The following is a 91,011-nucleotide window of genomic DNA, read 5'->3' on the forward strand; positions in this document are numbered from 1 at the left end:
TGCCAATCCTGATCCCCGGCGTCATCGTCGGCATATCGCTGCTGATCCTCATCAATCTCATTGGTCTGGGGCCATCGCGCATCGCCATCGTTCTCGGTCACATATTGGTGGCGCTGCCGACGACCGTGGTGATCATGCGCAGCCGCTTCGCCGCCATCCCGAAAACCATTCGCGAGGCGGCGCTCGATCTCGGCGCCTCCGACTGGACGACGTTCCGGCGGATCATGCTGCCGCTCAGCCTGCCGGCCATCGTTTCGGCCTTCATGCTGGCCTTCCTGATCTCCTTCGACGAATTCATTGTCGTCTTCTTCCTGGCCGGCACCGAGCCGACGCTGCCGCTCTACATCTGGAGCCAGCTGCGTTTTCCAAAGTCGCTGCCGACGGTGATGGCGCTGGGCACGTCGATCCTGGCTGTGTCCTTCATCATCGCTGCAGCGGCTGAAATCCTGCGCCATCGCGGCTTGTCCGCCACGGCGCCAAAGCCCGCGGATCCGTCACAACCAAAACAAACCAAGAGAGGAGAACTGCAATGGCATTCGACCTGAAATCGATCTCTGCAAAGACTGTTTGCGCTGGATTGACGGCGTTCGCGCTGGCGCTGTCGTCGACCGTCGCTTTCGCCGGCGACAAGCTGCAATATTTCACCTGGTCGGGCTATGAACTGCCCGATTTCAACAAGAGCTTCCTCGCCGCGCACCCCGACGGCGTCGAGGCCTCGATCTTCGGTGACGACGATGACGCCTTCACCAAGGTCAAGGCCGGCTTCCGCCCCGACATCGCGCATCCCTGTTATGACAAGGTGGCGCGCTGGAACAAGGAAGGCCTGCTGCAGCCGATCGACACCAAGCGGATCAAGAACTGGGACTCGATCTTCCCGGTGTTCAAGAACCTGCCCGACCTGCAGGCCGGCGACGGCAAGGTCTGGATGGTGCCATGGGACTGGGGCAACACCTCGATCCTCTACCGCACCGACCTGGTGAAGAACCCGGAAGCGAGCTGGAACCTTTTGTGGGACAAGCAGTATGCCGGTCGCATGGCGACGATCGACGCGGTGCACGACACGCCGGTCGTTGCCGCACTGCTCGCCGGCGTTAATCCGTTCGACATGACGCCGGAGCAAATGGACAAGGTGGCCGAGAAGCTGCGCGAGCAGCGCCCGCTGCTCTCCAATTACACCACCGACATGACCTCCGTCGAACAGGCGCTGGCCAGCGGCCAATTGGTCGCCGCCATGACCTGGAACGCGTCGGCCACCTCGCTGAAGAAGCAGGGCGTGCCGGTCGAGTTCATGAAGCCGAAGGAGGGCATGCTGACCTGGGCCTGCGGCTTCGTCATGCTCAAGGACGCCAAGAATGTCGACCTCGCCTATGACTTCATCAACAGCCGGCTGGAAGCCGACTCCGGCAAATACCTGATCGAGGCCTATGGCTATGGCAGTTCGCTGAGCTCCGCTTTTGCCACCGTGCCGAAGGAGGAGCTGGAGAAATTGCAGCTGCCATCCGACCCGGAAGTGATGCTGAAGACCACCATCTTCACCGGACCGATGAAACAGAATGACGACCTCGCCAAGATGTTCGAAAAGGTCAAGGCAGGCGGCTGAACCCTAGAGCACCGCGCGGCGTCAGCCACGCGGTGTCACCCGAGACACTGCAAACGAGGTCGGGAATTGATGGACATACTGGACGAAGCTGCTGAGAAGCCGAAGGACGATGCCGATGTGCGGGTCGGCCGGCGCGTGCGGGCGCTGCGGCTGGAGCGCAACCTGTCGCTGGCCGATCTTGCGGCAAAAGCCGGCGTGTCGATCGGTGCGTTGAGCCAGATCGAACGCGGCATGTCCTCGCTGCGCGTCAAGGTGATCTGGCCGCTCGCCGCCGCCCTCGACATCGAGCCGTCGGCGCTGATCGCCGACGGCAACGATGCCGTCAACGATCTCTATTGCGTGCGTGCCGATAAGCGACGGCAAATCCCGGTCAAGTCGGAAGGCATTGCCAAGGCGCTGCTGTCGCCGCCGGGCGCGACGCTGACCGGCATGCTGGTGACGGTGGAAGCCGGCGGCGGCACCGCGGAGGCCTATGCGCATGCCGGTCATGAATTCGGCTTCGTGCTGTCGGGCGAGGTCGAACTGGTGGTTGATTCGACAAATTACGTGCTGAAGACCGGCGACAGTTTTGCGTTCAAGAGCACGCTTTTGCATGCCTTCCGCAATCCAGGCGCCGAGCGTTGCCAGATCCTCTGGGTCAACACCACGAAGCCATCCGAGGTTCGCGATGGCGCCTGATCCACTTGTGCGGCTACAGGCTGTCTCGAAGATTTTTCCTGGCGGCATCGTCGGGCTCGACGCCGTCGATCTCGACATTGTCGGCGGCGAGTTCATCACGCTGCTCGGGCCGTCGGGTTGCGGCAAGACCACCAGCCTGCGCGTCATCGCCGGCTTCGAAAGCCCGACGACCGGCAAGGTGTTGCTCGATGGTCGCGATATCACGGCACTTCGGCCGTTCGACAGGCCGGTCAACACCGTTTTCCAGGATTACGCGCTGTTCCCGCACATGAATGTCGCCGAAAATGTCGGCTTTGGCCTATCGCTGCGCAAACTGTCTGGAGCCGAACAGGCAAAGCGCGCCGGCGAAGCCCTTGACATGGTCGGCCTCGCCGACAAGCTTGGCGCCCGCGTCTCCGAACTGTCGGGCGGCCAGCGCCAGCGTGTCGCACTGGCGCGTGCCATCGTCTGCGAACCACGCGTGCTACTGCTCGACGAGCCGTTGTCGGCGCTCGATGCGCATCTGCGTGAACAGATGCAGGTTGAACTGAAGCGGCTGCAGTCGCGGCTCGGCACCACCTTCGTCATGGTCACCCACGACCAGACCGAAGCGCTGTCGATCTCCGACCGCATCGTCGTCATGAACAAGGGCCGCATCGAGCAGATTGCGCCGCCGGCCACACTTTATGACCGGCCCGCCACGAAGTTTGTGGCGAGCTTCATCGGCACCATGAATCTCCTGCAATCGCGCTTCGTCGGCCGAGACGGCGATCGCCTGCGCTTCGCCGCCGGCGCCCTACCGCTGGAGGCCATTTCTGAAACCGGCGAAGCTCTCGCCGAGGACGCCATGCACACCGTCGGCGTGCGGCCGGAAGATCTCCTGGCGATGACCGAGGCCGCGCCCGGCACAGCGCCGGCACGCGTCAACAGCATCGTCTTTCACGGCCGCACGTTGCGTCTGCACGCTGAACTCGGGCAGGGCGCACCTGTTGTCATAGACGCGCCGCGCCAAGCCGAGGGTTTTCAATTCCAGGTCGGCGACGTGGCGCATATCAGCCTGCGCCGTGGTGCCAACTGCCCGGTGCTACCAGGTTAGTTTCATCGATCAAATCCACGCTTGACTCCAAGGATTGTTCCTGTTTTGTTCTAACCGTAGATGAGAAACAGGAGCGTTCTTCGCCGGGCGTATGGGTATGTATCGGCAAGGTGAATTCGATTTCGGCATACCAGAGCCTCCGTGGCAACCGAAGCGGCCGGATCGTGCCTTCTTCGGGTTGTTCTTGCAGCCGAAGGACTATGGTTCATTCGCCAATCTGCAGACGCAGCTTTGTCATCGACATGAAGTCGGTGAATCGCTGCTGTCGGCTGAACGGTTCCATCTGAGCCTGCAACATGCCGGCGACTACAAGCGGCTGCGGTCCAAGACCGTCTTTGCGGGATCTCGATCGGGTCAGCGTGTCCACATGCCTGCTTTCGAGGTCACGTTTGGCCACGTCGGCAGCTTTCCCGGTCGCCCGGCAACAAGGGGCAGGCCACCTCATCGCCCATTTGTGCTTCTCGCCGATGATGGACCGGTTTTTGAACTTCACAAATTGCTTGGTGTCGAGATGCTCAGGAATGGGCTCAAAGCGTCGGATCATTTCGTTCCGCATCTGACACTTGCCTACGATCAAAAGTTCATCTCTCGGCAGCCCATCGAACCGATCAGCTTCGTTGCCCATGACTTCATCTTTGTTCACAGCCTGCGCGGCCTGACAAAATACCTCTTCCTGGATCGTTGGCCTTTGCCGTTGGCATCGTAGTTCGCAAGCTGGGCGATCCGTCCTGACACGGATTGTCAGCTACCGCACGTTCCGACGATGGAGGCCAGCAAGCTGTTCCCCATTTGCAGTGCGTCTGACAGGAGGAATACAAATGACCATCGCGGAAATTGCCAAGGATTTCACCGAGCTGCTCAAGCAGGGCGATAACGAAGCTGCTGCCGAGAAGTACAACGCCGATGATATAATCAGTCTCGAAGCCATGGCGGGGCCGATGGCCATCTCCCATGGCAAGGAGGCGCTCAGGCAGAAGGGCCAATGGTGGCAGGAGAACAATGAAGTGCATGGCGGCTCGGTCGAGGGCCCCTACGTCAACGGAGACCAGTTCGCGGTGCGCTTCAAGTTCGACATAACGCCCAAGGCTACCGGCGAGCGTGTCACCATGGATGAAGTTGGCCTCTACACGGTCAAAAACGGCAAGATCACCGAAGAGCGCTTCTATTATTGAGGCCGTGAAATACCATCGGCTTGCGGGAGCTCGGTCTCGTCGCTGAAGGTTGAAAAATAAGCATGGCGGCCGGGACGATGTCCCAGGCCGCCATGTGAGAGGCTCAAATGGTCTTCACGTACTGCGCAAGCTGATCGGCCACCGTGCCCCAGCCGTCGAAGAAACCCATCTCTTCATGGTTGTTGCGGGTCGCCTCGTCGCCATGGATGGCGGTGGCGGTGTAGCGCGTGCCCTTGCCGTCCGGCTGCAAGGAAATGACAGCGGTGATGAAGGGTTCCCCTGACGGCCGGTAACCCGGCAACAATGCATCCGTCCACACCAGCCGCTCGTTCGGCACGATTTCGAGATAGCAGCAATGGCGGTCGTTGACCTCATTGCCGTCGGGCGACTGCATGCGCGTCCGGAACAGACCGCCCGGCCTGAGGTCGATCTCGCAGTCGGTGATCATCCAAGGCCTAGGCGTGAACCATTGCTTGACATGCTCAGGCGTCGTCAAGGCGCGCCACAGCAATTCGCGCGGCGCATCGATGACGCGCTCCAGCACGAGGTCCAGCCTGGGATCCGGCTTGAGGGGATAGATCATTTTTCTGTCTCCTGGAGGGTCATCACATAGGCGTCGAACTGGTCGAGGCGGCGCTCCCACAGCGTGCGCTGTTCGGCCAGCCAGTTTTCGGCAAGCTTCAGCGGCTCGGGTGCCAGTTGATAGGTCCTGACCCGGCCGGTCTTTTGCGAGCGCACCAGCCCGCAACCTTCGAGGATTTTGAGATGTTCGATGAAGGAGGGCAGGGCCATGTCGAACGGTTGGGCAAGCTCGCTGACCGAGGCAGGGCTGCGGTTCAGCCGCTCCACCACGCGTCGCCGCGTCGGATCGGACAGTGCGCGAAAGATGCCGTCGATCGGTGGACGGCTCGGAGTTGTGGTCTGAAGGCTTGTCATTGGTCATCCCGGGTGTCGTCGAAAGCGGCTCGAAAATACTTAGGAAAATTCCTTAATGTTGACAAGCCCAAAAACACTGGGACACCGGTGCGACCGCTGGCAAAGCGCGCAGAGCGTCCTTAATCTGCGGTCAGATTCGAAATCGGAAGGGCCGCTGTTTTGACGATCATCATCTACGGCTTCACCACCTGCGACACCGTCAAGAAGGCGCGCGTCTGGCTGGAGGGCCATGATGTTTCCTACCGTTTTCACGATTTCAGGGCAGAGGGGCTGGACGCCAAGCGTCTTGACGGCTGGGTTGGCAAGGTCGGCTGGGAAAAGCTGCTCAACAAGGCGAGTACGACGTTTCGCGAACTGGCGGAAAAGGACAAGCAGGGCCTGGATGAAAAGAAGGCCAAGGCGCTGATGCTGGCCAAGCCGACCATGATCAAGCGACCGGTGCTGGAGGTTGGGGATCGGGTGCTGGTTGGATTCAAGGCTGATGTTTATGAAGCGGCGGTGAGGTAGCGTAGCGAGACGGCGACGCTGCAATCTCCCCCCTTGCGGGGGAGATGGCCGGCAGGCCAGAGGGGGGTGTGAAGGATCGCCACCCTTTGACTGTTCGTCTCAGAATTTGGCCGGTGATTGGCTGACAGGTCGGCGGGACAGCACCCCCCTCTGCCCTGCCGGGCATCTCCCCCGCAAGGGGGGAGATTGGCCAATCGCCGACCTTACAGATTGTGGGCGCCCTTCAATACAGATTGTGGGCGCCCTTCAATCCGTCTTTCTGAGAAATGCCGCCAGCGCCACCGCATTGTTGTGCTTCTCATCATGCGCGCCGTAGAGCAGTGTCACCTTGCCGTGGCGAAGCAGGCCGCGCGATTCACCCACCGCATCTTCATTCCCGTCCAACTCAACTCGGTACTGCTTCTGAAACTCAGCCCAGCGCGCCGCCTCATGGCCGAACCATTTGCGCAGATCGTCGCTCGGCGCGATGTCCTTCAGCCACAGCGCCAGCGCGGCGTCCTCCTTGCTGACGCCGCGTGGCCAGATTCGGTCGACCAGAACCCGTTGCCCGTCATCGGGCGCGGGTGGCTCGTAGATACGCTTGACCGCTAGGTCGAAGGCCATCGGACCCTCCGTAAGCGGGTCAGGCCCACTCGCCCTTGCGCATGACGGGCACGCGGGCGCCGTCCTTGTGAACGCCATCGATGTCGATCTTGTCCGAGCCGATCATCCAGTCGATGTGGATTAAACTCTTGTTGCCGCCGCGCGCCGCGATCTCGTCCTGGCTGAGCGAGGCGCCGTCGACGAAGCACTTCGAATAGCACTGGCCGAGCGCGATGTGGCAGGCGGCGTTCTCATCGAACAGCGTGTTGAAGAACAACAGCCCGCTCGCCGAGATCGGCGAGGAATGTGGCACCAGCGCCACCTCGCCGAGGCGGCGCGCGCCCTCATCCGTATCGAGCACCTTCTTCAGCACGTCCTCGCCCTTCGATGCCTTGGCCTCGACGATCCTGCCTTCTTCGAAACGCACCGAAATGTCGTCGATCAGCGTGCCCTGGTAGGACAGCGGCTTGGTCGAGGAAACATGACCCTCGACCCGCCTTGCGTGCGGCGTGGTGAAGACCTCCTCGGTCGGGATGTTGGGGTTGCAGGTGATGCCGTTCTTGGCGGTCGAGGCGCCGCCCATCCATTCATGGCCGTCCGCCAGCCCAACCGTCAGGTCGGTGCCGGGTCCGGTAAAGTGCAGCGCATGGAAATTATGGCCGTTGAACCATTCGGTGCGGCTGCGCAGCGCTGCGTTGTGCGCTTTCCAGTTGCCGATCGGGTCCTCCACATCGACCCGCGAGGCGGCGAAGATGGCATCGGCAAGCTTCACCACGGCAACGTCGTCGGCATCGCCGGGGAAGACCTGTCTGGCCCAGGCGAGGTCCGGATAGGCGACGATGTTCCAGTTGATGTCGAAGCCGGTGATCTTTTCCAGCGCCGGCTGATACGCCATCGAATTCGCCTTGTTGGCGCGCGCCACCTTCGCCGGATCCTGAGCCGACAACAGCGATGGATCCTCGCCGCGCACGGCAAGCCGCGCCGCATTGTTGGCAAAGGCTTTCGCCATGCCCTCATAAAGCCAGCCGGCGGCGCGGTCGAAGCTCGCGTCGGCGCCGAAACGGTAGCGGGCCAGCGTCATCTCGTCATCGTTGAAGATCGGCGTCACCAGCCCGGCACCGGCCTTGTAGGCATGCTCGACGATCCGCCTGGTCAACGGCAGTGCCGCGATCGATGAAGTCAGCACCAGATCCTGGCCTGGCTGCAATTGCAGTCCGACCTTGATGGCGACTTCCGCCAGCCTGTCGAGCTTCACCGGGTCGATCGATGCGGAAACGCCGCGCGAATGTGTGGTCATGATCCTGCCTGTCGTAGTTTGATGTCCGACCTACCATAGAGCGTCGGCGCGGTGCTTTCCACCGCGATCGCGCCGGCGGGTTCTGGGTTTGCGGACCCGAACCGCGCCATGGTTGCCTCGATCTCTTCCCTGATCCAGAGCTTGAAATCCCGGACCTTGCGGCTTTCCGCCTTGACGGACGAGGTCACCAGCCAATAGCCGAGCCCGCTCTGGGCGCGGATTCCGAAAGGCGCCACCAGCCGCCCGTCGGCCAGCGCATCCGCGGCGAGCAATTGCCAGCCCAGCATCACGCCATGGCCGGCAATCGCCGACTCCAGGCAAAGCATCGGGTCGGTGAAACGCGCACCCTTGAGGAAGGTGACAGGTGGGACACCGGCCGTCTCGAACCAGCTTTCCCAGTTGATCATCGCCCGCTCGTCGGTAATCGCGCAGGTCTGGGCAAGGTCCTCGATCGATTTCAGTTTTTGGGCGATGGCCGGCGCGCAGACCGGGAAGACTTCCTGCGCCAAGAGCAGTTCCGCCCGCCCACCAGGCCATTTGCCGTCGCCAAGCCGGATGGCGATGTCGATGTCCGAGTGATCGAGATTGGCCAGCCGCACCGAAGCGTCGATGCGCAGCAGCACGTTGGGATGCCGGTCGAAGTGGCGAGATAGCCTGGGCAACAGCCACTTCGAGGCAAAGGCCGGCGCCACCGAAACCACCAATGTGCACTGCGTTGCCTCGTCGGCCAGCGCTACGGCCTGGGCAAGCTCGCGAAATCCAGCACCAAGGCGGGCCGCGAAGACGGCGCCGAATTCGGTCAGCACGAGACCGCTCGCCGTTCGCTCGAACAGCGCTTGGCCGAGCTGTTTTTCGGTACGGCTTATCTGCTGGCTGACGGCGCTGACGGAAACGTTGAGCTCACCGGCCGCCGCCGCCAGCGATCCGAGACGGGCAACGGTTTCGACGGCGCGGAGGCCGTTGAGATGGACGCAGTTGAGCATGGCCATTGAGTTTTTCTAAACTGATCCGGCTGAAATCTCAATTGAAAGGCATGTCGAAACGGCAGATTTTCTCGGGAGAGACAGATCTGTGGAGCCGGAAATGCTGAGGATATTGTCGTCATCGCTGAAGGTCTTTTTCGCTGCGACTACTTCGCATGAGCCGCGCCAGGACAGCGAAACGCAGAGATGGCTGATCGATCCGCTTTCGCATCCGGTGCTGAACACCATGTCGGAGCGCGAACTGGGCGATGTGCCGTTCAGGCTGACGGCACGGCGGACAGTGCACGAGACGGTTCCACTATGCGCCGGCGGTCGCTGCTGAGCAGGTGCCAAGCGTTCCGGCTCGAGGAAAGTCGAGGCGAGCACGTCCCGCGTACGCACTGGCCCAACAGATGGCGATTGTTTCAGCGATCCCTGCACTTATTGTGCAGTGCAATGACATCAGCCACCTCGACAGCGCTGCGGTTCGCTCTCGCCGGCATGATTGCCATGGCGATTGCCATGGGCATCGGCCGTTTCGTCTACACGCCGATCCTCCCCGGGATGATGCAGGAACTGCATCTGTCGCCTGCCGATGCCGGCTGGATCGCGTCGGCCAATTATCTCGGCTACCTCGTCGGCGCGTTGGCAGCGGCGGGCGGCTGGGCGCATGGGCGCGAGCGCCTGCTGATGCTGGCGGGGCTTGGCGCCAGTGCGGTCCTTGCCGCGCTGATGGGGCTGACCGAAGCGATGGCGGCCTTTCTCGCCATCCGCTTTCTGGCCGGTCTGGCCAGCGCCTTCGTCATGGTGTTCATGGCCAGCATCGTGTTCAGCCATATCGCGGCTGCCGGTCGCAACGACCTGCAGGCCTGGCATTTCGGCGGCGTCGGGCTCGGCATAGCGGCATCGGCGGCGATGATGGCGGTGCTGGTCGCCGAGCATTCGGGCTGGGCGGCAGGCTGGCTGTGGTCGGCGACGATTTCGGCCTGTGGTTTCGTCCTCGTCGCTCTGTTGGTCAATGAGGGTCCGCTCGGCAACGGCGAAGTCACCCGCGAGCCGGCACTGCGGATGGACCGGTCGTTGGTCAAGGTCATCATCGCCTACGGCCTGTTCGGCTTTGGCTATGTGGTGACGGCGACATTCCTGGTCGCCATCGTTCGGCAAGGCGGCGGCAGCCGCATCTTCGAGGCCATGGTGTGGATGGTCGCCGGTCTTGCGGGCTTTCCCTCCGTCTGGCTCTGGCAGAAGATCGCGGCCCGGACCGGCCTCTATGCCGCCTATGCGCTGGCGTGCTTCATCGAAGTTGCCGGCGTCACCGCCAGCGTCGCCATCGGCGGAGCCACCGGGCCGCTGCTTGCCGGCGTGCTGCTCGGCGGCACCTTCATTGCCATTACCGCCTTTGGCCTGCAAGCCGCCCGGCAGCAGGCGCCAGAGGCGCCGCGGCGGATCTTTGCCCTGATGACGGCTGCGTTCGGCCTTGGCCAGATCATCGGTCCGGTCGCAGCCGGATTTCTGGCGCAAATGTCCGGCGATTTCTTCCTCGCCTCGATCACCGCCGCAACCATGCTGGTCGTCTCCGGCGCCATCACATGGTCGGCTGCGCCAAAATCGCCATGATTGTGGGCTTGCTGTGCCGGGCATCGGGCACGGGCATTTTCTTTCCCACTAATGTGTGACTTTATGCCCGCTGTCGTCAGCTGATTTGCGCCTAGATCGAGGAATTCGCCACAGTGTTCGTATCCTTTTTCCCGCAGCCGAAGCTCTTTTTCACTTCGGCCGCCGTCTGGAGCCTTGCGGCGATCCTGTTCTGGTTCTTCGGTGGTGAACAATTGGGTGCGGTTTTCGGATTGCCGCCCGCCGCGGCCGGCGCGCCGCCCCTCATCGGCATCGCCATCCTCGTATCGAAACCGTTCCTCTGGTTCTATCTCTATTTCGCGTTCTGCGTGCTCGTCTTCTATGCATTCTGGAGTTGGTATTCGCCGCATCCATGGCAGCGCTGGTCGATCCTGATGACCGCGGTCATTCTGTTCTTCATCTATTTCAATGTGCAGGTCAGTGTCGCCGTCAACGCCTGGTATGGGCCTTTCTTCGACTATGTGCAGGGCCTGATGTCGGGGACTGGAAAGTCTACCAACAGCGAATTTTATATCGGATTGGCCGATTTTTCGTGGCTGGCGCTGGTCGGCATGAATGTGCAGGTGGTCAATGCCTTCATCGTCAGTCACTGGATCTTCCGTTGGCGCACGGCGATGAACAACTACTTCGTCGAGAACTGGGGCAGGCTGCGCCATATCGAGGGTGCCTCGCAGCGTATCCAGGAAGACACGATGCGGTTCTCGCAGATCATGGAAGATCTCGGCTCCAGCTTCGTCCAGTCGATCATGACGTTGATCGCATTCCTGCCGGTCATGATTCAGTTGCAGGCCCATATCACCGAGTTGCCGATTATCGGCGCGATCCCGCAGCCATTGGTTGTCGCGGCCCTTGCCTGGTGTCTGTTCGGGACGATCTCGGTCATGGTTGCCGGTCTGAAGCTTCCAGGGCTGCAGTTCCGCAACCAGCGTGTCGAAGCCGCCTACCGCAAGGAACTCGTCTACGGCGAGGATCATGCGGACCGGGCCCAGCCGGCCACCACCGCCGAGCTGTTCGAGAATGTTCGTCACAATTATTTCAGGCTCTATTTTCACTACATCTATTTCAACGTCGTCCGTTACACCTACCTGCAGGCCGACAACATTTTCTCGCTGCTGATCCTCGGTCCCTCGCTGGTGGCGCACAAGATAACGTTCGGCGCGCTGAATCAGATTTCGAACGCGTTCGGCAAGGTGACCGGTTCGCTGCAATTTCTGCTCACCTCCTGGTCGACCATCGTCGAGTTGCAATCGGTCCACAAGCGCCTGCGCGCCTTTGAGGCGACGCTCCAAGGCGAGCCGCTGCCTGAAATCGACCAGCGCTATCTGGCAAGGCAGGGCGCCGAGGATCCGGCCTAAAGACCGAGGTTGGAAATCGAACCGGGTTGGCGGCTCAGCCGCCGACCGAGACCTGCCTTTGGCCAGCATCCTGGCGCGAAACATAGTCGCGAAAACTGATGCATTCGACATCCGCCTTGACGCAGACGTCGCCGGCAAAGCGCTCCAGCGCGTTCCAGTAGGCGCCGTCATTCATCAGCGCGAAGTGGAAGCCGAGTTCCAGCGGAATGCGTTTTCCCGCATACTGCCTGTCGAAGGCGGCGCGGAAGGCAGCATAGGTCCGGTTGGCGAACTCGCCCGCTTGGCTTGGCCGCTCGAAGCCGCCGGAATGCCTGACATAGAGATTGTAGTCCATGGCAATCACCGGCCGCGACTTCGGTCCTTCGGGAATCTGAGGCAGGGAAAAGTGCATGATGCCGTTGCTGGCCGTCGGTCGGGCAGGGCCTTGCGAGACGCCGCTGGCATCGAATTGATATCCGGCCGCCGGCAGCGCTTCGTAAAGCGCCTTGCTGGTCGACAGGTACGGCGCGCGAAAGCCGACCACCGCATGCCGCGCGAAATCGCGCCAGCCCTGTGGTTCGGGTGCAATGCCGTTGATCGCATAGGCGTTTTCGAGAATGTGCTCGAACGAACTGAACTCTTTCAGCCAGTCCGCCTTGCTCCAGTCCTTGCCGTCGAAATGGCCGCAGCCATGGCTGGCGATGTCGTGGCCTTCATGCGCGGCAAGGCCGATCTGTTCGAGCCGCTCGGTGACTTCCTGCTTGGAGGCGGCAAAGCCGATGTTGGATTTGCCGGCGCTTTTGCCGGGTGCGGTGTACTCCTTGCGCGTCTCCGTCGACAGCAGGAAGACGCAGGACAGAAAATAGGTGAAATGCGCGCCGGTGCGCTCAGCCAATGCCCGGCTGCGTTTCCATTGCGAAATATCGCGGGCGCTGTCGAATGAGATGATGACGACCTGTTTCGGCTTTGCCGGCACCGGCGGATCGGCCAAAGCCCCGCCACCAGTGGTGAGCGCGGCAAGCGAAAACGCAACAACGCGGAACGGACGAAGCATAGGCAATCTGATCTTCACTCGGGGAACGTCTGCACGCCGGCTATCGCCTAAATGTGGCGTGGGTGCGATGAGCCTTTTCGGCTGCTTGTCCGGGGCAAACATCCGTTTGCCCCGGACAATAGGCGATTTTCCGGTTGAACCCCTTCCATGCCGGCAAAATTTCGCTAAAACGCGGGCTGACAAAGGCCCGACGGGGCAGGAATGGTTTGATTTGATGTCCGACGACAGTTTTATCCGTGAAGTCAACGACGAGATCCGTCGCGAACAGGCGCAGGCGCTGTGGGACCGTTTTGGCCCCGCTCTGATTGTCGTTGCGATCCTCGTGGTGCTCGGCACCGCCGCCTTCGTCGGCTACCGCTATTGGGACGAGACGCGCGCCAACCGCTCGGGCGATGCGTTCTCGCAGGCGCTGAAGCTCGCCAATGACGGCAAGAACGATGAGGCGCTGACCGCGCTCGATCAGTTGGAGAAGGATGGCTACGGCGCTTATCCATTGCTCGCCCGCATGCGCGGCGCGACCGTCAAGGCGAACAAGGGTGACGTCCCCGCCGCCGTCAAGGATTTCGACGAAGTCGCCGCCGATACGGCCATTCCCCAGGGCATTCGCGACATGGCGCGCCTGCGGGCAGCACTGCTGCTTGTCGACCACGGCTCCTTTGCCGACGTCTCCAGCCGTGTCGAAGCGCTCACATCCGACACCAACACGCTGCGCCACACGGCGCGCGAGGCACTCGGCCTTTCCGCCTGGAAGGAAGGCAAGACGCAGGATGCGCTGAAACTGTTCGACCAGATCGCCGCCGATGACGGCGCCCCGCGCAACACCCGCGAGCGCGCAACATTGATGTCCGAGCTGATCCGCGGGTCGGGCAGTGCGTCGTGACCTTCAAAGTCGCCATCATCGGCAGACCTAACGTCGGCAAATCGACTCTTTTCAATCGGCTGGTGGGAAGGAAGCTGGCGCTCGTCGACGACACGCCGGGCGTCACCCGCGACCGTCGCGTCCATGCCGCCAAGCTCTACGACCTGCATTTCGATGTCATCGACACCGCCGGCTTCGAGGACGCTGGCGCCTCGACCTTGCCCGGCCGCATGCGTGCGCAGACCGAGATCGCCATCCGCGAAGCCGACCTGATCTTCTTCACCATCGACGCCAAGTCCGGCCTGTTGCCTGACGACAGGACCTTCGCCGAGATCGTGCGCAAGTCCGGCAAGCCGGTCGTGCTGGTCGCCAACAAGGCCGAGGCGAAGGGCGCCCAGGGCGGCATGCTGGAAGCCTGGGAACTCGGACTTGGCGAGCCGATCCCGGTTTCGGCCGAGCATGGCCAGGGCATGCCCGATTTGCGCGACGCCGTGATCGGCGCGCTCGGCGAAGCGCGCGCCTTCGGCGAAGAAGAAGATGGCGAAGACGAAGACGTCGCTGCCGGCGAGGTGCTGATCGGCGAGGATATCGTCGATCCGGATGCCGAGCATGCCTATGACGACACCAAGCCGATGCGCATCGCCGTTGTCGGCCGTCCCAATGCCGGCAAGTCGACGCTGATCAACGCGCTGATCGGCGAAGAGCGGCTGCTCACCGGACCGGAAGCCGGCATTACCCGCGATTCGATCTCGGTCGATTGGGATTGGCATGGCCGCCGCCTGAAACTGTTCGACACGGCCGGCATGCGCCGCAAGGCCAGGATCCACGAAAAGCTGGAAGTGATGTCGGTGCAGGACGGCCTGCGCGCCATCCGGTTTGCCGAGATCGTCATCATCGTCCTCGACGCCACCATCCCCTTCGAGAAGCAGGATCTGCAGATCGCCGACCTGATCATCAGGGAAGGCCGGGCGCCGGTGATCGCCTTCAACAAATGGGATCTGATCGACCATCCCCAGGAGCTTCTGGCCGAACTGCGCGAGAAGACGGAACGGCTTCTTCCCCAGGCGCGCGGCCTCCAGGCCGTACCTGTCTCCGGCGAGACCGGGCGCGGCCTCGACAAGCTGATGGATGCCGTCATCAGGACGCACAAGGTGTGGAACAGCCGCGTCTCGACCGGCAAGCTCAACCGTTGGCTGGAAGGCATCCTGGCACACCATCCGCCGCCTGCCGTGGCCGGGCGCCGGCTGAAGGTCAAATACGTCACCCAGGCCAAGACCCGGCCGCCGGGTTTCGTTGTCCAGTGCTCGCGGCCCGATGCGATGCCGCAATCCTATGTCCGCTATCTCTCCAACAGCCTGCGCGAAGCCTTCGACATGCCCGGCGTACCGATCCGCATTGCGCTGCGCACGTCGGACAACCCGTTCGCCGGCAGGTCAAACAAGAAACGCAGCTGATCGTCGGCGCCCACCTGGCGCTTCATGATCACGCCACGTTGCGCAGGCCGTTGTCGCTGACCCGCGCATTTTCGGGCAGCGCTTGCCGTGCGGCGTCCAGCAGGATATCGGCGAGGCGGGCCGCCACCGGCTCCGCCTCGGCGTCCTTGCGATGCAGGAACAACGCCATCTTGGGCAGGGCGGGCAATCCGGCGATCTCCGGCGTCATCGCGCTGACGCTGGCCGGCAGGCCGATGTCGGTGCGGATCGTCAGCCCCAGTCCCGCCGCCACGGCTGCCCAGATGCCGCCAAGGCTCGGGCTGGAAAAGGCCATCCGCCACGACAGCCCGGCGCGGTCGAGCGTTTCGGTTGCCACCGTGCGCAGAAGGCATGGCGCTTCGAGCGCCACCAGCGGCAGCGGCTCACCGTGCCGCAGGCTGGTCTCGATGCGCTTTGCCGGCCCGATCCAACGCATCGGCACATCGGCGACATGCTGGCTGTAGGGCAGCGTTTCGCCGCAGTGCCAAGCGAGCGCGATGTCGAGATTGCCCGACATGACCCGTTCGGCAAGTTCGTGGCTGCGCGCGATCCTGGCTTCGATCTTGACCTTGGGGTGCGCCCGGGCAAAGCGGCCGAGCACATCAGGCAGCACCGCCTCGCCGAAATCTTCCTGCAAGCCGAGCCGTACCCAGCCTTCCAACTCGACATCGTGGATGGCGGATGCCGCCTCGTCATTCAATTCGATCAGCCGGCGCGCATAGCCGAGCATGGTCTCGCCGGCCTCGGTCAAAGCGAGGCCGCGTCCTGATTTGCGGAAGATCGGCGTCGCCGCCTGTTCTTCCAGTTTCTTCAATTGCGCGCTCACCGCCGACGTCGACCGGCCAAGCCGGTCAGCGGCCTTGGCAAAGCTGCCCAGTTCCATGCCGGTGACGAAACTGCGCAGGACGTCGAGGTCGAAAGTTACGCGTCGCATAGTGTTAGTCCTGTTTTTCAGGATAGTAAGTTTAAAAGTTCCTGATTTTAAGGATGAAGCTATGGCGGTAGAGACAGACCGTCAAGGCCACCGCTAGCGCAGCATGGGAATGAAATCATGTCCGCCATTGTCAATTGCACAGACCGACAGCCGCCGGAACTCCTGGAAGATACCGGTTCCGCCGCGAGGGCATTCAAGTCGGGCCATCGCTGGAAGGTTCTGGGCATCGGCGTCGCCGCCAATGCCGCCTTCTCGGCTACGTTCTCCGGCATCCCGGCGACGGCGGTCGTTCTTCGCCAGGGCTATCACCTGGGCAATGCCGAGCTCGGCCTGGCGCTCGGCCTTCTCGGGCTGGGGGTCGCGCTCAGCGAACTGCCCTGGGGCCTGCTCACCGATCGCTGGGGCGATCGCCGCGTGCTCCTGGTCGGGCTCGGCGCGACGGCGGTGTGGCTCCTGGTCATGGCGATGCTGGTTGTGCCGACAAAGGCCGGTACTCCCGGCGTCACGCTGCTCGCCGCGAGCCTGCTCATCACCGGACTGCTCGGCGGCAGCGTCAACGGTTCGAGCGGCCGCGCCATTATGGGCTGGTTCCGGGAAAACGAGCGCGGCTTCGCAATGAGCATCAGGCAGACGGCGGTGCCGCTCGGCGGCGGCCTTGGCGCGCTCGTGCTGCCCTCGCTTGCGCTGGCTTTCGGCTTTGGCGCGGTGTTCGGGGTGCTGGCGGGCGCATCCGCTCTGTCTGCCCTGTTCGCCTGGCGCTGGCTGCACGAGCCGCCGACGGCGGGGGAGGGCCATCTCGCTTCGGCTGTGGCCGGACCGGCGCCGCTGCGCAACCGCGATGTTTGGCGTATCGCGACCGCCATCGGCCTGCTCTGCTTTCCGCAGGTGGCCGTGCTCACCTTCGCCTCCGTGTTCCTGCACGATTTCGTTGGGTTGGGAACGGCGGCGATCAGCGCGAGCCTCGCCGCCGTTCAGATCGGCGCCATGGTCATGCGCATCTGGAGCGGCCGCTTCACCGACCGTCACGGCAACCGCCGCCAATTTCTTCGCTTGTGCAGCGCGTTCAGCGCCCTTGCCTTCGCCATGCTTTGGCTGCTGGTCCTGTTCGGCCCAACCGTTCCGGGCGGCCAGCTCATCTGCTTGGCGGTCCTTCCAGTCGTGCTTATTGTCGCAGGCATCTCCGTCTCCGCCTGGCACGGCGTCGCATACACCGAGCTTGCCACCCTTGCCGGCGCCAGCCATGTCGGGACCGCGCTCAGTCTTGCCAACACCTTTGTTTTTGTCGGCTTCTTTCTGGTACCGGTGGCCATTCCGGGGCTCTTGCACCTCTGGTCCTGGTCCGGCGTCTGGCTGGCGGCCGCCATCTGCGCGCTGATCGCCCGGCCGATCTTCCTGCGTCCGGCCTGAATAGTCGGCCGCAAAATCGCCTGACTTCGCAACCACGACCTCGGGTCGGCCGGGAAAACCCGATCGAAGCCGTTAACGTCCCATCAAGGTTAATGCATCATTTTGCTCTCCAGTGGGGTCAGTCGCGTTCCTGGAGAGTGTTCCGTGCATCGACGTGTGTTGAAGCGGCTGGTTGCCGCCGCCGGTGAGAGAAAACGTGGCTTTCTGGCTCCGCTCGTCATCGGTTTCGGCATCTGGATCGGCTTTCCGACGGTCGCCGCCTATCAGGACATGACGAGCCTGGTTTCCGGCCTCGAAGCATCGAGCACGCGCTGGAATTCCTATGTCGAGAAATCCGTCGCCGGCTCGACCCATGCGGCCGAGATGCCCTTTGCCGATTCTGATGTCACCGGCTCCATCTCCGGATCGGGTGTCCACCTGGCCGGTGTCGGCAACGTGTCGTTTCGCGGCAAGGGCGGCAAAGTCAGCGGCACGCCCGATGAGGACCGCGTCGTGCGCGCCGAGAAGAAAGGGCGCATCGTCCAGATGTCTCCCGTCGCACCGCCGAAGAACTTCAACGCCGGCTCGATCTTCGAGCGCACCTCCTCCTTGCTGCGGCCCAGCATGGACAGCGGCCTGAAAATGGCTTTCGCCAAGCCGCAGATCAAAGGCAAGGAAATCCAGATCGCCGCGGCATTCCATGCGCGCGAGGACAAGAAGCCGGATCCCGGCGTGCCGGCCATGCTGGCAGCGCTGGTCAACAACGACCATCCGGACGTGCTGGCCACCGCCTACGCGCAGTCCGAGCCTGATTATGCCAAGGCATCGCCCTTCGAAGCCCTCCTTCAGGACGAGCAGCCCAATGAGGGCCGCTTCATTCCGCCGATGGCCAAGGGCGATCATTCGTGGATCCAGAACCCGCTGCCCGCCAGTGTCTTCTCCCAAAAGGAGCAGGCATGCCTTGCCAACGGCATCTATTTCGAGGCGAGGAGCGAATCCGTGCGCGGCCAGGCCGCTGTCGCCCAGGTCATCCTCAACCGCGTCCGCAATCCGACCTATCCGAATTCGATCTGCGGCGTCGTCTACCAGAACGACAGCTGGTTCAACCGCTGCCAGTTCTCCTTCGCCTGCGACGGCAGGAAGAAGCGCATCGATAGCCCAGCCGCCTACAAGACCGCCCAGGAGATCGCCATGGCCGTCACTGCCGGCAAGATCTTCATCCCGGAGGTCGGATCGTCGACCCACTACTATGCCCAATATGTCCATCCCGGCTGGGCGCGCACAATGCAGAAGATGACCAAGATCGGCCTGCATATCTTCTATCGGACCTATGGCGGCGGCTGGAGCTGAGTGCAGAGCAGCCGCTGATCTTTGATGTGGCGCGCAGCCTATCGAAGAGCCATTGCGCAGGGGATTCGCGCCATGCATCCTCGTCATCATGGCGGGCACGATGTCGCACCTTTCTAATTGATTGATTTTATTGCCTAAAATACATGGCAATGAACTTCCGCCCGTGGCTTGACGGGCGCAAACCCTCTAACTATGTTGCCGGCGACTTTAGAAGCGGACGGACGGTGACGGTCTGACCGGGCAGGGGGGTTGCGATGGCCGACAAGAATGGGCCAGACGGAACCGGAAAAACCGGCCGCGGCAATCAGCATGAACCCGATATCCGCGACGACGATCTTGAGCGCCGCCGCCGTGACCTTGAAGCTTCGCTTGCGACAAGGCGGCCGGGCCGGCTCGAGGGGAAAGACGACGCGAAAGCGGGCAGTGTGGCCGGTTATGGTCAGGCGCTCAAACTCTCCAGCGAGTTTATCGCCGGGGTGGTGGTGGGTGCCGGCATCGGCTGGATCATCGACCGTCTGGCGGGGACATCGCCATGGGGTCTGATCGTGTTTCTGCTGCTTGGTTTTGGCGCCGGAGTGCTCAATGTGATGCGTTCCGCCGGCGTTGTGGCAGAATTTGGACAGGGCGATAAATCGCGCCGTGACCAAGACGACAAGAAATGACCGCGCTTCATGTGCGGTAATGGTAACGAGGCCGTACGCGGCATTGACGGGGTTTGAACGTGGCAGCTGACAAGGTCGATCCGATCCACCAGTTCCATATCAACAAGCTGATTCCGATCGACATCGGCGGCTATGACCTGTCTTTCACCAATTCGGCGCTGTTCATGGTCGCAACCGTGATCGTCGCGGCTGGATTCCTGTTTCTCACGACGTCGAGCCGCAGCCTGGTTCCCGGGCGGCTTCAGTCGGTCTCCGAGATGGCCTACGAGTTCGTCGGCAACATGTTGCGCGATGCCGCCGGCACGCAAGGCATGAAGTTCTTCCCTCTCGTGTTCTCGCTGTTCATGTTCGTGCTCGTCGCCAATCTGCTTGGCCTGTTCCCGTATTTCTTCACCGTCACCAGCCACATCATCGTCACCTTCGGCCTTGCCGTGCTGGTGATCGCAACCGTGGTCGTCTACGGCTTCATGAAGCATGGTTTTGGCTTCCTGAAACTGTTCGTGCCGCATGGCGTGCCGGTCTTCCTGCTGCCACTGGTGGTGCTGATCGAGGTGATCTCCTTCGTGTCGCGCCCGGTCAGCCTCTCGGTTCGTCTGTTCGCCAACATGCTCGCCGGCCACATCACGCTGAAGGTGTTCTCCGGCTTCGTGGTCAGCCTGAGCGCGCTCGGCGCGGTCGGCGTCGCCGGCTCTATCCTGCCTCTGGCGATGGCGGTGGCGCTGACGGCACTGGAACTGCTGGTCGCCTTCCTGCAGGCCTACGTCTTTGCCGTGTTGACCTGCATGTATCTCAACGACGCCCTGCACCCCGGGCATTAGGTCCAAAAGTTTCCGGCCCAGGAATTTCCAACATAGGCGCCGGATGGAATCGCAACGGAATTTTAGATCCAAAGGAGTTGAACAAATGGACGCAGAAGCAGCAAAGTACATCGGCGCCGGCATCGCTTGCCTGGGCATGGGTGGCGCGGGCATTGGCCTCGGCAACATCTTCGGCAGCTACCTGGCGGGCGCACTGCGCAACCCGTCGGCTGCCGATGGCCAGTTCGGCCGCCTGATCTTCGGCTTCGCCGTGACCGAAGCTCTGGGCATCTTCTCGCTTCTCATCGCGCTTCTGGCCCTGTTCGGCTGAGCACTCGGGAAGATTGGACAGGCCGGCCGCGCGAGCGGCGGGCCTGAATTTCGGGGATAGTCCATGTTCGTGACATCTGCCTTTGCGCAAGAGTCCGCGCCATCAGCCGATACCAGCCACGCTGCGACGGAAGGCGACACGCATTCCAGCACCAGCGTGCCTGCTGAAGCGCATGGCACGTTTCCGCCATTCGATCCGGCGACGTTCCCGTCGCAGCTTCTGTGGCTGGCGATCACCTTCGGGCTGTTCTATCTCTTCCTGAAGCGGGTGGTGATGCCGCGCGTCGGCGGCATCATCGATGTCCGCAACGATCGCATCACGCAGGACCTTGATCAGGCGGCCAAGTTGAAGGGCGAGGCCGACGCCGCCGTTGCTGCCTACGAGCAGGAACTGGCGGAAGCCAAGACCAAGGCCAACGCGATCGGCCAGCAGGCCAGCGACGCGGCCAAGGCCGAGGCCGATACCGCGCGCAAGAAGGTCGAGGCCGCGCTCGACGCCAAGCTTGGCGAAGCCGAAGCCCGCATTTCTTCCATCAAGGCCAATGCCATGAAGGAAGTCGGCAGCATCGCCGAGGATACCGCTTCGGCGATCGTCGAAGCCCTGGTTGGCGGCAAGGCCAGCAAGGCCGAGATCGCGGCCGCGGTCAAATCCGTGGCCCGGTGAGGAGCGCATCATGGATTACACATCTCTCGCGACGCTCTGGGCCACGGTTGCCCTGGTCATCTTCCTGGGCATTGCCGTCTACATCAAGGTGCCTCGCCTGATCGCCAAGGCGCTCGACGCCCGCGCCGCCAGGATCAGCAATGAACTGGACGAAGCACGCCGACTGCGCGAGGAGGCCCAGCAACTGCTTGGCCAGTATCAGCGCAAGCGCAAGGAAGCCGAGCAGGAGGCCGCCGACATCGTCGCCGCCGCCAAGCGCGAAGCCGATATGCTTGCCGCCGAGGCGCACAAGAAAACTGAGGACTATGTTGTCAGGCGCACCGCGCTTGCCGAACAGAAGATCGGCCAGGCCGAGCGTGACGCCATCAGCGAAGTCCGCGCCAGCGCCGTCGATATCGCCGTCGAGGCAGCGCGCGCGCTGCTTGCCAGCAAGATCGACGCCAAGGCCGGTGCCGATCTGTTCAAGGCATCGCTCGCGGACGTGAAGTCGAAGCTGAACTGAGCCCTCACGGCCCTCATACAATTAAAGCCGCCCGGGCAACCTGGCGGCTTTTTTGCTTGGAGAGTGCGTGAGACGCCGAAGCGGTCAATCTCCCCACAAGGGGGAGATTGGCTTGTCGCCGCCGCCGTTGTTCAATCCAGCCCAGCAAAGCTCTCTTCTTCAACCACTTCAGCGCCACCCAGCCTGAACGGCGAAAACGATACGCGATGCAGCCGCGCCACCGGGCCATGCGCTTCGATCGCGGTGCGATGGCGAAGCGTGGCGTAGCCCATATGGACTTCGAACCCGTAGCGGTCGTGGTGGTTGCCGCATCCGCACATCATGCGGTCCCGCATTACCTTGGCGACGATCGAGGCGGCAGCGATCGATTGCGAACGCTGGTCGCCCTTGATCAGCGCGCGCCCTTCACAAGGCAGCCCCGGTGGCACGTCGCGTCCGTCGGCAAGGGCGAGTTTCGGTCGGACCGACAGCCCGACCAGGGCGCGGCGCATGGCTTCCAGGCTTGCCTTGAGGATGTTGCTGCCGTCGATGCCCTCGGCGCTGATGGAGGCCATTGAGACCGCCTGCGCAGAGCCGAGAATTCGCAGGAACAAGGCCTCACGCTGCAAATGGCTGAGGCGTTTGGAATCGTCGAGGCCGTCCGGAATGTTGGCGGGATCGAGCACCACGGCCGCGGCGACCACCGGCCCGGCCAGGGGGCCACGGCCGGCCTCGTCCATCCCGGCGACCGGCCACAGGCCCTCCGCCATCGCCTTCGTCTCGAAGGAGAAGTCAGGCTTCTCGATGATCTCAAAGAGAGGCGGAGAATCAGAACGCGCGCGAGCCATGTTGCGGCGAGGTTCGCATCGGCTCTGATTCTCCGCAAGTCCCTCCGGGTCGGGTGGGGCGCCGGACCGGGAGGGCACCGTCTGCAGGCCGGGGCAGGCCGGACGGGATTCTGGTGCCGCGACGGATCAAACCACCGCGACGAATTGTCTCTCAAAGCAGCGTCAGCTGCACCTGGTCTTTCCCGGCGGCAACGAACTGGTCGGTCCGCAGCGTGCGCCGTTCGGCATTGAGGCCGAGCCGCTTGGCTGTGATCTCGAAGCGCCGGCCGATCTGCCAGGCGTAGGGACCGGCGCCCTTCATGCGCTTGCCCCATTCCGAATCGTAGTCCTTGCCGTCGCGCATCGAGCGGACCAGCGACATCACATGGCGGTAGCGGTCGGGATAATGGCGCAGCAGCCAATCCTTGAAGATCGGGCTGACCTCCAGCGGCAGGCGCAGGATCACGTAGCCCGCTTCGCGCGCGCCGGCCGCACGTGCGGAATCGAGGATGCGTTCCATCTCCGGATCGGTCAGGCCCGGAATGATAGGAGCCACCATGACCGACGCCGGAATGCCGGCATCCGAAAGCTGCCGGATCGCTTCCAGCCGCTTGGTCGGTGTCGACGCGCGCGGCTCCATGGTGCGCGCCAGCATACGGTCGAGCGTCGTCACCGACAGCGCCACCTTGGCGAGCCCGCGTTCGGCCATGCGTGACAGGATATCGATATCGCGCGTCACCAGAGCGGACTTTGTCACGATGCCGACTGGATGGCCGCGCGCTTCCAGCACTTCGAGAATTTCGCGCATGATCCGGTATTGCTTCTCGATCGGCTGGTAGGGGTCGGTGTTGGTGCCGATGGCGATGGTGCGCGGCTGGTAGCTGTCTTTCGAAAGCTCCTTGTCAAGCAAGCGCGCCGCATCAGGCTTGGCGAACAACTTCGATTCGAAATCCAGACCCGGCGACAGGCCCATGAACGCGTGCGTCGGGCGGGCAAAGCAATAGACGCAGCCATGCTCGCAGCCGCGATAGGGGTTGATGGAACGGTCGAAGGAAATGTCGGGCGATTCGTTGCGGGTGATGATTGTGCGCGGCTTCTCGACCTGCACTTCGGTCTTGAAGGGCGGCAGTTCCTCCAGCGAATTCCAGCCATCGTCGAACACGTGCCGGCTGACCGGCTCGAACCGGCCGGACGGATTGATACCCGCTGACCTGCCGCGGTTGCGGTCCGGGCGGACACGCATGCCGCTCTGCTCGACCATCGCGTTGGCCATCTCGGCTCTTCCTGCTCCGAAAGCTGCAATGTCGGCGCGCACGATCTGTTCCATTTTCGCCCGCTCCCAGGGACTGTCCATGTTGTGTCGAATCGCTCTGCTCATGAAATTATTCCTATTTCGTTGATAAGAACAAAGCAAGAACTTTCTATGGTGCGATGCAAAACTGGCGCTGTCGGGCGCTTTCCGCTATTCGGCTAAGGATGCTCAGTGTTCTCATCGAAACCCGCAACGACGAGGAGGGCCTCGCCCGCACGCTCGCCTCGCTGATTGGCGGCGCGGTCGAAGGCGTGGTGCGTGAAGTCATCGTCTGCGACACAGGCTCTACCGACCAGACGCATCATGTGGCCGAGCATGCCGGCTGTCAGTACGTGACGGGCGGTGTCGCTGCCGGCATCCGCCAGGCCAAGGGGGATTGGTTGCTGCTCCTGGAGCCGGGCGCGCGGCTGGTGGAGGGCTGGATCGATGAAGTTGTCGCCCATACGGCCAGGCAGACCATGGCGGCACGGTTTTCGCGCACGCGAGCCAGTCGCACGCCATTCCTGGCCCGGGTCTTTTCGGGAAACCGCGCCTTGGCCGACGGCTTGCTGATCAGCAAGCGTCAGGCGGCGGCCGCGGCCAAGAGTGCCGGCAGTGCCGAGGCCATCGCCCGCGGCCTCGCGACGAAGCGGCTCGACGCCGAAATCTGGATGGCGCCGGCCAAGCAGGAGCGCCGCCCCTCGACGTGATTTTTTGCAGTTGCTCAGGTCATTGTGCATTGCACAAAGTTTGACGCGGGGTTAGCTTCCGTTCAAGCGGGAATTGGGTTTGGGTCATGCCGAGAGGCGAGCACCGATGCGGCATCGGTGGTGCTCTCATAGCCGAGGACCCAATGAAGCTTTCAACCCCCGACACATCCGGCGCGGCCAGTCTCGAGGCCATTGCGCGCAACGGCAGCCTGCTGCGGCGCATCGCCGTGCGTATTCCAACCTATCTGACGGACCTGCGTGAGAACCCTGCCTGGCTGCCGATGTTCGTGTTGGCGCGCACCATGCCCGGACGCCGCATGCATTGGCTCGGCGCAAAGCGCGCCCGCCCGGTCGCCAATGCCGGGGATACGATGTTTGCCGGTGTCGAACGGGGAGCGGTCGTCGATGCGTTGCGCTCCGACGGGCTGTTCTCAGGCCTGGTCCTGCCGCCTGATATCCATGAAGAGATCGCCGACTTCGCCGGGCGCACGCCTTGCTTCGGCAATTTCGACCGCCGTCTCGAATTCATGCCGGGGGAACATGCCGAGGCCGAGAAACGCCTTGGCCGCTCGCTGCTTAGCGGGCATTTTTTCGAGCGCATCCTCGACTGCCCGGCGGCGCTTGCCATCCAGCGCGATCCGCTGCTTCTGGATATTGCCGCGCACTATCTCGGCGGCCAGGCGAAACTGATCACGACGCGGGTCTGGTGGAGTTTTCCCACAGGTGCCGCTTCGGATGCCGACAAGAACCTCGCCTCGCTCGGCAAGTATCATTTTGACCTCGACGACTGGCGCATGCTGAAATTCTTCTTCTACCTCAAGCCGGTCGACGCCGACACCGGTCCGCATGTCTATGTCAGGGGCAGCCACAAGCGCCGCAGCCTAAAGCATCAGCTTACCCTTCTGGTCGGCCATCCCGCGCAACAGGTTCTGGATGTCTATGGCGAGCAGAGCCCGGTGACGCTGACCGGCGAGGCCGGTCTCGGCTTCGTCGAGGACCCCTTTGGCTTTCATATGGGCACCGTGCCGGCACGCACGCCGCGACTGATGATGGAAGTCGGCTTCGGCGTATCGCCGCCGTCGCGCCGACGGTTTCATGGCGAGCCGGTCATCCGCTGAGAGCTGCCTATCCGAAGCTCATCTCGACAGGCGTCCAGTGAGCGCGGCGCCTGGCTTGGCGCTGTGCCCGGCTTTCGGCATCGAAGTCGACACGAGCCGGCTCCTGATTGAACCGCTCTCGGTCGTCCAGGGCGTTGATGATGACGATCGCCCTTGCGTCATCCTCTCCGGCGATTGCGGCGACATAGACGCCGCAATCCCGGCAGATCAAATAGTCGGCCGTCCTCAGCCCGAACTGATATTTTCGCAATCGCGCCTCATCCTTGACCGAGATGGTCAGTCTGCCGTCCGGATCGGCAATGGCGCGCGAACCATGTCTGACACAGAACGAGCATTGGCAGGCGCGAACTTCGATTTGCGATGGGTCGAGTTCGGTTGAAAATGCAAGGCGTATGTTGCCGCAATGGCATCCGCCGGTATGCGTGGTCATGGTTCTGCCTTGTCGTGATGGCGATGATCGCCTTCAGGCAAGGTACTTTTCCGAGGTTCGGTTTGGAATGGTGTTTCGAAGGCACCGGTGCTGTTCTGCCTGCAAAAGCGGCGTGGAACCGACGCTTTGCCTGGCTTTTACAAAGCCGATTTGCCGCGCCGTAAATGCTCGTCCAGGCGCGGCATGATCTCGACGAAGTTGCACGGCATGTGCCGGTAGTCGAGCTGCGCTTTCAGGATGCCGTCCCACGCGTCCTTGCAGGCGCCTGGCGAACCCGGCAGCACGAAGACGAAGGTGGCGTTGACGACGCCGCCGGTCGCCCGACTCTGGATCGTCGAGGTGCCGATCTTGTCGTAGGAAATCCGGTGGAACACTTCCGAAAAGCCATCCATGCGCTTTTCGAAGATCGGCTCCAGCGCGTCCGGCGTCACGTCACGGCCTGTGAAGCCGGTGCCGCCGGTGGTGATGACGACATCGATATTCTTGTCCTGTGACCACGCCAGAACCGTGTCGCGGATTTTCTCGCGGTCGTCGGTGACGATATTGCGGGCCGCCAGCAGATGGCCGGCCTCGGTGATGCGGTCGGCCAGCGTCTGGCCGGATTTGTCGTCGGCGAGGCTGCGCGTATCCGAAACGGTCAGCACCGCGATGCGCACGGGAATGAAGGAGCGGCTCTCGTCAATTCTGGCCATCTGCGCCCTCCGATGCGATGCTGCGCGTCGCGGCAACGAACCAGTCGGGCTGGCGGCCGCGGATTTCGGCGGCGGCGCGCTTGGCGACATTGCCGGTTTCGAACAGGCCGAAACATGTCGCGCCGGATCCCGACATCCGCGAGAACCCCGATCCGGCCTTGTTCAGCCAGGAAAGCGCCCTGCCGATTGCGGGTTGCACCTCCAGCGCCGCGGGCTCGAGATCGTTGCGGGTGATCTCCAGCCAGTTGCGCAGGCTGTGAAAATCGATGCTGCGCGGCAGCGGCGGCAAGGCCTCATTGTCGCGCCGGGAAAGCGCTGCAAAGACATCCGCCGTCGACACCGGGGTGCCTGGATTGACCAACACCAGGCCAAGCGCCGAAAAATCCGGCACCATCGACAGTTCATCGCCGATGCCACGCGCCACCAGCGGCTTTGCCGCCAGGCACATCGGCACATCGGCGCCAAGCGAAAGGCCGATCCGCGCCAGCTCGCTGCCATCGATGTCCAGCGCCCATGTCTCCACCAGTCCGCGCAGCACGGTCGCCGCGTCGCTCGAACCGCCGCCGACGCCGGAGGCAACCGGCAGGTTCTTTTCCAGCCGAATAGCGACCGGCGGTGTTCTCTCGTGCCCGGCTGTCTGCCGCAGGGCATCGCGCGCCTTGAGCACCAGATTGCTGGCGTCGAGAGGAACGGCCGGGGCGTAACGGCCGGATACGGTAAACTCATCGCCGTCGGCGGGCGCGATTTCGACCCTGTCGCCAAACCGTGTGAACACCGCCAGGCTCTCGATCAGATGATAGCCGTCAGGGCGCCTGCCGGTGACATGCAGCGCCAGATTGATTTTGGCGTGTGCGTGCCAGCTACGCGACCCGATGTCGGTGTCCACAATCGTCTGCGGGATGATGCTCAGTCCTTGGCCAGCCGGTATTCGCCGGTCTTCGGATCCTTGACCAAAGTGCCGATCGCGCCGTTGGCCGTTTGCTTTTCTGTGCGCCGCACCTTGGCGGTCACGCGCTCGGCTTCCCTAATGAAGGTGCGGTAGCCGAAATAGGCGGCAACGCCAACGACGGCGAAGAAAATGATCTGCGGCATGCCAAAACTCCTCCCACGCTGGGCCGGCGAAGGCGGCCGGTCGGGTCGGTTGATGCATGTCGACCCGCTTTTGGGAACACGACATGCATGAAACTCAAGCTCTCATGCTAGACGGTTTTGCCGGGTTTTCAAAGCCCGAAGCGAGACCACAATGCGCGCTCTTCCGCCGCATCGATCACGCCGCTGGCGGCAGCGGCTGCGATATCGGGCGCTGAAAAGCCCTTGCTTGAGCCGAACAGGCCGAAGCGGCTAAGGAAACCGCGCGGTGTCGTGATCAGCCTGAGTTGGGTTTTCGCCCCGAAACGGGTCTTGAGCACAGTGCGCATGTCGCCGAGCGCATCGACCAGCCCGAGTTCGAGGCCCTTGATGCCGGTCCAGAACAGGCCGGTGAACAGGTCCGGATCGTCCTTCAGTTTCGTGCCGCGCCGCTCCTTGACGAGGTCGATGAAGGTTGCGTGCACCTCGAGCTGCAGCGCCTTCAGCCGCTCGACATCTTCCTTTTTCTCGGGCTTGAACGGATCGAGCACCGCCTTGTTCTGGCCAGCGGTGTGGACACGTCGCTCGATGCCGATCTTCTTCATCAGTTCCGGGAAGCCAAACGAAGCCGAGACGACGCCGATCGACCCGACGATGGAGGACGGATCGGCAAAGATCTCGTCACCGGCGACCGCGATCATGTAGCCGCCCGACGCCGCGACATCCTCGACGAAGACCAGTACCTTTTTGTTCTTTTCCGTGGCCAGGTCACGGATGCGCTTGAAGATCAGCCTAGACTGCACCGGCGAGCCGCCCGGCGAATTGATCGAGATGGCGACCGCCGGCGCGTCGTAGGAAAACGCCTTCTCGATGAGGCCGGCGGTGGAAGCCAGCGACAGGCTCGGCCGAAACTGGCCACCGCCTGCCATGATGGTGCCGTGCAGCCGGATGACCGGAATGGTGACGACGGTGGAGCGCCAGGATTTCGGCAACAGGCGGTTGATGAGTCGTTTCACGAGGGCGCGGTCTCCGGTCGATAGGTTGCAGGCATGTAGGGATTTCCCGGCCAACGGCAATGTGGCCGGGCAGAATAGCTCAATCTCCGAACAGCGAGGCGAGGCCGTTGGTGATCATTTCGCTGCGCTCGTCGGGGCCGTTGCCTGATTGCGCGTGCAGCATCAGGGGCGGGCGGATGGCAAGCTTTCCCCGTGTCCCGAGCGCTGCCCGCACGACGATGCGGATCGCCGCCGCATCGGGACGAGGGTGGACGGCGAGCATCTCGGCATCGCCGAAGCGGCCGGCGATCGCATCGAGAATGGCTCCGAGCTGTTCGGGCCGGGCGATTACGGCGAACCCGCCGCGCGGCCTCACCACCGCCGCCGCACTTCTGATCCAGCTCTCGAACAGCCCGTCCTCCATGACATGGGCTTCCTTTCGCAGGCGATCCGATGTGGCGCGGTCCCGGGGAGCATTGAACGGCGGGTTCATGATGACGAAGTCGAAGTCGTTGTCGGCGAGGCCGGCGGCTGCCCGCGCCCGGCCCGATACGGTGACATCGGCGCCCAGCACGGATGCGCGATCGCTGAGATGGGCATTGCCGGGATGGGCAAGCGTCGCCGCCGCGAAGGCCGCCATTTCCGGCGCGCGTTCGACAAGCACCGCCTCTGCCGCCGGGCAGCGTGACAGCACCGCCAGTCCGGCAGCTCCGGCTCCGGCGCCGAAATCGGCCAGGCGCCCGCCAAAGGTCGATGGCACGGATGCCGCCAGCATCATCGCATCCATGCCGGCGCGATGGCCGCCCTGCTTGGGCTGGACGAGCCAGAACCGGCCGCGATGGAAAGCGTCGACCGTATGGGCCGGCGTATCCGGGACAAGGGCGGCGGGCGCGGCGGACATTATTTTCCGCGGATTTCGTTGGCGATGCCGGCATCCCTGAGGATGCGCCGTGCCGCGTCGGCCTGGTCGGCATCGACCATGACGCGTTTCTGCAAAAGGCCGATCGACCCTTCTAGAATGCTCATATTCTGATCGGCGACAAAGCAGGCGATGCCGGCGTCGCACATCAGCGATTCAACAAAGGAGATGATCACGGCATCGTTGGTGCGGACAAGTTCTATCATCGTATGAAACTCGCAGTTTGCGCTATTGATGTAAACGGGGAGGGGATTCCGAGGCAGAGCCCCGTTCCCTCTCGGGTCCCCGTTCCCTCTCGGGTCGTTGACATTCCGTCATCGACGCCGCGCCAATTCGCCACTTGCCGTGGCCATGTCCGCCGCCCTAGAGTCCATGCAGGGACTAAGGGTGCCGTCGCACGCTCTATACCAAGACGGGAGTGATTGTTGTGGGTGTCGTTCTCAACATCGAAAACGGGAAGCGGGAGCCCGCCTCCATCAAGGATCTGATCGATCTGACAGTGGCGGATATGGGGCGCGTCAATGAATTGATCCTGTCCAAGGCCGGCTCCGACGTCGAGATGATCCCGGAGGTCGCCAACCATTTGATCTCGTCCGGCGGCAAACGGCTGCGGCCGATGCTGACGCTGGCCGCCGCGCAGATGTTCGGCTATGCCGGCGAGGGCCACGTCAAGCTCGCCACCTCCGTCGAATTCATGCACACGGCGACGCTTCTCCACGACGATGTCGTCGACGAGAGCGGCATGCGGCGCGGCAAGAAGACCGCCCGCATGATCTGGGGCAACCAGGCAAGCGTGCTGGTCGGCGACTTCCTGCTCGGCCAGGCTTTCCGCATGATGGTCGATGTCGGCTCGCTCGAAGCGCTCGATATCCTGTCGAGTGCTGCCTCCATCATCGCCGAGGGCGAGGTTATGCAGCTTGCCGCCGCCAAGAACCTCGAAACCACCGAGGACGAGCATTTCGCCGTCATCAAGGCCAAGACCGCCGCACTGTTTTCGGCTGCTGCCGAGGTCGGCCCCGTCATTGCCCAGGCGACCCGCAACGATCGTGCGGCGCTGCGCTCCTACGGCATGAATCTCGGCCTTGCCTTCCAGCTGATCGATGACGCGCTGGACTATGGCGGCACCAGCAAGGATCTCGGCAAGAATGTCGGCGACGATTTCCGCGAAGGCAAGGTGACCTTGCCGGTCATTCTCGCCTATCGGCGGGGCACGAAGGCCGAGCGCACTTTCTGGAAGCGTGCCATCGAGGACAATGTCACCGATGACGCCGGTCTGGAAAAGGCGATCGGCCTGATGACTCGCCATGGCGCCATTGCCGACACGATCGGACGCGCCCGCCATTTCGGCGAGATCGCCCGCGACGCGCTGGCGCCGCTGGAAGCGACGCCGCAGAAATCGGCGCTGATCGACGTCATCGATTTCTGCATCAGCCGGGTGAACTGAGCGGCGTCACCCGGTTGCCGGCTACTTCGCCTTTCCCGGCAAAGCGATTGCGGCAAGCAGGCTGACAACGATGCCCGCCGCCGCCAGCCAGAAGGCGATCTGTATGCCGTCGGCTATCGCGGCCTTCAGTGCATCGCCGCTCAATCCGCCGACATGGCTGTTGGCGATCGCGATCAACGTCGCCATGCCGATCGCGTTGCCGATGTTGAGCGTCGTGCAGGCCATCCCCGAGGCGACGCCCTGTTCGTCGTGAGCCACGCCCGACGCGGCCGCGATCCACATGGCGGTCCAGACGATGCCCTGTCCGACACCGGAGATGATCAGCCCTGGAACGAGAGCCAGATAGAAGCTGTTGGCTGATGCTCCAAGGACCATCAGCGCCGTGCCGGCCGCCCCTATGACCATGCCGCCGACCAGGGTCGAGCGGGTTGAAAAGCGCGTTGCCAGGCGTTCACCGAGCTGCGTGCCGGCGGCGATGGCGATCGACGGCACCAGGAAGGCGAGGCCGGTTTCCAGCGCGGTGAAGCCATGCACGGTCTGCAACAGGACGGTGAGGAAATAGGGCAGGGCCCCGAACGTTCCCATGAACAGGAAGGTGATCGTCATGCCGGCGACGAGGCTGCGATTGCGGAACAGCCGCAGCGGCATCAGCGGGTCAGCGCTCTTCGCCTCAATCAGCGCGACGGCGATGATGAAGATCGCTGCCAGCGCGGCGCTGGCGACGATCGCTGGCGAACCCCAGCCATATTCAGGTCCCTGGACCAGCGTGAAGACCAGCAATGTGGCGCCCGCAGTGACGGTCAGCGCGCCAGGCAGATCGAAGTTGCGGCGCTGGTGCCGCTTGGGATCGCGTGGAATGATGGCAAATGCGGCGATGATGGCTATGCCAGCCAGCAGCACATTGACGTAGAAGACCGACGACCAGCCGAAGGCGCCTGTCAGGAATCCACCGGCCAGTGAGCCAAGGGTGAGGCCGCTCGCGCCGGCACCGCCCCACACCGCCAGCGCCCTGTTGCGTTCCGGTCCTTCGGCAAACAGGCGATTGATCAGCGAGAGCGTCGCCGGGAACAGGAAAGCGCCGCCGATGCCTTGTACAGCGCGGGCAGCGATGATGATTTCCGGCGACCAGGCGAGGCCGCCGACCAGCGACGAAAGCGCATAGAGCCAGAGAGCGAAGATGAAAATGCGGCGCTGACCGATAAGGTCGGCGGCGCGGCCGCCGAACAGCAGAAAACCGCCGGTAAACACGGTGTAGGCGCTCACCACCCATTGCAAGGTCTGGCCGGAAAAGCCCAGCCCAGCCCCGATTTCGGGCAGCGCCACGAAGACGATGTTGATGTCGAGAGCGATGATAAGCTGGGCGAAGGCGAGCAATGCCAGCGTGGCGCCGCGCTTCGCGCCAACCCCTCCCTGTGTCGCAGTGGCGCCGAACGGCACCCCTTGATCGAGTGAACTCATGCCAATCTCCTTTTGATTCTTTATCGATCGACAAAGAATTGGGTTTGCAATCCGGAGTCAAGCGGATTATTTGTTGATCGATAAAGAAATGGAGACGGCGATGGCGGGACGGCCAAGGGAGTTCGACAGAGCCCAGGCTCTGCAGAAAGCGCGCGATGCCTTCTGGATGCGCGGCTACGAGGGCACCTCGATGGCCGACCTCGTGTCCATGCTTGGTCTGGCATCGGCGCGCATCTATGCCGCCTTTGGCTCGAAGGAGGATCTGTTTCGCGAAGCCGTTGTTCTCTACGAAACCAGCGAAGGAAGCTTCGCCACCAGCGCGCTTGCCGAGGAGCCGACCGCAAGGCGGTTTGTCGAGCGGTTGCTGCGCGATGCAATCGAAATCTACACAAGGCCGGACTTGCCGAAAGGCTGCATGGTCGTCTCGGCCGCCACCAACTGCGCCACGGAAAACGATAACGTGCTGCACTGGCTGGCCGAGCGCCGACTGGCGCGCAATGCATTGATTGTCGAGCGCCTGAGAAAGGGCGTTCGCGACGGCGACCTCAAGCCGGATACTGATCCGGAAGCGCTTGGCGACTACTACACCACGCTGTTGTTTGGCCTCTCTGTGCAGGCGCGCGACGGGGTGCCGAAGAAGCGGCTGCATGACCTGATCACCGTGGCGATGCCTGCACTCGACGGTTTCGTCTCACAGCCTTGAGTCTTGCTTCTGGCGCCTCGCGATTTCGACTGCAATTGGCTCGACAAGCTGCCCTGCCGCAAATTATCTATAAACATGGCAAAGGGCACGGACGACACCATCGCGGTGCGCATCAGCAAGGTTCTGGCGGACCGGATCATTTCCGGTGCGATCGAGCCAGGGGCCAGGCTTCGGCAGGATCATATCGCCGAGGAATTCCAAACCAGCCATGTTCCGGTGCGCGAGGCCTTCCGCCGTCTCGAGGCGCAGGGACTGGCCATCGGCGAGCCGCGCCGCGGCGTGCGTGTCGCGTCTTTCGATCTGGGCGAGGTCAAGGAGGTCGCCGAAATGCGGGCAGCACTCGAAGTGCTGGCGCTGCGCCACGCCGCGCCGCATCTGACATCGGCCATTCTCGATCTCGCCGAGGAGGCGACCAAGGCCGGCGACAAGTCCCGCGATGTCAGGTCGTGGGAAGAGGCCAACCGCGCCTTCCACCGCTTGATCCTGTCGCCATGCGGCATGTCGCGCCTGCTCGCGACCATCGACGACCTGCACGCGGCAAGCGCCCGTTTCCTGTTCGCGGCATGGCGGTCGGAGTGGGAGACGCGCACCGATCAGGACCATCGCGCGATCCTCACCGCCTTGCGGCAGGGAAACACCGAATCCGCGGCCGTCACACTGGGGCGGCACGTCCAATGGATTGGCCGCAAGCCGGTCAGGACGGCTTCCGGAACGACGCGCGAAGCCTTCGCCATAGTAGGTTAGACGGCCTCCGCCAAAGCCAGGGCTTGCAATCCCCAGGGAAGTGTGGATTCGATAATAGATCGAAAACAGAAATTATCTATAATTTGCAATCGATCGAAGGAATCCCAATGACAGACGTCGCATTCTCACCCGGCAAGCCGTCGTTCAGTCCGCTCCAGCTCCAGGATCGTTCTCTTGCCTGGCAGGTTGGAGCCGTCGTGCTTGGCACGCTGTTCCTGGCGCTGGCGTCCTATATCGAGGTGCCGATGGTGCCGGTCCCGGTAAACATGCAGACCTTTGCGGTGACACTGATCGGCGCCCTCTATGGCTGGCGGCTTGGCGCGCTCACCATCGCCGCCTGGCTGGTCGAGGGTGCGGTCGGCTTTCCGGTTCTGTCCGGAGGGGCAGCGGGTGCGGCGCATTTCGTCGGGCCGACGGGTGGCTATCTCTTCGCCTTCCCGCTTGTCGGCGCACTGGTCGGCTGGCTGGCCGAACGCGGCTGGAACGGCAAAAGGGTGATGCTTGCCTTCGTCGCCATGCTGCTTGGCAACCTTGCCTGCCTTGTGCTTGGCACAGCATGGCTTGCCGTCATGATTGGAGCCGAACAGGCCGTTACCTTCGGCTTCCTGCCGTTCATCGTCGGCGGCTTGCTCAAGTCAGCGCTGGGTGCCGCGACCCTCATGGCCCTTCCCGGCGGCAAGGCGAAGCCGGCCAATCCGTGACGATCAGGCTGCGCGCCCATCACCTCCTTTGCCTGCTCACCTATGTGGGCAAGGGATACAGCCCCGCCTTCATCGCCAATTATGATCGCGTCGCGGAGCGCCTGAGCCGGGGCGAGGGCATCCTCCTCGTTTCCGGCCCCGACGATGTCTGCGCTCCCTTGCTCGACGAGCCGGAACCGCATTGTCTCAACGAGAGTGTCGTCGAGCGGGACCGGCTCGCCGCGCTGGATGTAGAGGAATTGCTGGCGCGGCCAATCCGTGTCGGCACCCACCTCGATCTCGACACGGGGACCTTAGCCCGGATGCGGCAGGCGTTTTCGGCTGGCCTTGTACGCAAGGCCTGCGGCGGCTGCGAATGGAACGAACTGTGCAGCACGATAGCGGCCGGTGGATATAGCGACACGCTGGTGCAGCGGTCCGCCTCGCCAGCCGAGGGTTGATATTGGCGCCGAGCTCAAGGGTCGAAGCTGTGATATATTCGGCGCTGCGCAGGGCCATGGCCGAAATTCAAAATCGGAAAACTGCCCCCTGTCGCCATGATTTGTTAATCGGGTGCCCGGATTGTGAATTCGAGGCGGATTGAAGCGCGACCCCAAAAAGGCCATGCTTTGCCTGGAAAGATCGAGTCTACGCCGATCCCGCTGATGCGGAGATGGCGCCTGGCTGAAAGGGATACGATGCGGCAAGGATGTGCGCGCTGGCTGACAAGGCTGGCAATTGTGACAGGCATGACGATCTCGGCTTTGCCGGCCTATGCCAAGCAGACCAGCGAACCGGTCAAGATCACGTCATTTTCGGGCGCCTATCTGGCAGCCCGGATCGCCGAAGGCGATAACGACCTCGACAGCGCCATCGCCTACTACAAGCAAGCATTGGCCTTTGACCCGAGCGACACCGGCCTGCAGCAGAGCCTGATGCTGTCGCTGATCGCGCAAGGGCGCTTCGACGAGTCCCTGGTCTATGCCGACAAGCTCAAGGAAGTGCCTGACGTCGAGCGTTTCTCGCGCTTGGCGCTCGCCGTCGATTCCTTCCACAAGAAGGATTTCACCAAGGCGCAGTACTGGCTCAAGCTGTCGCTGGAATCCGATCTCGACCGGTTGATCTCCGGGGTGATGTCCGGCTGGGCGCAGCAAGGCGCCGGCGAGCCTGCCGATGCGATGGCGTCCATCGACAAGCTGCAGGGGCCGGATTGGTTCGGCCTGTTCAAGTCGTTCCACCGCGCCCTGATCGCTGATGCATCCGGCATGCCCGAAAAGGCCGAGGCGATCTATGCCGCGACCATGCAGGATACCGCCGCCGGCGGTGCCGCTCCCGAAACCTGGATGCGCAATGCCCAGGCCTACGCCTCGTTCCTGGTCCGCAAGGGCGACAAGACCAAGGCGCTGTCGGTGCTCGACCAGGCCGAGGCGTTTTCGCCGGGCAAGCTGGAAATCGTCGCCTTGCGCGACCGAATTGCAAAAGGCGACAAGATTGCGCCGCTGGTTGCCGGTCCATCCGATGGCGCCTCCGAAATCCTGCTCGACCTCGCCACCGCGCTCAACCGTGGTGGCGGCGAGCCCTTCGTCCGCCTCTATCTGCAATATGCGCTTGCTTTGAAGCCAGATAGCGACGCTGCCCTTGTGCAACTCGCCGCCGTGTCCGAGCAATTGAAGGACGGCGAAGGTGCCATCGCGCTCTATCGCCGGATTCCCGCCGCTTCGCCGCTGAAGGAGCTTTCGGACCTGCAACTCGGCCTCAATCTTGCCGATCTCGACCGTCACGAAGAAGCGATCACCCATCTGAAAGCCTTGGTCGACGCCCATCCCAATGACATGCGCGCCTATCTGGCGCTCGGTGGCGTCTATTCCTCGAAGGACGATTTCCGTTCGGCCGCCACTCTCTACGATAAGGCCGTCGAGGTGCTGAAGGCGCCGACCGCGGCCAACTGGAACATCTTCTACCAGCGCGGCATCGCTTATGAGCGCCTGAAGGAATGGCCCAAGGCCGAGCCGAACTTCCGCAAGGCGCTGGAACTGTTCCCCGACCAGCCGCAAGTGCTGAACTATCTCGGCTATTCCTGGGTCGACATGAACATGAACCTCAAGGAAGGCCTGGCGATGATTCAAAAGGCCGTCGACCTCAGGCCGAGCGACGGTTACATCGTCGATTCGCTGGGTTGGGCCTATTTCCGCCTCGGCAGGTTCGATGACGCGGTGCGCGAAATGGAACGCGCCGTGTCGCTGAAGCCGGAAGATCCGGTTCTCAACGATCACCTCGGCGACGCCTACTGGCGCGTCGGCCGCAAGCTGGAAGCCACCTTCCAGTGGAACCAGGCTCGCGACCTGAAGCCGGATCCCGATGTGCTGGCCAACTTGCAGCAGAAGCTGATGAAGGGCCTGCCGCCGATCGAATCCAACACGGCGCAGGAGACCCCGAAGGTCAAGCCGGAGCCGGTGCCCGCCCCGAAGGGATGAAGTCAGCCATTTGAATTCAACGCAAGCGGGGCTCTTTCGGAGTCCCGTTTTCGTTTGAACCGTATTAGGCTGGCTGCCTCAGAAGAGCTTGCGATAGACGACGAAGCCGGAGTGTTCGGCGACCTTGTCGTAAAGCTTCATCGCCGTGTGATTGGTCTCATGCGTCAGCCAGTACACGCGGCCCGAGCCGGCCGCCTGGGCGCGCTCGTAGACGCCCTCGATCAGCGCCCGTCCGATGCCTTTGCCACGCGATGCCTGCGTGGTGAAAAGGTCCTGCAGATAGCAATTCGGTGCGATCGCCGTGGTGCTGCGATGGAAGAGATAGTGCACGAGGCCGAGAAGCTGTCCCTCGCCTTCGGCCACCAGCGCGTGGACCGGCTCATAGGCATCGAAGAAACGAGACCATGTCATCTGGGTAATCTCACCCGGCAGGGCCGTTTCGCCCGAGCGGCCATAAAATGCATTGTAGCCATCCCACAGCGGCAGCCATTGCTCGAAATCCTGTCGCGCGACAGGGCGGATGACGATCGGGCTGGGCATGGCTGAAACCTGTTGTCGTTGCTGCACAGGCGAACAGAGCGCAGGCCCGAGAGATGGGCAATGGGCCAGCCTCTGCAAAGCTTTCAACATTGTCCATAATGTCGGCGCGACCGCATCGGCGTGCTTTGCTTGACGCTTTGCTGCCGGGTCTCTAGGACGTGCCGGCAAGCTAGCCTGTGCTGTCGAGGCCACCCGTGACAATTGAAATCCCCGCCCATATGCATCCCAGCCGCTCGTTCCAGGGGCTGATCCTGGCCTTGCACAACTATTGGGCAGCCTATGGCTGCGTTATCCTGCAGCCCTACGACATGGAAGTCGGTGCAGGCACCTTTCATCCGGCAACAACGCTGCGCGCGCTCGGCCCAAAACGCTGGAACGCTGCCTATGTCCAACCCTCGCGTCGTCCCAAGGATGGCCGCTATGGCGAGAACCCGAACCGGCTGCAGCATTATTACCAGTACCAGGTGATCCTGAAGCCGAACCCGCCCAATTTGCAGGAACTCTATCTCGGCTCGCTGGCGGCGATCGGCGTCGATCCGCTGCTGCACGACATCCGCTTCGTCGAGGACGATTGGGAAAGTCCGACGCTGGGCGCCTGGGGTCTCGGCTGGGAATGCTGGTGCGACGGCATGGAAGTCTCGCAGTTCACCTACTTCCAGCAGGTCTGCGGCATCGAATGCGCGCCGGTGGCCGGCGAGCTGACCTACGGGTTGGAGCGGCTGGCCATGTATGTGCAGGGCGTCGACAATGTCTACGACCTCAATTTCAACGGCCGCGAAGGCACCGACAAGGTCACCTATGGCGATGTCTTCCTGCAGGCCGAGCAGGAATATTCGCGCCACAATTTCGAATACGCCGACACGGCGATGCTTTTGCGCCACTTCGAGGATGCCGAGGCCGAGTGCAAGGCGCTGCTCGACGCCGGCGCGCCGGCGTCCAACGACAATCTGCCGATGCACCGCATGGTTTTCCCGGCCTACGATCAGTGCATCAAGGCCAGCCATGTCTTCAACCTGCTCGACGCACGCGGCGTGATTTCGGTCACTGAGCGGCAGAGCTATATCCTGCGGGTGCGCAATCTGGCCAAGGCTTGCGGCGAAGCGTTTCTGAAGACGCAGGCGGGTGGCTTGGCGGCCTGAGCTTCAGGCCCGCTTCATCATCTCGAGGGAACCGTTGATCGGCGGTACGGCCTGACCGCCGGCACCGTCGATGGTGCGCAATGCCTGCCGCACGCCCGGCATCGAGAAGGCGCCGTGAGCCTGCGCCGTGAAGCAGGCGCCGAGTGCGAGGATCTGCAGAAGTCTGGATGCCGTTTTCATGATCGTTGAGCCAAATGTTCCCTGCCTGAGCGTGGGTCGCTTCAGCGCTGCGTTCGGTTCATGGAAATCTTTGATCCAAGGACGGGTGGCGTGGTCTCGTCCCGACAGGGCGGTCAAAATTTGTGTAAAGGGTGACAGCAGCCAGCCGAGTTGCTATGCCCCGCCCGGACCACTCTCCCGCATGAGCTGACCCCGATGCCTGACCTGCTTCTAGAACTTCGCTCCGAGGAAATCCCTGCGCGCATGCAGCGCAAGGCGGCGGGTGATCTCAGGAAGATGCTGACCGACGGTTTGGTCGAGGCGGGACTGACCTATGAGGCGGCGCGCGAGTACTGGACGCCGCGGCGGCAGACCCTCGACATCAGGGGCCTGACCGCGCGCTCGAAGGATATAAGCGAAGAGATCAAGGGGCCTTCGACATCGGCGCCTGAACAGGCGGTCCAGGGTTTCCTGCGCAAGGCCGGACTTTCCTCGATCGCCGAGGCGCATGTCCATTCCGATCCGAAGAAAGGCGATTTTTATGTCGCCCACATTTCGAAGCCGGGCAGGGCGGCGGAGGAGATCATCGCCGAACTGGTGCCGGGCATCATCCGCAATTTTCCGTGGCCGAAATCGATGCGCTGGGGGCCGGCCTCGGCCAAGCCCGGTTCACTGCGCTGGGTACGGCCGCTGCAATCGATCCTGTGCACCTTCGGCCCGGAAACAGAGGAGCCTGTCGTGGTCGATTTCGAGATCGACGGTATCCGCTCCGGCAACATCACCTATGGCCACCGTTTTCATGCGCCTGACGCCATCACGGTACGCCGCTTCGACGACTATGTTTCCAAGCTGGAAGCGGCCAAGGTCGTGCTCGATGCTGATCGGCGCAAGGAGATCATCCTTGCCGACGCCCGCAATCTCGCCTTCGCCAACGGGCTTGATCTGGTTGAGGACGAAGGGCTGCTGGAGGAAGTGTCCGGGCTGGTCGAATGGCCGGTCGTGCTGATGGGCGAGTTCGAGGAGGCATTCCTCGCCATTCCGGCCGAGGTGATCCGACTGACCATCCGCGCCAACCAGAAGTGCTTTGTGACATCGCGCCCGATCTCCTCCCTGGAGGGGGAGATGTCGGCGAAGCCGACAGAGGGGGGCGCTGTCCCGCCGTCCTCTCGGCGTGAGGCGCGCCCCTCTGGCCTGCCGGCCATCTCCCCCTCAAGGGGGGAGATCAGCCAACTTTCCAACCGCTTCATCCTAACCGCCAATATCGAGGCGAAGGACGGCGGCAAGGAGATCGCCCACGGTAACGGCAAGGTGGTGCGCGCCCGCCTGTCCGACGCGCTCTATTTCTGGACGACCGACCAGGGCGATTTGCCTGACCTGCGTGAGCTCGAGGCATCGGCGGAAAAATTCGGGCTTGATCTCAAGAAGCCGCTCGACCAGCGCATGGCCCGCCTCGACCATCTCGGCGTGACTTTCCACGCCAAGCTCGGCACGCAAGGCGAACGGGTGGAGCGGATTGCGCGGCTTGCCGAGGAACTGGCGCCGATCATCGGCGCCGATCCGGCACTGGCGCGGCGCGCTGCCGTCCTGGCGAAGGCCGATCTCACCACCGAAGTCGTTGGCGAGTTTCCGGAACTGCAAGGCGCTATGGGTCGCAAATATGCGCTGCTTCAGGGCGAGCATGCATCGGTCGCCGCTGCAGCGGAGGAACACTACAAGCCGCAGGGCCCGTCCGATCGCGTACCGAGCGATCCAGTGTCGGTCGCTGTCGCGCTCGCCGACAAGCTCGATACGCTGGTCGGCTTCTGGGCGATCGATGAAAAGCCGACCGGGTCGAAGGATCCCTACGCACTGCGCAGAGCTGCTCTTGGGGTGGTGAGGCTGGTGCTGGATAACGAGACGCCGGTAAGCCTTCTTTCGATCGTAGCTGAACATCGAAGAATCATTGAAGACCAGATCGACCGCCGGCACGCTGAAGAGCAGGCCAAGTTGGGTGGCGACTATGTGAGTGCACGGGCGCACGCCGGCGACGGAAAGTCTGGGGATCGCGACCTGCTGGCCTTCTTCCACGATCGCCTAAAGGTCTACCTCCGCGATCAAGGCGCTCGGCACGACCTGATCGATGCGGTGCTGGCGACAGGTTCGCGCCCGATCTCCCCCCTAGAGGGGGAGATGTCGGCGAAGCCGACAGAGGGGGGCGCTGTCCCGCCGTCCTCTCAGCGCCAAGTACCCCCCTCTGCCCTGCCGGGCATCTCCCCCACAAGGGGGGAGATTGGCCAATCGTCCAATGACGACCTGCTGCAGATCGTGCGCCGGGTCGAGGCGCTGGGCTCCTTCCTCGACACCGAGGATGGCAAGAACCTGCTCGCCGGCACCAAGCGTGCGGCCAACATTCTGGCCGCCGAGGAGAAGAAGAAAACGGTGGTCGCCGAAACCGTTGAGTCGGCACTCTTGCGCGAGGATGCCGAGAAATCGCTGTTTGCGGCGGTGAATCAGGCTGAGAAGCAAGCCGGCGAAGCGATTCAAAACGATGACTTTTCCGCCGCCTTGCTGGCGCTTAGCGTGTTGCGCGAACCGGTTGATTCATTCTTTGAGCATGTTCTTGTAAACGATGAGGATCAGGCGGTGCGTGCCAACCGCCTGGCGCTGCTCGCCCGCATCCGCGCGGCCACCGGCCAGGTCGCGGATTTCTCGAAGATCGCAGGTTAAGGCGAAGAAAATATTCTTTGCCGCCGGCCGTTCGAGCCGGCTTACAGTCATATGGCGATGATCTCTCCGTGGCAAAAGGGACATGTTCCCCAACCCCACGGAGGCTTCTATGAATTCCGATCACGACATCGAAGTGACAGAAGAAACCCCGGCTTCCGCCGAGGCGCTTGAATCCGCTTCCGAAACCATCCTCGATCATGCCGCCGCCGCAGCGGTCGAAGCCGCTGACCTGTCTGATGACGACGAAGACGGCGACGATGAAGATGGCGAAGAGTCCACCGAAACTGCCACGCTCTCGGATGACGACGAAGATGAAGACGACGAGGACGAAGACGAAGACGACGCCGAGGATAGCGTGAAGGCTGAAGGCGACGAGTCCGAAGAAGACGATGACAAGGAAAAAGCGGCCTGATTTTTTCAGCCGCCGGTTCCATCGATGGCAAGGCGGTGCTGAGGCGCCGCCTTTTCCTGTCAGTCGTCCCCGAAGCCGACTGTCAGCCGCCCCGGGCGACGGCCCGGTCAGTTCTCGAGAATGCTGACGCGCACGCTGTTTTCGTAGACATCGACCTGGATCAGCGGTTCGCCATTGACGATGGCGCGCTTGGTCGAGGAACTCATCGCGCCGCCGCGTTCCAGCATGCGTTGCAGGTCGGCGCGCTGGCCGTTGGTCCTGAACCAGCCATCACCCTCGTCGTCGCTGTCACGGCGGTGGAATTTGTGCCAGTTGGCGCGGTCCTGCCGCACCATCTGCGCGGCATTGTCCAGCGCATAGCCGTCACTCGCCTGATGGTCGCGATCGGAAATGCGCGCGACATAGGATCCCAGCATGTCGTCGGCGTGAGCCGCGACGACGCCAAGCAGTGACGCCAGCAGAAGGCCTGCCCCGGTTACGATTCCAGCTTTTCTCATGGTCCCCCCTTTACCCCTGATGAAATCCCGTCTGCCAGAAATGCCTAGAACGGGGTTGCCTGACAATGGTGCGCCGGGCGCCAGACCACCGTCAAGTCTCGCCATCGATGTCGGCTGCCTTTGAGCCAAGGCTATTTGGTGTAGCCGTTGGGAGGCATGCGCTGCCCTGCTGCCGGCGCCGGAGCGCTCGGCGGGGTGGGTTGGTTCTCGGCGTTCCCTGAGGGGGCTGCGGAGGCGGTGGCCGTTGCCGGCGCGGTGTCTGCCGCCGGCGCCGTGCCAGCGGCCGGCGCAGTACCTGTCGCTGGTGCAGCGGTTGGCGCGGGTGCCGGGAAGTCGGGACCGGTAACGCCGCCACGAATGACCATCGGGCCTGGCTGGAAGTCGTGCCCGGTCGCGGGCTTGTCCGGGATCGCCGCCACCTTTTCATCGGTGACGTCGGGCTGCGCTTCCCCTTTTGCCACCACCGACCGCCCATCGCTGGCATTGACTGCATCGGCGGTTCTAGGCTGGTTGAGGGCGCCGATCCTGACGATCGATGGTGTGGAGGATGGCGCGCCTGGAAAAACCAGGGATGACGCCTGGGCTTCGCCGGCCGCAACAGCAAGAATGATACCCAGCAGGATACGCGCAGACACTGATTTCGCTCCCCTTTGCCCAGAAGCTGTTCGATAGCAGGCCGGAATTGATGCCGGCTTTCGCGGAAACATAGCATTTTAGGGATTGATAAATCGCCAATGCTCCTGCTCGCCCAACAATCGTTTACCCAACAGCGACTTGCCCAACGGCCGCCATCGTACTACGCACCCCGCAGCTGTGAGGTGACGAGAGTGGCTGAAATACTTGCCTCGGGCGAGGCGCTGGAGCGGGCGCTGGCGCTGCTCATGGAAGGCGATGTCGTCGCCATCCCGACGGAAACCGTCTACGGGCTGGCCGGCGACGCCACCAACGGCATCGGTGTCGCGCGCATTTTCGAGGCCAAGGGGCGGCCGCGCTTCAACCCGCTGATCGCTCATGTCGCAGACATGGCGATGGCAGAACGCCTCGCGCTGTTCGATCCGCTGTCCAGGAAACTGGCGCTGGCATTCTGGCCAGGTCCGCTGACGCTGGTGCTGCCGCAACGGCCCGGCAACGGCATCCATCCGCTGGTCACCGCCGGGCTCGATACGATTGCCTTGCGCATGCCGAGGGGCTTTGGCGGCGACCTGATCGCCAGGCTCGGCTGCCCGCTTGCAGCGCCCAGCGCCAATTCATCCGGCAGGATCAGCGCAACGACCGCGCAAGCGGTAGCCGCCGATCTCGGTGCGCGGATAAAGCTGGTGGTCGATGGCGGCGCGACCCCGGTCGGGCTGGAATCGACCATCGTCAAGGCCGAAGGAAACGGATTGCGGCTGCTGAGGCCCGGCGGCATCGCCGCCGAGGAGATCGAGGCGGCTATCGGCATGGAGCTGTTGCGCGGCGGCATCGCCGGTATCGAGGCGCCGGGCATGCTTGCCTCGCACTATGCGCCAGGTGCTGCGATGCGGCTCCATGCCGGCACGGTCGGCGAGGGCGAGGCTTTGCTCGGCTTCGGCAGCCAGAGGGCGCAAGGCTGGCGCCGCGCCGAAGCCTTCCTCAATTTGTCCGAAACCGGTGACCTGCGCGAAGCGGCGAGCAATCTGTTCGCCTATATGCAGGAGCTTGACCGCAGCGGCGCGCGGACCATCGCCGTCGAGCCGGTTCCCTTCGACGGGCTCGGCGAAGCGATCAACGATCGGCTGTCGCGTGCCGCCGCCCCTCGTGACATCCCACAACCCGCAACATAGTTTTTCCCCATGACCGAAATCACAGAGACACTCGATCCCGCTCTCATCGATCGCTTCACGGCGATCGTCGGCGACAAATATGCGCTGCGTGAAGAGCAGGATATCGCGCCTTACCTCGTTGAACGGCGCGGGCTCTGGCACGGCGCGACATCGTTGGTGCTGCGGCCGGGCAGCGTCGACGAAGTCAGCCGGATCATGCGGCTGGCGACCGAGACAGGCACGCCGATCGTGCCGCAAAGCGGTAACACCGGCCTGGTCGGCGCCCAGGTGCCGGACAGGTCCGGGCGCGAAATCGTCCTGTCGCTGTCGCGGCTGAACCGCATCCGTGAAATCGATGTCTTGTCCAACACGGTGACAGTCGAGGCCGGTGTCATCCTGCAGACGCTGCAGGAGGCGGCCGACGCCGCCGACCGGCTGTTTCCACTGTCGCTGGCCGCGCAAGGCTCCTGCCAGATCGGCGGCAATCTTTCCTCCAATGCCGGCGGCACCGGAGTGCTTGCCTATGGCAATGCGCGCGAACTCTGTCTCGGTGTCGAGGTGGTGCTGCCGACCGGCGAGGTGTTCGACGACCTGCGCAAGCTGAAGAAGGACAACACCGGCTACGATCTGAAAAACCTGTTCGTCGGTGCCGAAGGCACGCTCGGCGTCATCACCGCCGCCGTGCTCAAGCTGTTCCCGAAGCCGAAGGGGCGCGAAGTCGCCTTCGTCGGCCTGTCGTCGCCCGAGGCAGCACTTTCGCTGTTCAGCCTGGCCATGGACCGTGCCGGGGCAGCACTCACCGCTTTCGAACTGATCGGCAAGCGGCCCTATGATTTCACGCTGGCGCATGCCCAGGGCGTGGTGCGGCCGCTGATCGAGGACTGGCCGTGGTACGTGCTGATGCAGATTTCGTCCGGTCGTTCATCGGAGGATTCGAGAGCCTTGATCGAGGACGTGCTTTCGGCCGGCCTTGAACAGGAATTCGTCGGCGACGCCGTCATTGCCGCGAGTCTCACGCAGGGCGATGCCTTCTGGAATTTCCGCGAGCTGCTGCCCGAGGCGCAGAAGCCGGAGGGCGCCTCGATCAAGCACGACATTTCGGTGCCTATTGCATCGATTCCGCGTTTCATCGCGGAGGCTGCCGGCGCCGTGGCGTCGGTGAGCGCCGGTGCCCGCGTCGTCTGCTTCGGCCATATGGGCGACGGCAATCTCCACTACAACATTTCGCGGCCCGTCGACGGCGACGATGAGGCGTTCCTCGCTCTCTATCATCCCATGAACAAGGCGGTGCACGATGTGGTGCGCAGCCTGCACGGTTCGATCTCGGCCGAGCACGGCATCGGCCAGTTGAAACGCGACGAACTGATCGCCACCGCGCCGCCGATGGCGATCGATCTGATGCGAAGGGTTAAGGCCGCTTTCGACCCGGCCGGCATCATGAATCCGGGTAAGGTTATCTGATCCTTTCGACATCTTGTGGCTGGTGGGATTCCGATAACCATCCCTGAGATCAGCAAAATTTAACCGACTTTCTTAAGCGGGGCGGTAAGGAGCCCGCGCTACTGTCTCCATACAAACGAGGCCGGAAAAACCGGCCCGGAGAGAACCGGACACCGGCTCTCAGGAGACAGACAGGAAGGCCACTCTATGAACACCGGACTGAAGCCAGTCTGGGCGGGACGCAACATGCGTCTCGACCCATTCCGCCTGCCGCAAGTGGTGAGCTACGCGACTCGCGACGACTACGGCGATGTAACCTTCACCATCGACCAGCGCGGCGCCGTGATCCGCCGCCTGCTCGAGATGAGCGGCCTGCCCGCAATCATCGTTCTGCCCGCCAATGCGTTCCGCGGCGTTGCCGCCCGCGCCATGGAAGACCCGGACGGCAATGTCACGGTGACCCTGGAACTCCTGCACAACGACCCGATGCTGTCGGTGCCGCTGCTTGTGGCCGACGATCTCGACGATGTCGCAGCCGACTGGCGCGCCTGGGCCGACGCTTACCGTCTGCCGATGCTGCTGATCGAATCGGACGGCGTTGCCCGCACCCTGGAAGAATCGCTCGGCGCCGCCATCAAGACGCTGCCGCCGCAGGATAGGCGCAAGGGGCGGATTTCGAACACGCGCCGCCCGCGTTTCCTCGCTCGCCGCAGAGCGGGCGCCCTCGGTCTCAGGCTGGTCATCGACGGCCAGGAGATTATTTCGCGCGACTGAGCATGATCCCGCTGGGAATGCTGAGACGGGAAGCCGCTAAACCAGCGGCTTCAGCGCCACCCACACAGCGCCGCCGATCAGGCCGAGGAAGATCAGCCAGCCGACCTGGTTGTTCGACCTGAACAGTCGCAGGCATTGGTCCGGATTGTCGATATCCAGAACCGCGATCTGCCGCGCCATATGGGCGCCGGCGGCAATCAGCCCGGCCAGCGCCACCACCGGCGCCTGCGCCGACGCGAAGGCGATCGCAAAACAGATCAGCGCGCCACCATAAAGCCCTGCCAGCCACGACTTGGTGTTGTCGCCGAACAAGCGTGCCGTCGAGCGCACGCCGACGATGGCGTCATCTTCCTTGTCCTGATGCGCGTAGATCGTGTCGTAGCCGATCACCCACAGGATCGAGCCGATATAGAGCATGATGGCAGGCCCATCGAGATCGCCGAACTCGACCGCCCATCCCATCAGCGCGCCCCAGGAAAAGGCAAGGCCAAGCACCAGTTGCGGCCAGTTGGTTATCCGCTTCATGAATGGATAGATGGCGATGACCGCCAGTGAGCAGATGCCGAGCAGGACGGCGAAGCTGTTGAACTGGATGAGCACGACGAGGCCGACCAGAGCCTGCAGGACGAGAAACAGCCATGCCCGCCGGCGGGTCGCCTTGCCCGACGGCAGCGGTCGCGAGCGCGTGCGCTCCACCTGGCTGTCGATGTCCTCGTCGACGAGGTCGTTGTAGGTGCAGCCGGCGCCACGCATGGCGATGGCCCCGACCAGGAAAAGCACGAGATACACTGGTGCCGGCAGCAGTGAGAGCAGCGGGTCGCCGGGACGCGGATAGGCGCTTGCCGCCAAGGCCGCCGACCACCAGCACGGCCACAGCAGCAGCTGCCAGCCGATCGGCCTGTCCCATCGGGCAAGCTGCGCATAGGGCCATATCGAGCGCGGCAGCACGCGGTAGACCCAATGGCCGTTCGGAGCATCGGCGACACGGCCCTGGGCCGCTTTCGACTGGATGTTTTCCATGTCCATGGAGTGGCAGCAGCGGCAGAAACCGTCAAGCGGCAAGCGGGAGAGTGGTGCACGTCAGCCTTTCACAAGGCAAAGATGTCGCGGGTGGCGAACCAGTCCCTGGCCATCTCGACGAAGGCCAGCGCTGCATTCGACACACGCTGATGCGTGTCATAGGTGAGCAGGATCCGCTGCATGGGCAGCGGATCGGATAGCGGCTTGCAGATCAGCGGCAGCCCGTCATAGCTGCGGTCGCCGTGCGGGCGGGTATAGCTGACCGCGACGCCGAAGCCGTTGGCGACCATGCTGCGCTGCAGTTCGAACGAGCTCGTCGTCATGTCGGCCGCTGGCGAAAGGCCGCGGCTGCGAAACAGGTCGAGCATGTGCTGCCAGCTGTGCGGCTGGTCCGTCGTGATCAGCGGATAGGCGGCCAGATCGGCAAGACTGACCATTGGCCGGTCCGCCAGGGCATGGCCTGCCGGCAACAGCGCGTGCGGGCGAAGTTCGCGCAGCAGGATGCGGGCGAAATGCGTCGGCAGGCTGAGATCATAAGTCAGGCCGAGATCGATGGCCGCATCACCCAGCCGTCGTCCCAGGGTCTCGAACGTCTCGTCGCGAACGACGATTTTGACGGCCGGATAGCGTTCGGAGAAGGCGCGGATCAAAGCCGGCGCGAAGAAAGGCGCCAGATCCTCGAAGCATCCCAGCACCAACTCACCGCTGACAGCCGATTTGCTTGAACCCAGGCCGACGAGTTCGTCCGTTTCGGTGAGAACCTGCCTTGCCTTGGCCACGACGGCGCGGCCGAACGATGTCGGCGACACGCCGCTTCCGCGCTGGCGGACGAACAGCTTCTGGCCGAAATTCTTTTCGACCGCGTCGATCGCCACCGAAATCGACGGCTGAGAGACGTTCAGCATCTTTGCCGCGCCGGTGACGCTACCGTGACGCGCCACGGCAACCAGATAGCGCAGCTGCGTGAGGGTCACACTCATAGGAGTACTCTATATGTCGGATGGAAAGTTATTATTTTACTGAATGAATTGATATTGCGATAATGGCTTCATTCCAAGAGGAGAACGCCATGGCTTCCCAGACTGCCACCCTCGACGCCACCATGATCGGTGCGTCCACGATTGCCGACTATCAGCGTGACGGCGCTGTCTGCATTCGCGGCGCCTTCAAGGGCTGGGTCGACACGATTGCCGCCGGCATCGAACGCAACATGCAGAACCGCAGCGCCACCGCATCCGACATCGCCAACGGCCGCGGCAGTTTCTTCGACGACTACTGCAACTGGGAGCGCATCCCCGAATTCGTCAGTCTGGTGCGGGGTTCGCCAGCCGCCGAACTGGCGGCTGCGGTGATGCAGTCGCGCACCGCGCAGTTCTTCCACGATCATGTGCTGGTCAAGGAGCCCGGCACGCAGAAGCCGACGCCCTGGCATCAGGACATCCCCTACTATTTCGTCGATGGCCGGCAGACGGTGAGCTTCTGGATACCCATCGACCCGGTGAAGGAAGCGACGCTGCGTCTGATCGCCGGCTCGCACAAATGGGACAAGATGATCCTGCCGGTGCGCTGGCTCGACGATAGCAACTTTTATGCCGGCGAGGGCGACTATCTGCCGGTGCCCGATCCCGACAAGGATCCGTCGATGAAGGTGCTCGAATGGGAAATGGAGCCGGGCGACGCCATCCTGTTCGACTTCAGGACCGCGCACGGCGCCCGTGGCAATATGACCGCGGCGCGGCGCCGGGCGCTGTCGCTGCGCTGGGTCGGTGACGATGCGCGCTATGTCGAGCGGCCGGGCCGCACCTCGCCGCCCTATCATGGCCATGGCATGCAGCCGGGACAGAGGCTACGCGAGGACTGGTTTCCGGTGGTTTTCTCCGCCTAGTCGAATCGCCAGAAAATCGGCGGCGGTGTCCGCCGCCATTTTCGGCGGGGGATAACGTTCCCGTGCGCAATCGCGATCTAAACACCCTGATGCCTTGACCCGTCCTGCAGAGAGCAATAGCGGGTTCTTTTTTAGGGACAGCATCAAGAGGTGGCCATGAACGTTCTTCTTCTCGGCTCCGGCGGCCGCGAACATGCGCTCGCCTGGAAGATTGCCGCATCACCGCTGCTGACAAAGCTCTATGCGGCTCCCGGCAACCCGGGCATCGGCAGCGAGGCTGAGCTGGTGAAGCTGGATTTAGCCGACCACGCCGCCGTGGCCGCGTTCTGCCGGGAGAAAAAAATCGACCTCGTGGTGGTCGGTCCGGAGGGGCCGCTGGTCGCCGGCATTGCCGACGATCTGCGCGCCGAAAATATCCGCGTCTTCGGTCCCTCCAAGGCTGCCGCACAGCTGGAAGGTTCGAAGGGATTCACCAAGGACCTCTGTGCCCGCTACGACATCCCGACTGCCGCCTATGGCCGCTTCAGTGATCTGGCCTCGGCCAAGGCATATGTCGAAAAGACCGGAGCGCCGATCGTCATCAAGGCCGACGGGCTCGCTGCCGGCAAGGGCGTCACCGTCGCCATGACGCTCAGTGAAGCACAGGCAGCACTCGATGCCTGCTTCGATGGTTCCTTCGGCGCTGCCGGCGCGGAAGTTGTGGTCGAGGAATTCATGACCGGCGAGGAGGCGAGCTTCTTCTGCCTCTGCGACGATAACACCGCGCTGCCCTTCGGCACCGCGCAGGACCACAAGCGCGTCGGCGATGGCGACACTGGCCCCAACACAGGCGGTATGGGCGCCTATTCGCCGGCCCCGGTGATGACGCCGGAACTGGTCGAGCGCACCATGCGCGAGATCATCGAGCCGACCATGCGCGGCATGGCCGAACTTGGCGCGCCGTTCTCCGGCGTGCTGTTTGCCGGGCTGATGATCACCGACAAGGGACCGAGGCTGATCGAATACAACACCCGTTTCGGCGACCCGGAATGCCAGGTGCTGATGATGCGGCTGAAGGACGATCTGCTGGTCCTGCTCAACGCGGCGACCGACGGCCAGCTTGCGCATACTTCGGTGCGCTGGCGCGACGAGGCGGCCTTGACCGTGGTGATGGCGGCGAGAGGCTATCCCGGAACACCGGAAAAAGGCTCGGTCATCCGCGGCGTCGAAGACGCGGCGAGCGACGGCGTCCAGATATTCCACGCCGGTACCGCCATCAATGGCGGCGCGCTGGTTGCCAATGGCGGCCGCGTCCTCAACGTGACGGCATCAGGCGCCACGGTCGGCGAGGCACAGAAACGAGCCTATGCCGCGCTTGACCGCATCGATTGGCCGGACGGGTTCTGCCGCCGCGATATCGGCTGGCAGGCCGTGGCGCGCGAACAGGGAACCTGAAGTTCCGCGTTGGCTCACCGCTGGCCGCGATCGAGTTCGGTGGAAGCGGTGCTGAGCGGATCGGACAAGGCAAAGGCAGCGTCGAGTTGTGCGGGCGAACGCCGCTCGGTCCGCTTCCAGGCGACATATTGGACAATGCCGAAACTCGGTCTCCGGGGCACCGTCTTCACGACTGGCATGCGGAAGCCGTCGCGGAAACGGGACCAGCGTGTGCCCAACGCTGCAACCATGTCCTCGAAAGTCGGCGGCGCGGCCACAGACGCAAAGGTGATGGTGACATTGCCGGCGAGGCCGGCCTCGCGTGAGACCGGAAGCGGTATCGAGGCGAGATAGTCCGGCGGCACGTCGATAAGCCCACCGAACGGCCATTGCGCGCGCAGCGTGGCGGCGTCTGTCGGCGCGACATTGACGTCTATGTCGTTAGGCGTGCCGGCAACCCTGTAAGGGCAGCGGAAACGGCCGCAATTGGCTTGCGCCGAAAACTGCCAAAGTGCGTAGCCTTGCCAGTTGCCCATCGGGAAATGCACGTCGATGTCGTTGGTGTAGCGCGCATACCAGAGCGGCAGCCGCGACAGGAGCCGGTATCGGTAGCTGTTGTCGGCAATGTACTGGGCGGTCCTGCCGTTGGTGTACAGCACCGGGAAACGGCCGATGCGGCGATGCACCTGGCGTACGAACTCCTCGGCGTCGTCAAGCGACATCCATTGCGAGGGATCATTGCCCTCAATGTCGAGAGCCATGAGATCGTCCGGCGCAGGCCCGGCGAAATCGAGGAAATTGTTGGCCTGCTCGACCGGATTGCCGGGGCGGGCAAGGTGATAGGCGCCCCATTTCAGGCCGAGTGCCTTGGCCACCACCCTGCGCGTCTGGAACAGTTCGCGCGTCACCGCATGACGTTTCCACAGCGCCTTGCAAAGCTTCACCTCGATGTCGTTGCCCAAGCAGAAATAGGCCGGCGGCATGCCGTCGGAGGCTTTGTTGATGAAGCCGACGACCCGCTTGTCGGTGGCGAGCTGGGCCCAATCGATGGAATTGTATTCGTAGGCATCGACGACCAAAGCGCGGTCGGCGTTCTTCCACGGCTCGGAAAAATCCGAGGCCTTTGCCGCCATGGACAGCGCCATCGTCGCCGCCAAGGCGAGAAGCGCTGTGCGGCGAAGAAGGCACGCCGTCCTTTTCAAAACAGGGAGTCCCCGTTGATCAAAGGCAAATCCTGAACCGTCATGGTTAAGGATTTGCTTCCGGGAGGCCGGCTTCAGAAAAGCTGGCGTCGCATCAGCGGCTAGAATCCAAACGGATCGGGCGCGGGCTCTTGCCGCAGCGTGCCTTCGGCGGCGCGTTTGCGGTGATGGGCCAGAGAGCATTGCGGGGAGCACAATATGCCGCGATCCGACCAGTAGGCGGCACCGTGGTCCAGTCTGCCCCCATGGTAACAGAACCCCTCCGCTCGATAGGGCAGGCCGCATTCGATGCAGCGGTAAGCGTCGGGTCTGGCAAGCATGGGCGATTCCGGTTGCTGGTTCTGATCTCACGCCGGTCGATCCGGCATGGCTTGAACTTAATACGCGCCGCCCCGATTGCAAAATCCGCGTGACAAATTTGAGGCTTACAAAAAATGTGCGCGCCATGACCATCCTCCGGGAGCAGCTTGCCTCCGTATCGGGATGCGGCGTACATCTTCCTAGCGGCTCGCGAGGCGCGAAGCCAAGCACTGTCAGGACCGGCATCCTGCATCTGACGCCCGGCGACGTGACCGTTCATGGGTTCAGGTCGAGCTTGCACGAGTATCTTGGCGACGAGACGGACGTGAGCTACGAGACGGCCGAAGAAACGATCTCGCATCGCGTGGGTGATCGAACGGCATCGAGGGGCACGTCAGTTCGATGACGTCGCGGATCAATGCTAGGTAATTACGCGCATCGTAGTTGGGTCGGTCGAGAGCCGCTTGTCTCAATGAAATCGAGTGTCGCTTCTGCGACTTCAGCAACCTGAAGCCGCTGAACACAATAGACCCCACCGGGGTTGTATTCTTTACAAACACCTGGAGCGATACATGGACAAGGCATGGGCGGCCGGAGCGTTTTGTTGGGGATACCAAACGGGCCCCATAGATCAGGAGACTGCAGACCGAACAATCCCACCGCCGGAGTTTCAACAGAGGCTGCAACGTGCATCGGGCCGCTGTCATTGCCAAGGAAAATTGCCGCTTCTGTCAACAACGCGACAAGGACTTCAAGCGAGGCCTTTCCGACGACAGTGGCCACCGGCGATGTTGCCGCTTCAATTATGCTTTGCGCAACGGGCCTTTCGTCAGGCCCACCGATGATCAGAGACCGCAGCCCGGTTTTGGCGTAGATCTCATCAATGACGGCGGCAAAATGTTGCGGCGGCCAACGACGCCCCTCGGACCTCGCGCCCGCATGCACAGCCACGTATGATTTCTTCGCCAAGGCGTTTTCGAAAAGAAGCCTGGCACACTCCTCTTGGGCAATCTTGGTGGGCTGCAGCCGAGGGGTTGGGTTTTGAATCGCTAACCCGAGGGCGCCCAATGGAGACAGGTATCTGTAGAGATAATGGGAGCCACCATGGCCGAACGGCGGCGCGAGGACGTTTGCCATCTGAATTTCCCAGAACTTAAACGGACGCTCGGGAGGATCGAAGCCAACCCGAAGTGGGGCGCCGGTCAAACGGTGCATGATCCGTGAGGTTTTTGTATCGGTAAGATCGATGCTGAGATCGAATTTTTGACGCCGCAGAGCAGAAATAAGGGCATAATAGTCGGTCAATCGCTTAAGCGGAGTCCTTCCTCTGCCCCCGGTTTCAAAGCCAACCGCCACGTCGGCAATCTGTTGCGCGACAATGAATTGCTTAAGGCCAGGCGCGCATATCATTGTTATCGAAGCGTCGGGATAGGCGAGGCGTAGATTGCGGACCAAAGCAGATGTCAGCGTGACATCACCCAGGAATTTTGTTTGGACAATGCATATCGAGCGAATTTCATTGCCAGATTTTGGGCTCATGATCGCGTTGCAGTCCATTTTGACTTTGTCACGATCTCACCTATCCGCCGAGATAACGGCGCCATGGAATAAGAGCCGTACTCCCTTTCGAATCATAGGAACCGATACAAGCCCTTGCCGCATCGGTCTTTAAGGTTTTGCGGTGCGCGAAGCAACATTGATCGAAACCAGCAATTGCTATCGTAAATAGGGCTAGTCTTATAGGTTCTGGCGCTTTCAATGCATGTCGGTGCGAGCAGATCGAAGTTTTGTTGGATTGGATCACCCACAAGTAGTCCCCCCTGATCGCGAGCCATGTTCTCGCTGTGTTCATCGCATGGCTTGGACGTTCGGCTCATTGATAAAGGCAGTGATGCAGATCATGGCGCATCGCCTCCAAGTACGGCGCGGATGCTCCGCCATGGCCACCGATCTCGCGCCACGAAACGGCGGCACGGCCCGCCAACGGCGCCGTCGGATCGAGCCACACGCCCGACGTCAGGAAGCATTCGGGCATGGGCATCGCGAACGCCGAACAATAGCGCGATGGGCGCGTGTTTGTCCTTGGAGCGATCTCGTGTCGCGACTATCGACTCGATCCCATGTGCTGACGCTGTGTGACGTAGCGCGGGGAGATCAGGCAGGCGCCGATCATTCGCCCGGCTCGAGCTGACGCGCTGTGGGGAAAGTGTAGGGGCGAGCCATTAGCGAGGGCGGCGATGTTTTGGTAGTCCCGGCATCGCGGGCCTTAGTTGCCGTTTTTGAGGAAAGGTGGGAGACCGCTGATACGGCGGGTGGTTTTGCAGCGGCACCGGCTCTAGGGTTGGGCGGGCCGATGCATCAGGAGGAGTGAGCGGCATGTTTAGGGCACCGGTCGAGGATATCGCCTTCACGCTCAAGCACGTGGCCGGCATGAAATCGGCGCTCGATGCCGGCACCTTCGGCGATCTCGGCGAGGATCTGGTCGATGCCGTTCTGGGTGAGGCCGGCCGTTTCGCCACCGAAGAGGTCGCACCGCTCTACACGATCGGCGATCGGCAGGGTGCGGTGCTGAAGGGCGCCGCCGTCACCACGCCGCCCGGCTGGAAGGAACTCTATCGCCGCTGGATCGATGGCGGCTGGAACGCGCTCTCCGGGCCTGCGGAATATGGCGGCCAGGCGCTGCCGACCATGCTCGGCGTGGCCGCGCTCGAAATGTGGAACTCCGCCGCCATGGCCTTCGGCATCGGCCCGACGCTGACCATGGGCGCGGTCGAGGCGCTCGACAAACACGCCTCCGACGACCTCAAGGCCAAATATCTCGAAAAGCTCGTCTCCGGCGACTGGATGGGCACGATGAACCTGACCGAGCCGCAAGCCGGTTCGGACCTCGCCGCCTTGCGCGCCCGCGCCGAGCCGGCGGGTGACGGCAGCTACCGCATCTTCGGCCAAAAAATCTTCATCACCTATGGCGAGCACGATTTCACCGACAACATCATCCATCTGGTGCTGGCGCGGCTGCCCGACGCGCCGGCCGGCACGCGCGGCATATCGTTGTTCCTGGTGCCGAAATTCCTGGTCGGCGACGATGGCGCGCTTGGCGCGCGCAACGACGTCTTCTGTTCCGGACTTGAGCATAAACTCGGCATCCATGCCTCACCGACCTGCACCATGATCTATGGCGACGGCTTCGAAGGTGCCGAACCCGGCGCCGTCGGCTGGCTGATCGGCGAGGAGAACAAGGGGCTAGCCTGCATGTTCACCATGATGAACAATGCGCGGCTTTGTGTCGGCATGCAGGGGGTAGCGGTCGCGGAAGCCGCAACACAGAAGGCGATCGCCTATGCCAATGAGCGCCGGCAGGGCAAGGCCACGAGCTACACTGGCACGGGTATGGCGCCTATCGTCCATCACCCCGATGTCCAGCGTAACCTGCTGACCATGAAGGCGCTGACCCAAACCGCACGCGCCATCAGCTATTCCTGTGCCCACGCCATCGACATGGCCCGAGTCTCCGCCGGTGACGAGGCGGCACACTGGCGCGACCGTGCCAATCTGCTGACGCCCCTGGCAAAGGCGTTCTCGACCGATATCGGCGTCGAAGTTGCCTCACTCGGCCTCCAGGTTCATGGCGGCATGGGTTTCATCGAGGAGACGGGAGCGGCCGCCTTCTATCGTGACGCGCGCATCGCGCCGATCTACGAGGGCACCAACGGTATCCAGGCGATCGATCTGGTGATGCGCAAGCTGCCGCTCGGCGGTGGCGACCATGTGCATGGTTACATCGCCGAACTGGCTGGTATGGCCGCAGCGGTGCGGACCTCGAACATGCAGGGTTTCGGCCGCACCGCCGACGCTCTCGACGCGGCACTTGGCGATCTCAGCGAAGCGACCCGCTTCCTGCAAAAACTGACGGCCGATGGCCGGTCGGAAGAGGCGCTGGCAGGCGCCACGCCCTATCTCAGGCTGATCTCGCTTGCCGCCGGCGGCGCCTATCTGGCGCGCGGTGCTCTTGCCGATCACAACCGCATAGCGCTTTGCCGTTTCTTTGCCGAAAACCTGCTCGGCGAGGTCAGCGCCTTGAGGGCGCGCGTCATCGATGGCGCCGAAAGCCTCGCCGCTGCCGGCAAGACGCTCGTCTCCGCCTGACGTTTCACAAGGAAAACACCGTGACAGACCATATCCTCGTCGAGCGCCAGGGCGCCATCCAGATTATCCGCATGAACCGGCCGGACAAAAAGAATGCGCTGACGCGCGCCATGTATGCGAAAATGTCAAAAACCCTGGCCGAAGGCGACGCCGACCCGGCGATCCGCGCCCACGTCTTTCTCGGCGTGCCCGGCGCTTTCTCCTCCGGCAACGACCTTGCCGACTTCATGGTCGTCGCCACCGGCGGCGACGGCGGCACCGAAGTCTGGGATTTCCTGATGGCCCTGGCCAAGGTCGAAAAACCCATGGTCTCCGGCGTCGATGGCATCGCGGTCGGCATCGGCACCACGCTCAATTTGCATTGCGACCTGACCTTCGCCACGCCACGCACCGTGTTCAGGACGCCTTTCGTCGACCTTGGCCTGGTGCCTGAGGCGGGATCGAGCCTGCTGGCACCGCGCATCCTCGGGCAGCAGGGTGCCTTCGCGCTGCTCGGCCTCGGCGAAGGCTTTTCGGCTGAACGGGCGAAGGCCGCCGGCCTGATCTACGAGGTGGTCGAGGAAGCAGCGCTGGAGGCCTCGGTGCTGGCGGCGGCCGGGCAGATCGCGGCCAAGCCGCCGCAGGCGCTGAAGATCGCGCGCGACCTGATGCGTGGCTCGCGAGACGACCTCGTCGCCCGCATCGGCGAGGAAAGCGAGCATTTTCGCGAGCGGCTGAAGTCCGATGAGGCCCGCGCTGCGCTCACCGCGTTCATGACGAGAAAGAAGGCCTGAGCCTCAGGGATAAAGCCGTGTCTTGTCCCAGCCGTCCTTCGCACTGCGCGTAAAAACGAGCCGGTCGTGCAGCCGGAACGGCCTGTCGTGCCAGAACTCAATGGTGCTGGGCACGATTCGGAAGCCGGACCAGTGCTTTGGCCGCGGGATCTCGCCGACCGGGTAGCGTGCCGTGTATTCTGCCACCGCCTTTTCCAGCGCAAAGCGGCTTTCCAGCGGTCGCGACTGTTTCGAGGCCCAGGCGCCGATGCGGCTGCCGCGCGGCCGCGTCGCGTAATAGGCGTCGGCTTCGGCGTCGCTGACGATCTCCACCGGTCCGCGAATGCGCACCTGGCGGCGCAGCGACTTCCAATGGAAACACATCGCCGCCTTCATGCTGCCAAGAATCTCCTGGCCCTTGGCGCTCTCGAAATTCGTGTAGAAGACAAACCCGCCTTCATCGAATCCCTTGAGCAACACCATACGCACATCCGGCATGCCGTCGGCATCGACGGTCGCCAGAGCCACGCCGTTGGGGTCGTTCGGCTCGCTTTTCGTTGCGTCGTCCAGCCATGCGGCAAAGAGGCGAAACGGCTCGGCAGCCTCGGTAAAGTCACCGCTTGTTAACTCAGTGTCACTCATAGTTTTTCTCAAATTGTCACGAAGCCAAGATTCTTACAAAACCAAGATTCTTAACGAAGCAAGGGGGAGGCTGCCGATTGTCGCGTATCGCGCAAGCTTTTGACAGCAGGCAATGGAGCGTTATCGCTTCGGCCAGCGCGAAAGCCGCGATCGTGGCGGTCGCCTTGCCGCTTGCCGCGTGTGGCGCCGGCGGCTTCAGCCTGGAAAAAGCCGAAGTCGACCGCTCGATTCTGACCAGCAGCACGTCGGCCTCGGCCGCGCCGGCCAATTTGGATCGCGACTCCGACCAGACGACGATCGGCAATGCAGTCTCCTCGGCCGACATTGAGCAGCTCGGCGGGCAGGCCGTCCCATGGGCCAATGCCGATACCGGCTCGCGCGGTTCCATCACCGATCTGGCGGAATTGAAGGACAACGGCCAGACCTGCCGCCGCTTCAAGGCCTCGCGCGAAAGCTTTGACGGCGTTGCCATGTTCGAAGGCGAACTGTGCCTGGCCAGCGCCGGTGGCTGGCGCATGCAGGACTTCAAGGCACTCTGATTTTCCGCGTCTGATATGCTGCTCCAGCACTGGAATTTCTTCCTATGCGAGCGCATATAGGAGGCAACCAGAGACTCAACTCTACTCCAGGGCAGTAAGCATGCGCGACCCCTATGAGGTGCTGGGCGTTGCCAGGAACGCATCGGCCAAGGACATAAAGTCGGCGTACCGGAAACTCGCCAAGAAGCATCATCCGGATCAGAACCCGAATGATCCCAAGGCGAAGGACCGTTTTGCCGCGGCCAACCAGGCCTATGAGATCGTCGGCGACGAAAAGAATCGCGCCGCTTTCGATCGCGGCGAAATCGACGCCGACGGCAAGCCGCGATTCCAAGGCTTTGAGGGCGCTGCCGGTGGCGGCGATCCCTTCGGCGGCTTCCGCCGGCAGCAAGGTCCGGGCGGTTCGCGGTTCGAATTCCGCTCTGGCCGACCGGGTGGCGATCCGTTCGACGGCAACAGCGACATCTTCAGCCAGATTTTTGGCGACACTTTTTCGGGCGCGCGCGGTCCCGGAACGGGCGATCGCCGCCAGCAGGCGACAGCAGCCGATCTGAACGTGACGCTCGACGTCACCATCGAGGAAGCGGCGACCGCCGAAAAGGTGACGGCGATGTTCCCCGACGGCCGCAAGGTGGCGGTCAAGCTGCCGGCCTATGTCGAGGATGGCCAGACCATCCGCCTCAAAGGCCAAGGCGAGCAGGGGCCGGGCCAGCCAGGCGACGCGCTGGTCAAGATCCATCTGCGCCGCCATCCACGCTACCGCATCGAGGGCCGCGACCTGCACGCCGATCTGCCGGTGGCGCTGGCGGATGCGGTGCTCGGCGCCAAGGTGCCGGTCGAGACGCCGACCGGCAGGCTTGCGGTCAACATTCCTGCCTGGTCGAGCTCCGACAAGGTCCTGCGGCTGAAGGGCAGGGGCCTGCCGGAAAAGGCCGGCGGTCACGGCGATCTCTATGCCCACGTGCGTATCATGCTGCCGGAAGGCGGTGATAGCGCGCTCGAAGCGCTGTTGCGCAGCCAAAAAGGCTGATCGGCGGCTTTTGTCCCTGAACTGTCCGGTTTGAGCGCTTGAAGGGGCTCTGTGCCTGTGCGATAGGGCAACCCACAAAGCTGAAATCTTGCGGAGAGCGCTGACATGGCGGGTGGACAGGGCCTAATGGCCGGCAAGCGCGGCCTCATTCTTGGCGTCGCCAACAACAGGTCGATTGCCTATGGCATCGCCAAGTCGTGCGTCGACCATGGCGCCGAGATCGCGCTGACCTATCAGGGCGAGGCGTTCAAGAAGCGCGTCGAGCCACTGGCGGCGGAACTGGGTGCCTTTGTCGCCGGCCATTGCGACGTCACCGATCCGGCGAGCCTGGACGAGGTTTTCGCCAATGTCGCCAAACATTGGGGCAAGCTTGATTTCCTCGTCCATGCCATCGCCTTCTCCGACAAGGACGAGCTGACCGGCCGTTATGTCGAGACGACGCGCGACAATTTCCTGCGCACCATGGACATTTCGGTCTATTCCTTCACCACCATTGCGAAGCGCGCCGAGGCGCTGATGACCAATGGCGGCTCGTTGCTGACGCTGACCTACTACGGTGCCGAAAAGGTCATGCCGCACTACAACGTCATGGGTGTCGCCAAGGCGGCGCTCGAGGCCAGCGTGCGCTACCTGGCGGTCGACCTCGGCGCCAAGAAGATCCGCGTCAACGCCATTTCGGCCGGCCCGATCAAGACGCTTGCGGCCTCTGGCATCGGCGATTTCCGCTACATCCTGAAGTGGAACGAGTACAATTCGCCGCTGAAGCAGACGGTGACGCAGGAGGAAGTCGGCGATTCCGGCGTCTATTTCCTGTCCGACCTGTCGCGCGGCGTCACCGGTGAAGTGCATCACGTCGATTCGGGCTACCACGTCGTCGGCATGAAGGCGGTCGACGCGCCTGATATTTCGACGGTCAAGGACTAACACCCGGCCAACCGTCGTCCGTCCCGATCCCGCACCGGAAGACCTGATGTACCCGCTGGTTTATATCGCGCGCCACGGCCAGACCGCGTGGAACGCCGAAATGCGGCTTCAGGGGCAGGCCGACACCGATCTCAACGCTCTTGGCCGCGAGCAGGCGACCGGAAACGGGCTTCGGCTAGCCGCGTTGGTCCCAAATCCCTGGGAATTCGATTTCCTCGCCAGTCCGATGAAACGGACGCGCGAAACGATGCAGCGTATTCGCGCTGCGATGAAGCTCGATCCGGGTGCCTATCGAACCGATCCGCGCCTCGTCGAGGTCAATTTCGGCGACTGGCAGGGATTTACCTTTCCCGAACTCGAGACACGGTATCCCGGAGCGAGCATGACGCGGGCTCTGGACAAGTGGAACTTTCAGCCCCCCGGCGAAGGCGCCGAGAGCTATCAGATGCTGCTCGAACGGGTGAGGCCATGCTTCGACGCGATCGACCGCCAGTCGATCTGCGTGACTCATGGCGGCGTCATGCGGACCCTGTTTCGCTTTGTGCTGGGCATTGCCGAGGCCGAGGCGGCGAACCTGGAGATACCGCAGGATCGTCTGCTCAAGCTTGAAGGCAAGAGCCTGGAATGGCTGTAAGCCCACCTCTGAGGGCGAGCCACCGCCCGATTTTTACTGGAAGCTCTAGTTGGCAGAGCTGTCCGGCAGTTCCATGTCGGTGACGATGTTTTCACCATTGGTTACATCGTAGGCGATGACGATGTCCATGCCCGGCTTCAGCGCGTCGAGATCGGTCTCGGCGGTCAGCTTGTAGGACTTGCCGTCATCCAGCGTCAGCGTCGCCGTGTCCTTGTCGATCTTCTTGATCAGGCCTTCGGTCTGGCCGGCGAAAGCGGCGGTGGAAAGCAGCAGCGTGGCGGCAACGGCGCCAATCAGGGTACGCATAATCGTTCCTCTTTATCATTGCACCGGCACGGCGGCGGCGGATACTCAACGGCGGATCGAAGAAAGCAGAAACCAGCCGAATGTGTCAAAACTTAAACGGCTGGGATGACAGTTTGACCACTGCGAAAAACGCCAATAGAAGGCAGGCTTCAGCCGGCTCCGCTGCCGGGCAGGGCACTTTCCATGTCTCACAACACGTTCGGCCACCTTTTCCGCGTCACCACCTGGGGGGAAAGCCATGGCGCCGCCCTCGGCTGCGTGGTCGACGGCTGCCCGCCTGGCATCCGCTTTACGCGCGACGATATCCAGGTCGAACTCGACAAGCGCCGGCCGGGGCAATCACGTTTCGTGACGCAGCGTCGCGAACCAGATGAAGTGAAGGTGCTGTCTGGCTTCATTTTCGACGAGGACGGCGAGACGATGATCACCACCGGCACGCCGGTGTCGATGCTGATCGAGAATGTCGACCAGCGTTCAAAGGATTATGGCGAGATCGCCCGCCAATACCGGCCGGGCCATGCCGACTACACTTATGACGTGAAATACGGCGTGCGCGATTATCGCGGCGGCGGCCGCTCCTCGGCCCGCGAGACGGCAGCCAGGGTGGCGGCCGGTGCCTTGGCGCGCAAGGTGGTTCCGGGCGTGGTGGTGCGCGGCGCGCTGGTGTCGATGGGCGAAAAATCCATCGACCGCGCCAACTGGAACTGGAATTTCATCGGCGATGCCGAAAATCCGTTCTTCACCCCCGATCCGGCGTCCGTTCCTGTCTTCACCAGATATCTCGACGGCATCCGCAAGGCGGGCTCCTCGGTCGGTGCGGTGATCGAAATCGTCGCCGACGGCGTTCCGCCAGGCCTCGGCGCGCCGATCTATGCCAAGCTTGACCAAGACATCGCCTCCGGCTTGATGTCGATCAACGCCGTCAAGGGCGTCGAGATCGGCAACGGCTTCGAGGCCGCCCGCATCACCGGTGAACAGAATGCCGACGAGATGCGCATCGGCAATGACGGCAAGCCGGTGTTCCTGTCCAACAATGCCGGCGGCATCCTCGGCGGCATCTCGACCGGCCAGGCGATCGTCGCCCGTTTCGCCGTCAAGCCGACCTCGTCGATCCTGACGCCGCGAAAGTCGATCGACAAGGACGGCAAGGACGTCGAGATCATGACCAAGGGCCGCCACGATCCATGCGTCGGCATCCGCGCCGTGCCGATCGGCGAAGCAATGGTTGCCTGTGCGATCGCCGACCACTATCTGCGGCATCGGGGACAGACGGGGAGGGGAATAGGGGAATAGGGCAATATGTTGCGCTCTTAGTCCGGCCGGCCAAATCTTTTTGCTTTTCCCTACTCCCGTACTGCCCTACTCCCTTATTCCCCTGCGAGCGAAGCGAGTACCCATGCCTTACGACCAGAAAAAAATCGTCGAAGCCCTGCGTGCTTTCGAACGCGGCGAGATCGTCGTCGTCATGGATGATGACGGGCGCGAGAACGAGGGCGACCTGATCGTCGCCGCCGTCCACTGCACGCCCGAAAAAATGGCGTTCATCGTTCGCCACACGTCCGGCATCGTCTGCACGCCGATGCCGCGCGAAGAAGCCAAGCGGCTTAACCTTGCGCCGATGGTCGCCGACAACGATTCCGCCCACACCACGGCTTTCACCGTCAGCGTCGATTTCAAGCATGGCACCACCACGGGCATCTCGGCCGAAGATCGCACTTTGACCGTTCGCAATCTTGCCAACGGCAATGTCGGCGGCTCGGATTTCGTCCGGCCCGGCCACATCTTCCCTTTGATTGCGCGCGAAGGCGGCGTGCTGATGCGCTCCGGTCATACCGAAGCAGCGGTCGATCTGTGCAAGCTCGCCGGCCTGCCGCCGGTCGGCGTCATTTCCGAGCTGGTCAATGATGACGGCACCGTCAAGCGCGGCCCGCAGGTGCAGGCTTTCGCCCAGGAGCATGGGCTGAAGCAGGTTTCGGTCGCCGACCTCATTGCCTACCGGCAGCGCAAGGAAACTCTGGTCGAACGCGTCGCGTGCTCGGAAATCGACACGCTCGGCGGCAAGGCACAGGTCTTCACCTACACGCTGCCGTGGGACTCCATGCATCACGTCGCGATAGTCTTCGGCGACATCCGCGACGGCGAGGAGGTCCCGGTGCGTCTGCATTCCGAGGATGTGGTGACCGATGTCTTCGGCACCAGCCACCGGCTCGACGCCATCATGAAGGCGATGGGTGAGCGCAGGCGCGGCGTCATCGTCTATCTCAGAGAAGGCTCCGTCGGCGTTGCGCATCAGGAACGCAAACGGCCGGCCAGCGGCGACCGCGAGGATCACGAAGAGGCTCGCCGCCGCGAAAACGAGTGGCGCGAGATCGGGCTCGGCGCGCAGATCCTCAAGGATCTCGGCATCTCCTCGATCAACCTGATCGCCTCGCGCGAACGCCACTATGTCGGCCTCGAAGGTTTTGGCATCCACATCGCCAAGACCGAGATCCTCTAGGCAGCTAGCGCCCGGCTCGAAACCGGGCGCTATCTGATTATTCCGCGGCAATCGCGGCCGCTTCACATCCGTCCATCTCGCACTCAGTCGTGGCAAGGCTGCGTTGGCCAAGCAGCACCGTGGCCAGCGCGATCGTGCCTGAAGCCACCGACACCCAGAACCCGTTCGGTGCACCGAACGCATCCACCACCGCGCCGGCCGCGAACGAGCCCAGCGCCATGCCGATGCCGATGCCGGTCATGACCCAGGTGATGCCTTCGGTCAGCATCGCTTCCGGCACATGCCGCTCGATCAGGCCGAAGGCCGTGATGAAGGTCGGCGAGATCGCCACACCGCTGATGAACACGGTCAGCGCCAGCAGCGGCACGGTGTCGGCGGCGAGCGGCAACAGCGTGCCGAGCGCGACGAGGGCGACTGCGATGGCGAGCTGGCGTTGCAGCGGCGCCTTCAGGCTGAGCGCGCCGACGATGATGCCGAGCACGAACGATCCCAGCGCATAAACGCCGATGACAAGGCTGGCGGCGCCGGGTTGGCCAAGCTCCTTCGTGATCGCCACGGTGGTCACTTCCGTCGTCGCGAAGGTTGCGCCGACGAAGATCAGGGCAAGCGTGATGATCTGAACCGGCCGCAGGCGGATCGCCGAGCCGCTTGAGTTATGGTCGACCGGCCGCACCTGGGGCTCGGTCGAGCGTTGCAGGATGAAGGCCGCTGATCCGAATGCGAGAAATAATGTGCTCACCAGAACGCCGGCTTCCGGGAATAGGGCGGCACTCAGGCCGACCGATAACGATGCCCCGGCGATATAGACCAGTTCATCGGCCACGGACTCGAAGGCGAATGCGGTGTTCATCTGCGGTCGTCCTCGGAAAATCTCTGTCCAGCGCGCCCGCACCATCGCAGGTATGCTTGGCATGGCGGCGGCCAGGAGTGCCGACACGAACAGCGTCCACACCGGCCAGTCCTGGTTGGCCGCCGCTATGAGGACGGCGAAAGCCAGCACCGCGATGATAGTGGTGGGCACGACGATTCGTGTCTGGCCCAGGCGGTCCACCAGTCTCGATATTTGCGGCGCGACGAAGGCGTTGGCCAGCGCGTATGTCGCCGAGACGGCTCCAGCCAGCCAGTATTCGCCGCGCGCCTGCGACAGCATCGCCACGATGCCGATGGGCGCCATGGCGATCGGCAGGCGCGCTAGGAAGCCGGCGGCCGCAAAGCCCTTGGCGCCGGGGGCACGAAAGATTTCCGCATAGGGATTTTGCATCGGTTGGTTCCTCGACAAAGGACGATTGGACAATTACATACGGAGCGTATGATTATTAGATAGAGCATACGCCGCGTATGTCAATTAGCATACGAAGCGTATGTGAATAGGTCCAGGACACATGCACAAACCCCGCAAGGAGATGATCGCCGAGACGCGCGCAAAGCTTATTGCGGCGGCCCGTCATGCCTTCGGCACAACAGGCTATGCGGAAGCCTCGATGGATGATTTCACCGCTTCGGCCGGGCTGACGCGCGGTGCGCTCTATCATCATTTCGGCGACAAGAAGGGGCTGTTGCAGGCGGTCATAGCCCAGATTGACGGCGAGATGGCGGCGCGCATCAATGAGGTCGCGTCGAGAGCACCGACCCGCTGGCAACATTTCGTCGACGAGTGCTCGACCTATATCGAGATGGCGCTGGAGCCGGAAATCCAGCGCATCATGTTCCGCGATGGCCCGGCCGTGCTGGGGGATCCAGCGCAATGGCCGAATGCCAGTGCGTGCATCGCTTCAATGACCGACCATCTGACCGCGCTGCAGGAGGAGGGGGTCGTTGTCTCCAGCCTCGACCCCGAGACCGCCTCGCGACTGATCATCGGAGCGAGCAGCCAGGCAGCGCAACGGATCGCCAATTCGAACGACCCCGAAACGACGTCGAAGAAGGTGGTGACGGCGTTCAAGCAACTGCTCGAAGGCCTGCTCAGGAAGCCGGATCCGCAGTCGAATTGAAGTTCTCACCGGAGCTTTCGTGCCGGCAGCTGTTCACGATAGGAATTTTTTCTTGACACCGTGCCCTCAGCTAAGGTATATATTCATCCATGGTGCTGATTTGCGCCAGTGACCCGCCGCACAGGCGGGTTTTTCGTTTGATGCTCCGTCAGCCAACGCGCTGGCGGGCTCCGAACCAACCCGTTACCCCGAATTCGTCGCCCTTTGGCGTCAGGGCCGGCAATTGACAATCGCCGGGTTGAGTCCATCCTCTTCCACCATCTCTGAGGCGGAGATTCGGGGCACATGTGGGATTTTGAGATCGGCCGGTCGGTGTCCATCATGATGCGGACCTGGCCGTTCATCGTTTTTCGCATGATCGTCTATTTCGGCATCACGCTGGCCTACATCATGGCGACCGGCACCGGTGCCTCTGTCGGCTATGGCGTCGGCCATATCTCCACTGATCCCGACGGGCCCATGTCCTTTGCCCTGTGGGGCGGCGTGGTCGGGTTTGGCATCGTCTCGATCGCGGTCTACTGGATCCGCGAATACATCCTCTACATCGTCAAGGCCGGCCACATCGCCGTCATGGTTCATCTGATCGACGGCCGCGACATTCCCGGCGGTCAGGACCAGATCGCCTACGCCAGGGATATCGTGACCCAGCGTTTTGCCGAGGCCAACACCCTTTTCGTCGTCGACCAACTCGTCAAGGGTGCCATCCGCGCCATCACCGGCCTGCTCGGCGGTATCGCCGCCTTCCTGCCGATACCGGGCCTGAGCGGCCTGGTCTCCTTCATCAACACCGTGATCCGCCTGTCGCTGACCTATGTGGACGAGATCATCCTCGGCTACAACATCCGCATCAATTCAGCCTCGCCGTTCGAGACTGCGCGCCAAGGCGTCGTGCTGTATGCCCAGAACGGCAAGGTCATGGTCAAGAACGCCGTCTGGCTGGCGGTCATCATGTGGGGCGTGTCATTCATCATCTTTCTGATGATGCTGGCGCCTGCTGGCGCAATTCTGTTCCTGATGCCTGGTCAGCTCGCCGGCTGGGCTTTTGTGCTCGCCATCGTCTTCGCCTGGGCATTCAAGGCGGCGTTCATTGAACCCTTCGCCATCGCCTGCTTGATGCAGGTCTATTTCAAGACCATTGCGGGCCAGGTGCCGGATCCCGCCTGGGACGCCCGGCTGGCCGAGGCGTCGTCGAAGTTCAGAGAGCTCAAGGACAAGGCGCTGGCCTCCTTCGGCGGTTCGCGCTGGGGTACGGCCGGCGCCACACCCTGATCCGCTGGGCGGGTGATGTCTGGTGAGGCAGGAACGGTGTTGAGGCGCGCCACGGTGGATTTGAGCTGTGTCTCGCCTTGCCCGGAAAAGGTCTCGCTCATGATCAGCTCCGGCAGCGGCAGCCGCCGTCCCCAGCCATGCGTTTCAAGGTCCGGTTTGGGAGCGAACTCGGAAACACGGCCGACGCAGAGATAGGCGATCGGCGTTACGTGGTCCGGAATGGCCAACAGCCGCTTCAGCGCCTCAGCATCGATGATGCTCACCCAGCCGACGCCAACGCCCTCGGCACGCGCGGCCAGCCAGAAATTCTGCACCGCGCAGACCGTGCTGTAGAGATCCATCTCCGGATTGTGCCAGCGTCCCAGCGGCGAACCCTTCGAGCGCTGCCGGTCGCAGGTGATACAGATGTTGAGCGCGCTCTCGCAGATGCCTTCCAGCTTGAGCTTGCGATACAGCGCCTGTTTTTCCGCCTCGATCGCCGGCAGTTCCTGCTCGCGCGCGGCCAGGAACAGGTCGCGCACCTCCGCCCGTCGTTTGACGTCGCGAATGACAATGAAATTCCATGGCTGCATGAAGCCGACCGACGGCGCGTGATGGGCGGCAAGCAGCAGCCGCGCCAGCACGTCGTCATCGATCGCGGTGGGCAGGAAATGGCTGCGCACGTCGCGCCGCGTGAACATGGCGCGATAGACCGCATCGCGCGCATTCTGGTCAAATCCATCGTCAATGGCAGCGGTCACATGTTCCGGCATCGCTTGTCCCCTTGCGATTGCAGATTCAAAACTGACAGAGCGTACTTTGTGCGTCCAAGTAGACGCACGTCGCTCTGATGCCATCCGCCTGACCACGCGGATGACAATGCCTGCCAGGCCGGTCTTCTGGCTCGGGATCAACCCGCGTCCGGTGCCTTCCCGTCATCGACAGTGGCATTTACCGGCGCGGTCCCCCTCACAGCGTTGGGCACGCCACGGAATTCAACCGTGTTCCCGATTCTCCCGCTTGCGGCGGGCACCAGGCAGTACCAGGGACCTTACGCCGAAGCGCCCGCGGGGCCAATGCCTGCGGCGACGCGAATGGACGCAGTCGCGATTTTCCCCAGTCATCGGCCGCCCGTGCATGGCCTTTGTCGATCCGGGTCACTAGATTAGGACGATGACCACCCGTCTCTACACCCATCCGATCTTCCTCGAGCATCTCACCCCGCCCGGACATCCCGAGCGGCCCGACCGCTTACGCGCCATCGAGCGCGTGCTCGACGACGAAGCCTTTGCCGGGCTCGATCGTATCCAGGCGCCGGAAGGCGACGAGGCCACCATCCTCTACGCGCATCCCGCCGATTTCGTCGCCCGCGTGCGCGCCGCCATCCCCGACGAGGGGATTGCCCGCATCGATGCCGACACCACTGCCAGCCCGAAGAGCTGGCAAGCGGCGATCACCGCGATCGGCGCCGCCAACGCCGCCGTCGATGATGTCTTTTCGGGCCGCGCCGACAACGTCTTCGTCGCCGCCCGGCCGCCCGGCCATCATGCCGAAAAGACCACGGCGATGGGCTTTTGCCTGTTCAACACGGCGGCGATCGCGGCGCGTTATGCGCAGAAGAAACACGGTGTCGAGCGCGTTGCCGTCGTCGACTGGGACGTGCATCACGGCAATGGCACGCAGGATATTTTCTGGGACGATCCGTCGGTGCTCTATTGCTCGACACACCAGATGCCGCTTTATCCCGGCACCGGAGCGAAGACCGAAACGGGCGCCGGCAACATCGTCAACGCACCGCTGGCGCCGCAGACCGGCAGCGAAGTGTTTCGCGATGCCTTCCTGTCGCGCGTCCTGCCCGCGCTCGACAATTTCGCGCCCGACCTGATTATCATTTCGGCGGGGTTCGACGCGCACCACCGCGATCCGCTGGCCGAGATCAATCTGACCGAGGATGATTTCGACTGGGCGACCGGCCAGCTGATGCAGCGCGCGGCACGCCACAGCGGCAACCGGCTCGTCAGCCTGCTCGAGGGCGGCTACGATCTGCAGGGATTGGCATTTTCGGTCGCCGCCCATGTCGGGCGACTGATGAAAGGATGAATGATGGCCGATGAGACCAACCAAGACGTCAAGGCGATGAGCTTCGAGCAGGCACTCGATGCGCTGGAGAAGATCGTCGATGATCTGGAGCGTGGCGACGTACCACTCGACCAGTCGATCAGGATCTATGAGCGCGGCGAGGCGCTGAAGGCGCATTGCGACCGGCTGCTGAAGGCCGCCGAGGACAAGGTCGAGAAGATCAGGCTGTCGCGCGACGGCAAGCCGGTTGGAACGGAGCCACTCGACGCGGATTGAGGCTCGGTCCGAACGATGGCCTCGCCTCACCGGTTTTTGGACATGATCATGATCGAGGATATAACTCGTTCCGATTGAAACAGCTCAAGGACAAGAGGAGATACGGAAGCGATGTGCAGAAACGTCAAGACCCTGTTCAATTTTGATCCGCCGGCAACCCATGACGAGGTGCGCGACGCGGCTCTTCAGTTCGTCCGCAAGCTGAGCGGAACCACGCGACCCTCGAAGCAGAACCAGCACGCCTTCGACCATGCCGTCGAAGCCATCGCCGCCTCGGCGCACGAGCTGCTCGAATCGCTCGAAACCCACCAGCATCCGCGCAATCGCGAAGAGGTGGCGGCCAAGCTGCGGGCAAAGGCGGCGATCCGCTTTGCCTGATGCGGCCAGGCGGCCTTCGACCACCGACAAGGAGAGTCCATGAGCTTCTTCCCCGGGAAAGACCCTGAGGCAGGCGATGCCTTCGCCAGCGATCAGATCGAATTGATGGTCATCCCGAACGCCAAGGACATCGGTGGTTTTCAGGTGCGCCGTGCCCTGCCGACGGCAAAAAGGCGGCTGGTGGGGCCGTTCATCTTCTTCGACCGCATGGGTCCCGCGGTCCTGCGCGCCGGTCAGGCACTGGATGTCCGTCCGCATCCGCATATCGGCCTGTCGACGGTCACCTATCTGTTCGACGGCAAGATCCGGCACCGCGATTCACTCGGCACCGAAATGGTCATTCAGCCCGGCGACGTGAATTTGATGACCGCCGGCCGCGGCATCGTCCATTCGGAGCGTACGCCGGAGGAACTGCGTGGCGCGCCGATGTCGGTATCCGGCCTGCAGACATGGTTGGCTCTGCCGGACGACAAGGAAGAGGTGGCACCGGTTTTCGAGAATACCGCAGCGCTTCGGCTTCCCGAGATCGAAGCCGAAGGCGTCAACGGGCGCCTCATCATCGGCGATTTCCAAGGATTGCGGTCGCCGGTCAGGGCCGACACGGAGACGCTCTACGCCGACCTGCGCCTGGCGCCCGGCGCCAGCGTGAAAATCCCTGCCGATGCGGAAGAACGCGCCATTTACACGCTGGAGGGCGAAGTCTCGATTTCGGGCGATGTGTTCCCAGCCGAACGGCTGCTAGTGTTCCGTCCCGGTGACGAGATCGTCGTGTCGTCGCAGACCGGGGCGCATTTCATGCTGTTCGGCGGCGCCTCTCTTGGTTCGAAGCGTTACATCTGGTGGAATTTCGTCTCGTCGTCCAAGGAGCGCATCGAACAGGCGAAAGAGGAATGGAAGACGGGCCGCTTCGACATCGTTCCCGGAGACGAGGAAGAGTTCATCCCACTGCCGGAAAGCTGATGCCTGTCACCCAAAAGTGGCAGAACGAAATGCATAGACAAAAGATTAGGGCCTGATCCGCGTCACTGACACGCATTTACTTTCGCCGGCCGGCGGCCTATTCGCCCATCAACCGAAAGCCCGAGCACCGTGAACGCAACGCCGCATACGCCGCTTCTCGACAAGGTCCGCATCCCGGCGGACCTGCGCACGCTTGCCGAAAGTGAACTGCCGCAATTGGCGTCCGAGCTTCGCGCCGAGCTGGTCGACGCCGTGTCCCGCACGGGTGGTCATCTGGGCGCCGGGCTTGGCGTGGTCGAGCTGACAGTGGCGCTGCACTATGTCTTCAACACCCCCGATGACAGGCTGATCTGGGATGTCGGCCACCAGGCCTATCCGCACAAGATCCTGACCGGCCGCCGCGACCGTATCCGCACGCTGCGCCAGGAAGGCGGTCTGTCCGGCTTCACCCGCCGCGCCGAGAGCGAGTACGATCCCTTTGGCGCCGCCCACTCCTCGACGTCGATATCGGCCGGCCTCGGCATGGCCGCCGCCCGCGATCTCTCCGGCGGCCGCAACAACGTCATTGCCGTCATCGGCGACGGCGCCATGTCTGCCGGCATGGCCTATGAGGCGATGAACAATGCCGGCGCGCTCGATGCACGGCTGATCGTCATTCTCAACGACAACGACATGTCGATCGCGCCGCCGACCGGCGCGATGAGCGCCTATCTGGCGCGGCTGGCCTCCGGCAAGGCCTATATCGGCCTGCCCGATTTCGGCAAGAAACTGACGTCCTATCTCGGCAAGCGCGCGGATCGTGCGATCACAAGGGCAGTCGAGCATGCACGCGGCTACGTCACCGGCGGCACGCTGTTCGAGGAACTCGGCTTCTATCACATCGGCCCGATCGACGGCCACAATCTGGAGCATCTGATCCCGGTCCTGAAAAACGTCCGCGACAATGGCGAAGGCCCGGTGCTCATCCATGTCGTCACCCAGAAGGGCAAGGGCTATGCGCCGGCCGAAGCCGCTGCCGACAAATATCACGGCGTCAACAAGTTCGACGTCATCACCGGCGCGCAGGCCAAGGCGCCAGCCAACGCACCGGCCTACACCAAGGTGTTCGCCGAAAGCCTGGTCCAGGAGGGCCGCGAGGACGACCGTATCGTCGCCGTCACCGCAGCCATGCCGAGCGGTACCGGCCTCGATTTGTTCGGTGAAGCGTTCCCGTCGCGCACCTTCGATGTCGGCATCGCCGAACAGCACGCGGTGACCTTCGCCGCCGGCCTTGCCACCGAAGGCTACAAGCCGTTCGCGGCCATCTATTCCACCTTCCTGCAGCGCGCCTACGACCAGGTCGTCCACGACGTCGCCATCCAGAAATTGCCGGTGCGCTTTCCCATTGACCGGGCCGGCTTCGTCGGCGCCGATGGCGCCACCCATTGCGGCGCCTTCGACACCACCTTCCTGGCGACACTGCCGGGTTTCGTCGTCATGGCCGCCGCCGACGAGGCGGAGCTGCGCCACATGGTGCGCACCGCGGCAAGCTATGATGACGGCCCGATCGCCTTCCGCTATCCGCGCGGCAACGGCGTCGGCGTCGACATGCCGGAGCGCGGCTCGGTTCTCGAAATCGGCAAGGGCCGCGTCGTCAAGGAGGGCACCAAGGTTGCATTGCTGTCCTTCGGCACGCGGCTGCAGGATTGCCTGATCGCCGCGGAGGAGCTAGGGGCTGCCGGGCTGTCCACGACGGTCGCCGACGCCCGTTTCGCCAAGCCGCTCGACGAGGATCTGATCCGGCGGCTGGCCCGCTCGCATGAGGTGCTGGTGACGGTGGAGGAGGGCGCAGTCGGCGGCTTCGCCAGCCACGTGCTGCAGTTCCTCGCCCATGAAGGCCTACTGGAAAGCGGCCTGAAGGTGCGCCCGCTGGTACTGCCCGACGCGTTCACCGACCACGCCAAGCCGGAAAAGATGTATGCCGATGCCGGGCTCGATGCTGCCGGCATCGTGCGCACCGTGTTCGTGGCACTCGGGCACACAGTCCACGCCCAGCGCGCCTGAATCAAAGTCTCAATGACTTGAATCGGTTTGCCGGCCAACGATCTTAACGCGTTGTTTACGCTGACGTTTGGCGCTTTGCTTACCGTGTCTGTTGGCCGTTTTTCAATGGCGCCCTGCTAGATCGTGATCAGGCAGGGAGACAACAACAATGAAAACGCTTCTGTGCGGTGCAGCGCTTTGCGCCGTCATCGTCGCGCCGGCCACAGCCGAAACGCGCTATGATCGCAGCCTCGAAAAGGCGGCGATGGGCATCATCGCTGGCAAGATGGGCGACATCCGCGGCGGCTTTTCATTCAAGCAGGTGCCGCAACTGGTGGTTCTGCCGGCCCCTGTTTCCGCGCCTGCGGTTGCCATCGAGCCTGCACGCGAGCAAGCTTCAGGAGGGCGTGAGGATGGGTTGTCTCCAGCCGTCGAGCGTCCGGTTCCGCGAAGCGTATTCTGAGCTGGAGAGCAGCAAGCCTTGATCGGGATTGCCCGATCGTTTCAATGTGCTTGCCGCTGTGCGGGTGATCTAAGAAGGCGCTGGCAATGCTACTCCGCCGCAACCAACTCCGCTTGCTGCGCCGGTTTCTCGGGGCGCCAGGATTGCGCCGCGTGGCGGGCGCGGTCTGCCAGGGCGGCTAGGCGTCCGCGCAGGTTTCGTCCACCCACCACCGACGACAAGGTCACCGAATGCGTCGCAAAGCGGCGCTTGAAATCCTCGCCGCCGCAGAGAAAATCGATCGTGGTCAAGCCCCGGTCAAACGACCACTGGATGTAATCCATCATCAAGACCATGCCTGGCGAGGCCCGTTCGAAGGCCGGATCATAGGTGGTGACGAAAGCCATCATCGTTCCATGCTGCTCGAAATTGATCGATATGGCGATGATCTCGTCTTCGCGTTCGAGCACGAAGATGCGCAGCAATCCAAGCTTGGCCAGAACGGATATGAGTGCCGCCAGCGCGGGGGAACCTTCGTCGAAGAGGTCCGAAACGCGGCCGTGTTTTGCAAGCCATACCCGCTTCAGTGCCGCGACGCGCTCCAGCACCGGCTCGCGGGCTTCGTGCGCGTCCATCAGGCGGAAACGCAGCGCGCCGCCTTCCTCCATGAATTTGTAGCCACGGCGATAGTTTTGCCGGGTTTTTTTCGACTGGCTTTCAAACCATTGTGCGCCGCGTTGCCCGGCGCCGGAAACTCGATAGCTGACCTCGCTGCGGTGGCTTGGCTGCAAGATATTGTCTTGGCCTGGGGCGGCGGGACCGAGCAGGGTCCGGAATCGGGCATCGGGCAACAGACGATTGAGGTAGGCAAGATCGAAGCCGCCATCGTCGAGGATATGTTGCCAGAGTTGCGGCAGGATCTGTGGCTCGGCATCGGGAGCAAGCAGGACATCGCCATAGTCGCAGTGATCTTTCGCCGCCCACTCCAGCATACGGATGCCCGAGCGCCAGAAGGTCGCGAGCGCAATGACGGCCTCGAGGCGCTCGCCGCTCCAGACCATGCCGATCCTGAGACCGCGGCGGTCCTGATGCGGTGTGGTGTGCCACCAGGCCGAGATCCAGTCGGGATGCTGGAAAACGAGGCCGCCGGCGCGTTGCCAGAGCGCTGCCCAGGCGGGCGCGATTTCTGCCAGTCGCGCTGACGACGTCGCAATTTCGATCCGGTGCGTTCGCGGCATCCGGAACACGGCGGGTCCGTTCATGGCTTGCCCCCTTGCGGCGATTGCTGTGGCTCGGGCTTGTCGGTGCGGAAATGTCTGGCGATCTGCCGCCACATCCGCTTCAGCGGCAGAACATAGAGGCCTGCGAGCGACTGGTAGTCGCGCACGTTGCGTTCGATCAAACCGAACTTGAAGTCCTCGTCGGGTCTGGGAACGCATAGCGTTCCGAAGAGCCGATCCCAAAACGAGAAGAGCAGCCCGAAGTTCTTGTCGTAGTGGCGCGGGTCGGTGCTGTGGTGCAATTGATGCCAGTGCGGACACAGGATCAGATTGTTCAATGGTCCAAACGAGATCTTGAAATGCGTGTGCCTGACGAAATCCATCATCAGGATGTTGCGTATGATGTAGACGTTGACGCCGAAGACCGTCAGCTCGACGAGGTTCAGCGACACCAGCGACCAGATCCCGAAGCAGATGCCGGGAATGACGCCGTCCCAGGCCCGGTTCATCAATTCGTCGAGCGGGTGGACGCGATCCTTGGTGATGCCGACCATCACCTCGGCCGAATGGTGGACCTTGTGCAGTTCCCAGAGCACCGGGTAGCGGTGCTGGGCGACGTGATAGAGATAGTACGAAATGTCGTAGGCAAGCAGCATGGTGATGGTGAAGATCGTCACCGTCACCGGCCCTGCCGGTCCTTTGATCAGGGGCGGCTGGATTGCCAGCAGCGTGGAGAGCAACCAGTTCGTCGCATAGCCGACGGCGCTGACGAAGACGACGCCGGCGGGCAGCATGAGGAATGGCATCAGCGCCTTCCGCGTCACCCAGAACAAAAGGTCGGCTTTCGCCGAGGGATGCGTGATGACCTCATGCGGGACTGCGAACTCGAAGAACTCTTTCCAGCTCTTTTTCTCGACCGTGCGCCAGTAGGCGACCAGGGCGCTGACCAAAGCAGTCAGCAACAGAAGTCCGGTCGCCAGCAGGCCGGCGCCGGAAATCCGGTCAAGAACCTTGTAGACGATATCGCTGGCCATTTCCAAGGTTGCCGCCTCTCCATCCGGGTTTTCCGGTCGTCGCGGTCATAACATTGAAGTCCTCAAGCAAATGCGATGAAAATTGGTTAAGAAATCATGAGGCTTTCTAGGTGTTTGGTATTTATCCGCAGGCGGCGAGACCCCATGCTTCGGCGGTCATCCGTCTCAACGGGCGTAACGCATGGATATTCATAAGGATGGTCGGCGGGACGGAACGCCTCACCATCGTCACGGTGCAAGATGCTGGGTGTGACGATGGAACGGGAGACGAAATGCTTCCATCTGGCGCTCTTGCCATCGTCGTCGGCTTTCGCCATGAAGGCCGATGAATTCGCCTTTGCCAGCCAGCGCACGCCAGCGGCTCGACGACCTGCTCGTCCAGCGCGGGCTGTTTGCCAGCCGCTCACGTGCCCGCGACGCGGTCGAGCGTGGCACGGTGACCGTCGACGGCGTCATTGCGCGCAAGCCCGGCCAGAGCGTTTTGCCGCAATGCCTTGTTACCATCGATGATCCGGCGCAAGGCTATGTGTCGCGCGCGGCACTCAAGCTGATCGGTGGGCTCGATCATTTCGGCCTCGACCCTGCCGGCTGTGAAGCGCTCGACATCGGCGCCTCGACCGGCGGCTTCACCCAGGTGTTGCTCGAGCGCGGCGTGGCCCATGTCACCGCGGTCGATGTCGGTCATGGCCAGATGCATCCTGATATCGGCGGCGACCCGCGTGTGACGGTGATCGAAGGACTGAACGCCCGCGACCTCGCTGTTGCCGATCTCAGCGGGCGTATTCCGGATTTCATCGTGTCCGACGTCAGCTTCATCTCGCTGAAACTGGCGCTGCCGCCGGCGCTTGGTCTGGCGAAGGCTGGCGCCAAGGCCATGTTTCTGGTCAAGCCGCAATTCGAGGCGGGCCGTGATGCGATCGGCAAGGGTGGTCTGTTGAAAGATCCCTACGACGCCTCTCGTGTCGCCGGCCTGCTGCAGGATTGGCTGGACTCCGTTCCCGGTTGGCGCTCGCTGGGCCTGCATTTGTCGCCGATCGAGGGCGGCGACGGCAATCGCGAATTCCTGCTCGGTGGGATCAAGGACCGATGAGCGCGCGCTTCAGCATCAGGAAACTTGGCGCTCAGGGCGACGGTGTCGCCGAGACCGAGACAGGGGATCTGTTCATTCCCTTCACACTGCCCGGTGAAACGGTTACCGCCGCGCGCGAAAGGGATCGCGCCATGCTGATGGCGGTGCTGGAATCATCGCCGCTGCGCATCGATCCCGCCTGCCACCATTTCACCGAATGCGGCGGTTGCGCGCTCCAGCATTTCGAAGCCGAAGCCTATCGCCAGTGGAAACGCGAAAAGGTGGCGCACATCCTAAAGGGCAAAGGCATCGATTGCGAGATCGGTGACCTGGTCGCCTGCGCGCCGCAGACGCGCCGCCGTGTCGTGCTTGCCGCCCGCCGCACCGATACAGGCATGCTGCTCGGCTTCCATCGCCATCTGTCGCCAGAGATCATCGCCATATCGGAATGCCCGATCTCGCTGCCGGAGATCGTCGCTTCGCTCGATCGGTTGAAGGCGCTCGCCGAATTGGTCTGCGCAACCACCAAATCGTTCCGGCTGGCGGTCACCGTGACCGGTTCGGGTCTCGATGTCGCGGTTCATGAATCCGGCAAGCTGGGGGAGCATCAGCGCCGCATCGCTGCCAATTTCGTCATGGCGCAGGGCTTTGCCAGGCTGTCCATCGATGACGAAATCATCATCGAGCCGAGGAAGCCGGTGGTCATGTTCGGCAGCGTCGCTGTAGCCTTGCCCCCGGGCGCGTTCCTGCAGGCAACCGAGGCCGCCGAACAGGCGATGGCCGATATCGTCGGCGGGCATCTGAAGCGTGCCAAGAAGGTGGCGGATCTTTTCGCCGGTTGCGGCAGTTTTGCTCTGCGCCTGGCCGCGAAGTCGGAAGTCCATGCGGTGGAGGGCGATGCGGCAGCCCTTTCGGCCCTCGACCGTGGATCGCGTTTCGCCACTGGCCTGAAGCGGGTGACGGGCGAACGCCGCGACCTGTTCCGCCGGCCGCTGACGTTCAAGGAGTTGAATGCGTTCGACGGCCTGGTGTTCGATCCGCCACGCGCCGGCGCCGAGGACCAGTCGAAGCAGATCGCCCGCTCGGATGTTCCCTACGTTGCGGCGGTGTCCTGCAATCCGGTGACGCTCGCGCGGGATTTGCGCATCCTGCTCGACGGTGGCTACACCTTGAAAAGCGTCACCCCGATCGACCAGTTCCTGTGGTCGCCGCATGTCGAGGCAGTGGCGCTGCTGGAGAAGCCGAAGAAGAGGCGGTAGATCATTCGCTGGTTTGGCGACGCCGTGCTTCCGCGAGCACGCCCGTTTCTATTTCTCTCAATGTTTTCGACTTGCCTCTGTTGGGCAGCGACCCGAACACATCCTCGGGTCGCGTTGGGGGAAAGACCGGAGCAGGCCGTGTGAGCTGATCGGCGGTTGACTGGAGGCAACGGATTTTTCTCCAGTGGCCATCGCATCAGACCCGCGTGCCGCCGACCGTCATCTGATTCATGCGCAGATGCGGCTGGCCGACGCCGACGGGCACGCCCTGTCCGGCCTTGCCGCACATGCCGATGCCGGTGTCGAGCTTCATGTCGTTGCCGATCATCGACACGCGGTGCATGGCGTCCGGGCCGTTGCCTATCAGCATCGCGCCCTTGATCGGCTGCGTCACCTTGCCGTTCTCGATCATGTAGGCCTCGGTGCAGCCGAACACGAATTTGCCAGAGGTGATGTCGACCTGGCCGCCACCGAAGGAGACAGCATAAATGCCGTTCTTGACCGAGGCGATGATTTCGTCCGGCTCCATGTCGCCTGATGTCATGTAGGTGTTGGTCATGCGCGGCATCGGCTGGTGGGCGTAGCCTTCGCGACGGCCGTTGCCGGTTGCCTTCATGCCCATCAGCCGGGCGTTCTGGCGATCCTGCATGTAGCCGACCAGCTTGCCGTCTTCGATCAGCACATTGCGGGCCGAAGGCGTGCCTTCGTCGTCGACGGTCAGCGAGCCGCGCCGCTCGGGCATCGTGCCGTCGTCGACGACGGTCACCCCCTTGGCGGCGACCTGCTGGCCTAGCAGGCCGGCGAAGGCCGAGGTCTTCTTGCGGTTGAAATCGCCTTCCAGCCCATGGCCGACGGCCTCGTGCAGCATGACGCCCGGCCAGCCGCTGGACAAGACGATGTCGAAAGTGCCGGCCGGGGCCGGTATGGCCTCGAGATTGACCAGAGCTTGCCTGAGCGCCTCCTTGGCGGCGTGCTTCCAGCTGCCCTCGACCAGGAATTCGCCAAACGCCTTGCGGCCACCCATGCCGTAGGAGCCGCTCTCCTGGCGGTCACCATCGCCGACCACGACGGAGACGTTGATGCGGACCAGCGGGCGGATGTCGCGCACCATTTGGCCATCAGCGCGCACGATCTCGACATGCTGCCAGGATGCGGCGAGCGATGCCGAAACCTGCCGCACGCGCGGATCCTCGGCGCGCAGCCAGGCATCGATTTCCTGCAAGAGCTTTGCCTTGGCCTCGAAGGAAGGCGAGGGGATCGGGTTCTCTTCGCCATAGAGATGGCGGTTGGTGCGGGCGGGTGCGGCGGCAAGCGTCCCGGAATAACCGCCCTTGACGGTTGAAACGGCATCGGCCGCGCGCAGCAGCGAAGCTTCGGAGAGGTCGCTGGAATGGGCATAGCCGCTGGCTTCGCCGGCAACCGCACGCAGGCCAAAACCCTGGTCGGTGTTGAAGTTGGCGGTCTTCAGCCGGCCGTTGTCGAACATCAGCGCTTCGCTCTCGCTATATTCGAGGAACAGCTCGCCGTCATCGGCGCCGTTGATGGTCTCAGCGACGATCTGCTTGATGCGATCGTCTGAAATGTCGAATTGGCCGATCAGGCTGTTCATGGCGCGTCCGTTCACAGGAGGAATGGGTCTTTGCCACGATGTAGGCGCGAAGGTGCGCCGAGACAATCGTTCTGCCGCATTGTGAAGACAAAAGCGGTTTGCCAGCAGCCCGCCGATGTCACTTCTGGTTGATGAAGTCGGTGATGTCGCCGGGCTGTCAGGGGAGCGCGGCGAAGCCGTCGGCAAAACCCTTGAGGTCGACCGGGATGCCGATGCCTTCTTCCGGGGTCTGGAAGACGATGAAGGTGGCCGACGTGCCGGTCTTCAGCGTGTCGAGAAGCGGCTTTTCGAGAATGACCTCGGCATAGCAGCCGTCCTGGAAGCAGCGCACGAAATAGGCGCGGCCGATATCCTTGCCGTCGACATTGAGGCCGAGCCCGTTGGGCAAAAGCACGCCGAGCGGCGCCAGCACGCGCAGGATCTCCGCCTTGTTGTCAGCGGTGCGCAGCACCACGACCGACAATCCCATCTCGGGACGGTCCTCGGCGACGACGTTCTGCATCATCACGCATTGTTCCGAGGTGGCGCCGGCCGGTGTGTCGCAGATGATCGACCATGCGCCATGCGTCGAGCGCACGGTGCCGCTCGGCTGCGCGGCGTTGGCCGTGCCGGACACGATCGCGGACAAGCCGATGCCAGACAGGGCGGCGAGAAAGATGACCTTCGCCCAGTTTCTCGAAAACCGAGAGTTTCTCGAAAGCCAGTAATTCATGACGGCTCCATTGCGAATCACGGCACTTTAAGCCGCGCCAAAGCCAAGTAAAGGACGAGACCGCACCAGGTCTGCCCCGAAAAAGCCAATAGGGCGCTTTTCCCTGCCAATTTCGCCCGAATTGCGACGTTCGGCACGTGCGGCCCGCGGGAATGCTGCTGCGGGCTCACTGTAGGCGATTCGGTGCTGCCGCGGCTGCCGCCAAAGGCACATCCGGGCTTGCGCGCAAAAATGCCGCACGGTTTCGTCCGCTCCTTTCTTGCGGAGGGAAAAAGAGTATGGTTTGAACCAGCTTGAAACTGTCGGGATTCCCGTCCCGGCATTGTTCGTTATTCTCGTGAGTACCGCAGCGAGGAACTGGGAGACGATGAGGGCGATGAGAAATTTCCTGGCAAACGCCAAGGTTCCAGCAAGTGCCAAGTTTCTAAGTGCTTGTGCCGCTATCACGTTTTTCGCCGGCGCATCCGCCCATGCCGACCAGCCCAAGAACTGGGAGACAACCTTCCAGGCGCCGGCGACCGACATGATGCGGCAGATCGAGTGGTTCGGAAACTACACAATGTGGTTCATCGTCCCGATCACCATCCTGGTGCTGCTTCTGCTCGCCTACTGCATCGTCAGATTCCGCGCGAGCGCCAACCCGGTTCCGTCCAAGACCAGCCACAACACGTGGATCGAGTTGATCTGGACGATCGGGCCAGTCGTCATCCTGCTGCTCATCGCCATTCCCTCGTTCCAGCTGCTGACCGCGCAATATACGCCGCCGGAAGAAGCAAAGCTGACCGTCAAGGCGACCGGCAACCAGTGGAACTGGGACTACGAGTACCAGACCGAAAACACGCTCTCCTTCAACTCCGCGATCCTCCAGGACGGTGATCGGGCCGGCGCCGGCAAGGAGGACCGCAAGGTCTATCCGCGCCTGCTGGCCGTCGACAACGAACTGGTGGTGCCGGTCAACACCATGACCCGCGTGCTCGTCACCGCGACCGACGTGATCCACTCCTTTGCCATGCCGTCGTTCGGTATCAAGATCGATGCCATTCCGGGCCGCACCAACGAGACTTGGTTCAAGGCGGAGAAGGAAGGTATTTTTTACGGCCAGTGCTCGCAGCTCTGCGGCAAGGATCATGCCTTCATGCCGATCGCCATCCGCGTCGTCTCCGATGCGCAGTTCAAGACCTGGCTGGCGGCAGCCAAGACCGATCTGCCCGGCGCCAACAAGACGCTGATGGCCGAGGTCGACGGCCAGAACAAGGTAGCGGCCGCCGGCAACTGATGCCGCGGGTTAGCAAGATTTAGGGAACGGAGCGGAACATGGCAGACGCTGCAGCTCACGACGGGCATGACCACAAGCCTTATCACGGCTGGGTCCGCTGGGTTTATTCGACCAATCACAAGGACATCGGCACGCTCTACCTGATCTTCGCGATCATGGCCGGCATCATCGGCGGTGCCTTGTCGGTCGCCATCCGCATGGAGCTGCAGGAGCCTGGCATCCAAATCTTCAGCGGCCTGGCGCAGATGGTCTATGGCATGAACGGTGACGCCGCGATCGACGGCGGCAAGAGCATGTACAATGCCTTCGCCACCGCGCACGCCCTGATCATGATCTTCTTCATGGTCATGCCGGCGCTGATCGGCGGTTTCGCCAACTGGATGGTTCCGATCATGATCGGCGCGCCCGACATGGCGTTCCCGCGCATGAACAACATCTCCTTCTGGCTGTTGCCGCCGGCCTTCATCCTGCTTCTCACCTCGATGTTCGTGCCGAGCGCGCCGGGCGCCTTTGGCGTCGGTGGCGGCTGGACGCTCTATCCGCCGCTTTCGACCTCGGGCCAGCCCGGGCCGGCCATGGATCTGGCGATCCTGTCGATCCACATTGCCGGTGCGTCGTCGATCCTCGGCGCCATCAACTTCATCACCACCATCTTCAACATGCGCGCGCCTGGCATGACGCTGCACAAGATGCCGCTGTTTGCCTGGTCGGTGCTGATCACCGCCTTCCTGCTCCTGCTGTCGTTGCCGGTTCTGGCCGGTGGCATCACCATGCTGCTTACCGACCGCAATTTCGGCACCACCTTCTTTGCGCCCGACGGCGGCGGCGACCCGATCCTCTTCCAGCACCTGTTCTGGTTCTTCGGTCACCCTGAAGTGTACATCCTGATCCTGCCGGGCTTCGGCATCATCAGTCACGTCATCTCGACCTTCTCGAGGAAGCCGGTGTTCGGCTATCTCGGCATGGCCTATGCCATGGTGGCGATCGGCGCCGTCGGCTTCATCGTGTGGGCGCACCACATGTACACGACCGGCCTGTCGCTCGACACGCAGCGCTATTTCGTCTTCGCCACCATGGTCATCGCGGTGCCGACAGGCGTGAAGATTTTCTCCTGGATCGCGACGATGTGGGGCGGGTCGATTTCGTTCAAGACGCCGATGCTGTGGGCGCTGGGCTTCATCTTCCTGTTCACCATCGGCGGCGTCACCGGCGTCCAGCTGGCCAATGCCGGCCTCGACCGCTCGCTGCATGACACCTATTTCGTCATTGCCCACTTCCACTACGTGCTGTCACTGGGCGCGGTGTTCGCCATCTTCGCCGGCTGGTACTACTGGTTCCCGAAGATGACCGGCTACATGTATTCGCCCGTCATCGCCAACACCCACTTCTGGGTCACCTTCGTCGGCGTGAACCTGATCTTCTTCCCGCAGCACTTCCTCGGTCTCGCCGGCATGCCGCGCCGCACCATCGACTACCCCGATGCGTTTGCCGGCTGGAATTATGTGTCGTCCATCGGCTCGTATATCTCGGCCATCGGCGTCCTGATCTTCCTCTATGGCGTGTTCGAGGCCTTCCAGAAGAAGCGGATCGCCGGCGCCAACCCATGGGGCGAGGGCGCAACGACGCTCGAATGGCAGCTGCCTTCGCCGCCGCCCTTCCACCAGTGGGAACAGCTGCCGAAAATCAAGTAAGGCGGCTGCCCGCTCGAATACGAAACCGCCGGTCCGCCGGCGGTTTTGGCCAACGGATGATGGACTTAAGTACGCATGGCCCTTGTCGACGACCCATTGATTGACGAAGCGGGCTTTCGCATGTCGGAAGCGACGGCGGGCGATTTCTTCGCGCTGCTGAAGCCGCGCGTCATGTCGCTGGTGGTGTTCACCGCCTTTGTCGGCCTTGTCGCCGCACCCGTGACCATCAACCCTCTGCTGGCGGTGATCGCCATCCTGGCTATTGCAATAGGTGCTGGTGCCTCCGGCGCGCTCAACATGTGGTACGATGCCGACATCGATGCCGTGATGACCAGGACCGCCACCCGCCCGGTCCCGGCCGGTCGCATCCAGCCGCACGAAGCGCTGACCTTCGGGCTGGTGCTGTCGGTGCTGTCGGTGATGACGCTCGGCGTACTGGTCAACTGGCTGGCGGCGACGCTGCTTGCCTTCACCATCTTTTTCTACGCCGTCGTCTACACGATGTGGCTGAAGCGCTGGACGCCGCAGAACATCGTCATCGGCGGCGCCGCCGGCGCCATTCCGCCTGTGATCGGCTGGGCCGCGGTGACCGGGACAGTCAGCCTCGAAAGCATTGTCCTGTTCCTGATCATCTTCCTGTGGACGCCGCCGCATTTCTGGGCGCTGGCGCTGTTCAAGTCCGAGGACTATGCCAAGGCCGGCATTCCGATGATGCCCAACGTCGCCGGCCACGCTTCGACCCGCCGCCAGATCTTCGCCTATGCGCTGGTGCTGGCCCCGGTCGGCGTGCTGCCGTGGCTGCTTGGCTACACCACGCCGTTCTATGGCGTGGCCGCCCTGCTTCTGGGAGTCGGTTTTGTCTGGTACGCGTGGAAAGTGCTTGGCATGGCCGACGATGACGGCGTCATGAAACCGGCCAAGGCCCTGTTCGCCTATTCGCTGCTTTACCTCTTCGCCATCTTCGCTGCCTATCTGGCCGACAGCGTTGTCGAACGCGCGCTTGCCATGGGTGGAGCATGACCATGATCGAGGAAAAGCTCGAGACCGTCACGTTGACCGAGCGTCAGAAGAAGGCGCAGCGCAGCCGTTCTATCGCCATCGGTGTGGCGCTGGCGCTGCTGGTGGTCATTTTCTACATCGCGACGATCGTGAAGTTCGGCCACAATCTGGGCACGATGTGATGAGCGTCGAGACCTCAAAAAAAACGGCTGGCAAGAACGGCAACGTCATCGTCGCGGCTGTCTGCCTCGCCTTTTTCACCGGCATGATCGGCATGGCCTATGCCGCGGTGCCGCTTTACAAAATGTTTTGCCAGGCCACCGGCTATGGCGGCACGACGCAACGTGCCGAGAAGCAGTATGCCGGCCGCGTGCTCGACCGCGAGATCACTGTCCGCTTCGATGCCAACATCGCTGGCGTGCCGTGGGAGTTCCAGCCGGTCCAGCGCTCGATGACGATGAAGATCGGCGAGACCGTGCAGGCGCACTATCAGGCGACCAACAAGTTCGATCGTCCCGTGACCGGCCGCGCTACCTTCAACGTGCAGCCTGAACTGGCAGGTCCCTATTTCAACAAGGTCGAGTGCTTCTGCTTCACCGACACGACGCTGAAGCCCGGGGAGACGCTGGACATGCCGGTGCTGTTCTACGTGGACCCCGACATCGTCAATGTGCCGGAGCTCAAGGACGTGAAGACGATCACTCTGTCCTACACGATGTTCCCGGTCGAGAAGACCAAGCCGGTCGCCTCCTCGGAGCCGGCCGAGGGCAACAGCAAGACAATTTCGAATACCGAAGCAAATCTCGGGGGTTGATATGGCAGACGCGCACGCAAAACCACAGCATGACTATCATCTCGTCGACCCGAGCCCGTGGCCTTTCCTGGGATCGGTAGGCGCACTTGTCACCGCCTTTGGCGGCGTCTGCCTGATGGAGTACCTGAAGGGCGGCTCGTTCCCGATCTTCGGCTTCAACATCGCCAATCCATGGCTGTTCTTCATCGGCCTCGTGATCATCCTCTACACCATGTTCGCCTGGTGGTCGGACACCATTAAGGAAGCGCATGAGGGCCATCACACGCGTGTCGTGTCGCTGCATCTGCGCTACGGCATGATCATGTTCATCGCCTCTGAGGTGATGTTCTTCGTTGCCTGGTTCTGGGCCTATTTCGATGCCAGCCTGTTTCCGAGCGAAGCCCAGCAATATGCCCGCACCGCGTTTACCGGCGGTGTCTGGCCGCCGAAGGGCATGGAAGTTCTCGATCCTTTCCATTTGCCGCTCTACAACACCGTCATCCTGCTGCTGTCCGGCACCACGGTGACCTGGGCGCACCATTCGCTCATCCATGGCGATCGCAAAGGCCTGATCAACGGCCTGGTGCTGACTGTTGGCCTCGGCATGCTGTTCACCATGGTGCAGGCCTACGAGTACATGCATGCTCCGTTCGCCTTCAAGGATTCCATCTATGGCGCCACCTTCTTCATGGCGACCGGCTTCCACGGTTTCCACGTCATCATCGGCACCATCTTCCTGTTGGTCTGCCTGATCCGGGCGATGAAGGGTGATTTCACCCCCAAGCAGCATTTCGGCTTCGAGGCGGCCGCCTGGTACTGGCACTTCGTCGACGTGGTCTGGCTTTTCCTGTTCGCCTCGATCTACGTCTGGGGATCGGTTGGCGCGGTGATCGAGGGCCACTGATCCTGGCCTGAGGAGTTTTCGTTTCGAGAAGGCGGCCGCGGCAACGTGGCCGCCTTCTTCTTTTTGGCGCAATGATCGCTGATCGATAGCCGATGCGGCTGACAATTTTCCGGGCCATTTGCGCATTGATGATCGCGGCACTCCCGGCCTTTGCCGGCGAGAAGGTGGATCTGGTGCGTGTCCACAAAGCCGAACGCCGGCTGGAACTCATCGGCTACGGCAAGATCCTGCGCAGCTACGGCATCGCACTCGGCGGCGATCCTGTGGGGCATAAGCACCAGGAGGGCGATCAACGCACGCCCGAGGGGAACTATGTCCTCGACTGGCGGAACCCGAACAGCATCGCGCACAGGTCGATCCATATTTCCTACCCCAACACCGACGATCTGGCGGCCGCCAGGGCGCGCAATGTCGACGCGGGCGGCATGATCATGATCCACGGCCAACCGAATGGTTATGGCTGGTGGGGCTGGCTGCTTCAATTGGTCGACTGGACCGACGGCTGCATTGCGGTTACGGACTCCGATATGGACGAAATCTGGGCGATGGTGGCCGATGGCACACCGATCGAGATCGAGCGGTAAGCATGAGCGACGACGCTCCCATGAGTGAAGACAGGGCGATCTGGCCGCCGATCGATCCGATCTCGGCCGGCCTGCATGGCCGCTGCCCGCGTTGCGGCGAGGGGCGGTTGTTCTCCGGCTTCCTCACCGTCGGCAAGCGCTGCGTCAATTGCGGCCTCGATTATTCCTACGCTGATGCCGGCGACGGGCCGGCGGTGTTCGTGATCCTGATCATCGGCTTTATCATCGTCGGCCTGGCGCTCTGGGTAGAAGTCACGCTCAGCCCGCCGCTCTGGCTGCATCTGCTGGTCTGGATTCCGCTGGCTGTCGTGCTGTGCTTGACGGCGCTGCGGCTGATCAAGGGCGTGCTGCTGACGCTGCAATACCGCAACAAAGCGGCCGAGGGCCGGCTGGATCGCGGCGAATGAGCGAGGCTTCCGTTAAAACTGACGGTCGTTCGCGACCGCGATCGGCATTGCTGCTCGGCCTTGGCCTTATGCTGTTCCTGATCCTGCTGGTGCTCGGCACCTGGCAAGTGCAGCGCCTGTATTGGAAGGAAGGCCTTCTGCAGACCATCGACCAGCGTACCCATTCGGCGCCCTTGCCGTTGGTTGCGGTCGAGAAAGAGTTCGCCGCCACCGGGGATGTCGACTATACGCCGGTTACCGTCACCGGCACGTTCCTGCATCAAGGCGAACGCCATTTCTACGCAACCTGGGAAGGTGACGCCGGCTTCAATGTCTACACGCCGCTGGCGCTCGACGACGGCCGCTTCGTCCTGATCAATCGCGGCTTCGTGCCTTACGATCTGAAGGACGCCGCCAAGCGCGCCAAGGGACAGGTGACTGGCAGAGTGACCGTGACCGGGCTGGCCCGCAACCCGCTGCCGGCGAAGCCGTCGATGATGCTGCCCGACAACGACGTGGCGAAGAACATCTTCTACTGGAAGGACCGCGACGTGATGGCTGCGAGCGCCGGTCTGCCGGCGGGCGCCGCGCTGGTGCCGATCTTCATCGACGCAGACAAGACGCCAAACCCGGGCGGCTTGCCGGTTGGCGGCGTCACCATCATCGACCTCCCGAACAGCCATCTGCAATATGCGATGACTTGGTACGGGCTTGCCGCGGCGCTCGCAGCCGTGCTCATCCTGCGGCTTCGCCGTCCCGCGAAAGACGAATGAACGCGGCTGATGCCCTTGACAGGGCAGGGGTGCGCACCTCATTTCGGCTTTGATCAACCGGCCCGGATTTAATGCTTCAGACAACCACCAAACCACCTCTGACGATCCGGCTCTGCCAGCCGCGCGGTTTCTGCGCCGGTGTCGACCGTGCCATCCAGATCGTCGTGCTGGCGCTGAAGAAATATGGCGCGCCGGTCTATGTCCGCCATGAGATCGTGCACAACCGCTACGTCGTCGAGGGGCTGCAAAGCCTTGGCGCCGTCTTCATCGAGGAACTCTCCGAGATACCGGCCGAACATCGGCAGTCGCCCGTCGTGTTCTCGGCGCATGGCGTGCCGAAATCGGTGCCGGCGGATGCGAAGGCGCGCAATCTCTTCTATCTCGATGCCACCTGCCCGCTGGTGTCGAAGGTCCACAAGCAAGCGATGCGCCATCAGCGGCTCGGCCGTCATGTGCTGTTGATTGGTCACGCCGGCCATCCCGAGGTGATCGGCACCATGGGCCAGCTGCCGGACGGAGCGGTGACGCTGATCGAAACCGAAGCCGATGCCGCAAAGCTCTCGCCCGCCGATCCGCAGGCGCTCGGCTTCGTTACCCAGACCACATTGTCGGTCGAGGACACCGCCGGCATCATCCGCGCCTTGCAGGATCGCTTTCCGGCGCTGCAGGCACCGGCGGCGGAATCGATCTGCTATGCCACCACCAACCGCCAGGAAGCCGTCAAGGACACCGCGCCGGGCGCCGATCTCTATCTGATCGTCGGCGCGCCGAATTCCTCCAATTCGCGACGACTTGTCGAAGTCGCGGAGCGTGCAGGCGCCACCATGTCGCTTCTCGTGCAGCGCGCCGCCGAGATTCCGTGGAATGACATCGGCAACATCTCGACGCTCGGCCTGTCGGCCGGCGCGTCGGCGCCCGAAATCATCGTCGACGAGATCATCGACGCGTTCCGGCAGCGCTTCGATGTCACGATCGATCTGGCCATCACGGCCACGGAAACGGAGGATTTTCCGGTCATGCGGGTATTGCGCGATGTCGAACTGACGCGGGCCGACATGGCCTTCGTCAATGGAGCCGCGTAAGCCACATGGCGGTCTACACCGACGTTGCGGAAGGCGAACTCGGCGCATTCCTGAAGCACTATCCGGTCGGCGATCTCCTGTCCTACAAGGGCATCGCCGAAGGTACCGAGAACTCGAACTTCCTGCTGCACACCTCCAGCGGCTCCTACATCCTGACGCTCTATGAGAAGCGCGTCGAAAAGGCGGATTTGCCGTTTTTCCTGGGGCTAATGGGCCATCTCGCCAACAAGGGCGTGTCCTGCCCGCTGCCGGTGACCGCGCATGACGGCAGCGTCATCGGCACGCTCGCCGGCCGGCCGGCGGTCATCATCACCTTCCTGGAAGGGCTTTCGTTGCGGCGGCCCACAGCAACGCATTGCGCCGAGGTCGGCAAGGCGCTGGCGCAATTGCATCTGGCCGGCGCCGATTTTTCGATGACGCGTCCGAATGCCCTGGCCATCGACGGCTGGCGCAAGCTCTGGGATGCAGCGCGCGATCGCGCAGACGAGGTCGAGCCGGGTCTGGCCGCCGAGGTCGATGCCGACTTTGCCGATTTCGAGCGCAACTGGCCCAAAGACCTGCCGCAAGGCATCATCCATGCCGATCTTTTCCCCGACAACGTTTTCTTCCTCGGCGAAAAACTGTCCGGCCTGATCGATTTCTATTTCGCCTGCGACGACCTCTACGCCTACGATGTCGCCACCTGTCTCAACGCCTGGTGCTTCGAGAAGGATTTTTCCTTCAATCTCACCAAGGGCAAGGCGCTGCTCGCCGGCTACCAGAGCCTCCGGCCCCTGAGCGACCAGGAAAAGGCTGCGCTGCCGATGCTGGCGCGCGGTTCGGCGTTGCGCTTCATGCTGACCCGGCTGTACGACTGGTTGACCGTTCCCGATGGCGGGCTGGTGATGAAACGCGATCCGACCGAATACATCAGAAGGATGCGGTTCCACCGGGCGATCAAATCGTCTTCGGAATATGGATTGGCCTGATATGAGTATCATGAGCAAACAGGTTGAGATCTTCACCGACGGCGCCTGTTCGGGCAATCCCGGCCCCGGCGGCTGGGGCGCGATCCTGCGCTTCAACGGCACCACCAAGGAGCTTTCCGGCGGCGAAGCCGAGACGACCAACAACCGCATGGAACTGTTGGCCGCCATTTCGGCGCTGAACGCGCTGAAGGAACCGTGCACGGTCGACCTTCACACCGACAGCAAGTATGTCATGGACGGTATTTCCAAGTGGATCCACGGCTGGAAGAAGAACGGCTGGAAGACCGCCGACAAGAAGCCTGTGAAGAACGGTGAACTCTGGCAGGCGCTCGACGAGGCCAACAAGCGCCACAAGGTCACCTGGAACTGGGTCAAGGGCCATGACGGTCATGTCGAGAACGAGCGCGCCGACGAGCTTGCGCGTGAAGGCATGGCACCGTTCAAGAAAGGTCCGTTCAAGCCTGCAGCCGCGCCAAAGCCTGCTGCGCCGGCCAAACAACCGGCAATCGCGAAAGTGCGGCGCTCGACCCAGAGCTATTGAATTTCCGGAGCGGCGCGGCTAGGCGCGCATCGCGTTATCAACGGTTGACGGCCGACGACAGGCTGCCTTGACCAGCGTCCAGCGGACGTAAGGCCTTTGGTGGCGTCGCAGTTGCTCCAGAATACGGAGGGAGTAATATTTCCTACCATAGAGCAAAATGCGATAAGGAAACGGGCGTGGCAAACGTAGAAAAATGAGCGTGGCTGTGACCCCGCAACAAGCAGCTGTGATGCGTGAGGCTGTCGAGGCGGGCGAGTATGCCACCGCAAGCGAGATTGTGCGTGAAGCGGTGCGGGATTGGCTGGCCAAGCGTGAACTTCGGCACGACGATATCCGCCGGCTAAGGCACCTGTGGGATGAAGGCAAGGCAAGTGGGAGGCCGGAGCCTGTGGATTTCGACGCGTTGCGAAAGGAAGCTCGGCGAAGGCTGGCGGAAGCCTCGCGGAATGACCGTTAGGCTGGTCTGGTCACCCGCGGCCAAGGCGGACCTCATCGACGTCTACGTGATGATAGGCAGCGAAAACATACGAGCGGCCGATCGCTATTATGATCAACTAGAGCGATTCCTATTTTGAGAGAATCGTAGGATTCCCAAAGCCGGATGTTTGTGATTCAAGATGCTGGCTGGATTGGAGGCCAGCATCTGATGACGCGAGC

The 91,011-nt window shown here is 62.8% G+C and carries 100 protein-coding genes, 1 pseudogene and 1 riboswitch (1 of these 102 cut by a window edge); of the genes and pseudogenes, 66 read left to right on the forward strand and 35 right to left on the reverse strand.

Annotation, left to right across the window (positions count from 1 at the left end; genetic code table 11):
• The 6 genes from NKI66_RS06230 to NKI66_RS06255 form a co-directional block, all read left to right on the forward strand.
• Positions 1-545, forward strand: the 3' portion of a protein-coding gene (locus NKI66_RS06230) for an ABC transporter permease (RefSeq protein ID WP_023808699.1). The gene continues 325 nt to the left of window position 1, outside the view; only the last 545 of its 870 coding nucleotides appear in the window; the start codon falls outside the window, past its left edge; the stop codon is at positions 543-545.
• A complete protein-coding gene (locus tag NKI66_RS06235; RefSeq protein ID WP_023808698.1) occupies positions 530-1,600 on the forward strand; it encodes an ABC transporter substrate-binding protein in 1,071 nt (356 codons plus the stop codon). Before NKI66_RS06230 ends, NKI66_RS06235 begins: the two co-directional genes overlap by 16 nt.
• A 69-nt stretch (positions 1,601-1,669) precedes the next feature.
• Positions 1,670-2,278, forward strand: a complete 609-nt coding sequence (locus NKI66_RS06240) for a cupin domain-containing protein (protein ID WP_128302457.1) — start codon at positions 1,670-1,672, stop codon at positions 2,276-2,278.
• Positions 2,268-3,353 (forward strand): ABC transporter ATP-binding protein, encoded by a 1,086-nt coding sequence (locus tag NKI66_RS06245; protein ID WP_128302458.1) that lies wholly within the window; start codon positions 2,268-2,270, stop codon positions 3,351-3,353. Before NKI66_RS06240 ends, NKI66_RS06245 begins: the two co-directional genes overlap by 11 nt.
• A 97-nt stretch (positions 3,354-3,450) precedes the next feature.
• Entirely contained in the window at positions 3,451-4,059 is a 609-nt protein-coding gene (locus NKI66_RS06250) for a 2'-5' RNA ligase family protein (RefSeq protein ID WP_128302459.1), read from the forward strand.
• Positions 4,060-4,171: 112 nt separating this feature from the next.
• Entirely contained in the window at positions 4,172-4,525 is a 354-nt protein-coding gene (locus tag NKI66_RS06255) for a nuclear transport factor 2 family protein (protein WP_023808694.1), read from the forward strand.
• A 103-nt stretch (positions 4,526-4,628) separates the two neighbouring features.
• Here the strand turns inward: NKI66_RS06255 and NKI66_RS06260 are convergent, their stop codons facing one another.
• The gene (locus NKI66_RS06260) at positions 4,629-5,108 is read right to left on the reverse strand and encodes an SRPBCC family protein (RefSeq protein WP_023808693.1); all 480 of its coding nucleotides are present in this window, start codon (positions 5,106-5,108) and stop codon (positions 4,629-4,631) included.
• Positions 5,105-5,461: an ArsR/SmtB family transcription factor gene (locus tag NKI66_RS06265; RefSeq protein WP_023808692.1), complete on the reverse strand. Its 357-nt coding sequence runs from the start codon at positions 5,459-5,461 to the stop codon at positions 5,105-5,107. The genes NKI66_RS06260 and NKI66_RS06265 overlap by 4 nt, the downstream gene beginning before the upstream one ends.
• A 159-nt stretch (positions 5,462-5,620) precedes the next feature.
• Between NKI66_RS06265 and NKI66_RS06270 the strand changes: the two genes are divergently transcribed.
• Positions 5,621-5,968, forward strand: a complete 348-nt coding sequence (locus tag NKI66_RS06270) for an ArsC family reductase (RefSeq protein WP_352751244.1) — start codon at positions 5,621-5,623, stop codon at positions 5,966-5,968.
• A gap of 246 nt (positions 5,969-6,214) precedes the next feature.
• On the opposite strand, the gene NKI66_RS06275 is transcribed toward NKI66_RS06270, so the two are convergent.
• Genes NKI66_RS06275 through NKI66_RS06285 form a run of 3 tightly spaced genes read right to left on the reverse strand, consistent with a single transcriptional unit; the run spans position 6,215 to position 8,836 of the window.
• Positions 6,215-6,571, reverse strand: a complete 357-nt coding sequence (locus NKI66_RS06275; RefSeq protein ID WP_352751246.1) for a DUF488 domain-containing protein — start codon at positions 6,569-6,571, stop codon at positions 6,215-6,217.
• 19 nt (positions 6,572-6,590) lie between these two features.
• Positions 6,591-7,847: an aminopeptidase gene (locus NKI66_RS06280; protein ID WP_352751248.1), complete on the reverse strand. Its 1,257-nt coding sequence runs from the start codon at positions 7,845-7,847 to the stop codon at positions 6,591-6,593.
• A complete protein-coding gene (locus tag NKI66_RS06285; RefSeq protein ID WP_352751250.1) occupies positions 7,844-8,836 on the reverse strand; it encodes a LysR substrate-binding domain-containing protein in 993 nt (330 codons plus the stop codon). The genes NKI66_RS06280 and NKI66_RS06285 overlap by 4 nt, the downstream gene beginning before the upstream one ends.
• 94 nt (positions 8,837-8,930) lie before the next feature.
• On the opposite strand from NKI66_RS06285, the gene NKI66_RS06290 reads away from it, so the two are divergent.
• The 3 genes from NKI66_RS06290 (at position 8,931) to sbmA (ending at position 11,799) form a co-directional block, all read left to right on the forward strand.
• Entirely contained in the window at positions 8,931-9,152 is a 222-nt protein-coding gene (locus tag NKI66_RS06290) for a hypothetical protein (RefSeq protein ID WP_352550895.1), read from the forward strand.
• Positions 9,153-9,265: 113 nt separating this feature from the next.
• Positions 9,266-10,426: a YbfB/YjiJ family MFS transporter gene (locus NKI66_RS06295; protein ID WP_128302465.1), complete on the forward strand. Its 1,161-nt coding sequence runs from the start codon at positions 9,266-9,268 to the stop codon at positions 10,424-10,426.
• 113 nt (positions 10,427-10,539) lie between these two features.
• The gene (gene sbmA / locus NKI66_RS06300) at positions 10,540-11,799 is read left to right on the forward strand and encodes a peptide antibiotic transporter SbmA (RefSeq protein WP_023808685.1); all 1,260 of its coding nucleotides are present in this window, start codon (positions 10,540-10,542) and stop codon (positions 11,797-11,799) included.
• A 34-nt stretch (positions 11,800-11,833) separates the two neighbouring features.
• Here sbmA and NKI66_RS06305 read toward each other — a convergent pair whose 3' ends face one another.
• Entirely contained in the window at positions 11,834-12,832 is a 999-nt protein-coding gene (locus tag NKI66_RS06305) for a polysaccharide deacetylase family protein (protein ID WP_023808684.1), read from the reverse strand.
• 214 nt (positions 12,833-13,046) lie between these two features.
• Between NKI66_RS06305 and NKI66_RS06310 the strand changes: the two genes are divergently transcribed.
• A complete protein-coding gene (locus tag NKI66_RS06310) occupies positions 13,047-13,712 on the forward strand; it encodes a tetratricopeptide repeat protein (protein WP_023808683.1) in 666 nt (221 codons plus the stop codon).
• Complete coding sequence (der, locus tag NKI66_RS06315; RefSeq protein ID WP_352751253.1) at positions 13,709-15,145, forward strand: ribosome biogenesis GTPase Der; 1,437 nt, start codon at positions 13,709-13,711, stop codon at positions 15,143-15,145. The genes NKI66_RS06310 and der overlap by 4 nt, the downstream gene beginning before the upstream one ends.
• Before the next feature lie 28 nt (positions 15,146-15,173).
• On the opposite strand, the gene NKI66_RS06320 is transcribed toward der, so the two are convergent.
• Entirely contained in the window at positions 15,174-16,097 is a 924-nt protein-coding gene (locus NKI66_RS06320) for a LysR substrate-binding domain-containing protein (protein WP_352751254.1), read from the reverse strand.
• Positions 16,098-16,214: 117 nt separating this feature from the next.
• Here NKI66_RS06320 and NKI66_RS06325 point away from each other — a divergent pair, with 117 nt between their 5' ends.
• The 7 genes from NKI66_RS06325 (at position 16,215) to NKI66_RS06355 (ending at position 21,788) form a co-directional block, all read left to right on the forward strand.
• Positions 16,215-17,504, forward strand: coding sequence for an MFS transporter (locus NKI66_RS06325; RefSeq protein ID WP_352751256.1), 1,290 nt, complete (start codon positions 16,215-16,217; stop codon positions 17,502-17,504).
• A gap of 144 nt (positions 17,505-17,648) precedes the next feature.
• Positions 17,649-18,833, forward strand: coding sequence for a cell wall hydrolase (locus NKI66_RS06330; protein WP_023808679.1), 1,185 nt, complete (start codon positions 17,649-17,651; stop codon positions 18,831-18,833).
• A gap of 254 nt (positions 18,834-19,087) precedes the next feature.
• Positions 19,088-19,495 (forward strand): AtpZ/AtpI family protein, encoded by a 408-nt coding sequence (locus tag NKI66_RS06335; RefSeq protein WP_023808678.1) that lies wholly within the window; start codon positions 19,088-19,090, stop codon positions 19,493-19,495.
• Positions 19,496-19,554: 59 nt separating this feature from the next.
• A complete protein-coding gene (locus NKI66_RS06340) occupies positions 19,555-20,313 on the forward strand; it encodes a F0F1 ATP synthase subunit A (RefSeq protein ID WP_023808677.1) in 759 nt (252 codons plus the stop codon).
• A gap of 85 nt (positions 20,314-20,398) precedes the next feature.
• Complete coding sequence (locus NKI66_RS06345; protein WP_006206606.1) at positions 20,399-20,623, forward strand: F0F1 ATP synthase subunit C; 225 nt, start codon at positions 20,399-20,401, stop codon at positions 20,621-20,623.
• A 63-nt stretch (positions 20,624-20,686) separates the two neighbouring features.
• Complete coding sequence (locus tag NKI66_RS06350; protein WP_352440006.1) at positions 20,687-21,286, forward strand: F0F1 ATP synthase subunit B; 600 nt, start codon at positions 20,687-20,689, stop codon at positions 21,284-21,286.
• A gap of 10 nt (positions 21,287-21,296) precedes the next feature.
• Positions 21,297-21,788 (forward strand): F0F1 ATP synthase subunit B, encoded by a 492-nt coding sequence (locus NKI66_RS06355; protein ID WP_352751258.1) that lies wholly within the window; start codon positions 21,297-21,299, stop codon positions 21,786-21,788.
• Positions 21,789-21,919: 131 nt separating this feature from the next.
• On the opposite strand, the gene rnhB is transcribed toward NKI66_RS06355, so the two are convergent.
• Both rnhB and NKI66_RS06365 read right to left on the reverse strand, forming a co-directional pair.
• Entirely contained in the window at positions 21,920-22,615 is a 696-nt protein-coding gene (rnhB, locus tag NKI66_RS06360; protein WP_023808674.1) for a ribonuclease HII, read from the reverse strand.
• A gap of 151 nt (positions 22,616-22,766) precedes the next feature.
• Positions 22,767-23,921 carry a PA0069 family radical SAM protein gene (locus NKI66_RS06365; protein ID WP_023808673.1) on the reverse strand — a complete coding sequence of 385 codons (1,155 nt, stop codon included), beginning with the start codon at positions 23,919-23,921 and terminating at the stop codon, positions 22,767-22,769.
• Between the two features lie 149 nt (positions 23,922-24,070).
• Between NKI66_RS06365 and NKI66_RS06370 the strand changes: the two genes are divergently transcribed.
• Complete coding sequence (locus NKI66_RS06370; protein WP_023808672.1) at positions 24,071-24,595, forward strand: glycosyltransferase; 525 nt, start codon at positions 24,071-24,073, stop codon at positions 24,593-24,595.
• A gap of 143 nt (positions 24,596-24,738) precedes the next feature.
• Entirely contained in the window at positions 24,739-25,713 is a 975-nt protein-coding gene (locus tag NKI66_RS06375; RefSeq protein ID WP_023808671.1) for a hypothetical protein, read from the forward strand.
• Positions 25,714-25,720: 7 nt separating this feature from the next.
• Here NKI66_RS06375 and NKI66_RS06380 read toward each other — a convergent pair whose 3' ends face one another.
• The 7 genes from NKI66_RS06380 to NKI66_RS06410 all read right to left on the reverse strand — a co-directional run bounded on the left by NKI66_RS06380 (position 25,721) and on the right by NKI66_RS06410 (position 30,023).
• Positions 25,721-26,143 carry a GFA family protein gene (locus NKI66_RS06380; protein ID WP_023808670.1) on the reverse strand — a complete coding sequence of 141 codons (423 nt, stop codon included), beginning with the start codon at positions 26,141-26,143 and terminating at the stop codon, positions 25,721-25,723.
• Positions 26,144-26,280: 137 nt separating this feature from the next.
• Positions 26,281-26,835, reverse strand: a complete 555-nt coding sequence (gene moaB / locus NKI66_RS06385; RefSeq protein WP_023808669.1) for a molybdenum cofactor biosynthesis protein B — start codon at positions 26,833-26,835, stop codon at positions 26,281-26,283.
• Positions 26,822-27,721: a 4-(cytidine 5'-diphospho)-2-C-methyl-D-erythritol kinase gene (locus tag NKI66_RS06390; protein WP_023808668.1), complete on the reverse strand. Its 900-nt coding sequence runs from the start codon at positions 27,719-27,721 to the stop codon at positions 26,822-26,824. The genes moaB and NKI66_RS06390 overlap by 14 nt, the downstream gene beginning before the upstream one ends.
• 20 nt (positions 27,722-27,741) lie before the next feature.
• On the reverse strand, positions 27,742-27,927 hold the full coding sequence (locus tag NKI66_RS06395) for a membrane protein (protein ID WP_023808667.1): 186 nt from the start codon (positions 27,925-27,927) through the stop codon (positions 27,742-27,744).
• 128 nt (positions 27,928-28,055) lie between these two features.
• Positions 28,056-28,919, reverse strand: a complete 864-nt coding sequence (locus NKI66_RS06400; RefSeq protein ID WP_023808666.1) for a S49 family peptidase — start codon at positions 28,917-28,919, stop codon at positions 28,056-28,058.
• A gap of 79 nt (positions 28,920-28,998) precedes the next feature.
• Complete coding sequence (locus NKI66_RS06405) at positions 28,999-29,799, reverse strand: tRNA1(Val) (adenine(37)-N6)-methyltransferase (protein WP_023808665.1); 801 nt, start codon at positions 29,797-29,799, stop codon at positions 28,999-29,001.
• Positions 29,799-30,023 carry a putative signal transducing protein gene (locus NKI66_RS06410; protein ID WP_023808664.1) on the reverse strand — a complete coding sequence of 75 codons (225 nt, stop codon included), beginning with the start codon at positions 30,021-30,023 and terminating at the stop codon, positions 29,799-29,801. Before NKI66_RS06410 ends, NKI66_RS06405 begins: the two co-directional genes overlap by 1 nt.
• A 221-nt stretch (positions 30,024-30,244) precedes the next feature.
• Between NKI66_RS06410 and NKI66_RS06415 the strand changes: the two genes are divergently transcribed.
• Positions 30,245-31,261: a polyprenyl synthetase family protein gene (locus NKI66_RS06415; RefSeq protein WP_023808663.1), complete on the forward strand. Its 1,017-nt coding sequence runs from the start codon at positions 30,245-30,247 to the stop codon at positions 31,259-31,261.
• A gap of 21 nt (positions 31,262-31,282) precedes the next feature.
• On the opposite strand, the gene NKI66_RS06420 is transcribed toward NKI66_RS06415, so the two are convergent.
• Positions 31,283-32,719, reverse strand: coding sequence for an MFS transporter (locus tag NKI66_RS06420; RefSeq protein WP_352751261.1), 1,437 nt, complete (start codon positions 32,717-32,719; stop codon positions 31,283-31,285).
• Between the two features lie 73 nt (positions 32,720-32,792).
• Here NKI66_RS06420 and NKI66_RS06425 point away from each other — a divergent pair, with 73 nt between their 5' ends.
• The 5 genes from NKI66_RS06425 (at position 32,793) to NKI66_RS06445 (ending at position 37,320) form a co-directional block, all read left to right on the forward strand.
• Positions 32,793-33,422, forward strand: coding sequence for a TetR/AcrR family transcriptional regulator (locus NKI66_RS06425; protein WP_245273037.1), 630 nt, complete (start codon positions 32,793-32,795; stop codon positions 33,420-33,422).
• Between the two features lie 75 nt (positions 33,423-33,497).
• Positions 33,498-34,166, forward strand: coding sequence for a GntR family transcriptional regulator (locus NKI66_RS06430; protein ID WP_023808660.1), 669 nt, complete (start codon positions 33,498-33,500; stop codon positions 34,164-34,166).
• A gap of 107 nt (positions 34,167-34,273) precedes the next feature.
• On the forward strand, positions 34,274-34,867 hold the full coding sequence (locus tag NKI66_RS06435) for a biotin transporter BioY (protein WP_023808659.1): 594 nt from the start codon (positions 34,274-34,276) through the stop codon (positions 34,865-34,867).
• Positions 34,864-35,307, forward strand: coding sequence for a DUF1284 domain-containing protein (locus NKI66_RS06440; RefSeq protein WP_023808658.1), 444 nt, complete (start codon positions 34,864-34,866; stop codon positions 35,305-35,307). The genes NKI66_RS06435 and NKI66_RS06440 overlap by 4 nt, the downstream gene beginning before the upstream one ends.
• Positions 35,308-35,544: 237 nt before the next feature.
• Entirely contained in the window at positions 35,545-37,320 is a 1,776-nt protein-coding gene (locus NKI66_RS06445; protein ID WP_023808657.1) for a tetratricopeptide repeat protein, read from the forward strand.
• Positions 37,321-37,398: 78 nt separating this feature from the next.
• Here the strand turns inward: NKI66_RS06445 and NKI66_RS06450 are convergent, their stop codons facing one another.
• The gene (locus NKI66_RS06450) at positions 37,399-37,860 is read right to left on the reverse strand and encodes a GNAT family N-acetyltransferase (RefSeq protein ID WP_023808656.1); all 462 of its coding nucleotides are present in this window, start codon (positions 37,858-37,860) and stop codon (positions 37,399-37,401) included.
• 218 nt (positions 37,861-38,078) lie between these two features.
• Here NKI66_RS06450 and NKI66_RS06455 point away from each other — a divergent pair, with 218 nt between their 5' ends.
• Positions 38,079-38,999, forward strand: a complete 921-nt coding sequence (locus NKI66_RS06455) for a glycine--tRNA ligase subunit alpha (RefSeq protein WP_031212237.1) — start codon at positions 38,079-38,081, stop codon at positions 38,997-38,999.
• Positions 39,000-39,002: 3 nt separating this feature from the next.
• On the opposite strand, the gene NKI66_RS06460 is transcribed toward NKI66_RS06455, so the two are convergent.
• Positions 39,003-39,179 carry a hypothetical protein gene (locus tag NKI66_RS06460; RefSeq protein ID WP_023808654.1) on the reverse strand — a complete coding sequence of 59 codons (177 nt, stop codon included), beginning with the start codon at positions 39,177-39,179 and terminating at the stop codon, positions 39,003-39,005.
• Positions 39,180-39,374: 195 nt separating this feature from the next.
• On the opposite strand from NKI66_RS06460, the gene NKI66_RS06465 reads away from it, so the two are divergent.
• Together NKI66_RS06465 and NKI66_RS06470 are read left to right on the forward strand one after the other, a co-directional pair.
• Entirely contained in the window at positions 39,375-41,864 is a 2,490-nt protein-coding gene (locus NKI66_RS06465) for a glycine--tRNA ligase subunit beta (RefSeq protein ID WP_023808653.1), read from the forward strand.
• Positions 41,865-41,973: 109 nt separating this feature from the next.
• Positions 41,974-42,276: an ATPase gene (locus NKI66_RS06470; RefSeq protein WP_128302476.1), complete on the forward strand. Its 303-nt coding sequence runs from the start codon at positions 41,974-41,976 to the stop codon at positions 42,274-42,276.
• Positions 42,277-42,383: 107 nt separating this feature from the next.
• Here NKI66_RS06470 and NKI66_RS06475 read toward each other — a convergent pair whose 3' ends face one another.
• Positions 42,384-42,773 (reverse strand): hypothetical protein, encoded by a 390-nt coding sequence (locus tag NKI66_RS06475; RefSeq protein ID WP_023808652.1) that lies wholly within the window; start codon positions 42,771-42,773, stop codon positions 42,384-42,386.
• Between the two features lie 131 nt (positions 42,774-42,904).
• Positions 42,905-43,408, reverse strand: a complete 504-nt coding sequence (locus NKI66_RS06480) for a hypothetical protein (protein ID WP_023808651.1) — start codon at positions 43,406-43,408, stop codon at positions 42,905-42,907.
• Between the two features lie 192 nt (positions 43,409-43,600).
• Here NKI66_RS06480 and NKI66_RS06485 point away from each other — a divergent pair, with 192 nt between their 5' ends.
• From NKI66_RS06485 to NKI66_RS06495, 3 genes are all read left to right on the forward strand, one after another.
• Positions 43,601-44,575, forward strand: a complete 975-nt coding sequence (locus tag NKI66_RS06485) for an L-threonylcarbamoyladenylate synthase (RefSeq protein WP_023808650.1) — start codon at positions 43,601-43,603, stop codon at positions 44,573-44,575.
• A 9-nt stretch (positions 44,576-44,584) separates the two neighbouring features.
• Positions 44,585-46,015, forward strand: a complete 1,431-nt coding sequence (locus NKI66_RS06490) for an FAD-binding oxidoreductase (protein ID WP_023808649.1) — start codon at positions 44,585-44,587, stop codon at positions 46,013-46,015.
• 186 nt (positions 46,016-46,201) lie between these two features.
• Positions 46,202-46,768 (forward strand): DUF6101 family protein, encoded by a 567-nt coding sequence (locus tag NKI66_RS06495; RefSeq protein ID WP_023808648.1) that lies wholly within the window; start codon positions 46,202-46,204, stop codon positions 46,766-46,768.
• A gap of 36 nt (positions 46,769-46,804) precedes the next feature.
• Here the strand turns inward: NKI66_RS06495 and ubiA are convergent, their stop codons facing one another.
• Positions 46,805-47,788 (reverse strand): 4-hydroxybenzoate octaprenyltransferase, encoded by a 984-nt coding sequence (ubiA, locus tag NKI66_RS06500; RefSeq protein ID WP_023808647.1) that lies wholly within the window; start codon positions 47,786-47,788, stop codon positions 46,805-46,807.
• A 68-nt stretch (positions 47,789-47,856) separates the two neighbouring features.
• Entirely contained in the window at positions 47,857-48,768 is a 912-nt protein-coding gene (locus NKI66_RS06505) for a LysR family transcriptional regulator (RefSeq protein ID WP_023808646.1), read from the reverse strand.
• An 89-nt stretch (positions 48,769-48,857) separates the two neighbouring features.
• Between NKI66_RS06505 and NKI66_RS06510 the strand changes: the two genes are divergently transcribed.
• Both NKI66_RS06510 and purD read left to right on the forward strand, forming a co-directional pair.
• Positions 48,858-49,673: a phytanoyl-CoA dioxygenase family protein gene (locus NKI66_RS06510; protein ID WP_023808645.1), complete on the forward strand. Its 816-nt coding sequence runs from the start codon at positions 48,858-48,860 to the stop codon at positions 49,671-49,673.
• A gap of 156 nt (positions 49,674-49,829) precedes the next feature.
• Entirely contained in the window at positions 49,830-51,107 is a 1,278-nt protein-coding gene (purD, locus tag NKI66_RS06515) for a phosphoribosylamine--glycine ligase (protein WP_023808644.1), read from the forward strand.
• A 14-nt stretch (positions 51,108-51,121) separates the two neighbouring features.
• Here the strand turns inward: purD and NKI66_RS06520 are convergent, their stop codons facing one another.
• The 4 genes from NKI66_RS06520 to NKI66_RS06535 form a co-directional block, all read right to left on the reverse strand.
• Entirely contained in the window at positions 51,122-52,231 is a 1,110-nt protein-coding gene (locus NKI66_RS06520; protein ID WP_032908676.1) for a glycoside hydrolase family 25 protein, read from the reverse strand.
• A 158-nt stretch (positions 52,232-52,389) separates the two neighbouring features.
• Positions 52,390-52,608: a hypothetical protein gene (locus NKI66_RS06525; RefSeq protein ID WP_081734729.1), complete on the reverse strand. Its 219-nt coding sequence runs from the start codon at positions 52,606-52,608 to the stop codon at positions 52,390-52,392.
• Positions 52,609-53,017: 409 nt separating this feature from the next.
• Positions 53,018-54,145 carry a glycosyltransferase family 9 protein gene (locus NKI66_RS06530; protein WP_352722791.1) on the reverse strand — a complete coding sequence of 376 codons (1,128 nt, stop codon included), beginning with the start codon at positions 54,143-54,145 and terminating at the stop codon, positions 53,018-53,020.
• 316 nt (positions 54,146-54,461) lie between these two features.
• Positions 54,462-54,629, reverse strand: a complete 168-nt coding sequence (locus tag NKI66_RS06535; protein ID WP_023808640.1) for a hypothetical protein — start codon at positions 54,627-54,629, stop codon at positions 54,462-54,464.
• A 335-nt stretch (positions 54,630-54,964) separates the two neighbouring features.
• Between NKI66_RS06535 and NKI66_RS06540 the strand changes: the two genes are divergently transcribed.
• The gene (locus NKI66_RS06540) at positions 54,965-56,734 is read left to right on the forward strand and encodes an acyl-CoA dehydrogenase family protein (RefSeq protein WP_352751266.1); all 1,770 of its coding nucleotides are present in this window, start codon (positions 54,965-54,967) and stop codon (positions 56,732-56,734) included.
• Positions 56,735-56,754: 20 nt separating this feature from the next.
• Entirely contained in the window at positions 56,755-57,507 is a 753-nt protein-coding gene (locus NKI66_RS06545) for a crotonase/enoyl-CoA hydratase family protein (RefSeq protein ID WP_023808638.1), read from the forward strand.
• Positions 57,508-57,510: 3 nt separating this feature from the next.
• Here NKI66_RS06545 and pdxH read toward each other — a convergent pair whose 3' ends face one another.
• The gene (pdxH, locus tag NKI66_RS06550) at positions 57,511-58,128 is read right to left on the reverse strand and encodes a pyridoxamine 5'-phosphate oxidase (RefSeq protein WP_023808637.1); all 618 of its coding nucleotides are present in this window, start codon (positions 58,126-58,128) and stop codon (positions 57,511-57,513) included.
• A gap of 77 nt (positions 58,129-58,205) precedes the next feature.
• Between pdxH and NKI66_RS06555 the strand changes: the two genes are divergently transcribed.
• From NKI66_RS06555 to NKI66_RS06570, 4 genes are all read left to right on the forward strand, one after another.
• Entirely contained in the window at positions 58,206-58,667 is a 462-nt protein-coding gene (locus NKI66_RS06555) for an RT0821/Lpp0805 family surface protein (protein WP_023808636.1), read from the forward strand.
• A 100-nt stretch (positions 58,668-58,767) separates the two neighbouring features.
• Positions 58,768-59,697, forward strand: a complete 930-nt coding sequence (locus tag NKI66_RS06560; RefSeq protein WP_023808635.1) for a DnaJ C-terminal domain-containing protein — start codon at positions 58,768-58,770, stop codon at positions 59,695-59,697.
• A 105-nt stretch (positions 59,698-59,802) separates the two neighbouring features.
• Positions 59,803-60,621: an enoyl-ACP reductase FabI gene (gene fabI, locus NKI66_RS06565; protein WP_023808634.1), complete on the forward strand. Its 819-nt coding sequence runs from the start codon at positions 59,803-59,805 to the stop codon at positions 60,619-60,621.
• Positions 60,622-60,667: 46 nt separating this feature from the next.
• The gene (locus NKI66_RS06570) at positions 60,668-61,255 is read left to right on the forward strand and encodes a histidine phosphatase family protein (RefSeq protein ID WP_023808633.1); all 588 of its coding nucleotides are present in this window, start codon (positions 60,668-60,670) and stop codon (positions 61,253-61,255) included.
• A gap of 45 nt (positions 61,256-61,300) precedes the next feature.
• On the opposite strand, the gene NKI66_RS06575 is transcribed toward NKI66_RS06570, so the two are convergent.
• A complete protein-coding gene (locus NKI66_RS06575) occupies positions 61,301-61,561 on the reverse strand; it encodes a DUF1344 domain-containing protein (RefSeq protein ID WP_352751268.1) in 261 nt (86 codons plus the stop codon).
• 183 nt (positions 61,562-61,744) lie between these two features.
• Between NKI66_RS06575 and aroC the strand changes: the two genes are divergently transcribed.
• The gene (aroC, locus tag NKI66_RS06580; protein ID WP_023808631.1) at positions 61,745-62,854 is read left to right on the forward strand and encodes a chorismate synthase; all 1,110 of its coding nucleotides are present in this window, start codon (positions 61,745-61,747) and stop codon (positions 62,852-62,854) included.
• Between the two features lie 103 nt (positions 62,855-62,957).
• Positions 62,958-64,058: a 3,4-dihydroxy-2-butanone-4-phosphate synthase gene (gene ribB, locus NKI66_RS06585; protein WP_023808630.1), complete on the forward strand. Its 1,101-nt coding sequence runs from the start codon at positions 62,958-62,960 to the stop codon at positions 64,056-64,058.
• Positions 64,059-64,095: 37 nt separating this feature from the next.
• On the opposite strand, the gene NKI66_RS06590 is transcribed toward ribB, so the two are convergent.
• Positions 64,096-65,319: an MFS transporter gene (locus tag NKI66_RS06590; RefSeq protein ID WP_023808629.1), complete on the reverse strand. Its 1,224-nt coding sequence runs from the start codon at positions 65,317-65,319 to the stop codon at positions 64,096-64,098.
• A 121-nt stretch (positions 65,320-65,440) separates the two neighbouring features.
• Here NKI66_RS06590 and NKI66_RS06595 point away from each other — a divergent pair, with 121 nt between their 5' ends.
• Positions 65,441-66,049, forward strand: coding sequence for a TetR/AcrR family transcriptional regulator (locus NKI66_RS06595; RefSeq protein ID WP_023808628.1), 609 nt, complete (start codon positions 65,441-65,443; stop codon positions 66,047-66,049).
• A 285-nt stretch (positions 66,050-66,334) separates the two neighbouring features.
• Positions 66,335-67,318 carry a hypothetical protein gene (locus tag NKI66_RS06600; protein ID WP_023808627.1) on the forward strand — a complete coding sequence of 328 codons (984 nt, stop codon included), beginning with the start codon at positions 66,335-66,337 and terminating at the stop codon, positions 67,316-67,318.
• Between the two features lie 122 nt (positions 67,319-67,440).
• Here NKI66_RS06600 and bluB read toward each other — a convergent pair.
• A pseudogene (bluB, locus tag NKI66_RS06605) lies at positions 67,441-68,154 on the reverse strand (5,6-dimethylbenzimidazole synthase); the annotation flags it as partial.
• Positions 68,155-68,169: 15 nt separating this feature from the next.
• A riboswitch (cobalamin riboswitch) is annotated at positions 68,170-68,349 on the reverse strand.
• A 121-nt stretch (positions 68,350-68,470) separates the two neighbouring features.
• On the opposite strand from bluB, the gene NKI66_RS06610 reads away from it, so the two are divergent.
• From NKI66_RS06610 to NKI66_RS06635, 6 genes are all read left to right on the forward strand, one after another.
• On the forward strand, positions 68,471-69,397 hold the full coding sequence (locus NKI66_RS06610; protein WP_127290880.1) for a histone deacetylase family protein: 927 nt from the start codon (positions 68,471-68,473) through the stop codon (positions 69,395-69,397).
• A gap of 3 nt (positions 69,398-69,400) precedes the next feature.
• A complete protein-coding gene (locus tag NKI66_RS06615; protein ID WP_352751271.1) occupies positions 69,401-69,652 on the forward strand; it encodes an exodeoxyribonuclease VII small subunit in 252 nt (83 codons plus the stop codon).
• 111 nt (positions 69,653-69,763) lie between these two features.
• Positions 69,764-70,030 carry a DUF2277 domain-containing protein gene (locus tag NKI66_RS06620; RefSeq protein WP_023808623.1) on the forward strand — a complete coding sequence of 89 codons (267 nt, stop codon included), beginning with the start codon at positions 69,764-69,766 and terminating at the stop codon, positions 70,028-70,030.
• 39 nt (positions 70,031-70,069) lie between these two features.
• Positions 70,070-70,990, forward strand: a complete 921-nt coding sequence (locus NKI66_RS06625) for a pirin family protein (RefSeq protein ID WP_023808622.1) — start codon at positions 70,070-70,072, stop codon at positions 70,988-70,990.
• A gap of 129 nt (positions 70,991-71,119) precedes the next feature.
• Positions 71,120-73,033, forward strand: a complete 1,914-nt coding sequence (gene dxs / locus NKI66_RS06630; RefSeq protein ID WP_352751274.1) for a 1-deoxy-D-xylulose-5-phosphate synthase — start codon at positions 71,120-71,122, stop codon at positions 73,031-73,033.
• Positions 73,034-73,181: 148 nt separating this feature from the next.
• On the forward strand, positions 73,182-73,475 hold the full coding sequence (locus tag NKI66_RS06635) for a hypothetical protein (protein WP_023808620.1): 294 nt from the start codon (positions 73,182-73,184) through the stop codon (positions 73,473-73,475).
• An 89-nt stretch (positions 73,476-73,564) separates the two neighbouring features.
• On the opposite strand, the gene NKI66_RS06640 is transcribed toward NKI66_RS06635, so the two are convergent.
• Entirely contained in the window at positions 73,565-74,716 is a 1,152-nt protein-coding gene (locus NKI66_RS06640) for a GNAT family N-acetyltransferase (protein ID WP_023808619.1), read from the reverse strand.
• Complete coding sequence (locus NKI66_RS06645) at positions 74,713-75,708, reverse strand: sterol desaturase family protein (protein WP_023808618.1); 996 nt, start codon at positions 75,706-75,708, stop codon at positions 74,713-74,715. Before NKI66_RS06645 ends, NKI66_RS06640 begins: the two co-directional genes overlap by 4 nt.
• 325 nt (positions 75,709-76,033) lie before the next feature.
• Between NKI66_RS06645 and NKI66_RS06650 the strand changes: the two genes are divergently transcribed.
• Positions 76,034-76,798 carry a TlyA family RNA methyltransferase gene (locus NKI66_RS06650; protein WP_128302488.1) on the forward strand — a complete coding sequence of 255 codons (765 nt, stop codon included), beginning with the start codon at positions 76,034-76,036 and terminating at the stop codon, positions 76,796-76,798.
• The gene (locus NKI66_RS06655) at positions 76,795-78,036 is read left to right on the forward strand and encodes a class I SAM-dependent RNA methyltransferase (RefSeq protein WP_023808615.1); all 1,242 of its coding nucleotides are present in this window, start codon (positions 76,795-76,797) and stop codon (positions 78,034-78,036) included. Before NKI66_RS06650 ends, NKI66_RS06655 begins: the two co-directional genes overlap by 4 nt.
• Positions 78,037-78,232: 196 nt before the next feature.
• Here the strand turns inward: NKI66_RS06655 and tldD are convergent, their stop codons facing one another.
• Positions 78,233-79,645: a metalloprotease TldD gene (gene tldD / locus NKI66_RS06660; RefSeq protein WP_023808614.1), complete on the reverse strand. Its 1,413-nt coding sequence runs from the start codon at positions 79,643-79,645 to the stop codon at positions 78,233-78,235.
• A 157-nt stretch (positions 79,646-79,802) separates the two neighbouring features.
• A complete protein-coding gene (locus NKI66_RS06665) occupies positions 79,803-80,357 on the reverse strand; it encodes an invasion associated locus B family protein (protein WP_023808613.1) in 555 nt (184 codons plus the stop codon).
• 376 nt (positions 80,358-80,733) lie between these two features.
• Between NKI66_RS06665 and coxB the strand changes: the two genes are divergently transcribed.
• From coxB to NKI66_RS06730, 13 genes are all read left to right on the forward strand, one after another.
• The gene (gene coxB / locus NKI66_RS06670) at positions 80,734-81,633 is read left to right on the forward strand and encodes a cytochrome c oxidase subunit II (protein ID WP_031212224.1); all 900 of its coding nucleotides are present in this window, start codon (positions 80,734-80,736) and stop codon (positions 81,631-81,633) included.
• Positions 81,634-81,671: 38 nt separating this feature from the next.
• A complete protein-coding gene (ctaD, locus tag NKI66_RS06675) occupies positions 81,672-83,324 on the forward strand; it encodes a cytochrome c oxidase subunit I (protein WP_023808611.1) in 1,653 nt (550 codons plus the stop codon).
• A 75-nt stretch (positions 83,325-83,399) separates the two neighbouring features.
• The gene (locus NKI66_RS06680) at positions 83,400-84,344 is read left to right on the forward strand and encodes a heme o synthase (protein WP_023808610.1); all 945 of its coding nucleotides are present in this window, start codon (positions 83,400-83,402) and stop codon (positions 84,342-84,344) included.
• Positions 84,341-84,505 (forward strand): cytochrome c oxidase system small membrane protein, encoded by a 165-nt coding sequence (locus tag NKI66_RS06685; RefSeq protein WP_024503613.1) that lies wholly within the window; start codon positions 84,341-84,343, stop codon positions 84,503-84,505. Before NKI66_RS06680 ends, NKI66_RS06685 begins: the two co-directional genes overlap by 4 nt.
• Positions 84,505-85,137, forward strand: coding sequence for a cytochrome c oxidase assembly protein (locus tag NKI66_RS06690; protein ID WP_023808609.1), 633 nt, complete (start codon positions 84,505-84,507; stop codon positions 85,135-85,137). The genes NKI66_RS06685 and NKI66_RS06690 overlap by 1 nt, the downstream gene beginning before the upstream one ends.
• A 1-nt stretch (position 85,138) precedes the next feature.
• Positions 85,139-86,020: a cytochrome c oxidase subunit 3 gene (locus NKI66_RS06695; protein WP_023808608.1), complete on the forward strand. Its 882-nt coding sequence runs from the start codon at positions 85,139-85,141 to the stop codon at positions 86,018-86,020.
• 92 nt (positions 86,021-86,112) lie between these two features.
• Entirely contained in the window at positions 86,113-86,604 is a 492-nt protein-coding gene (locus NKI66_RS06700; RefSeq protein WP_023808607.1) for a L,D-transpeptidase family protein, read from the forward strand.
• Between the two features lie 20 nt (positions 86,605-86,624).
• Positions 86,625-87,011 carry a DUF983 domain-containing protein gene (locus NKI66_RS06705; protein WP_023808606.1) on the forward strand — a complete coding sequence of 129 codons (387 nt, stop codon included), beginning with the start codon at positions 86,625-86,627 and terminating at the stop codon, positions 87,009-87,011.
• Entirely contained in the window at positions 87,008-87,763 is a 756-nt protein-coding gene (locus tag NKI66_RS06710) for an SURF1 family protein (protein WP_023808605.1), read from the forward strand. Before NKI66_RS06705 ends, NKI66_RS06710 begins: the two co-directional genes overlap by 4 nt.
• A 71-nt stretch (positions 87,764-87,834) precedes the next feature.
• Positions 87,835-88,845, forward strand: a complete 1,011-nt coding sequence (ispH, locus tag NKI66_RS06715; protein WP_023808604.1) for a 4-hydroxy-3-methylbut-2-enyl diphosphate reductase — start codon at positions 87,835-87,837, stop codon at positions 88,843-88,845.
• 5 nt (positions 88,846-88,850) lie between these two features.
• On the forward strand, positions 88,851-89,813 hold the full coding sequence (locus tag NKI66_RS06720) for a homoserine kinase (RefSeq protein WP_023808603.1): 963 nt from the start codon (positions 88,851-88,853) through the stop codon (positions 89,811-89,813).
• Positions 89,814-89,823: 10 nt separating this feature from the next.
• Entirely contained in the window at positions 89,824-90,354 is a 531-nt protein-coding gene (gene rnhA / locus NKI66_RS06725) for a ribonuclease HI (RefSeq protein ID WP_023808602.1), read from the forward strand.
• A 193-nt stretch (positions 90,355-90,547) separates the two neighbouring features.
• The gene (locus NKI66_RS06730) at positions 90,548-90,811 is read left to right on the forward strand and encodes a ribbon-helix-helix domain-containing protein (RefSeq protein ID WP_023808601.1); all 264 of its coding nucleotides are present in this window, start codon (positions 90,548-90,550) and stop codon (positions 90,809-90,811) included.
• Positions 90,812-91,011 lie beyond the last annotated feature (200 nt).

It is taken from the genome of Mesorhizobium sp. M0518 (assembly GCF_040321125.1).
In the GTDB taxonomy this organism is placed as follows: domain Bacteria; phylum Pseudomonadota; class Alphaproteobacteria; order Rhizobiales; family Rhizobiaceae; genus Mesorhizobium.

What these genes read in the sequence shown, in the direction of transcription:
- NKI66_RS06350 (WP_352440006.1), top strand. Translation starts at nt 20,687, where the DNA reads ATGTTCGTGACATCTGCCTTTGCGCAAGAGTCCGCGCCATCAGCCGAT.
- rnhB (WP_023808674.1), bottom strand. Translation starts at nt 22,615, where the DNA reads ATGGCTCGCGCGCGTTCTGATTCTCCGCCTCTCTTTGAGATCATCGAG.
- NKI66_RS06465 (WP_023808653.1), top strand. Translation starts at nt 39,375, where the DNA reads ATGCCTGACCTGCTTCTAGAACTTCGCTCCGAGGAAATCCCTGCGCGC.
- NKI66_RS06510 (WP_023808645.1), top strand. Translation starts at nt 48,858, where the DNA reads ATGGCTTCCCAGACTGCCACCCTCGACGCCACCATGATCGGTGCGTCC.
- NKI66_RS06655 (WP_023808615.1), top strand. Translation starts at nt 76,795, where the DNA reads ATGAGCGCGCGCTTCAGCATCAGGAAACTTGGCGCTCAGGGCGACGGT.
- NKI66_RS06645 (WP_023808618.1), bottom strand. Translation starts at nt 75,708, where the DNA reads ATGGCCAGCGATATCGTCTACAAGGTTCTTGACCGGATTTCCGGCGCC.
- NKI66_RS06665 (WP_023808613.1), bottom strand. Translation starts at nt 80,357, where the DNA reads ATGAATTACTGGCTTTCGAGAAACTCTCGGTTTTCGAGAAACTGGGCG.
- NKI66_RS06355 (WP_352751258.1), top strand. Translation starts at nt 21,297, where the DNA reads ATGGATTACACATCTCTCGCGACGCTCTGGGCCACGGTTGCCCTGGTC.
- NKI66_RS06450 (WP_023808656.1), bottom strand. Translation starts at nt 37,860, where the DNA reads ATGCCCAGCCCGATCGTCATCCGCCCTGTCGCGCGACAGGATTTCGAG.
- NKI66_RS06560 (WP_023808635.1), top strand. Translation starts at nt 58,768, where the DNA reads ATGCGCGACCCCTATGAGGTGCTGGGCGTTGCCAGGAACGCATCGGCC.
- NKI66_RS06505 (WP_023808646.1), bottom strand. Translation starts at nt 48,768, where the DNA reads ATGAGTGTGACCCTCACGCAGCTGCGCTATCTGGTTGCCGTGGCGCGT.
- NKI66_RS06525 (WP_081734729.1), bottom strand. Translation starts at nt 52,608, where the DNA reads ATGCTTGCCAGACCCGACGCTTACCGCTGCATCGAATGCGGCCTGCCC.
- NKI66_RS06260 (WP_023808693.1), bottom strand. Translation starts at nt 5,108, where the DNA reads ATGATCTATCCCCTCAAGCCGGATCCCAGGCTGGACCTCGTGCTGGAG.
- NKI66_RS06495 (WP_023808648.1), top strand. Translation starts at nt 46,202, where the DNA reads ATGAACACCGGACTGAAGCCAGTCTGGGCGGGACGCAACATGCGTCTC.
- NKI66_RS06640 (WP_023808619.1), bottom strand. Translation starts at nt 74,716, where the DNA reads ATGAACGGACCCGCCGTGTTCCGGATGCCGCGAACGCACCGGATCGAA.
- NKI66_RS06375 (WP_023808671.1), top strand. Translation starts at nt 24,739, where the DNA reads ATGAAGCTTTCAACCCCCGACACATCCGGCGCGGCCAGTCTCGAGGCC.
- NKI66_RS06730 (WP_023808601.1), top strand. Translation starts at nt 90,548, where the DNA reads ATGAGCGTGGCTGTGACCCCGCAACAAGCAGCTGTGATGCGTGAGGCT.
- NKI66_RS06265 (WP_023808692.1), bottom strand. Translation starts at nt 5,461, where the DNA reads ATGACAAGCCTTCAGACCACAACTCCGAGCCGTCCACCGATCGACGGC.
- NKI66_RS06295 (WP_128302465.1), top strand. Translation starts at nt 9,266, where the DNA reads ATGACATCAGCCACCTCGACAGCGCTGCGGTTCGCTCTCGCCGGCATG.
- NKI66_RS06635 (WP_023808620.1), top strand. Translation starts at nt 73,182, where the DNA reads ATGAAAACGCTTCTGTGCGGTGCAGCGCTTTGCGCCGTCATCGTCGCG.
- NKI66_RS06290 (WP_352550895.1), top strand. Translation starts at nt 8,931, where the DNA reads ATGCTGAGGATATTGTCGTCATCGCTGAAGGTCTTTTTCGCTGCGACT.
- NKI66_RS06650 (WP_128302488.1), top strand. Translation starts at nt 76,034, where the DNA reads ATGAATTCGCCTTTGCCAGCCAGCGCACGCCAGCGGCTCGACGACCTG.
- NKI66_RS06600 (WP_023808627.1), top strand. Translation starts at nt 66,335, where the DNA reads ATGTGGGATTTTGAGATCGGCCGGTCGGTGTCCATCATGATGCGGACC.
- NKI66_RS06255 (WP_023808694.1), top strand. Translation starts at nt 4,172, where the DNA reads ATGACCATCGCGGAAATTGCCAAGGATTTCACCGAGCTGCTCAAGCAG.
- NKI66_RS06535 (WP_023808640.1), bottom strand. Translation starts at nt 54,629, where the DNA reads ATGCCCATGCCCGAATGCTTCCTGACGTCGGGCGTGTGGCTCGATCCG.
- NKI66_RS06380 (WP_023808670.1), bottom strand. Translation starts at nt 26,143, where the DNA reads ATGACCACGCATACCGGCGGATGCCATTGCGGCAACATACGCCTTGCA.
- NKI66_RS06595 (WP_023808628.1), top strand. Translation starts at nt 65,441, where the DNA reads ATGCACAAACCCCGCAAGGAGATGATCGCCGAGACGCGCGCAAAGCTT.
- ubiA (WP_023808647.1), bottom strand. Translation starts at nt 47,788, where the DNA reads ATGGAAAACATCCAGTCGAAAGCGGCCCAGGGCCGTGTCGCCGATGCT.
- ribB (WP_023808630.1), top strand. Translation starts at nt 62,958, where the DNA reads ATGCCTTACGACCAGAAAAAAATCGTCGAAGCCCTGCGTGCTTTCGAA.
- NKI66_RS06615 (WP_352751271.1), top strand. Translation starts at nt 69,401, where the DNA reads ATGGCCGATGAGACCAACCAAGACGTCAAGGCGATGAGCTTCGAGCAG.
- NKI66_RS06540 (WP_352751266.1), top strand. Translation starts at nt 54,965, where the DNA reads ATGTTTAGGGCACCGGTCGAGGATATCGCCTTCACGCTCAAGCACGTG.
- NKI66_RS06460 (WP_023808654.1), bottom strand. Translation starts at nt 39,179, where the DNA reads ATGAAAACGGCATCCAGACTTCTGCAGATCCTCGCACTCGGCGCCTGC.
- NKI66_RS06250 (WP_128302459.1), top strand. Translation starts at nt 3,451, where the DNA reads ATGTATCGGCAAGGTGAATTCGATTTCGGCATACCAGAGCCTCCGTGG.
- NKI66_RS06720 (WP_023808603.1), top strand. Translation starts at nt 88,851, where the DNA reads ATGGCGGTCTACACCGACGTTGCGGAAGGCGAACTCGGCGCATTCCTG.
- NKI66_RS06435 (WP_023808659.1), top strand. Translation starts at nt 34,274, where the DNA reads ATGACAGACGTCGCATTCTCACCCGGCAAGCCGTCGTTCAGTCCGCTC.
- NKI66_RS06685 (WP_024503613.1), top strand. Translation starts at nt 84,341, where the DNA reads ATGACCATGATCGAGGAAAAGCTCGAGACCGTCACGTTGACCGAGCGT.
- NKI66_RS06695 (WP_023808608.1), top strand. Translation starts at nt 85,139, where the DNA reads ATGGCAGACGCGCACGCAAAACCACAGCATGACTATCATCTCGTCGAC.
- NKI66_RS06455 (WP_031212237.1), top strand. Translation starts at nt 38,079, where the DNA reads ATGCATCCCAGCCGCTCGTTCCAGGGGCTGATCCTGGCCTTGCACAAC.
- NKI66_RS06420 (WP_352751261.1), bottom strand. Translation starts at nt 32,719, where the DNA reads ATGAGTTCACTCGATCAAGGGGTGCCGTTCGGCGCCACTGCGACACAG.
- NKI66_RS06430 (WP_023808660.1), top strand. Translation starts at nt 33,498, where the DNA reads ATGGCAAAGGGCACGGACGACACCATCGCGGTGCGCATCAGCAAGGTT.
- NKI66_RS06275 (WP_352751246.1), bottom strand. Translation starts at nt 6,571, where the DNA reads ATGGCCTTCGACCTAGCGGTCAAGCGTATCTACGAGCCACCCGCGCCC.
- NKI66_RS06285 (WP_352751250.1), bottom strand. Translation starts at nt 8,836, where the DNA reads ATGGCCATGCTCAACTGCGTCCATCTCAACGGCCTCCGCGCCGTCGAA.
- NKI66_RS06520 (WP_032908676.1), bottom strand. Translation starts at nt 52,231, where the DNA reads ATGGCGCTGTCCATGGCGGCAAAGGCCTCGGATTTTTCCGAGCCGTGG.
- ctaD (WP_023808611.1), top strand. Translation starts at nt 81,672, where the DNA reads ATGGCAGACGCTGCAGCTCACGACGGGCATGACCACAAGCCTTATCAC.
- NKI66_RS06280 (WP_352751248.1), bottom strand. Translation starts at nt 7,847, where the DNA reads ATGACCACACATTCGCGCGGCGTTTCCGCATCGATCGACCCGGTGAAG.
- NKI66_RS06620 (WP_023808623.1), top strand. Translation starts at nt 69,764, where the DNA reads ATGTGCAGAAACGTCAAGACCCTGTTCAATTTTGATCCGCCGGCAACC.
- NKI66_RS06470 (WP_128302476.1), top strand. Translation starts at nt 41,974, where the DNA reads ATGAATTCCGATCACGACATCGAAGTGACAGAAGAAACCCCGGCTTCC.
- NKI66_RS06710 (WP_023808605.1), top strand. Translation starts at nt 87,008, where the DNA reads ATGAGCGAGGCTTCCGTTAAAACTGACGGTCGTTCGCGACCGCGATCG.
- NKI66_RS06320 (WP_352751254.1), bottom strand. Translation starts at nt 16,097, where the DNA reads ATGCGACGCGTAACTTTCGACCTCGACGTCCTGCGCAGTTTCGTCACC.
- NKI66_RS06475 (WP_023808652.1), bottom strand. Translation starts at nt 42,773, where the DNA reads ATGAGAAAAGCTGGAATCGTAACCGGGGCAGGCCTTCTGCTGGCGTCA.
- moaB (WP_023808669.1), bottom strand. Translation starts at nt 26,835, where the DNA reads ATGGCCAGAATTGACGAGAGCCGCTCCTTCATTCCCGTGCGCATCGCG.
- NKI66_RS06365 (WP_023808673.1), bottom strand. Translation starts at nt 23,921, where the DNA reads ATGGAACAGATCGTGCGCGCCGACATTGCAGCTTTCGGAGCAGGAAGA.
- ispH (WP_023808604.1), top strand. Translation starts at nt 87,835, where the DNA reads ATGCTTCAGACAACCACCAAACCACCTCTGACGATCCGGCTCTGCCAG.
- NKI66_RS06625 (WP_023808622.1), top strand. Translation starts at nt 70,070, where the DNA reads ATGAGCTTCTTCCCCGGGAAAGACCCTGAGGCAGGCGATGCCTTCGCC.
- NKI66_RS06490 (WP_023808649.1), top strand. Translation starts at nt 44,585, where the DNA reads ATGACCGAAATCACAGAGACACTCGATCCCGCTCTCATCGATCGCTTC.
- NKI66_RS06405 (WP_023808665.1), bottom strand. Translation starts at nt 29,799, where the DNA reads ATGTCCGCCGCGCCCGCCGCCCTTGTCCCGGATACGCCGGCCCATACG.
- NKI66_RS06690 (WP_023808609.1), top strand. Translation starts at nt 84,505, where the DNA reads ATGAGCGTCGAGACCTCAAAAAAAACGGCTGGCAAGAACGGCAACGTC.
- NKI66_RS06335 (WP_023808678.1), top strand. Translation starts at nt 19,088, where the DNA reads ATGGCCGACAAGAATGGGCCAGACGGAACCGGAAAAACCGGCCGCGGC.
- coxB (WP_031212224.1), top strand. Translation starts at nt 80,734, where the DNA reads ATGAGAAATTTCCTGGCAAACGCCAAGGTTCCAGCAAGTGCCAAGTTT.
- NKI66_RS06410 (WP_023808664.1), bottom strand. Translation starts at nt 30,023, where the DNA reads ATGATAGAACTTGTCCGCACCAACGATGCCGTGATCATCTCCTTTGTT.
- NKI66_RS06445 (WP_023808657.1), top strand. Translation starts at nt 35,545, where the DNA reads ATGCGGCAAGGATGTGCGCGCTGGCTGACAAGGCTGGCAATTGTGACA.
- pdxH (WP_023808637.1), bottom strand. Translation starts at nt 58,128, where the DNA reads ATGAGTGACACTGAGTTAACAAGCGGTGACTTTACCGAGGCTGCCGAG.
- NKI66_RS06570 (WP_023808633.1), top strand. Translation starts at nt 60,668, where the DNA reads ATGTACCCGCTGGTTTATATCGCGCGCCACGGCCAGACCGCGTGGAAC.
- NKI66_RS06575 (WP_352751268.1), bottom strand. Translation starts at nt 61,561, where the DNA reads ATGCGTACCCTGATTGGCGCCGTTGCCGCCACGCTGCTGCTTTCCACC.
- aroC (WP_023808631.1), top strand. Translation starts at nt 61,745, where the DNA reads ATGTCTCACAACACGTTCGGCCACCTTTTCCGCGTCACCACCTGGGGG.
- NKI66_RS06530 (WP_352722791.1), bottom strand. Translation starts at nt 54,145, where the DNA reads ATGGACTGCAACGCGATCATGAGCCCAAAATCTGGCAATGAAATTCGC.
- NKI66_RS06235 (WP_023808698.1), top strand. Translation starts at nt 530, where the DNA reads ATGGCATTCGACCTGAAATCGATCTCTGCAAAGACTGTTTGCGCTGGA.
- NKI66_RS06240 (WP_128302457.1), top strand. Translation starts at nt 1,670, where the DNA reads ATGGACATACTGGACGAAGCTGCTGAGAAGCCGAAGGACGATGCCGAT.
- fabI (WP_023808634.1), top strand. Translation starts at nt 59,803, where the DNA reads ATGGCGGGTGGACAGGGCCTAATGGCCGGCAAGCGCGGCCTCATTCTT.
- NKI66_RS06305 (WP_023808684.1), bottom strand. Translation starts at nt 12,832, where the DNA reads ATGCTTCGTCCGTTCCGCGTTGTTGCGTTTTCGCTTGCCGCGCTCACC.
- tldD (WP_023808614.1), bottom strand. Translation starts at nt 79,645, where the DNA reads ATGAACAGCCTGATCGGCCAATTCGACATTTCAGACGATCGCATCAAG.
- NKI66_RS06345 (WP_006206606.1), top strand. Translation starts at nt 20,399, where the DNA reads ATGGACGCAGAAGCAGCAAAGTACATCGGCGCCGGCATCGCTTGCCTG.
- NKI66_RS06325 (WP_352751256.1), top strand. Translation starts at nt 16,215, where the DNA reads ATGTCCGCCATTGTCAATTGCACAGACCGACAGCCGCCGGAACTCCTG.
- NKI66_RS06245 (WP_128302458.1), top strand. Translation starts at nt 2,268, where the DNA reads ATGGCGCCTGATCCACTTGTGCGGCTACAGGCTGTCTCGAAGATTTTT.
- purD (WP_023808644.1), top strand. Translation starts at nt 49,830, where the DNA reads ATGAACGTTCTTCTTCTCGGCTCCGGCGGCCGCGAACATGCGCTCGCC.
- NKI66_RS06700 (WP_023808607.1), top strand. Translation starts at nt 86,113, where the DNA reads ATGCGGCTGACAATTTTCCGGGCCATTTGCGCATTGATGATCGCGGCA.
- NKI66_RS06310 (WP_023808683.1), top strand. Translation starts at nt 13,047, where the DNA reads ATGTCCGACGACAGTTTTATCCGTGAAGTCAACGACGAGATCCGTCGC.
- NKI66_RS06395 (WP_023808667.1), bottom strand. Translation starts at nt 27,927, where the DNA reads ATGCCGCAGATCATTTTCTTCGCCGTCGTTGGCGTTGCCGCCTATTTC.
- NKI66_RS06590 (WP_023808629.1), bottom strand. Translation starts at nt 65,319, where the DNA reads ATGCAAAATCCCTATGCGGAAATCTTTCGTGCCCCCGGCGCCAAGGGC.
- NKI66_RS06705 (WP_023808606.1), top strand. Translation starts at nt 86,625, where the DNA reads ATGAGTGAAGACAGGGCGATCTGGCCGCCGATCGATCCGATCTCGGCC.
- NKI66_RS06680 (WP_023808610.1), top strand. Translation starts at nt 83,400, where the DNA reads ATGGCCCTTGTCGACGACCCATTGATTGACGAAGCGGGCTTTCGCATG.
- NKI66_RS06370 (WP_023808672.1), top strand. Translation starts at nt 24,071, where the DNA reads ATGCTCAGTGTTCTCATCGAAACCCGCAACGACGAGGAGGGCCTCGCC.
- rnhA (WP_023808602.1), top strand. Translation starts at nt 89,824, where the DNA reads ATGAGCAAACAGGTTGAGATCTTCACCGACGGCGCCTGTTCGGGCAAT.
- NKI66_RS06610 (WP_127290880.1), top strand. Translation starts at nt 68,471, where the DNA reads ATGACCACCCGTCTCTACACCCATCCGATCTTCCTCGAGCATCTCACC.